The organism is Sphingomonas sp. Leaf412, from assembly GCF_001425405.1.
Taxonomy (GTDB): Bacteria; Pseudomonadota; Alphaproteobacteria; order Sphingomonadales; family Sphingomonadaceae; genus Sphingomonas.
On sequence record NZ_LMQP01000002.1, the window covers coordinates 357 to 112556 of the forward strand.

At 69.8% G+C, this 112200-nt stretch carries 106 protein-coding genes and 1 pseudogene; 60 read left to right on the plus strand and 47 right to left on the minus strand.

Annotated features, from left to right (window positions below):
* Positions 1-232 (minus strand): Arm DNA-binding domain-containing protein (locus tag ASG29_RS16305; RefSeq protein ID WP_156457931.1); only part of this gene is annotated, 232 nt, incomplete at its 3' end.
* 282 nt (positions 233-514) lie between these two features.
* Between ASG29_RS16305 and ASG29_RS04430 the strand changes: the two genes are divergently transcribed.
* Positions 515-970, plus strand: coding sequence for a DUF3617 domain-containing protein (locus ASG29_RS04430; RefSeq protein ID WP_082515649.1), 456 nt, complete (start codon positions 515-517; stop codon positions 968-970).
* Positions 971-1072: 102 nt separating this feature from the next.
* Here ASG29_RS04430 and argJ read toward each other — a convergent pair whose 3' ends face one another.
* Positions 1073-2299 carry a bifunctional glutamate N-acetyltransferase/amino-acid acetyltransferase ArgJ gene (argJ, locus tag ASG29_RS04435; RefSeq protein WP_055982182.1) on the minus strand — a complete coding sequence of 409 codons (1227 nt, stop codon included), beginning with the start codon at positions 2297-2299 and terminating at the stop codon, positions 1073-1075.
* 166 nt (positions 2300-2465) lie between these two features.
* Between argJ and ASG29_RS04440 the strand changes: the two genes are divergently transcribed.
* The 4 genes from ASG29_RS04440 (at position 2466) to ASG29_RS04455 (ending at position 7030) form a co-directional block, all read left to right on the plus strand.
* Positions 2466-2876, plus strand: coding sequence for an energy transducer TonB (locus tag ASG29_RS04440; RefSeq protein ID WP_156457888.1), 411 nt, complete (start codon positions 2466-2468; stop codon positions 2874-2876).
* 43 nt (positions 2877-2919) lie between these two features.
* Positions 2920-3240: a hypothetical protein gene (locus tag ASG29_RS04445; protein WP_156457889.1), complete on the plus strand. Its 321-nt coding sequence runs from the start codon at positions 2920-2922 to the stop codon at positions 3238-3240.
* Positions 3241-3337: 97 nt separating this feature from the next.
* Positions 3338-6073, plus strand: coding sequence for a preprotein translocase subunit SecA (gene secA / locus ASG29_RS04450; protein ID WP_055980894.1), 2736 nt, complete (start codon positions 3338-3340; stop codon positions 6071-6073).
* 75 nt (positions 6074-6148) lie between these two features.
* Positions 6149-7030 carry a tyrosine recombinase XerC gene (locus ASG29_RS04455; RefSeq protein ID WP_055980897.1) on the plus strand — a complete coding sequence of 294 codons (882 nt, stop codon included), beginning with the start codon at positions 6149-6151 and terminating at the stop codon, positions 7028-7030.
* A gap of 87 nt (positions 7031-7117) precedes the next feature.
* On the opposite strand, the gene ASG29_RS04460 is transcribed toward ASG29_RS04455, so the two are convergent.
* The 3 genes from ASG29_RS04460 to ASG29_RS04470 form a co-directional block, all read right to left on the minus strand.
* Positions 7118-7723, minus strand: a complete 606-nt coding sequence (locus ASG29_RS04460; protein WP_055980901.1) for a DedA family protein — start codon at positions 7721-7723, stop codon at positions 7118-7120.
* On the minus strand, positions 7720-8679 hold the full coding sequence (gene gshB / locus ASG29_RS04465) for a glutathione synthase (protein WP_055980904.1): 960 nt from the start codon (positions 8677-8679) through the stop codon (positions 7720-7722). Before gshB ends, ASG29_RS04460 begins: the two co-directional genes overlap by 4 nt.
* Positions 8680-8824: 145 nt before the next feature.
* Positions 8825-9226 carry a YraN family protein gene (locus tag ASG29_RS04470; RefSeq protein ID WP_055980907.1) on the minus strand — a complete coding sequence of 134 codons (402 nt, stop codon included), beginning with the start codon at positions 9224-9226 and terminating at the stop codon, positions 8825-8827.
* 108 nt (positions 9227-9334) lie between these two features.
* Between ASG29_RS04470 and ASG29_RS04475 the strand changes: the two genes are divergently transcribed.
* Complete coding sequence (locus tag ASG29_RS04475; RefSeq protein ID WP_055980910.1) at positions 9335-10120, plus strand: hypothetical protein; 786 nt, start codon at positions 9335-9337, stop codon at positions 10118-10120.
* A 25-nt stretch (positions 10121-10145) separates the two neighbouring features.
* On the opposite strand, the gene rsmI is transcribed toward ASG29_RS04475, so the two are convergent.
* Positions 10146-11000, minus strand: a complete 855-nt coding sequence (gene rsmI, locus ASG29_RS04480) for a 16S rRNA (cytidine(1402)-2'-O)-methyltransferase (RefSeq protein ID WP_055980913.1) — start codon at positions 10998-11000, stop codon at positions 10146-10148.
* Here rsmI and ASG29_RS04485 point away from each other — a divergent pair.
* Positions 10999-12213 carry a penicillin-binding protein activator gene (locus ASG29_RS04485; protein ID WP_055980916.1) on the plus strand — a complete coding sequence of 405 codons (1215 nt, stop codon included), beginning with the start codon at positions 10999-11001 and terminating at the stop codon, positions 12211-12213. The genes rsmI and ASG29_RS04485 overlap by 2 nt on opposite strands.
* On the opposite strand, the gene hemW is transcribed toward ASG29_RS04485, so the two are convergent.
* Positions 12210-13388 (minus strand): radical SAM family heme chaperone HemW, encoded by a 1179-nt coding sequence (hemW, locus tag ASG29_RS04490; protein WP_055980919.1) that lies wholly within the window; start codon positions 13386-13388, stop codon positions 12210-12212. The two genes, ASG29_RS04485 and hemW, sit on opposite strands and share 4 nt — an antisense overlap.
* Positions 13389-13410: 22 nt before the next feature.
* On the opposite strand from hemW, the gene ASG29_RS04495 reads away from it, so the two are divergent.
* Positions 13411-13965: a CAP domain-containing protein gene (locus ASG29_RS04495; protein WP_321163179.1), complete on the plus strand. Its 555-nt coding sequence runs from the start codon at positions 13411-13413 to the stop codon at positions 13963-13965.
* A 72-nt stretch (positions 13966-14037) separates the two neighbouring features.
* Here ASG29_RS04495 and rdgB read toward each other — a convergent pair whose 3' ends face one another.
* Both rdgB and rph read right to left on the minus strand, forming a co-directional pair.
* Positions 14038-14664: an RdgB/HAM1 family non-canonical purine NTP pyrophosphatase gene (gene rdgB, locus ASG29_RS04500; protein ID WP_055980923.1), complete on the minus strand. Its 627-nt coding sequence runs from the start codon at positions 14662-14664 to the stop codon at positions 14038-14040.
* Positions 14661-15374, minus strand: a complete 714-nt coding sequence (gene rph / locus ASG29_RS04505) for a ribonuclease PH (RefSeq protein WP_055980926.1) — start codon at positions 15372-15374, stop codon at positions 14661-14663. Before rph ends, rdgB begins: the two co-directional genes overlap by 4 nt.
* Before the next feature lie 70 nt (positions 15375-15444).
* Between rph and ASG29_RS04510 the strand changes: the two genes are divergently transcribed.
* Genes ASG29_RS04510 through grpE form a run of 3 tightly spaced genes read left to right on the plus strand, consistent with a single transcriptional unit; the run spans position 15445 to position 17607 of the window.
* A complete protein-coding gene (locus ASG29_RS04510) occupies positions 15445-15963 on the plus strand; it encodes a DUF6438 domain-containing protein (protein WP_055980929.1) in 519 nt (172 codons plus the stop codon).
* A gap of 31 nt (positions 15964-15994) precedes the next feature.
* A complete protein-coding gene (gene hrcA, locus ASG29_RS04515) occupies positions 15995-17032 on the plus strand; it encodes a heat-inducible transcriptional repressor HrcA (protein WP_055980932.1) in 1038 nt (345 codons plus the stop codon).
* A 26-nt stretch (positions 17033-17058) separates the two neighbouring features.
* Positions 17059-17607: a nucleotide exchange factor GrpE gene (gene grpE, locus ASG29_RS04520; protein WP_055980935.1), complete on the plus strand. Its 549-nt coding sequence runs from the start codon at positions 17059-17061 to the stop codon at positions 17605-17607.
* A 390-nt stretch (positions 17608-17997) separates the two neighbouring features.
* On the opposite strand, the gene ASG29_RS04525 is transcribed toward grpE, so the two are convergent.
* Positions 17998-18900: a neutral zinc metallopeptidase gene (locus ASG29_RS04525; protein WP_055980939.1), complete on the minus strand. Its 903-nt coding sequence runs from the start codon at positions 18898-18900 to the stop codon at positions 17998-18000.
* Positions 18901-19016: 116 nt separating this feature from the next.
* Between ASG29_RS04525 and ASG29_RS04530 the strand changes: the two genes are divergently transcribed.
* Both ASG29_RS04530 and ASG29_RS04535 read left to right on the plus strand, forming a co-directional pair.
* Entirely contained in the window at positions 19017-19802 is a 786-nt protein-coding gene (locus ASG29_RS04530) for a 3-hydroxybutyrate dehydrogenase (RefSeq protein ID WP_055980942.1), read from the plus strand.
* Between the two features lie 11 nt (positions 19803-19813).
* Entirely contained in the window at positions 19814-20410 is a 597-nt protein-coding gene (locus ASG29_RS04535) for a DUF4893 domain-containing protein (protein ID WP_055980945.1), read from the plus strand.
* An 80-nt stretch (positions 20411-20490) separates the two neighbouring features.
* Here the strand turns inward: ASG29_RS04535 and ASG29_RS04540 are convergent, their stop codons facing one another.
* Genes ASG29_RS04540 through ASG29_RS04555 form a run of 4 tightly spaced genes read right to left on the minus strand, consistent with a single transcriptional unit; the run spans position 20491 to position 23958 of the window.
* Complete coding sequence (locus tag ASG29_RS04540; RefSeq protein WP_055982190.1) at positions 20491-20886, minus strand: acyl-CoA thioesterase; 396 nt, start codon at positions 20884-20886, stop codon at positions 20491-20493.
* Positions 20883-21446: a DedA family protein gene (locus ASG29_RS04545; protein WP_055980949.1), complete on the minus strand. Its 564-nt coding sequence runs from the start codon at positions 21444-21446 to the stop codon at positions 20883-20885. The genes ASG29_RS04540 and ASG29_RS04545 overlap by 4 nt, the downstream gene beginning before the upstream one ends.
* Positions 21443-21874 (minus strand): DUF2059 domain-containing protein, encoded by a 432-nt coding sequence (locus ASG29_RS04550; protein WP_055980952.1) that lies wholly within the window; start codon positions 21872-21874, stop codon positions 21443-21445. Before ASG29_RS04550 ends, ASG29_RS04545 begins: the two co-directional genes overlap by 4 nt.
* Positions 21871-23958, minus strand: coding sequence for a S9 family peptidase (locus ASG29_RS04555; RefSeq protein ID WP_055980953.1), 2088 nt, complete (start codon positions 23956-23958; stop codon positions 21871-21873). The genes ASG29_RS04550 and ASG29_RS04555 overlap by 4 nt, the downstream gene beginning before the upstream one ends.
* Before the next feature lie 100 nt (positions 23959-24058).
* On the opposite strand from ASG29_RS04555, the gene gluQRS reads away from it, so the two are divergent.
* From gluQRS to egtD, 5 genes are all read left to right on the plus strand, one after another.
* Positions 24059-24907: a tRNA glutamyl-Q(34) synthetase GluQRS gene (gene gluQRS, locus ASG29_RS04560; protein WP_055980957.1), complete on the plus strand. Its 849-nt coding sequence runs from the start codon at positions 24059-24061 to the stop codon at positions 24905-24907.
* Between the two features lie 111 nt (positions 24908-25018).
* Positions 25019-25249, plus strand: coding sequence for a twin transmembrane helix small protein (locus ASG29_RS04565; RefSeq protein WP_055980960.1), 231 nt, complete (start codon positions 25019-25021; stop codon positions 25247-25249).
* A gap of 110 nt (positions 25250-25359) precedes the next feature.
* Positions 25360-25917, plus strand: a complete 558-nt coding sequence (locus ASG29_RS04570) for a cob(I)yrinic acid a,c-diamide adenosyltransferase (protein ID WP_055980963.1) — start codon at positions 25360-25362, stop codon at positions 25915-25917.
* Positions 25918-25958: 41 nt separating this feature from the next.
* Positions 25959-27224, plus strand: a complete 1266-nt coding sequence (gene egtB / locus ASG29_RS04575) for an ergothioneine biosynthesis protein EgtB (RefSeq protein WP_055982193.1) — start codon at positions 25959-25961, stop codon at positions 27222-27224.
* Entirely contained in the window at positions 27218-28195 is a 978-nt protein-coding gene (egtD, locus tag ASG29_RS04580) for an L-histidine N(alpha)-methyltransferase (RefSeq protein ID WP_055980964.1), read from the plus strand. Before egtB ends, egtD begins: the two co-directional genes overlap by 7 nt.
* A gap of 39 nt (positions 28196-28234) precedes the next feature.
* On the opposite strand, the gene glmM is transcribed toward egtD, so the two are convergent.
* On the minus strand, positions 28235-29572 hold the full coding sequence (gene glmM / locus ASG29_RS04585; RefSeq protein WP_055982196.1) for a phosphoglucosamine mutase: 1338 nt from the start codon (positions 29570-29572) through the stop codon (positions 28235-28237).
* A 60-nt stretch (positions 29573-29632) separates the two neighbouring features.
* Here glmM and ASG29_RS04590 point away from each other — a divergent pair, with 60 nt between their 5' ends.
* Both ASG29_RS04590 and ASG29_RS04595 read left to right on the plus strand, forming a co-directional pair.
* On the plus strand, positions 29633-30892 hold the full coding sequence (locus ASG29_RS04590; protein WP_055980968.1) for a dicarboxylate/amino acid:cation symporter: 1260 nt from the start codon (positions 29633-29635) through the stop codon (positions 30890-30892).
* A complete protein-coding gene (locus ASG29_RS04595) occupies positions 30870-31859 on the plus strand; it encodes an aldo/keto reductase (protein WP_055980970.1) in 990 nt (329 codons plus the stop codon). Before ASG29_RS04590 ends, ASG29_RS04595 begins: the two co-directional genes overlap by 23 nt.
* Before the next feature lie 21 nt (positions 31860-31880).
* On the opposite strand, the gene ASG29_RS04600 is transcribed toward ASG29_RS04595, so the two are convergent.
* The 4 genes from ASG29_RS04600 to ASG29_RS04615 all read right to left on the minus strand — a co-directional run bounded on the left by ASG29_RS04600 (position 31881) and on the right by ASG29_RS04615 (position 39666).
* Entirely contained in the window at positions 31881-32819 is a 939-nt protein-coding gene (locus ASG29_RS04600; RefSeq protein WP_055980973.1) for a cation diffusion facilitator family transporter, read from the minus strand.
* 54 nt (positions 32820-32873) lie between these two features.
* Complete coding sequence (ligD, locus tag ASG29_RS04605; RefSeq protein WP_055980976.1) at positions 32874-35363, minus strand: DNA ligase D; 2490 nt, start codon at positions 35361-35363, stop codon at positions 32874-32876.
* A 69-nt stretch (positions 35364-35432) separates the two neighbouring features.
* Positions 35433-36299, minus strand: coding sequence for a Ku protein (locus ASG29_RS04610; RefSeq protein ID WP_055980980.1), 867 nt, complete (start codon positions 36297-36299; stop codon positions 35433-35435).
* Between the two features lie 151 nt (positions 36300-36450).
* A complete protein-coding gene (locus tag ASG29_RS04615) occupies positions 36451-39666 on the minus strand; it encodes a TonB-dependent receptor (RefSeq protein ID WP_235532775.1) in 3216 nt (1071 codons plus the stop codon).
* 218 nt (positions 39667-39884) lie between these two features.
* Here ASG29_RS04615 and pdxH point away from each other — a divergent pair, with 218 nt between their 5' ends.
* From pdxH to ASG29_RS04635, 4 genes are all read left to right on the plus strand, one after another.
* On the plus strand, positions 39885-40466 hold the full coding sequence (gene pdxH, locus ASG29_RS04620; protein ID WP_055980983.1) for a pyridoxamine 5'-phosphate oxidase: 582 nt from the start codon (positions 39885-39887) through the stop codon (positions 40464-40466).
* Complete coding sequence (locus tag ASG29_RS04625) at positions 40463-41410, plus strand: cation diffusion facilitator family transporter (protein ID WP_055980986.1); 948 nt, start codon at positions 40463-40465, stop codon at positions 41408-41410. The genes pdxH and ASG29_RS04625 overlap by 4 nt, the downstream gene beginning before the upstream one ends.
* On the plus strand, positions 41407-42201 hold the full coding sequence (locus tag ASG29_RS04630) for a PhzF family phenazine biosynthesis protein (protein WP_055980988.1): 795 nt from the start codon (positions 41407-41409) through the stop codon (positions 42199-42201). Before ASG29_RS04625 ends, ASG29_RS04630 begins: the two co-directional genes overlap by 4 nt.
* 81 nt (positions 42202-42282) lie before the next feature.
* On the plus strand, positions 42283-42504 hold the full coding sequence (locus tag ASG29_RS04635; protein WP_055980990.1) for a hypothetical protein: 222 nt from the start codon (positions 42283-42285) through the stop codon (positions 42502-42504).
* Between the two features lie 114 nt (positions 42505-42618).
* Here the strand turns inward: ASG29_RS04635 and ASG29_RS04640 are convergent, their stop codons facing one another.
* On the minus strand, positions 42619-42909 hold the full coding sequence (locus ASG29_RS04640; protein WP_200932366.1) for a UvrB/UvrC motif-containing protein: 291 nt from the start codon (positions 42907-42909) through the stop codon (positions 42619-42621).
* Positions 42870-43967: a tRNA 2-thiouridine(34) synthase MnmA gene (gene mnmA / locus ASG29_RS04645; RefSeq protein ID WP_055980996.1), complete on the minus strand. Its 1098-nt coding sequence runs from the start codon at positions 43965-43967 to the stop codon at positions 42870-42872. The genes ASG29_RS04640 and mnmA overlap by 40 nt, the downstream gene beginning before the upstream one ends.
* A gap of 134 nt (positions 43968-44101) precedes the next feature.
* Between mnmA and ASG29_RS16625 the strand changes: the two genes are divergently transcribed.
* The 3 genes from ASG29_RS16625 to ASG29_RS04655 all read left to right on the plus strand — a co-directional run bounded on the left by ASG29_RS16625 (position 44102) and on the right by ASG29_RS04655 (position 45059).
* Entirely contained in the window at positions 44102-44275 is a 174-nt protein-coding gene (locus ASG29_RS16625; protein ID WP_156457891.1) for a hypothetical protein, read from the plus strand.
* Positions 44276-44375: 100 nt separating this feature from the next.
* Positions 44376-44675 carry a DUF1153 domain-containing protein gene (locus tag ASG29_RS04650; protein WP_055980999.1) on the plus strand — a complete coding sequence of 100 codons (300 nt, stop codon included), beginning with the start codon at positions 44376-44378 and terminating at the stop codon, positions 44673-44675.
* A 126-nt stretch (positions 44676-44801) separates the two neighbouring features.
* Complete coding sequence (locus ASG29_RS04655; protein WP_055981003.1) at positions 44802-45059, plus strand: GlsB/YeaQ/YmgE family stress response membrane protein; 258 nt, start codon at positions 44802-44804, stop codon at positions 45057-45059.
* A 60-nt stretch (positions 45060-45119) separates the two neighbouring features.
* On the opposite strand, the gene ASG29_RS04660 is transcribed toward ASG29_RS04655, so the two are convergent.
* Positions 45120-45857 carry an SIMPL domain-containing protein gene (locus ASG29_RS04660; protein WP_055981006.1) on the minus strand — a complete coding sequence of 246 codons (738 nt, stop codon included), beginning with the start codon at positions 45855-45857 and terminating at the stop codon, positions 45120-45122.
* A 169-nt stretch (positions 45858-46026) separates the two neighbouring features.
* Between ASG29_RS04660 and ASG29_RS04665 the strand changes: the two genes are divergently transcribed.
* The 11 genes from ASG29_RS04665 to ASG29_RS04715 all read left to right on the plus strand — a co-directional run bounded on the left by ASG29_RS04665 (position 46027) and on the right by ASG29_RS04715 (position 60050).
* Positions 46027-47211 (plus strand): efflux RND transporter periplasmic adaptor subunit, encoded by a 1185-nt coding sequence (locus ASG29_RS04665; RefSeq protein WP_055981011.1) that lies wholly within the window; start codon positions 46027-46029, stop codon positions 47209-47211.
* 12 nt (positions 47212-47223) lie between these two features.
* Entirely contained in the window at positions 47224-50442 is a 3219-nt protein-coding gene (locus tag ASG29_RS04670) for an efflux RND transporter permease subunit (RefSeq protein ID WP_055981014.1), read from the plus strand.
* Positions 50443-50661: 219 nt separating this feature from the next.
* Entirely contained in the window at positions 50662-51924 is a 1263-nt protein-coding gene (locus ASG29_RS04675) for a DUF445 domain-containing protein (protein ID WP_235532776.1), read from the plus strand.
* 73 nt (positions 51925-51997) lie between these two features.
* Positions 51998-53095 (plus strand): ABC transporter permease, encoded by a 1098-nt coding sequence (locus ASG29_RS04680; protein ID WP_055981017.1) that lies wholly within the window; start codon positions 51998-52000, stop codon positions 53093-53095.
* Positions 53095-53937 (plus strand): ABC transporter ATP-binding protein, encoded by an 843-nt coding sequence (locus tag ASG29_RS04685; protein ID WP_055981019.1) that lies wholly within the window; start codon positions 53095-53097, stop codon positions 53935-53937. The genes ASG29_RS04680 and ASG29_RS04685 overlap by 1 nt, the downstream gene beginning before the upstream one ends.
* Positions 53937-54899, plus strand: coding sequence for an MlaD family protein (locus tag ASG29_RS04690; protein ID WP_055981021.1), 963 nt, complete (start codon positions 53937-53939; stop codon positions 54897-54899). The genes ASG29_RS04685 and ASG29_RS04690 overlap by 1 nt, the downstream gene beginning before the upstream one ends.
* A gap of 5 nt (positions 54900-54904) precedes the next feature.
* Entirely contained in the window at positions 54905-55501 is a 597-nt protein-coding gene (locus tag ASG29_RS04695) for an ABC-type transport auxiliary lipoprotein family protein (protein ID WP_055981023.1), read from the plus strand.
* Between the two features lie 487 nt (positions 55502-55988).
* Positions 55989-56432: a MarR family winged helix-turn-helix transcriptional regulator gene (locus ASG29_RS04700; protein ID WP_055981026.1), complete on the plus strand. Its 444-nt coding sequence runs from the start codon at positions 55989-55991 to the stop codon at positions 56430-56432.
* A 2-nt stretch (positions 56433-56434) separates the two neighbouring features.
* Positions 56435-57352 (plus strand): ROK family protein, encoded by a 918-nt coding sequence (locus ASG29_RS04705; protein WP_055981028.1) that lies wholly within the window; start codon positions 56435-56437, stop codon positions 57350-57352.
* 38 nt (positions 57353-57390) lie between these two features.
* Positions 57391-58788, plus strand: a complete 1398-nt coding sequence (locus tag ASG29_RS04710) for a putative bifunctional diguanylate cyclase/phosphodiesterase (RefSeq protein WP_055981030.1) — start codon at positions 57391-57393, stop codon at positions 58786-58788.
* Positions 58789-58832: 44 nt separating this feature from the next.
* Positions 58833-60050 (plus strand): polyhydroxyalkanoate depolymerase, encoded by a 1218-nt coding sequence (locus tag ASG29_RS04715; protein ID WP_055982206.1) that lies wholly within the window; start codon positions 58833-58835, stop codon positions 60048-60050.
* 72 nt (positions 60051-60122) lie between these two features.
* Here ASG29_RS04715 and ASG29_RS04720 read toward each other — a convergent pair whose 3' ends face one another.
* The 4 genes from ASG29_RS04720 to ASG29_RS04735 form a co-directional block, all read right to left on the minus strand.
* Complete coding sequence (locus ASG29_RS04720; RefSeq protein WP_162242938.1) at positions 60123-60986, minus strand: alpha/beta hydrolase; 864 nt, start codon at positions 60984-60986, stop codon at positions 60123-60125.
* Positions 60987-61047: 61 nt separating this feature from the next.
* Positions 61048-61551, minus strand: a complete 504-nt coding sequence (locus ASG29_RS04725; protein WP_055981036.1) for a pyridoxamine 5'-phosphate oxidase family protein — start codon at positions 61549-61551, stop codon at positions 61048-61050.
* A gap of 357 nt (positions 61552-61908) precedes the next feature.
* Positions 61909-63087 carry an acetyl-CoA C-acyltransferase gene (locus tag ASG29_RS04730; RefSeq protein ID WP_055982209.1) on the minus strand — a complete coding sequence of 393 codons (1179 nt, stop codon included), beginning with the start codon at positions 63085-63087 and terminating at the stop codon, positions 61909-61911.
* A gap of 99 nt (positions 63088-63186) precedes the next feature.
* Positions 63187-63621: a MaoC family dehydratase gene (locus ASG29_RS04735; protein WP_055981039.1), complete on the minus strand. Its 435-nt coding sequence runs from the start codon at positions 63619-63621 to the stop codon at positions 63187-63189.
* 115 nt (positions 63622-63736) lie between these two features.
* Between ASG29_RS04735 and ASG29_RS04740 the strand changes: the two genes are divergently transcribed.
* A complete protein-coding gene (locus ASG29_RS04740; RefSeq protein WP_055981042.1) occupies positions 63737-66703 on the plus strand; it encodes an L-glutamate gamma-semialdehyde dehydrogenase in 2967 nt (988 codons plus the stop codon).
* A 118-nt stretch (positions 66704-66821) separates the two neighbouring features.
* Here ASG29_RS04740 and ASG29_RS04745 read toward each other — a convergent pair whose 3' ends face one another.
* Positions 66822-67199, minus strand: a complete 378-nt coding sequence (locus tag ASG29_RS04745; RefSeq protein ID WP_055981045.1) for a glycine zipper 2TM domain-containing protein — start codon at positions 67197-67199, stop codon at positions 66822-66824.
* A 71-nt stretch (positions 67200-67270) separates the two neighbouring features.
* Positions 67271-67891, minus strand: coding sequence for a helix-turn-helix transcriptional regulator (locus ASG29_RS04750; RefSeq protein ID WP_055981049.1), 621 nt, complete (start codon positions 67889-67891; stop codon positions 67271-67273).
* A gap of 85 nt (positions 67892-67976) precedes the next feature.
* Between ASG29_RS04750 and ASG29_RS17165 the strand changes: the two genes are divergently transcribed.
* A complete protein-coding gene (locus ASG29_RS17165) occupies positions 67977-68150 on the plus strand; it encodes a hypothetical protein (RefSeq protein ID WP_200932367.1) in 174 nt (57 codons plus the stop codon).
* The gene (locus ASG29_RS04755) at positions 68147-68452 is read left to right on the plus strand and encodes a hypothetical protein (protein WP_055981052.1); all 306 of its coding nucleotides are present in this window, start codon (positions 68147-68149) and stop codon (positions 68450-68452) included. The genes ASG29_RS17165 and ASG29_RS04755 overlap by 4 nt, the downstream gene beginning before the upstream one ends.
* Positions 68453-68490: 38 nt before the next feature.
* On the opposite strand, the gene ASG29_RS04760 is transcribed toward ASG29_RS04755, so the two are convergent.
* Complete coding sequence (locus ASG29_RS04760; protein ID WP_235532777.1) at positions 68491-69186, minus strand: hypothetical protein; 696 nt, start codon at positions 69184-69186, stop codon at positions 68491-68493.
* Positions 69187-69206: 20 nt separating this feature from the next.
* The gene (locus ASG29_RS04765) at positions 69207-70439 is read right to left on the minus strand and encodes a TIGR04063 family PEP-CTERM/XrtA system glycosyltransferase (RefSeq protein WP_055981057.1); all 1233 of its coding nucleotides are present in this window, start codon (positions 70437-70439) and stop codon (positions 69207-69209) included.
* Positions 70440-70602: 163 nt separating this feature from the next.
* On the opposite strand from ASG29_RS04765, the gene ASG29_RS17720 reads away from it, so the two are divergent.
* Positions 70603-70737 (plus strand): hypothetical protein, encoded by a 135-nt coding sequence (locus tag ASG29_RS17720; RefSeq protein ID WP_268796208.1) that lies wholly within the window; start codon positions 70603-70605, stop codon positions 70735-70737.
* Positions 70730-72088 carry a putative O-glycosylation ligase, exosortase A system-associated gene (locus ASG29_RS04770; RefSeq protein ID WP_055981060.1) on the plus strand — a complete coding sequence of 453 codons (1359 nt, stop codon included), beginning with the start codon at positions 70730-70732 and terminating at the stop codon, positions 72086-72088. Before ASG29_RS17720 ends, ASG29_RS04770 begins: the two co-directional genes overlap by 8 nt.
* A 16-nt stretch (positions 72089-72104) precedes the next feature.
* On the opposite strand, the gene ASG29_RS04775 is transcribed toward ASG29_RS04770, so the two are convergent.
* Positions 72105-72644, minus strand: a complete 540-nt coding sequence (locus ASG29_RS04775) for a type 1 glutamine amidotransferase domain-containing protein (protein WP_055981063.1) — start codon at positions 72642-72644, stop codon at positions 72105-72107.
* 101 nt (positions 72645-72745) lie between these two features.
* Between ASG29_RS04775 and ASG29_RS04780 the strand changes: the two genes are divergently transcribed.
* Together ASG29_RS04780 and ASG29_RS04785 are read left to right on the plus strand one after the other, a co-directional pair.
* Entirely contained in the window at positions 72746-73735 is a 990-nt protein-coding gene (locus tag ASG29_RS04780) for a DNA topoisomerase IB (RefSeq protein ID WP_055981066.1), read from the plus strand.
* Positions 73736-73745: 10 nt separating this feature from the next.
* Complete coding sequence (locus ASG29_RS04785) at positions 73746-74918, plus strand: mechanosensitive ion channel family protein (protein ID WP_082515652.1); 1173 nt, start codon at positions 73746-73748, stop codon at positions 74916-74918.
* A gap of 23 nt (positions 74919-74941) precedes the next feature.
* Here ASG29_RS04785 and ASG29_RS17170 read toward each other — a convergent pair whose 3' ends face one another.
* Entirely contained in the window at positions 74942-75112 is a 171-nt protein-coding gene (locus ASG29_RS17170) for a hypothetical protein (protein ID WP_200932368.1), read from the minus strand.
* A gap of 109 nt (positions 75113-75221) precedes the next feature.
* Here ASG29_RS17170 and ASG29_RS04790 point away from each other — a divergent pair, with 109 nt between their 5' ends.
* Together ASG29_RS04790 and ASG29_RS04795 are read left to right on the plus strand one after the other, a co-directional pair.
* Positions 75222-77186, plus strand: coding sequence for an autotransporter assembly complex protein TamA (locus tag ASG29_RS04790; RefSeq protein WP_055981069.1), 1965 nt, complete (start codon positions 75222-75224; stop codon positions 77184-77186).
* Positions 77186-81298 (plus strand): translocation/assembly module TamB domain-containing protein, encoded by a 4113-nt coding sequence (locus tag ASG29_RS04795; protein WP_055981072.1) that lies wholly within the window; start codon positions 77186-77188, stop codon positions 81296-81298. Before ASG29_RS04790 ends, ASG29_RS04795 begins: the two co-directional genes overlap by 1 nt.
* On the opposite strand, the gene ASG29_RS16980 is transcribed toward ASG29_RS04795, so the two are convergent.
* Together ASG29_RS16980 and ASG29_RS16985 are read right to left on the minus strand one after the other, a co-directional pair.
* Positions 81292-81687 carry a PIN domain-containing protein gene (locus tag ASG29_RS16980; protein ID WP_055981074.1) on the minus strand — a complete coding sequence of 132 codons (396 nt, stop codon included), beginning with the start codon at positions 81685-81687 and terminating at the stop codon, positions 81292-81294. The two genes, ASG29_RS04795 and ASG29_RS16980, sit on opposite strands and share 7 nt — an antisense overlap.
* Positions 81684-81956, minus strand: a complete 273-nt coding sequence (locus ASG29_RS16985; RefSeq protein WP_055981077.1) for a hypothetical protein — start codon at positions 81954-81956, stop codon at positions 81684-81686. Before ASG29_RS16985 ends, ASG29_RS16980 begins: the two co-directional genes overlap by 4 nt.
* A gap of 107 nt (positions 81957-82063) precedes the next feature.
* Between ASG29_RS16985 and ASG29_RS04810 the strand changes: the two genes are divergently transcribed.
* Positions 82064-83842: an SLC13 family permease gene (locus ASG29_RS04810; protein ID WP_055981080.1), complete on the plus strand. Its 1779-nt coding sequence runs from the start codon at positions 82064-82066 to the stop codon at positions 83840-83842.
* 39 nt (positions 83843-83881) lie between these two features.
* Here ASG29_RS04810 and ASG29_RS04815 read toward each other — a convergent pair whose 3' ends face one another.
* A complete protein-coding gene (locus ASG29_RS04815; protein WP_055981083.1) occupies positions 83882-85306 on the minus strand; it encodes an aldehyde dehydrogenase family protein in 1425 nt (474 codons plus the stop codon).
* A gap of 131 nt (positions 85307-85437) precedes the next feature.
* Between ASG29_RS04815 and ASG29_RS04820 the strand changes: the two genes are divergently transcribed.
* Entirely contained in the window at positions 85438-86361 is a 924-nt protein-coding gene (locus tag ASG29_RS04820; RefSeq protein WP_082515654.1) for a right-handed parallel beta-helix repeat-containing protein, read from the plus strand.
* A gap of 485 nt (positions 86362-86846) precedes the next feature.
* Positions 86847-87065, plus strand: a complete 219-nt coding sequence (locus ASG29_RS17395; protein WP_235532778.1) for a hypothetical protein — start codon at positions 86847-86849, stop codon at positions 87063-87065.
* A 20-nt stretch (positions 87066-87085) separates the two neighbouring features.
* Here the strand turns inward: ASG29_RS17395 and ASG29_RS04825 are convergent, their stop codons facing one another.
* Entirely contained in the window at positions 87086-88729 is a 1644-nt protein-coding gene (locus tag ASG29_RS04825; protein WP_055981086.1) for an alkaline phosphatase family protein, read from the minus strand.
* 50 nt (positions 88730-88779) lie between these two features.
* Here ASG29_RS04825 and ASG29_RS04830 point away from each other — a divergent pair, with 50 nt between their 5' ends.
* The 4 genes from ASG29_RS04830 to ASG29_RS04845 all read left to right on the plus strand — a co-directional run bounded on the left by ASG29_RS04830 (position 88780) and on the right by ASG29_RS04845 (position 94229).
* Positions 88780-90795 carry a protein-disulfide reductase DsbD family protein gene (locus ASG29_RS04830; RefSeq protein WP_235532779.1) on the plus strand — a complete coding sequence of 672 codons (2016 nt, stop codon included), beginning with the start codon at positions 88780-88782 and terminating at the stop codon, positions 90793-90795.
* 77 nt (positions 90796-90872) lie between these two features.
* Positions 90873-92387, plus strand: coding sequence for a circularly permuted type 2 ATP-grasp protein (locus tag ASG29_RS04835; RefSeq protein WP_055981089.1), 1515 nt, complete (start codon positions 90873-90875; stop codon positions 92385-92387).
* A complete protein-coding gene (locus ASG29_RS04840; RefSeq protein ID WP_055981092.1) occupies positions 92388-93326 on the plus strand; it encodes an alpha-E domain-containing protein in 939 nt (312 codons plus the stop codon).
* A gap of 105 nt (positions 93327-93431) precedes the next feature.
* Positions 93432-94229: a transglutaminase family protein gene (locus ASG29_RS04845; RefSeq protein WP_055981095.1), complete on the plus strand. Its 798-nt coding sequence runs from the start codon at positions 93432-93434 to the stop codon at positions 94227-94229.
* Between the two features lie 24 nt (positions 94230-94253).
* On the opposite strand, the gene ASG29_RS04850 is transcribed toward ASG29_RS04845, so the two are convergent.
* Together ASG29_RS04850 and ASG29_RS04855 are read right to left on the minus strand one after the other, a co-directional pair.
* Positions 94254-95045, minus strand: coding sequence for an arginyltransferase (locus ASG29_RS04850; protein ID WP_055981099.1), 792 nt, complete (start codon positions 95043-95045; stop codon positions 94254-94256).
* Between the two features lie 99 nt (positions 95046-95144).
* Positions 95145-96386, minus strand: a complete 1242-nt coding sequence (locus tag ASG29_RS04855; RefSeq protein ID WP_055981102.1) for a threonine ammonia-lyase — start codon at positions 96384-96386, stop codon at positions 95145-95147.
* 227 nt (positions 96387-96613) lie between these two features.
* On the opposite strand from ASG29_RS04855, the pseudogene ASG29_RS04860 reads away from it, so the two are divergent.
* Positions 96614-97462: pseudogene (locus tag ASG29_RS04860) on the plus strand (NAD(P)-dependent oxidoreductase); the annotation flags it as partial.
* Positions 97463-97548: 86 nt separating this feature from the next.
* Complete coding sequence (locus ASG29_RS04865; protein ID WP_055981108.1) at positions 97549-99231, plus strand: amidohydrolase; 1683 nt, start codon at positions 97549-97551, stop codon at positions 99229-99231.
* Between the two features lie 64 nt (positions 99232-99295).
* On the opposite strand, the gene ASG29_RS04870 is transcribed toward ASG29_RS04865, so the two are convergent.
* From ASG29_RS04870 to ASG29_RS04885, 4 genes are all read right to left on the minus strand, one after another.
* Positions 99296-99928, minus strand: a complete 633-nt coding sequence (locus tag ASG29_RS04870) for a PEPxxWA-CTERM sorting domain-containing protein (RefSeq protein WP_235532780.1) — start codon at positions 99926-99928, stop codon at positions 99296-99298.
* 197 nt (positions 99929-100125) lie between these two features.
* A complete protein-coding gene (gene ctrA / locus ASG29_RS04875) occupies positions 100126-100827 on the minus strand; it encodes a response regulator transcription factor CtrA (protein ID WP_055981111.1) in 702 nt (233 codons plus the stop codon).
* A 103-nt stretch (positions 100828-100930) separates the two neighbouring features.
* Entirely contained in the window at positions 100931-102061 is a 1131-nt protein-coding gene (locus ASG29_RS04880; RefSeq protein WP_055981114.1) for an AI-2E family transporter, read from the minus strand.
* Positions 102058-103860, minus strand: a complete 1803-nt coding sequence (locus ASG29_RS04885; RefSeq protein WP_055981117.1) for a M61 family metallopeptidase — start codon at positions 103858-103860, stop codon at positions 102058-102060. The genes ASG29_RS04880 and ASG29_RS04885 overlap by 4 nt, the downstream gene beginning before the upstream one ends.
* Before the next feature lie 230 nt (positions 103861-104090).
* Here ASG29_RS04885 and ASG29_RS04890 point away from each other — a divergent pair, with 230 nt between their 5' ends.
* The gene (locus ASG29_RS04890) at positions 104091-104759 is read left to right on the plus strand and encodes a hypothetical protein (protein WP_055981119.1); all 669 of its coding nucleotides are present in this window, start codon (positions 104091-104093) and stop codon (positions 104757-104759) included.
* A 65-nt stretch (positions 104760-104824) separates the two neighbouring features.
* On the opposite strand, the gene ASG29_RS04895 is transcribed toward ASG29_RS04890, so the two are convergent.
* Positions 104825-105805, minus strand: coding sequence for an SPOR domain-containing protein (locus ASG29_RS04895; protein WP_055981120.1), 981 nt, complete (start codon positions 105803-105805; stop codon positions 104825-104827).
* Positions 105806-105976: 171 nt separating this feature from the next.
* On the opposite strand from ASG29_RS04895, the gene ASG29_RS04900 reads away from it, so the two are divergent.
* Genes ASG29_RS04900 through ASG29_RS04910 form a run of 3 tightly spaced genes read left to right on the plus strand, consistent with a single transcriptional unit; the run spans position 105977 to position 108550 of the window.
* Positions 105977-106693 carry a ParA family protein gene (locus tag ASG29_RS04900; protein ID WP_055981121.1) on the plus strand — a complete coding sequence of 239 codons (717 nt, stop codon included), beginning with the start codon at positions 105977-105979 and terminating at the stop codon, positions 106691-106693.
* Positions 106693-107220 carry a hypothetical protein gene (locus tag ASG29_RS04905; RefSeq protein WP_055981123.1) on the plus strand — a complete coding sequence of 176 codons (528 nt, stop codon included), beginning with the start codon at positions 106693-106695 and terminating at the stop codon, positions 107218-107220. The genes ASG29_RS04900 and ASG29_RS04905 overlap by 1 nt, the downstream gene beginning before the upstream one ends.
* Before the next feature lie 22 nt (positions 107221-107242).
* Complete coding sequence (locus tag ASG29_RS04910; RefSeq protein ID WP_055981126.1) at positions 107243-108550, plus strand: SPOR domain-containing protein; 1308 nt, start codon at positions 107243-107245, stop codon at positions 108548-108550.
* A 280-nt stretch (positions 108551-108830) separates the two neighbouring features.
* Here the strand turns inward: ASG29_RS04910 and lpdA are convergent, their stop codons facing one another.
* Genes lpdA through ASG29_RS04930 form a run of 4 tightly spaced genes read right to left on the minus strand, consistent with a single transcriptional unit; the run spans position 108831 to position 112184 of the window.
* A complete protein-coding gene (lpdA, locus tag ASG29_RS04915) occupies positions 108831-110225 on the minus strand; it encodes a dihydrolipoyl dehydrogenase (protein ID WP_055981129.1) in 1395 nt (464 codons plus the stop codon).
* Between the two features lie 18 nt (positions 110226-110243).
* Entirely contained in the window at positions 110244-110624 is a 381-nt protein-coding gene (locus tag ASG29_RS04920; RefSeq protein WP_055981132.1) for an acyl-CoA thioesterase, read from the minus strand.
* Positions 110617-110817, minus strand: coding sequence for a hypothetical protein (locus ASG29_RS04925; protein ID WP_055981135.1), 201 nt, complete (start codon positions 110815-110817; stop codon positions 110617-110619). The genes ASG29_RS04920 and ASG29_RS04925 overlap by 8 nt, the downstream gene beginning before the upstream one ends.
* A gap of 11 nt (positions 110818-110828) precedes the next feature.
* Positions 110829-112184: a pyruvate dehydrogenase complex dihydrolipoamide acetyltransferase gene (locus ASG29_RS04930; protein WP_055981139.1), complete on the minus strand. Its 1356-nt coding sequence runs from the start codon at positions 112182-112184 to the stop codon at positions 110829-110831.
* Positions 112185-112200: the final 16 nt, after the last annotated feature.

Here is a 112200-nt window from a genome sequence, read left to right on the forward strand (position 1 = left end):
CCACAGCTTCCCGCATCTCAGAAGCCATTCGGCGGGCTGCGGCAAGCGGCAGCGCGTTTGCGGAGCCCAATCCGATCTCCGCCCGCTTCTTGTTCTCCACGCTCATAAAAACCCACGAGCGTGAACCAGTCGTGGTCACCCGCAGATAAAGCCCTCCGCCATCGGAGTAGCGCCCCGGCTTCGTCAGCGCGGCAGCCTGTTTGACGTTCAGCTTGTTGAGCGCTCGAGCCATGTGGACGATCCTTCGGTGGGGACCGTCTTTGCAAGTCACCCGTGCCCACTTTTGTGCCCACTTCGGGAGTGGTCGTCAACGAGCGCGAGCGAATGCAGGCGAACCGAAGAGCTGCACTGGGTCTCCATGTCCAGCCGTAAGACGGAGTTATTATGATCGTTAGCGCACGATCCCGATCGCTGGCGGTATCGCACTTCTACGGACACCCTCTCCGCCACTTACCTGTCCCGATACGTCCACCCCGGGCTTGCGCCGGACCGGCGCGCGCGCCACCGTCGCGCGATGCGTCTTGTCCCCCTGTTCGTCTGTCTCGCCGCGCTTCCCGTCGCCGCATCCGCGCAATCCGTCCCGCCCGTGCGCTGGGCCGTGACGTCGACCGTCGTCGACCTGACCGTGCCCGGGGCGCCGGGCTTCCTGCTGAAGATGGCGAAGGGCAAGTCGCGCAAGGAACACAAGTGCCTGGCGCCGGGGCAGGGCATCGCGGCCGTCCTGGCGCCGGATCCCAAGGCGCAGTGCCGCATCGAGCGGCAGGAGACGACCGACGGGCGGTATTCGCAGGCGCTGCTCTGCCCGCAGAAGAAGGGGGAGCCGATGCGGGTCGTCCGTTCGGGCACCTACGACGATCGCGGCTTCGCGGGCCGCGCGGAGATGACGGGGCGGACTGCGAAGGGCGCGATGCGCGTCCTGCTCGACCAGCGCGCCGCCCGCGTCGGCGGCACGTGCCGCGTGGCGGGATAGGCCATGGCGCATCGGCGCGGCCCGATGCGCGAAACCTGTTTCGCTTGCGGGTTCACCCTGTCGCTGCGCCATTCCGCCGCGGCATCCGGCCGTCGATCCGCGCTAGCTGCGATAGTCCGCGTTGATCGAGATGTAGCCGTGCGTCAGGTCGCAGGTCCACACGCGCGCGCTGCCCTCGCCCAGCCCCAGGTCGACGCCGATCTCCACCTCGCGGCCCTTCAGGTGGGCGGCGACGGGCGCTTCGTCATAGCCGGCGACCGCGACGCCCTCCTGCGCCACCTGGGTGTCGCCGAAACGGATCGACAGTCTGTCGCGCTCGGCGGGTTCGCCCGCCTTGCCCACCGCCATGACCACGCGGCCCCAGTTCGCGTCCTCGCCCGCGATCGCGGTCTTCACCAGCGGGGAATTGGCGATCGACATCGCGATGCGGTGCGCGGACCGGTCGCTGTCCGCGCCCTCGACCGTCACCTCGATCAGCTTCGTCGCGCCTTCGCCGTCGCGCACGACCAGCAGCGCGAGGCGGCGGCACAGGTCCGCCATCGCGGCGCGGAACGCATCCGCCCCCGCGTCGTCCTCGTGGCGGAGCGGCGCGTTCCCCGCCGCGCCGGTGGCGAAGGCGAGCACCGTGTCGCTGGTGGAGGTGTCGCCGTCGACGGTGATGCAGGAGAAGGTCCGCGCATTGGCATCCGACAGCGCGCGTTGCAGGAACCCCGCCTCCACCGTCGCATCGGTGAAGACGAAGCCCAGCATCGTCGCCATGTCGGGCGCGATCATGCCCGAACCCTTCACGATTCCCGCCAGCGTCACGGTCCGGCCGTCGACCACCGCGGTGACGACGGCGCCCTTGGGATAGGTGTCGGTCGTCCCGATCGCCTCCGCCGCGGCGCGCCAGTCCGCCGGTTGCGCCGCATAGGCGGCGTCCAGCCCCGCCTCCGCCTTGTCGATCGGCAGCGGCACGCCGATGACGCCCGTGGAGGCGACGAACACGTCCGACGGCCGGCAGCCGAGCGCGCCCGCGGTGCGCGCCGCAATCGCCTCCACCGCGGTCCGGCCGCGGTCGCCGGTGAAGGCGTTGGAATTACCCGCATTGACCACCAGCGCGCGCGCCTCCCCCAGCACCAGCGCGCGGCGGCACCACTCCACCTCCGGCGAGGGGCATTTCGATTGCGTCAGCACGCCCGCCACCGTCGTGCCCGGCGCCAGCTGCGCCAGCGTCAGGTCGCAGCGATCCCATTCCTTGTACCGCGCGCGTGCGACGCGGATCGTGACGCCCGCGATCGGCGGCATGTCGGGGAAGGGGGTGGCGAGCGGGGATATGGACGTGGACATGGGCGTGCGCATAGGATGATGTACCGGTGCGGCAAAGGGGCTGGAATTGGGCGAGCGGCCGAAAGACGAGCCCGATCGGGCAGGCGACTCGACGCCCGCCCGGCGCCGGTCCTGGCTTACCCTGCGCACGGACGGGCGATTGATCGTCTTGGCGGCGACGTGCGCGATGCTGATCGTCGAACACGGGGCGTCGTTGTGGTCAGCGGGAGGACAGGTGCGGGCCTGGTGGCTGGACGATGGGAACGCCCCGACGATCGCGGTCGCCGTTCCGACGGCCTATCTGCCCGACTGGATCGGCCCGCAGGACTATCCCGAAGCGGCAAAGGCCGCCCGACTGGAAGGAACAGTCGAGCTGTCGTGGAACGTGGCACGCGATGGCCGGATCGATTCCTGTCGTATCGACCGGTCGAGCGGTCATCCGATCCTCGATCAGGCGACGTGCCGCCTGTTGATCGAACGGGGATGGTTTCGCGTCGTCAGCGCGAACGGCCCGCGACTGCGGCATTTCTCGTCCAGCTATCGATGGAAGCTGCCACCGGCCGGGACCGCCATCCCGGTTCCGGCAACGGGTGCGTAGATACCATCGTAAGACCGTCCGCGGCCATTCTTCGCGGCGAGCCATGGTGGCACGTTACGCCGATATTAATTCGGTTGGCGTCACAGGCACGGCACCTTATGTCGGCCATGCGATGAACCTGCTGCTGCTCCTGTCCGCCCTGCTGTCCGCGCTGACCGGCGTGGGCGGGAGCGTGCGTCAGCCGCAGGTGGCGCAGGCGGTGGCGCAGCAGGCGCGGGTGTCGGCGCCGCGGGTCGCGGTCGCGCCCGCCGCGCGGCCCGTCGCCGCGCTGCCGGTGCCGGCGGTCCAGACCATCGCGCCCGTCGTGCGCGCCTTCGCGCTTGCCGCGATCGCACCGCTCTACGCCACGCGCCGGCGCGAATAGCGTCGTGGCCGGTGCGCCGGCCGCCCCCCTTCATCCAGATTCAGGCGCGGGCCGCGATGCGGCGTCCGCGCGCGCTCGCAGACAGGAATACGCCCGCATGTTCGGTGGCCTCGCCAAATCGCTCTTCGGTTCGTCCAATGACCGCTACGTCAAGTCGCTCGATCCGGTCCTGCGGAAGATCGCATCGTTCGAGCCCGTACTCCAGGCGATGGACGACGCCACGCTGGCGAACCAGACCGTCCTGTTCCGCGAGCGGCTGGCCAACGGGGAGAAGCTGGACGCGATCATGCCCGAGGCGTTCGCGACCGTTCGCGAGGCGTCGGTGCGCGTGCTGGGGATGCGGCATTTCGACGTGCAGATGGTCGGCGGCATCGTCCTGCACCGCGGCGAGATCGCCGAGATGCGGACCGGCGAGGGCAAGACCCTGGTCGCGACGCTGGCGGTGTACCTGAACGCGCTGCCGGGCGACGGCGTCCACGTCATCACCGTCAACGACTATCTCGCCGCGCGCGACGCGGAGTGGATGGGGCGGGTCTATCGCTTCCTGGGCCTGACCGTCGGCACGATCATCCCGAACCTGACCGACGAACAGCGCAAGGCCGCCTACGACAGCGACATCACGTACGGCACGAACAACGAGTTCGGGTTCGATTACCTGCGCGACAACATGAAGTACGATCGCGCCAGCATGGTGCAGCGCGCCTTCGCCATGGCGATCGTGGACGAGGTCGATTCGGTCCTGATCGACGAGGCGCGCACCCCGCTCATCATCAGCGGCCCGACCGACGACAAGTCCGAGCTGTACATGCAGGTCGACGTCGTCGTGAAGCAGCTGGACGAGGCGGATTACGAGAAGGACGAGAAGCAGAAGACGATCGTCCTGACCGAGGACGGGACCGAGAAGATCGAGCGGATGCTGGAGGCGGCGGGCCTGCTGGAAGGGCAGAACCTGTACGATTTCGAGAATACGCAGGTCGTCCACCACCTGAACCAGGCGCTGCGCGCGAACGTGATGTTCAAGCTGGACACCGACTATATCGTCAAGGACGGGAAGATCGTCATCATCGACGAATTCACGGGGCGCATGATGGACGGTCGCCGTTGGTCCGACGGCCTGCACCAGGCGGTCGAGGCGAAGGAGGGCGTGCAGATCGAGCCCGAGAACCAGACGATGGCCTCGATCACGTTCCAGAACTATTTCCGCATGTACCCCAAGCTGTCGGGCATGACCGGCACCGCCGCGACCGAGGCGGCGGAATTCTTCGACATCTACAAGATGAACGTCGTCACGATCCCGACGAACAAGCCGGTGAGCCGCGTCGACGAGGAGGACGAATTCTACAAGGACACGCAGGACAAGTTCCGCGCCATCGCGAAGAAGATCCGCGAACATGCGCAGAACGGGCAGCCGGTGCTGGTCGGCACCGTCTCGATCGAGAAGTCCGAGCTGCTGAGCGAATTCCTGAACCAGGAAGGCGTCGACCATTCGGTCCTGAACGCACGCTATCACGAGCAGGAGGCGCATATCGTGGCGCAGGCCGGGCGGCTGGGCGCGGTGACGATCGCGACCAACATGGCGGGGCGCGGCACCGACATCCAGCTGGGCGGCAACCTGGAGTTCCGGGTCGAGGACGAATTGAAGACGATGCCCGAGGGGCCGGAGCGCGACGCCGCGATCGACGCCATCCGCAGGGAGATCGAGGCGGAGAAGGCGCGCGTGCTGGAGGCGGGGGGCCTGTTCGTGCTGGGCACCGAGCGCCACGAATCGCGCCGCATCGACAACCAGCTGCGCGGCCGGTCGGGGCGGCAGGGCGATCCGGGGCTGAGCCGCTTCTATTTGTCGCTGGACGACGATCTGCTGCGCATCTTCGGCCCCGATACGCTGTTCGCCAAGATGATGCGCAACAACATCGGCGACGGCGAGGCGATCGGCAGCAAGTGGCTGACGAAGGCGATCGAGACCGCGCAGAAGAAGGTCGAGGCGCGCAACTACGACGTGCGCAAGCAGGTCGTGGAATATGACGACGTGATGAACGACCAGCGCAAGGTCATCTACGAACAGCGCGCCGCCATCATGGACGCCGATACGGTCGGCGACGTCGTGGACGACATGCGCGCCGAAACGGTCAACGCGATCGTCGGCGACGCCTGCCCCCCCGGCTCCTACCCCGAGCAGTGGAACGTGGAGGGGATGAAGGCGCGGCTGGCCGAAATCCTGAACATGGAACCGCCGATCGACGAATGGCTGAAGGAAGAGGCGGTCGATCCGGAAATGGTGACGGAGCGCGTGCAGGCGGAAGCCGACGCGTCGGTCGCGGAAAAGTCCGCCGAGCTGGAGCCGGACACCTGGATCCAGGTCGAGAAGTCGATCCTGCTCCAGAACCTGGACCATCATTGGAAGGAGCATCTGGCGACGCTCGACGCGCTGCGCCAGGTCGTCCACCTGCGCGCCTATGCGCAGAAGACGCCGATCAACGAATACAAGCAGGAGGCGTTCGCGCTGTTCCAGCGGATGCTGGACGCGATCCGCGAGGATGTGACCAAGACGATCGCACATGCGCAGTTCCGGATGCAGGCGCCCCCGCCGATGCCCGACCTGCCCGATTTCATCACCACGCATTTCGACCCGTTCACGGGCGAGGACAATTCCAACGACATCGACGGCGGGACCCTGGGCCTGGTCCAGACGCAATTGCCGCCGTTGCAGATCGTCCAGCCGGGGCCGATGGAACTGGGCGAGGATCCCGCCAGCTGGGAAGGCGTGGTCAGCCGCAACGCGCCGTGCCCGTGCGGATCTGGCCGCAAGTACAAGCATTGCCACGGCGCCGCCTGATCCGGGGCCTGATCCGGGGCCTGATCCGCGGCCTGATCCGGGCACGCCCGCGAGCGATGTGGTAGGGGACGGGGCATGACCGCCCCGCTCGCCCACGACTTCGCGCAGCATCTGGCGCGCGACCGGCGGCGGTCGGACCATACCGTCCGCGCCTATCGCGCGGGGGCGGAACGGCTGCTGGGCTTCCTTCAGGCGCATTGGGGCGGGCCGGTCGACCGCGCGCGGCTGTGCGCGGTCGAGGCGGCCGACCTGCGCGCGTTCCTGGCGCAGCGGCGCGGCGAGGGACTGGGGAACGCCTCCGCCGCGCGCGAGCTGTCGGCGGTGCGCGCGTTCCTGTCATGGGCCGGGGCACCCGCGCCGCGGACGCGGGGACCGCGGGTGAAGAAGGGCGTGCCGCGCCCGGTGTCGCCGGGCGAGGCGGTGGCACTGGCGCGCGAGGTGGCGGACGAGGCGAGCGAGCCGTGGATCGGCGCGCGCGACTGGGCGGTGCTGCTGCTGCTGTACGGCGCGGGGTTGCGCATCGGGGAGGCATTGGGGCTGACCGGTGCGGTGCTGCCGCTGGGCGAGACGCTGGTCGTCACGGGGAAGCGCAACAAGGTGCGGATCGTGCCGCTGCTGCCCGCGGTGCGGGAGGCGGTGGAGGCCTATGCCGGGGCGGTGCCGTGGTCGATCGCGCGCGACGCGGCGCTGTTCCGCGGGGCGAAGGGCGGGGCGCTGTCGCCGGGGGTCGTGCGGGTCAAGGTCCGGTCGGCGCGCGCGACGCTGGGGCTGGGCGAGCGGACGACGCCGCACGCGCTGCGGCACAGTTTCGCGACCCACCTGCTGGGCCGGGGGGCGGATCTGCGCCAGTTGCAGGAGCTGCTGGGCCACGCCAGCCTGAGTTCGACGCAGGTCTATACCGCGGTCGATGCGGCGCACCTGTTGGACGTCTATCGCCACGCCCATCCGCGGGCCTGACCAACTTCCGTTCGGGCTGAGCGACGTCGAAGCCTATGCGCGTAGCCTTCGACTTCGCTCAGGCCGAACGGAGGTGGCGTTTGCCGATCAGCGTTCCCGCGGTTTCCAGGTCGCGACGCGATAGCCCCAGATCGCCAGCGCCAGCACCGTCACCGCGATGCCGAGCGGGCCGAGGAAGCGGTCGAGCTGCTGGAAGCGCGATCCCAGCATGTATCCCGCGCCCGCCAGCACGCCGTTCCAGATCAGGCTGCCGACATAGGTGATCGCGGCGAATTGCCACACCGGCATCTTCGCCATGCCCGCGGGCAGCGAGATGAGCGTGCGGAACGTGGGCATGAAGCGGAACACGAACAGCGTCCACCCGCCGCGCTTGCGCCGGAAGAAGTGGCGGACGCGCTCCACGTCCTCCCATTCCAGCGTCAGCCAGCGGCCGTGCCGTTCCACGAACGGCCGGAAGCGTTCGTAGCCGAGGCGGCGGCCGATCACGTACCAGAACATGTTGCCCGCGGTCGTCCCCGCGGTGCCCCAAAGAACCAGCGGCACCATCTCCATCTGTCCGCGCGCCACCGCGATCCCGCCGAAACCCATGATGACCTCCGACGGGATCGGCGGGAACACGTTCTCGAGCGCCATCAGCAGGACGATGCCGAAATAGCCGCCCCAGGCGATCCAATCGAGGATGAACTCGGTCAAGCGGCCCGGCTCGCGTGGCGGCGTTCGATCGCGTCCCAGATCATGCCCGCGATATCGGTGCCGTCGAACTTCTCGATCGCGACGATGCCGGTGGGGGAGGTGACGTTGATTTCCGTCAGCCATTCGCCGCCGATGACGTCGATGCCGACGAACACCAGCCCGCGACGCTTCAGCTCGGGCGCGAGTGCGGCGCAGATCTCGCGCTCCTTCGCGGTCAGCTGCGTCTTCTCCGCCGAACCGCCGACCGCCAGGTTGCTGCGGATCTCGCCCTCGCCCGGCAGGCGGTTGATCGCGCCCGCGACCTCGCCGTCGACCAGCACGATGCGCTTGTCCCCCTTCGCCACGTCGGGAAGGAACGCCTGGATCATGTGCGGTTCGCGCCACGTGAGGTTGAACACCTCCATCAGCGCGGACAGGTTCTCGCCCTCCGCGCCGACGCGGAAGATCGCCTTTCCGCCGTTGCCGTGCAGCGGCTTCACCACGATCGCGCCGTGCGTCTTCAGGAACGCGCGCGCCTCGTCCAGGCTGCGCGTGACGAGCGTGGGGGGCATGAAGCGCGCGAAATCGAGCACCCACACCTTTTCGGGCGCGTCGCGGACGCTTTTCGGGTCGTTGACGACCAACGTGCGGTCCGCGATCCGTTCGAGCAGGTGGGTGGCGGTGATATAGCCCAGGTCGAACGGCGGATCCTGCCGCATCAGCACCACGTCCGCCTCCGCGCCCAGATCGAGCGATACGGGATCGCCGAGGCGGAAATGGTTGCCCACGACGCGCTGGACGGTGACGGGATTCGCGCGCGCCCACAGCCGGCCGTCGGACCAGTTCAGGTCGTCCGCCTGATAGTGGAACAGGCGGTGGCCACGCGATTGCGCGGCCAGCATCAGCGCGAAGGTCGAATCGCCCGCGATGTTGATGCCGGCGATCGGGTCCATCTGGACCGCGACGGTGAGTGTCAATGAAACCTCCGTTCGTGGTGAGGAGGGGCCGAGCGACGCCGGAGCCTCGTCTCGAACCACATTTGTCCTTCGATACGACCCTTCGGCTGCGCTCAGGGTTCCCTCAGGACGAACCGAGCGGCGATAGGCGTGCGGGGGACGATTGTCATCCGATCCACGCATTCTCGATATGGCGGATCACCGCACGCCGCGCAGGACCGGGCGCGAACAGGATCACGTCGACGCGGATATCCTCTCCCGCGGTGGCGTAGCGCGGCATCAGCGCCTCCGCCGCGGCGGCGACGCGGGCGAGGCGGCGTTCGTCGATCGCGAGGTCGAGGTCGGCGGCGGTGCGGCGGGTCTTCACCTCCACGAAGGCGATCAGGCCGGGGCGGCGCGCGATCAGGTCGACCTCTCCCGCCTTCGTCCGCACGCGCCGGTCCAGGATGGTCCAGCCCTTCAGCCGCAGCCACCAGGCCGCCATCCGTTCCCCGCGGCGTCCCGCGGCCTCCGCGATCCGGCGGTCGCGGACGGGGCGCCGGTCGCTGGCGGGGTGGGGCGATCGCATCGCGCGACGATGCGGCCGGCGAGGGTGCGGCGCAAGACGGTGCGGCCTGTTCGCGGCGCCGCCGTCGTGGCAGGGCGGCCCCGCCCCCCAGGTCCGGAAGAATCGCGCGTGTCCCATTCCCCGTTCGAATTCCTGCGTCGCGGGTCCGCGCGTTTCCGCGAGCGGCTGGGGCGCCGCGCGGTGGGCGTGGGCGCGACGTTGCTGGCCGAACTGCTGCTGATCCTGCTGCTGCTGACCCTGTCGCCCGACATCAAGGGACCGGAGAAGGACGGGCGCACGACGACCTTCAGCATGGAGCCCGATCGCGAATCGGCGCCGGTCGAGCCGGAGGAAGCGCCGGTCGAGCCGCAAGAACGCGCGCCGGTCGAGCGGGAGATCGCGCGGACGCCGGAGCCCGTCCCCGATCCGGCGCCGGTGTCGGTGCCGGTCGCCACCGCCCCGCCGCCGCCCGTCGTGCCGATGCCGCGCCAGCAGACGACGCCCGTCGCGCCCGCGCCGCCGTCGTACCGCCCGGCCGCGGACGCCCCGGCGCGCGCGGTGGCGGGGCCGCCCAACCGCGGCGGCGGTCCGCCCGATACCGCGCGCGTCGAGGGCAGCGGGCCGAACGGCGAGCCGCTGTACGCCGCGGCGTGGTATCGCGAACCCTATCCGGAGGAGTTGCGCGGCTATCTGTCCACCTCGCGCGGGCCGGGCTGGGGACTGATCGCCTGTCGCACCGTGCGCGACTACCGCGTGGAGGATTGCGTGATCGTCGGCGAATCGCCGCCGGGATCGAACATCGCGCGATCGGTGCTGGCGGCGGCGTGGCAGTTCCGCGTCCGCCCGCCGCGGATCGGCGGGGAGGTGCAGGTCGGGGCGTGGGTGCGGATCCGAATCGATTATCAGCAGCGGTAGGATGCAGGCGCGATCGCGGGCGGCGTCACTCCCCCTTCATCGCCAGCGCGCGCGCATACAGGTCGCGGCGGTCTAGGCCGAGGCGTTTGGCGACCTCGCCCGCCGCCTTCGACGCGGGCAGCCGCTCCAGCGCCTCCGTCAGGGCCGCGTCGGCGTCGTTCAGGCTGGCGGGGGCGGGGGGATCGGGGGGCGCGACGACGACGACGATCTCGCCCTTCGGCCCCGCATCGGCGTAGCGATCCGCCAGCGCGGACAATGTGCCGGTCACCGCCTCCTCGAACCGTTTCGTGATCTCGCGCGTCACCGCCGCCTCGCGGTCGCCCAGCCCCTTCGCCAGCGCGGCGAGGCAGGCGCCGAGGCGCGGGCCGCTTTCGTACAGGACCAGGGTCGCGCGGATCGCGGCGACCTCCGCGATGGCGTCGGCGCGCGCCTTCTCCTTCGGGGGCAAAAAACCCAGGAACAGGAAGCGGTCGGTCGGCAGGCCCGCCAGCGTCAGCGCCGCGACCGCCGCGCACGGGCCGGGGACGGTGACGACGAGATGCCCGGCGGCGCGCGCCTCGCGCACCAGCTTGAACCCCGGATCGGAGATCAGCGGCGTGCCCGCGTCGGAAACCAGCGCCACGACCTCGTGCCCCATGCGCGCGATCAGCGCGGGGCGGGCGTGTTCGGCATTGTGGTCGTGATAGGGGGTCATCGGGCGCTTCACGCCGATGTGGCGGAGCAGCCCGGCGGTGACGCGCGTGTCCTCCGCCGCGATCACGTCCGCGCGCGACAGGATGTCGGCGGCGCGCGCCGACAGGTCGCCGAGATTGCCGATGGGGGTGGCGACGATGTAGAGGCCGGCGGGCAAAGAGTTTTCAGCGTTCACGGGAGATGTCATGGCAGAGGCGGAGGCGACCCGGCAACACGGGAGCACGATGGGGGGCGGCATGATGGCACGGGTGCTGACGCTGGCGGGGGCGCTGCTGCTGGGTGCGTGCTCCACGGTCGTGCCGCGCGCCCCGGTCCCCGCGCCGGAAGCGGCACCGGCCGTCACGACCCCGCGCGTCGACGACGATGCGGTGGCGCAGGGCCTGCCGCAGGACGTGGCGCGCAACCGCGTCGCGTTGCTGGTGCCGATGACGGGCACGAACGCGGGCGTCGGGCGCAGCCTGGCCAATGCCACGCAGCTGGCGCTGCTCGACACGCGCAACCAGCAGGTGCGGATCACGACGTACGACACCGCCATGGGCGCCGCGGTGGCGGCGCGGCGCGCGATCGCGGACGGCGCGCAGCTGATCCTGGGGCCGTTGCTGGCGGAGGACGTGCGCGCGGTCGCGCCGATCGCGCGCGCGGCGAAGGTGCCGGTGCTGGCCTATTCCAACGACGCGGGCGTGGCGGGGAACGGCACGTACCTGCTCGGCTACTCCCCGCAGCAGGCGATCGAGCGCGTCGTGAACTATGCGCAGACGCGGGGCATATCGACGTTCGGGGGCCTGGTCCCCAACGCCTTGTACGGTACGCGCGCATCGACCGCGTTCCTGCGCGCGGTGGAGCAGGCGGGCGGGCGCGTCGTCTCGCTCCAGACGTACGACCGCGGCGCGAGCGACATCACGGGCGCGGTGGCGCGGATGGCCAAGGACGCGCCCTATGGCGCGGTGCTGGTCGCGGACGGCGGCGCGGCGGCGGCGACCGCGGCCCCGCTGCTGCGGCGGGCGAGCCCGTCGGTGCAATTGCTGGGGACCGAATTCTGGAACACCGAAAACGGCATCGCGGCGCGGCCCGCCTTGTCGGGGGCGTGGTTCGCGAGCGTATCCGATTCGCTGTATCGCCAATATGCCGCCAAATATCGCGCGCGGTTCGGGGCGGCGCCGTATCGATTGTCCAGCCTCGGCTATGATTCGGTCCTGCTGGTCGTGCGCGTCGCGCGCGACTGGCGCGTCGGCAGCACGTTCCCGGAGGCGCGGTTGCGCGACGGGGACGGCTTCGCGGGCGTCGACGGGCCGTTCCGCTTCGGCCGCGACGGCGTCGCGGAACGCGCGCTGGAGGTGCAGGAGATCCGCGGCGGGCAGACCGTGACGGTGTCGCCGGCGCCGAGCGGGTTCGGGAACTAGGCGGCCACCGCCTCGGCGCGGACGACCTTCGGCAGGATCGCGTCGAGGAGGAGCATGCCCGCCTCGCTGACCGTGAGGCGATCGCCGTCGCGGGCGATGAGCGCGGGCAGCGCGGCCACCGCGGCCTCGTCGATCAGGGCGGGGATCGGCAGGCCGGTCAGGCGCGCGATGCGGGCGAGGTCGACCCCTTCGGACAGGCGCAGGCCCATCAGCAGCGCCTCGGTCGCGCGCTCCTCCGGCGGGAGGGCGTCCTCCCGCTCCAGCCCGTGCGCGTTGCGCTGCACGGCGGCGATCCAGTTCTCCGGCTTGCGATGCCGCACCGTGGCCATGCCGCCGCGGCGGCCGTGCGCGCCGGGGCCGATCCCGGCGTAGTCGGTGTAGCGCCAATAGGCGAGGTTGTGGCGGCTCTGCGCGCCCGCGCGCGCGTGGTTGGAGATTTCGTAGGCGGGGAGGCCCGCGGCGGCGGTGAGGCGGCGCGTGGCTTCGAACAGGTCGGCGCCGTGATCGGGGTCGGGGATCGCCATGCGTCCCGCCGCGACCTCGGTGGCGAAGCGCGTGCCGGGCTCGATCGTCAGCTGGTAAAGCGACAGATGCTCGGTACCGAACGACAGCGCGCGCGTCAGCTCGGCTTCCCAGGCGGCGACCGACTGGCCGGGGCGGGCGTAGATCAGGTCGAAGCCGACGCGCGCGAAGGCGCGTTGCGCGGTGTCGAGCGCGGCCAGCCCCTCGCCCACGTCATGCGCGCGGCCGAGGAAATGGAGCGCCGCGTCGTCCAGCGCCTGTAGCCCGAGCGAGACGCGGTTGACGCCCGCGGCGGCGATGTCGGCGAAGCGCGCCGCCTCGACCGAGGAGGGGTTGGCCTCCAGCGTGACCTCGAGATCGGCGACCGGGGACCAGGCGCGCATGGCGGCGGCGATGATCGCGGCGACGGTTTCGGCGGGCATCAGCGACGGGGTGCCGCCGCCGAAGAAGATCGATCCCAGCCGGCGGCCGGGGAGCAGCGCCGCCTCATGCGCCAGGTCGGCGAGCAGGGCGTCGCGCCACGCCTGCTGGTCCACCGAGGCGCGGACGTGGCTGTTGAAGTCGCAATACGGGCATTTCGACACGCAGAACGGCCAGTGGACGTACAGTGCCAGCGGGGGCAGCGCGAGCGGGGGGGGATTGTCGAGGTCCATGGCGGCGCGGCATATGGCAGCGATGCGCGCCCGATGCCATGTCGCCGTCCTGTCGATCCTCCTGTCCGGTGCCGCGGGGGCGCAGGAGCGCGTGGTGGAGCGGGCGCCGGTCGGCCCGCGACCGGCGCGCGGGACCGCGCCACTGCGCGCGGCGATGATCGCGGGGCACGACCGCGCGCGCGACGCGGTGGGCGTGCCGCGGCTGCGCTGGGACCCCGCGCTGGCGGCGGCGGCGCAGGATTACGCGCAGGAACTGGCGCGCACGGGACGGTTCCAGCATTCGGTGCGGCCGCTGGGCGCGGCGCGGCAGGGGGAGAATCTGTTCACCGGCACGCGCGGCGATTATTCCTATGCGGAGGTCGTCGGCCTGTGGCTGGCGGAGCGGCGCGATTTCGTGAACCGGCCCGCGCCGGGGTTCAGCCGGACGGGGCGCGCGGGCGACGTGACGCATTATGCGCAGATCGTCTGGCGCGCGACGACCGCATTCGGATGCGCGGCGGCGAGCAATGCGCGGGATGACTATGTCGTCTGCCGCTACGCGCCGACGGGAAATGTCGCGGGCGAGCGGGCGTATTGAGCGTGGCGATGTGTCCCCGCGAAGGCGGGGACCCAGTCTGGGCTCCCGCCTTCGCGGGAGCACATCATGTTTTCAGAACACCGCCGCGACCATCTGGCGGAAGGCGTCGCCGCGGTGGCTGATGTCGTTCTTGGCCGGTTCGTCCATCTCGCCGAACGTCGCGTCGTGGCCGATCGGCTGGAACACCGGGTCGTAGCCGTGACCCTTGTCGCCGCGGGGCGGCCAGACGAGCGTGCCGTCGACGCGGCCCTCGAACCATTCGACGTGGCCGTCGGGCCATGCCAGCGCCAGCGCGCAGACGAAATGCGCGTCGCGCGGCGCGTCGGGCGTTTCGCGCAGCTTGTCCTCGACCAGCCGCATCGCCGCGCCGAAATCCTTGTTCTCCCCGCCCCAGCGGGCGGAGAAGATGCCGGGATCGCCGCCCAGCGCGTCGACGCACAGCCCGCTGTCGTCCGCCAGCGCGGGCAGGCCCGACAGGTCGGCGGCCGCGCGCGCCTTCAGTTCGGCGTTCATGACGAAGGTGGTGCCGGTTTCCTCCGGTTCGGGCAGGTCCAGCGCCTTCGCCGATACGACGTCGAGGCCACGGCCCTCCAGCAGCGCCGCGATCTCGCGCACCTTCCCCGCATTGTGGCTGGCGATGACCAGCTTTCCGGGCTTCAGCTTCCGGATCGCCTGCGGTTCCGCACCTTCCCCGCTCATGCGACGGCGCGTCCCTGTGCGGCGAAGATCTCGGCACAGCCGATACGCGCGAGACGCAGCAGGCGGAGCAACGCTTCCTCGTCATAGGTGGCGTGTTCGGCGGTAGCCTGCGCCTCCGCGATATGGCCGTTTTCGAGCAGGACGAAATTGGCGTCGGCGTCGGCGGCCGAATCCTCCGGGTAATCGAGGTCGAGGACGGGATTGCCCTGATAGATGCCGCACGAGACCGCCGCGACCTTCTGCCTGATCGGATCCGCCGACAGCTTCCCGCTCTGCAACAGGCCGTCGATCGCGAGGCGAAGCGCGACCCAGGCGCCCGAGATCGCGGCGGTGCGCGTGCCGCCGTCGGCCTGGATCACGTCGCAGTCCAGGACGATCTGGCGCTCGCCCAGCAGCGCCATGTCGGTGACGGAGCGCAGCGAGCGCCCGATCAGCCGCTGGATCTCCTGCGTCCGGCCCGATTGCTTGCCCTTCGCCGCCTCGCGATTGCCGCGGGTGTGGGTGGCGCGGGGGAGCATGCCGTATTCGGCGGTGACCCAGCCCTGTCCCTTGCCGCGCAGGAAGGGCGGCACGCGCTCCTCCACGCTGGCGGTGACCAAAACCTTGGTATCGCCGAAACCGATCAGCACCGATCCCTCCGCATGGCGGGTGAAGCGGGGTTCGATCGTGATCGCACGCATCTGATCGGGGGCGCGGCCGCTGGGGCGCATTCAACTCTCCTCAAGGTCGGATAGCGCAGGCGATAGCGGCGTTGTGCGACCGGCGAAAGGGAGAGTGACCATGCGGATGATGACGGCGATGATGACGGCGATGACGGCGATGACGGCGATGACGGCTGGCGCGATGCTGTCGGGATGCGCGACGACGACCGGCGCGGGACGGCCGGTCGCGATCGAGCGCGAGGCGATCACGTACGAGACCGCACCGTGTTTCGGGACGTGCCCGGTCTATGCGGTGACGGTGCAGCCCGATGGCAGCGGGGTGTTCGAGGGGAAGCGCCACACCGCGGTGAGCGGGACGCGCGCGTTCACCGCGTCGCCCGACGCCTATCGCGCCTTCGCCGCGGCGCTGGGCCCGTACCGGCCGGTCGGCGAGCGGCTGGTGCAGCCGGGGACTCCCGATTGCCGCAACGCACCGACCGACATGCCGAGCGTCGACGTGCGGTGGAGCGAATTGAGCGGCGCGGCGCACCACCTGTCCTTCTATCGCGGATGCGGACAGGGGAACGAGGCGATGGCGGCGGCTCTCGCCTCCGCGCCCGACCTGCTGCCGATCGCGGGCTTCATCGGGAAGCGTTGAGTAAGCCGGGGGGGAGGCATACATGCGAGGCATGGCCGCTTCCCCGCCGATCGCCGACCTGAACGACCGCGCGCGCGACATCTTCCGCCGCGTGGTCGACGGCTATATCGCCAGCGGGCAGCCGGTGGGATCGCGAACGCTGGCGCAGGCGGGGCTGAACCTGTCGCCCGCGTCGATCCGCAACGTGCTGGCGCAGCTGGAGGTCATGGGGCTGCTCGCCGCGCCGCATACCAGCGCGGGGCGGATGCCGACCGACCGCGGCCTGCGCCTGTTCGTCGACGGGATGATGCAGGCGCTGGAGCCGAGCGCGGAGGAACGCGCGCGGATCGAGGCGGGGGCGGGCGGGCCGGTGGAGGAGGCGCTGGCGGCGACGACCGCGGCGCTGTCCGGCCTGTCGGCGTGCGCGGGGCTGGTGATGGTGCCCAAGCGCGAGGCGGTGCTGCGCTCGATCGCGTTCGTGCCGCTGTCTCCCGTGCAGGCGCTGGCGGTGCTGGTCGCGGCGGACGGGGGCGTCGAGAACCGCGTCGTCGACCTGCCCGAGGCGATTCAGCCCGGCGCGCTGGTCGAGGCGGGGAATTTCATGACCGCGACTTTGGGCGGCCTGACACTGGCGCAGGCGCGCGAGCGGCTGGAGCGCGAGCTGGCGGCGGGGCGCGCGACGCTGGACGGCGCGGCGCGCGCGCTGGTGGAGCGCGGGCTGGTGGTGTGGAGCGAGGACGGGGCGCGGCGCCCGGTGCTGATCGTGCGCGGGCAGGGGCGGTTGCTGGACGATGCCGACGCCGCGGATCTGGAACGGGTGCGCGACCTGCTGGACGACCTGGAGGGGAAGCAGGAGATCGCCGCGCTGCTCGATTCGGCGCGCGCGGGCGATGCGACGCGGATCTTCATCGGCGCGGAGAACAATCTGTTCGCGCTGTCGGGATCGTCGGTGATCGCGCGGCCGTTCCGGGGCCTGGACGGGCGGGTCGTCGGCGTCGTGGGCGTGATCGGCCCGACGCGGTTGAACTACGCGCGCGTCGTGCCCATGGTTGATTTTACCGCCGCGACGCTGGCCCGCCGGATCGGGTGAGCGCGCGTACAACGAGCAGGAATGGAATGATCGAGAACGAGAACGACGGCGCGGACCTGCGCGAGCAGACCGCCGAGGCCGCGCCCGAAGTGGCCGAGCATGACGACACGCAGGCGCGCATCGCCGCGCTGGAGGAGCAGGTGGCGACCGCGCAGCAGGACGTCCTGTACGCCCGTGCCGAGACGCAGAACGTGCGCCGCCGTGCGGAGAAGGACGCCGCCGATGCGCGCGCCTATGCCGCCACCGGATTCGCGCGCGACGTGCTGTCGGTCAGCGACAATCTGGAGCGCGCGCTGGCGTCGATCCCGGCGGAGTTGCGCGGGGACGAGAAGTTCAAGGGTCTCGTCACCGGGCTGGAGGCGACGGGGCGCGAGCTGGCGAACGTGTTCGCGCGCAACGGGCTGACGCGGATCGAGGCGATGGGTCAGCCGCTCGACCCCAACCGGCATCAGGCGATGATGGAGATGCCGAGCGACGCGACGCCGGGCACGATCGTGCAGGAGATGCAGTCGGGCTGGATGATAAAGGACCGGCTGCTGCGGCCCGCATTGGTGGCGGTGGCGAAGGCGGGGTGATTCGTCCTTCGTCATTGCGAGCGTAGCGAAGCAATCCAGTGCCGGCCGATCGATATTCGATGTGCCGGTGCAGGATGGTCGCGCGAAGACGCGATGCCGGGAAGTAAAGAAAGAGATGGGTTCGCGCAGAGGCGCGGAGCACGCGGAGAGTAAAGTGTAACGGAGGGCAAAACTCCCTTCATCGAAGCGACGATGTCGGGCCGCGGTCGGTGATCGGCCTTGCGAGCAGCCCGGCGCGCGATACCGCCGCGTCCTGCGCGCCTCTGCGCGAACCATCTCCTTCTTGTGTTTGCGTGAGCGTCGCACCCCGCCATCCGAACGTCGAACGGTCCTGAAGTTATGCGCGACGCCCTGGATTGCTTCGCTGCGCTCGCAATGACGGCGCCCTATTCAGATCGCGCCGCTGAACGTGTCGCATGCGGCGGGGTCGCCGGTTTCCATGCCCTTGCGCAGCCAGGCCTGACGCTGGGCCGACGTACCGTGGGTGAAGCTGTCGGGCATCACGCGGCCGGTGCTCTGGCGCTGGAGCGTGTCGTCGCCGATCGCCTGCGCCGCGCGCATGCCTTCCTCGACGTCGCCCGGATCGAGCCGCTGGCGGTTCTGCGCCGCCCAGACGCCGGCGTAGCAATCCGCCTGTAGTTCCAGCCGGACCGAGGCGGCGTTGCCCTCCGCCTCGCTGCCGCGCTGCTGCGCCTGCCGGACCTGATCCGCGGTGCCGAGCAAGTTCTGGATGTGGTGACCGAATTCGTGCGCCACGACGTAATATTGCGCGAAGTCGCCGGGCGCCTTGAACTTGTTCTGCAACTCGTCGAAAAAGCTGGTGTCGAGGTAGATGCCCTGATCGGTCGGGCAATAGAACGGCCCCATCGCCGCCTGCGCCGCGCCGCAGCCCGACTGGCCCGACCCGTCGTAGAAGCGCAGCATCGGCGGCTGGAACTGCGCGTTCGAGCGCGCGAACAGCGCCTGCCACGTGTTTTCGGCGTTGCTGAACGCCTGGCACGTGGTGCGGCGTGCGGGGCTGGCGTCGCAGACCTGCTGGACGCTTTCGCCCTTCGGCGCGCTTTGCGTCGTCGGGGCGCTGCCGCCGCCGCCGAACATGGAGCCGATGTTGCCCAGCCCGCCGAAGACCGCGAGCAGGATCAGGACGACGACCACGCCGCCGCAGCCGAAGCGGCTGGCGACCATCGGCAGCAGGCCGAGCAGGAGGCCGCCGCCCCCGCCGCCGATGCCGCCGCCGCCGCCGCCGCGCGCCTCGCCGACGTTGATGTCATTGTCATAGTCGTCGAGCCGCATGGCCTGTCCCCCCGTTCGGGTCATTATGGTTGCGGCATGAATGCGCCGCGCGCCCGTGGGTTGCAACGCCGCGTCCGCGCGTCGATGAGGGCGGCATTGAACCAAGAGGAGTGGCCATGTTCCTGAAGGGCAAGAGCGCGATCGTCACGGGCTCCACCAGCGGCATCGGGCTGGCGATCGCGCGCGCACTGGCGGGCGAGGGCGCGGCGGTGATGCTGAACGGTTTCGGCGAGGCGGATGCGATCGAGCGCGCGCGGGCGGAGCTGGCCGCGGCGAGCGGGGCGGGCGCGCTGTACGATGCGGCGGACATGACGAAGCCGGACGAGATCGCGGCGATGGTCGCGCGTGCCCATGCCGAATGGGGCGGGCCGGACATCGTGGTGAACAATGCCGGCATCCAGTTCGTGTCGCCGATCGCGGACTTTCCGGCGGACAAGTGGGATGCGATCGTCGCGATCAACCTGACCAGCGCGTTCCACACGATGCGCGCCGCGGTGCCGTTGATGCGGCAGCGGAAGTGGGGGCGGATCGTGTCGACCGCCTCGGCGCACAGCCTGGTCGCGAGCCCGAACAAGTCCGCCTATGTCGCCGCCAAGCACGGGCTGGTCGGGCTGACCAAGTCGGTGGCGCTGGAAACCGCGACCGACGGGATCACGGTCAATTGCATCTCCCCCGGCTATGTCTGGACCCCGCTGGTCGAGAGCCAGATCCCCGACACGATGAAGGCGCGGGGCATGACGAAGGAGCAGGTCATGAACGACGTCCTGCTGGCCGCGCAGCCGACAAAGCAGTTCGTGACGCCCGAGCAGGTGGCGGCGTTCGCGCTGTTCCTGTGCCGCGACGAGGCGGCGGCGATCACGGGCGCGAACCTGTCCGCGGACGGCGGCTGGACGGCGCAGTGATGTTTTGGGCAATGACGGGGCTTCCGGCGCTGTCGCTGCTGGCCGCGCCCGCCGCGGCGCAGACCGACTGGCGGCGCGTCGCGACCCCGACGGATCGCGCGCGGCTGGCGGACTGGCGCACGGTCTGGGCGGGCGCGCTGGCGCGCGCGCGCGCGGGCGGGGCGGGGGCGGAGATCGCGGCGGCGGGGGCGCTGTTCGACTACGACCGCGCCTTGCCGCGACCGGTCCCGCCCGCGGGCGACTATCGCTGTCGCATCGTGAAGCTGGGTGCGGCGAAGCGGTGGATGCTGCCCTATGTCGCCTATCCCTTCTTCGCCTGTCGCGTGGCGGTGACGGCTTCGGGGGCGGGGGAAACGGTCACGCTGGCGAAGCTGACGGGATCGCAGCGGCAGGTCGGGACGATCCATCCGCGCGACGGCGAGCGCGCGGTGTTCCTGGGCACGCTGATGTACGGATACGAGGATCGCCCGTTGCCGTACGGCCGCGACGCGAAGCGCGACGTGGCGGGATGGGTCGAGCGGATCGGGGAACGGCGCTGGCGGATGGCGATGCCGTCGCCGGCGTTCGAATCGATGCTGGACGTGATGGAGCTGGTGCCGGTCGATTGACCTCCGTTCGTGCCGACCGAAGTCGAAGTACGTGCGTTGCGCGTGGCCTTCGACTTCGCTCAGGCCGAACGGGGGGCAGGTTATTCCCCCATGAACGGTGCCGCGATCTCCGGCCGTACGCGGAGCAGGCGGCCCGTCGCGCGGTCCATCAGCGCCCAGGTCGTGACGCCTTCCACCAATGTGCGCCCGGTCGCGTCGACGAAGCGGACGTGGCGGTCGAAGCGCGCGCCGCGGGGCGGTTCGGGCACCCACGTCTCGCCGGTCACGCTTTCGCCGACCGACAGGTTGCCGCGATAGTCGATGACGTGGCGCGTCACGACCCAGACCATCGTCGCGCGATGTTCGGGCGGGGCGATCGCGTCCCAATGCGCCACCGCGATGTCCTGGATCCAGCGGACCCACACCGCATTGTTGACGTGGCCCAGCTCGTCGATGTCCGCCGGCGACGCGGTGAACCCCTGTGCAAAGCGGGTCACGCGCGCCGGTCCCGGTGCCAGCGCCACAGCGCGAAGACCGCCCCCGCCGCCAGCAATGCGCCGATCAGCCACCACAATCGTGCGTCGTGGCGCAGCCGCCCCAGCGCCTCCTCGAACGCCTCCCCGAACAGATAGCCGATCGTGGCGAAGGTCACGCCCCACAGCGCCGCCGACACGGCGTTGACCGCGGCATACAGCCGGTGCGGCACCGCGGTCGTGCCGATCGCGATCGGGCTGACGGTGCGCAGGCCGTACAGGAAGCGGAAGGCGAAGATGAAGCCGATCGGCCGCCGTTCCACCAGGTCGACCGCACGGCGGAAGGCGGGGCGTTCGCGCGCCGCGACGACCCAGCGGTGGTCGCGGAAGCGCCGCCCGAACCCGAACCAGCCCTGATCCGCGACGAACGAACCCAGCGCGCCCGCCGCCATCGCCAGCGGCAGCGCGATAAGCCCCTGATGCGCGAGCAGCCCGCCCGCGATCACCGCCGCCTCGCCCTCCAGCGCGGCGCCCGCGAACACCGCGGCGGCGCCCCAGCGCGCGACGAGCGCCTCGATGCTCACTTTGTGCAGAGCTTTCCGGTGTCCTTGCAGAAGGCGGCGCGCGTTTCGGTGGCAAGGTCGAATTTGTCCATCGCATTTCGCGCAGCAGCGACGGCGGCAGGCGTGGCAGCGGTATAGCGTGCCGCGACAGTCGATTCGTTGAATGCCGCGATGGCGCGCAGGTCGGCAATCGACAGTCGTTTGGCGTAGGCTACCGCCATTTCGCGCCGAACTGTCAGCATCGCGGCGTTGGCGGTCGCCTTCGCCTGCGCGCGCAATTTCGTTTGTTCGGCGGGGGTCAGATCGGGGGTGGCGCGAAGTAGCTTCTCCGTCTCATCCGCAATCACCATCGGCGCGAGGCGGGAGAAGGCTCCCGAACCCGCGACCCGTTCGCCCAGCGCCATCGCTTCCGGACTGGCGGCCTGCGCCGCCAGCAGCAGCAGGATCATTCCTCCACCCCCAGTTGCCACAGGACGAAGGCATGTTCCTCCGCGCCCTCGCGCAGGCTCTCGAACCGGCCCGACTTGCCGCCGTGCCCCGCGCCCATGTTGGTCTTCAGCAGCAGGAGGTTGTCGTCGGTCTTCGTCGCGCGCAGCTTCGCCGCCCATTTGGCCGGTTCCCAATAGGTAACGCGCGGGTCGTTGAGGCCGCCCGAGATGAACATCGGCGGATAATCCTGCGCGCGGACGTTGTCGTACGGGCTGTAGCCGCGGATCAGGTCGAAGGCGGCCTTGTCCTCGATCGGGTTCCCCCATTCGGGCCATTCGCCCGGCGTCAGCGGCAGGCTTTCGTCCAGCATGGTGTTGAGCACGTCGACGAAGGGCACGTCGGCGATCACCGCGCCCCACAGGTCCGGGTCGGAATTGACCACCGCGCCCATCAGCTCGCCGCCCGCGGAGCGGCCCGCGATCGCGATCTTTCCGGCGCTGGTCCAGCCCTGCGCCACCAGCCCCTTCGCCACGTCGACGAAATCGGTGAAGGTGTTCGACCGCTTCTCCAGCTTCCCGTCGTGATACCATTGCTGGCCCAGATCGTCGCCGCCGCGGATGTGCGCGATGGCATAGGCCATGCCGCGATCGAGCAGGCTGAGCCGCCCGGTCGAGAAGCCCGGTGCGATGGCATGACCGTAGGCGCCGTAGGAATACAGGAACAGGGGACGCGATCCGTCGCGCGGGAAATCCTTCGGATAGACGATCGACACCGGGATCATCGTCCCGTCCCGCGCCGCGATCTCCAGCCGCTGCGTCTCGTATCCCGACGCGTCGTAGCCCGACGGGATGGTCTGCGTCTTGAGCACCGTCATCTCGCCCGAAGCGACGTCATAGTCGTAGACCGTGCCCGGCGTGACCATCGATTCGTAGCCGAGCCGGATGACCGTCTGGTCGTATTCGGGATTGTCGCCGGTGCCCGCGGCGTAGCTGGCCTCCGGAAAGGACAGGCGTTTCGGCGCGCCGCCGTCATAGCCGTGGATCTCGACCTGATCGAGCCCGTCCTCGCGCCCCTCCACGATGAAGAAATCGGCGAAACACTCGACCCCGGTCATGTAGAAGCGCGGGGAGGGGGCGATCAGTTCGGTCCACTCGCCGGGCGTCGCGATCGGCGCGGTGCACAGCCGCCACATCGGATCGATGTCGTTGGTGTGGACGAACAACGTGTCGCCGTGCGTGTCGACGTCATATTCGCGGCCCGGCTTTCGCGGCGCGACCATGATCGGCTCCGCGAGCGGGTCGTTGGCGGGATACAGGCGGATTTCGGTCGTGTCGTGGCTGCTGGCCACCAGCGCGATCCACTTGCGGTCGCTGGTTTCGCTGACCCCGACCGAGAAGACGGGATCGTACTCGTAATACAGCGTCGCGTCGTCGGCGCTGGGCGTGCCCAGCACGTGATATTTGATCGTGCGCGTGCGCCAGTTCTCGTCGGTCAGGCCATACAGGATGCCGCGCCCGTCGCTGGTGAAGACGATGTTGCCGATCGTCCCCTCGATCGAGGTGTCGCCCCATTTGCCCGCGGCGCCGGGGATGATCTCGTCAAGCGTTTCCGCGCCGGTCAGGCTCTCGAAGCGGATGGTGTAGCGTTCGGAGCCGTCGTCGTCGGTCGAATAGGCCATGACGCGGCCGTCCTCGCTGATCGCGACCGCGCCGAGGCGGAAATATTCCTTCCCCGCCGCCAGTGCGACCTCGTCCAGGAACAGCTGGTCATCGCCCCCCGCGACGGGCCTGCGCCACCATTTGCGATATTCGCCGCCGGTTTCGTAGGCGGTCCAGTACAGCCAGTCGCCGTCCTTCTGCGGCACGGTCGATTCGTCTTCCTTGATGCGCGCCTTCATCTCCTCGTACAGGCGGTCCACCAGCGGGCGGTGCGGCGCCATCTGCGCCTCGAAATAGGCGTTCTCCGCCTCCAGATACGCCAGCACGTCCTTGTCATCGACGTCGGGATAATTGGGATCGCGCAGCCAGGCCCAGGGGTCCTCGATCGTGACGCCGTGATGCGTGAAGGAATGCGGGCGGGTGGCGGCGATGGGGGGGGTGGTCATATGAGCGCTGTAGCGTGCCTAACATCCCACCGTCACCCCGGACTTGATCCGGGGCCCATCGTGCCGCACATCCGCGATCGATGTTCATGCGGCACGATGGATGCCGGATCAGGTCCGGCATGACGGGGGCAGGGTGACGACCACCCGCTTCGCGCCGTCGCCGACCGGGCGGCTCCATATGGGGCACGCCTATTCCGCCATCCTCGCGCACGATTTCGCGCGCGCGCGGGGCGGGCGGTTCCTGCTGCGGATCGAGGATATCGACGGGACGCGGAGCCGGGCGGAGCATGTCGCGACGATCCGCGACGACCTGTCGTGGCTGGGGCTGACATGGGACGGCCCGGTCGTGTTCCAGTCGCAGCGATTGCCGCTCTATCAGGCGGCGCTCGATCGCCTGCGCGACATGAGGCTGCTCTATCGCTGCTATTGCACGCGCGCGGAGATCGCGGAGGCGGCGAGCGCGCCGCACGGGGCGGTGGCGGTCTATCCCGGAACGTGCCGCGGCGCGCCCGTGCGCGATGCGCCCTTCTGCTGGCGGATCGACATGGCGGCGGCGGTGGCGCGGGCGGGGCCGCTGGCGTGGACCGACCATGGGGTGCCCGTCGCCGCTATCCCCGCGGCGCAGGGTGACGTGGTGCTGGCGCGCAAGGATGCGCCCGCCAGCTATCATCTGGCGGTGACGGTCGACGATGCGGCGCAGGGCGTGACCGACGTGGTGCGTGGGGTCGATCTGTTCGAGGCGACGCACGTCCATCGCCTGTTGCAGGCGCTGCTGGTCCTGCCGGTGCCGGGCTGGCACCACCATGCGTTGCTGACCGGCGCGGACGGGGAGCGGCTGGCGAAGCGCAACGGCGCGCCGACGCTGGCGGCGATGCGCGCGGCGGGGGTGGACGGGGCGGCGGTGGCGGCGGAGTTGCGGGCGAAATCCGGGTCGTCATTGCGAGCGTAGCGAAGCAATGCAGGGTTCCGCGCGCCGCCCTGGATTGCTTCGCTGCGCTCGCAATGACGGCGAGGCGACGACGCCATTGCCCGGCCGCGACCGCGCGCCTACATTGGCGTCATGAACACTTTCCTCGTCATCCTGCTGATCGCGGCGATGATCGCCACCGTCGTCGCGCTGGTGCGCGGCGTGGTCAGCTTCCTCCAGCAATCCTCCGCCGAGGTCCACGGACAGGCGGGGCCGAGCGCGGCGCAGTTGAAATCGAACAAGATGATGCAGATGCGCGTCTTCTTCCAGGCGCTCGCGATCCTGATCGTGGTCGTGATCCTGTTCGCGGCGGGCCGCACCTAACCTTTCCGGCGCCGTCATCCGTTCGGGCCGAGCGCGATCGGATCCCGGACCCGGCGCCTGCCCTTCGACGTCGATCGTGGCGGACGGAGGACGTCACCCGGAGCCGATGCGTGGTAAAGCTGACCAAGATCTACACCCGCACGGGCGACGGCGGCACGACCGGACTGGTCGACGGCAGTCGCGTGTCGAAGTCCGACTCGCGCGTGGCGGCGATCGGCGACGTCGACGAACTGAACAGCGCGCTGGGCGTCGCGATCGCGTCGCTTCATGGCGGCGACGTCCTGCATTCGCTGTCGCGCGTGCAGAACGACCTGTTCGACCTGGGCGCCGACCTCGCCACGCCGGGCGACGATTTCACCCCCAGCGACATGACCTTGCGGATCGTGGCGTCGCAGGTGAACCGGCTGGAACAGGATATCGACGCGATGAACGCCACGCTCGACCCGCTGGCCAGCTTCATCCTGCCGGGCGGGGACGCGGCGCACCTGCACCTGGCGCGTGCGATCGCGCGGCGGGCGGAGCGGGCGGTGGCGGCGATGGGCGCGACGGCGAACCCGAATGCGTTGATCTACCTCAATCGCTTGTCGGATTTCCTTTTCGTCGCCTGCCGGTACGTGAACAAATCGGGCGGGGGCGACGTTCTGTGGGTGCCGGGCGCGATGCGCTGACGCCGGTCTCCCGACGCGGGCGGGGTTGGGAGAAGCAGCACATGTCGACACGGCCCGCGATCCAGACCTTTCCACGCCCGCTGTCGGGCCTGTTCGCGCAGGTGCGCGGGTTGACCGAGGCGCTGGTCGCGCCGCTTTCCGATGCCGACGCCACAGTGCAGTCGATGGAGGATGCCAGCCCGGCGAAATGGCATCTGGCGCATACGACGTGGTTTTTCGAAACGTTCGTGCTGCGCGATCACGTGCCGGGCTATCGCCTGCACGACGCGCGCTTCCCGTTCCTGTTCAACAGTTATTACGAGGCGGAAGGGCGGCGGCATGCGCGCGGACGGCGCGGGATGGTGACGCGTCCGACGCTCGACGAGGTGCGCGGCTATCGCGCCGCGGTCGACGCGGCGCTGGCCGCGGCGTTCGACGATTTCCCCGAGGCGGCGCAGGCGCTGGTGCGGCTGGGGTGCCATCACGAGGAGCAGCATCAGGAACTGCTGGTCACCGACCTGCTGCACCTATTTTCCGAGAATCCGCTGGAACCCGCGATGTGGTCGCCCGCGCCCAAGGTGCCGGTGGCGATGCCGGCGCCGATGGGGTGGATCGAGAGCGGCGAGCGCGTCGTCGACGTCGGCCATGCGGGCGCGCGGTTCGCGTTCGATTGCGAGGGACCGCGGCATCGCGCGCTGCTGCCCGCCCATGCGGTGGCGGACCGGACGGTGACGAACGGCGAATGGCAGGCGTTCATCGCCGACGGCGGCTATCGCGACCCGCGGCTGTGGCTGGCGGACGGCTGGGCGTGGGTGCAGCGCGAGGGCGTGACGGCGCCGATGTACTGGGAACAGCGCGACGGCGCGTGGACGCGGTTCGGGCTGGACGGGCGACGCCCGGTCGATCCCGCGGCGCCGGTGACGCATGTGAGCTTCTTCGAAGCGGATGCCTTCGCCACCTGGGCGGGGGCGCGATTGCCGACCGAGTTCGAATGGGAGGCGGCGGCGGCCCCGCACGATCCGGGGACGGGCAATTTCCTGGACGACGGCGGTGCGGTCGAGCCGCGGCCCGCGGCGCATTCGCCCGCGTTCTTCGGCGACGTGTGGGAATGGACCGGCTCGGCCTATCGCCCCTATCCCGGCTTCCGCGCGGTCGAGGGCGCGGTGGGGGAATATAACGGCAAGTTCATGAGCGGGCAGTTCGTGCTGCGCGGCGGCAGCTGCGCGACGCCGCGCGGGCATGTCCGCCCGTCGTACCGCAATTTCTTCTACCCCCACCAGCGCTGGCAGTTCACCGGCGTGCGGCTGGCCAAGGATATCCGATGCTGAAGCCCGAGATCGAGGACGGACAGGCGACGCTCGCCGATCCGCAATTCCGTGCCGACGTGCTGGCGGGACTGACCCGCCGCCCGCGCGCGATTCCCGCGCGATGGTTCTACGACCGGCGCGGATCGGAATTGTTCGAGCAGATCACGGACGTGCCCGAATATTATCCGACGCGCACCGAGACCGCGGTGCTGCGCGACCTGTCCGCGGACCTGCCCGCGCTGGTGGGCGCGGGGCGTGCGGTGGTGGAGTTCGGATCGGGCTCCTCGACCAAGACGCCGATCCTGCTGGAGGCGGTGTCGCCCTCGGCCTATGTCCCGATCGATATCTCGGGCGATTTCCTGCGCGAATCGTCGCGGACGTTGTCGGCGGCGTTCCCGAACCTTCTGGTGCTGCCGTTCGAGGCGGATTTCACGCGCCCGCTGGCCCTGCCGCACACGATCGCCGATGCGCCGAAGCTGGGATTCTTCCCGGGATCGACGATCGGCAATTTGATCCCGCGTGCCGCGGTCGACCTGCTGCGTGCGATGCGCGTGTCGCTGGGGGAGGGGGCGATGCTGCTGATCGGGATGGACCGGATCAAGGACGCAAGCGTGCTGGTGCCCGCCTATGACGATGCGGCGGGGGTGACGGGGCGGTTCAACATGAACCTGCTGGAGCGGATCAATCGCGAGCTGGACGGGACGATCCCCCTCGACGCCTTCCGCCACGAGGCGGTGTGGAACGACGATCGGGCGCGGATCGAGATGCATCTGAAGGCGGTGCGCGACGCGTCCTTCACGGTCGACGGGCGTGATTTCGCCATCGCCGCAGGCGAGACGATCCATACCGAGAACAGCCACAAATACGGGCCGCGCGACGCGCGCATCCTGCTGCGCAGCGGCGGGTGGACGCCGGTGCGCGAGTGGACCGATGCGGACGGGCGGTTCGCGGTGATCCTGGCGGAAGCGCAGCCGGAGCGGCCAGCGCCCTGACCTGCTCCCCTCCCTTGAACGGGAGGGTCCGGATAGTGGTCAGGCCGCTGACCGTACCGCGTCGCAGATGCGGTCCACCACGCGTTCGACCTGTTGCCGGTCGTCGCCCTCAGCCATCACGCGGATGACGGGTTCGGTGCCGGACGGGCGGATGACGAGGCGGCCGGTGCCGGCCAGTTCCGCCTCCGCCTGCGCGATCACCGCCTTCACCGCCTCGGCTTCCAATGGCTTCCCGCCCGCGAAGCGGACGTTCTTCAAAAGCTGGGGCAGCGGCTCGAAGCGGTGCAGGACTTCGCTGGCGGGTGCGCCCTGCCGCTTGATCTCCGCCAGCACCTGCAACGCCGCGACGAGGCCGTCGCCGGTAGTCGCATAGTCGCTGAGGATGATGTGCCCCGACTGTTCCCCGCCGACGTTGAAGCCGCGCGCGCGCATCGCCTCCAGCACGTAGCGGTCGCCCACCTTCGTGCGGATCAGGCCGATGCCCTGTGCCGCCAGATGGCGTTCGAGGCCGAGGTTCGACATGACGGTGGCGACCAGCCCGCCACCCGCCAGCCGCCCCTGCCGCGCCCAGCCGCCCGCGATCGTCGCCATCAACTGATCGCCGTCGACGACGCGGCCCTTTTCATCGACCACGATCAGCCGGTCGGCGTCGCCGTCCAGCGCGATGCCGAGGTGCGCGCCATGTTCGACCACCGCCGCCGCCATCGCCTCGGGATGCGTCGATCCGATGCGGTCGTTGATGTTGAGGCCGTTGGGCTTGACCCCGATCGCGACCACGTCCGCGCCCAGTTCCCACAAGGCGTCGGGCGCGACCTGATACGCCGCGCCGTTGGCGCAATCGACCACGACCTTCAGCCCGTCCAGCGTCATGTCGGCGGGGAAGGTGGACTTGGCGAAGTGGATGTAGCGGCCGCGCGCATCCTCGATCCGCTTCGCGCGGCCGATCTCGCCCGCGGGGGCCAGCGGCACGTCGCCGTCGATCGCGGCCTCGATCGCCAGCTCGTCGGCGTCGGACAGCTTGAACCCGTCGGGGCCGAACAGCTTGATGCCGTTGTCCGCGAACGGATTATGGCTGGCGGAGATCATCACGCCCATGTCGGCGCGCATCGATTTCGTCAGCATCGCGACCGCGGGCGTGGGCATCGGCCCGACCAGGGTCACGTCCATGCCCACGCTGGTGAAGCCCGCCTGCAACGCGCTTTCAAGCATATAGCCCGACAGGCGCGTATCCTTGCCGATCACGACGCGGTGGCGGTGGTCGCCGCGCAGGAAGTGCCGACCGGCGGCCATGCCGACCTTCATCGCCATCTGCGCGGTCATGCTGCCCGCGTTGGTCAGCCCGCGGATACCGTCGGTGCCGAAATATTTCCTTGCCATGATGCCGTCCGTCGCCTTCGTTTCCGCGACCATTAGTCGAGAGTCGGCAAAAGGGCGAGAATGTCGCAGGCAACACGTATCCTGATCGCTTTGGTCGCGGGCCTCCTGGCGGGAATCGCGCTGGCGGCGTGGGCGCCGGGGGCGGTCGACCCGGTCGCGTCGGTCGCGTCGCCGATCGGCACGGCGTGGCTGAACGCGTTGCAGATGACGATCGTGCCGTTGGTCGTCAGCCTGCTCATCACCGGCATCGCCGCCACCGCGGAAGCGGCCCAGGCGGGGAAGCTCGCCGGGCGGTCGATCGCGCTCTACACCGCCATGATGGCGACCAGCGCGGTCGTCGCGTCGCTGCTGACCCCGCTGTTCCTGGACCTGGCGCCGATCCCGGCGGCATCGGCGGCGTCGCTGCGCGCCGCGCTGACCGACGTCGGGCCGGTGCCGACGCCGCCGCGGCTGGGCGACTTCATCGCCGCCACGGTCCCCAGCAACGTGGTGAAGGCGGCGGCGGAGAGCAGCTTCCTGTCGCTGATCGTCTTCACCCTGGTCTTCGCCTTCGCCCTGATGCGCGCCGCGCCGGCGGCGCGCGACCTGCTGGTGCGGTTCTTCACCGCGGTGCGCGACGTGATGCTGATCGTCATCGGCTGGGTCCTGTGGATCGCGCCCGTCGGCGTCGGCGCGCTGGCGCTGGTGGTCGGCGCGCGCGCGGGATCGGGGGCGTTCGGGGCGCTGATCCACTATATCCTGACCGTGTCCGCGGTGGGCGCGGTCATCACGGTCGCGGCCTATCCGATCGCGATCCTGGGCGGGCGCGTGCCCGCGTCGCGGTTCGCGCGCGCGATCGTGCCGTCGCAGGCGGTGGCGGTCAGCACGCAAAGCTCGCTCGGCTCGCTGCCCGCGATGCTGGAGGGCGCGCGCGACATGGGCGTGCCGGTGGCGACCGCGGGCGTGACCCTGCCCATCGCGGTCGCGATCCTGCGCGCGACGGGGCCGGCGATGAACCTGGCGGTCGCGATCTACGTCGCGACGTGGTTCGGCATCGCGATCCCGCCCGCGGTGATGGCGGTGGCGGTGGTGGTCGCGACGCTGACCTCGCTGGGATCGGTCAGCCTGCCGGGCACGGTCAGCTTCATCAGCGCGATCAGCCCGATCGCGGCGACGCTGGGCGCGCCGGTCGCGCCGCTGGGCCTGCTGGTGGCGGTGGAGACGTTGCCGGACATCATGCGGACGCTGGGCAACGTCACCATGGACCTTGCGACCACGATGGTGCTGGCGCGTTGGCAGGGCGACGAGGAGATCGGCGATGAAGACACGGCGACTGGGTGACCTGACCGTTTCGGCCATCGGCATCGGCTGCATGCCGATGGCGGGCGTGACCGCGGGGATGTACGGCAAGGCGGACGCGGGCGAGAGCGTCGCCACGATCCATGCCGCGATCGACCGCGGCGTGACCTTCTTCGACACCGCCGAGGTATACGGCCCCCGTGCGAACGAGGAACTGCTGGGCCGCGCGATCGCGGGGCGGCGCGACGGACTGGTGATCGCGACGAAGTTCGGCTTCCGCATCGGCGAGGGCGGGATCAGCGGGGTCGATTCGACGCCCGCGAACGTGCGGCGCGCGTGCGAAGGGTCGCTGAAACGGCTCGGGATCGAGACGATCGACCTGTATTATCAGCATCGCGTCGACCCGTCGGTGCCGATCGAGGACACGGTCGGCGCGATGGCCGACCTGGTCCGGGAAGGGAAGGTCCGCCACCTCGGCCTGTCCGAAGCCGGCGCGGCGACGCTGCGCAGGGCGGCGGCAGTGCATCCCATCGCGGCGTTGCAGAGCGAATATTCGCTGTGGGAACGCGATGTGGAGGACGAGATCCTGCCCGCCGCGCGCGACCTGGGCATCGGGTTCGTCCCCTATTCGCCGCTGGGCCGCGGCTTCCTGACCGGGCAGATCGCGTCGCGCGCCGATCTGCCGGAGGGCGACTACCGGCTGAACGATCCGCGCTATTCGGCGGAGAATTTCGCCGCGAACCTGTCGATCGTCGACGTCGTGAAGGACATCGCGGCGCGGTACGGGGCGAGCGCGGCGCAGGTCGCGCTGGCGTGGCTGCTGGCGCAGGGCGACGATATTGTGCCGATCCCGGGCAGCAAGCGGCGCGCGACGATGAACGACAGCGTCGGCGCGGCGGACGTGACGCTGGACGCGGACGACCTGGCACGGCTGGACGCCGCGGCGCCGCGCGGGAAGACGGCCGGGCCGCGTTACGGCGCGCGGATGATGGCGATGACGCGGTTGTAGCGGGCGTGACGGCGGCGCGGCCTACACCACCGCCGCGTCCGCCAGCACGCATCCGGCCGCGCCGGTTTCCACCTGGATCGTGGCGTGGCCGATCCCGAACCGGTCGTGCAGCATCGCCTGCACCTCGCGCAGGAAGGCGTCGCCCGGCGTGCCCGCGGGCATGCACAGATGCGCGGTCAGCCCGGGCTCCGTCGTGGACATGGGCCAGATATGCAGGTCGTGGACCTCCGCCACGCCGGGCAGCCCGGCCAGCGCCGCCGCCACCGCATCGTAATCGATGCCGCGCGGCACCGCGGCCAGCGCCATCTCCACCGTCTCGCGCAGCAGGCCCCATGTCTGCCAGAAGATCAGCGCGGCGATGACGAGGCTGACGATCGGGTCGATCCAGCCCGCCCCGGTGGCCCAGATCAGGATGCCCGCCACGACGACCCCGGCGGAGACCAGCGCATCCGCCGCCATGTGCAGATAGGCGCCGCGGATATTCAGGTCGCCCTTGCGCCCGCGGGCGAACAGCCAGGCGGTGAAGCCGTTGACCGCGACCCCGGTGGCGGCGACCACCGACACCATCAGGCCCGCGACCGGCTGCGGCGCGCCGAACCGTTGCACCGCCTCCAGCGCGATCGCGCCGATCGCGACCAGCAGGAGCAGCGCATTGGTCAGCGCGGCGAGGATGGTCGAGCCCTTCAATCCGTAGGTGAAGCGCTTCGACGGCGCGCGCCGTGCCAGCGCCGCGCCGCCCCATGCGACCGCCAGGCCCAGCACGTCGGACATGTTGTGCCCCGCATCCGCCAGCAGCGCGACGGACCCGAAGGCGAAGCCCGCCACCGCCTCCGCCAGGACGTAGGCCAGGTTCAGGCCGATCCCGATCGCGAAGGCGCGGTCCCAGCGTTCGGGCGGCGCGGCATGGACGTGTCCGTGGCCATGCCCGTGCCCGTGATGATGATGATGGTCGTGCGCCATGGGTGTCCGGTTAGCATCGTGCGGGCGGATCGGGCTAGCCGCGCGGCACCGCGGTTACAGGTCGGGCAAGACCTGATCCGCGCTGCCCCATCCCCGCAGCGCGCGGCTGCCCGCGCGTTCAAGCAGGTCGGCCGCGTCGCCGACGTGCCACATCGCGGCGGTGTCGATGTCGCGCAATTCGGTCCAGGACACCGGCGCGGCGACCGGCGCATCCGGCCGCGCGCGTGCGGAATAGGGCATGACCGCGGTCGCGCCGCGCTGGTTGCGCAGCCAGTCGATGAAGATGCGGCCCTTGCGCTTCGCCTTGCTCATCGTCGCGACGAAGCGGTCGGGCTCCGCCGCCGCCAGCGCGCGCGCGAAGCGGTCCGCGAAATCCTTCACCGCCGGCCATTCCGCCTGCGGCGTCAGCGGCACGACGACATGGACGCCCTTGCCCCCCGATAGCATCGCGAAGCTGGCGAGGCCCAGTTCGGCCAGCTGGTTCTTCAGGAATTCCGCCGCCTTTTTCGTATCGCCGAAATCCAGCCCCTCGTCGGGGTCGAGGTCGAACACCAGCCGGTCGGGCCGTTCCAGCGCATCGACGCGGGCGCCCCAGCCGTGGAACTCGATCGTCCCCATCTGCACGCACGCGACCAGCCCGGCGGTGTCGCGGACGTACAGGTAGTTTTCGGTCCCGCCGTCCTTTTCGGGGATCGGCACCTGGTGCACCGCGTCGCCGAACGATCCGGCGTCGTGCTTCTGGAAGAAGCAATGCTTGCCGCGCCCCTGCGGGCAACGGACCAGGCTGACGGGGCGTTCGGCGGTCCATGGCAGCATGACGGGGGCGATGGCGGCGTAATAATCGGCCAGGTCGCCCTTGGTGATCTTTCCCTCCGGAAAGATCACGCGGTCGCGGTTCGATACCTTTGCCGCGGGTGCGGCGGGGGTCGGGGCGGGGGCGGGGGTTTCGACCGTGACGTCGGCGGCGTGCTTGTCGCCGCGCAAGCCGATGAAGCTGGAATGGCGCAGCACGCCGTCGGGCGTGACCTCCGCATAGGCGATCTCCGCCACTAGCCGGGGCGTGACCCAGCGCGCGCCCTTCACCGCGGCGCGGGGGGCATCGACGGTGGCGGTCTTGCGTTCCAGCCGGTCCAGCTTTGTCCGCACTTCGTCCATCGATGCGTGCGTGAAGCCCGTCCCGACCTTTCCCGCATAGCGCAGCGTGCCGTTCTCGTGCACGCCCAGCAGCAGCGACTTGAAGCCGCGCGACTTGTCCGACGGCAGCCAGCCGACGATGACGAATTCCTGCCGCCGCGTGCATTTGATCTTCAACCAGTTCGCGGTCCGCTTCCCGCGATAGGGCGCGTCGGCGCGCTTGCTGACGACGCCTTCATACCCTTCGCGGCACATCGTCTCGAACAATTCTTCCCCGCTGCCCGCGATGTGATCGGCGAACCCGATGCGCGCGTCGTCGGCGGGGAGGATCGCGCGGAGGCGTTCCTTGCGGGCGACGGTGGGCAATGGCGTCAGGTCCTCGCCGTCCAGCGACAGCAGGTCGAAGGCGAACAGGGTCATGTCGCCGCCGGTGGAGATGGCGTCCTTCAGCGTCGAGAAGTCGGGGCGGCCGTCCTTCAACGCCACGATCTCGCCGTCGATCAGCGCGGGGGGCAGGTGCGCGGCGGCGTCGGCGATGCCCGCGAACCTGTCGGTCCAGTCGAGGCCGCTGCGGGTGTAGACCTTCGCCGCCCCGCCGCCGGTGGCGACGAGCGCGCGGTAGCCGTCGTATTTGACCTCGTGGATCCAGTCGGTGCCCGTGGGAACCGCGTCGACGAGGGTGCATAATTGGGGTGGCTGGAAGTCCGGCATATCCTCCCCGGCACGGGGAGGGGGACCGCGGCGCTTCTGCGCCGTGGTGGAGGGGGGCTTGCCACGAATGGTCCGCTTGCGGCCCGCCCCCTCCACCGGCTTCGCCGGTCCCCCTCCCCGTGCCGGGGAGGATAAGGCGATCTCCTGCATCGTCCGGCCCGTTTCCACGCTGGTCAGCGCGGTTTCGACCAGCGTGTCGGTGCCGCCGGCATGGGCGTCCTCGATCTTGCGCAGCAGCCAGTTCTCGCGCTTTTCCTTCGCGCGCGGCTTCAGGCGGATGAGCAGCCATTCGCCCTTCATCCGTTCGCCGTCGAGGACGAAGTGGAGGTGCCCCTCATCGAGGTCCTTCGCGCTCTTTCCCGCGATCGGCGACCATGTCCCGCGGTCCCACAGCATGACGGTCCCGCCGCCGTAGCTGCCCTTGGGGATCGTCCCCTCGAACGTGGCGTAGGACAGCGGATGATCCTCGGTGCGCACCGCCAGCCGTTTTTCGTCCGGGTCGAGGCTGGGGCCGCGCGTCACCGCCCAGCTTTTCAGGACACCGTCGACTTCGAGGCGGAGGTCCCAGTGCAGGCGCGTCGCGTCATGCTTCTGCACCATGAAGCTGTTACCGTTCCCCGGTGCCAGCGTGCCCGCCGGTTCGGCGGTCTTCGCGAAGTCGCGCTTCGCGTTGTACGTGGCGAGGGGGTCCCGGGTCATCGTTTGTCCTCCCGCGGAGGCGGGAGCCCAGACTGGGTCCCCGCCTTCGCGGGGACACGGACAATGGCGCTATGCACGTTTCTTCGCCGCCGGCTTTCGCGCCGGGGCCTTCTTCGCCGGTTCCTTCTTCGCCGGCGCCGCCTTCTTGCCCTCCATCGATTTCTTCAGCGCGGCCATCAGGTCGACGACGTTCGATCCCGACCGGCCGTCGTCGTCGCCCGTGTCCTCGATGATCTTGCGCCCCGTCTTCGACTTGCGCTTGCGGTCGATCAGGCCCTTCAGCGCATCGACGTAGCGGTCGTGGAAATCCTGCGGATCGAAGGTGCCCGATTTCTTCTCGATCAGCGCTTCCGCCAGTTCGAGCAATTCGGGTTCGGGCTTCGCATCGCCGATGTCGCGGAAATAGCCCTGCGCCTTGTTCACCTCGTCGGCATAGCGCAGCGTTTCCAGCACCATGCCGCGCCCGCATGGTTTCAGGCTGACGACATATTCGCGGCCGCGCATGGCGAGCTGGCCGAGGCCCACCTTCTTCGTCCGCTTCAACGCCTCGCGCAGGACGATGAACGCTTCCTCCGCCAGGTCGTCGGCGGGGACGACGAAATAGGGCTTTTCGTAGTACAGGACGTCGATTTCGGACTGGTCGACGAATTGCGTCAGTTCCAGCGTCTTCTTCGATTCCAGCTTCACCGCGTCGATCTCGTCCTGGTCGAGCAGGACGTATTCGCCCTTCTCGAACTCGAACCCCTTCATGATCTCGTCGGTGTCGACCGCGCCGAGGCCGGGGACGACCTTTTCGTACCGGATCGGCTTTCCCGACGGCTCGTGGATCTGGCGGAAGCTGACCGCGGCGCCGGACTTCGTCGCGGAATAGATCTCGACCGGGATCGAGACCAGTGCGAGCCGGATCTGTCCCTGCCAGTATGCGCGCGCCGCCATCGGATAACCCCCTCGTTGCGAAGGCGATTCAATCCGCGGGCGGGGTCGGGGGTTCCGCCGAACCTCCCGTTCGGCCTGAGCGACGTCGACGGCCATGCCCTGGGGCAGATGCGTCGACGTCGCTCAGCACGAACGGCGGAAGGAACGCCGGTCAGAAGCGCCCGCGGATACCGACCAGCAGCGTGCGGCCGGGGTTGTATTCGTTGAACGTGGCGTTCTCAAACTGGAAGTAGCTGCCCTGCGCTTCCTTCGTGATGTTGATGACGTTCACGACCACGGTGGGCAGATAATCGTTGCCGAAGATCTTGCCGAGGTCGAGATTGCCCGAGAAGTCGAGCTGGCCATAGTCGCGGCCGAAAATCGCGCCGCCGCCGTTGATGAGGCCGTTCTGCCCCGGCAGCGTGCCCTGCGACCCTTCGTTGAACGTGTAGGTCAGGCGCGCCGACAGGCCGTTGCCTTCGTAATAGCCGGTCGCGGTGTAGGTCGTCGGCGCCACGCCCAATGCGGTCGCGGGCGCACCCGCACCGTCGCCGCGCTGGTCGATGAAGGTCAGGTTGCCCTGGAAGCCGAAGCCGCGCACGCCGATATATTGCGTGATGAAGTCGAGCGGCTGGGTCAGCTGGAATTCCAGGCCGTTCACCTTCAGCTTGCCATCCGAATTGACCTGCTGCTGGATCTGGATCTGCACGTCGCGCAGCGACTGGCCGGGCAGGGCACGCGCGGTCAGTGCGTCGCGCTGCGCCTGCGTCAGCGAGTCGATCGTGATGCCGAACGGCTCCAGGAACGCGAAGGGCACGTTGCGCACGCCGTTGACGGTGAAGCCCGTGATCGACTTGCGGAACGCCGCGAAGGCGATGACGCCCTCGCCGCCGGTGTAATATTCGAAGCCCAGGTCGATGTTGTCGGAGATGTACGGGTCCAGCGCATTGTTGCCGACCGTGCCGATGTCCGCCGACGGCTGCACGAAGCTGGCGCCCGGCAGCAAGGCGTTGGGATCGGGGCGCGACAGGGTGCGCGAGATCGAGCCGCGCGCGACCGCCTTGCCGCCGAATTCGTACGCGACGCTGAGCGAGGGCAGGAAGTTGCTGTAGCTCGTGTCGCTGTTCGGGAAGGTGTTGATGTTCGGGTAGCGCCCGCCGTCCGCGATGCCGAGCGTCGTGTTGCGCGGATCGGGGACGCTGACGCGGCCGCCGACGATCTGCTGCGTATAGACGTAGCGGACGCCGCCGTTCACGCGCAGCGTGTCGTCGCCCACGTCGAAGATGCCGTTGCCTTCGATGAAGGTGCCGGTCACCTTCTCGCGGATCAGGCCGCCGTTGGCGCCGCTGCTGCCCGCGCCGATCTCGGTCGCGCCGGCGAGCAGGGTGTCGTAGCTGGTCGCCGCCTTGAACTTGTTCCAGTCGACGGTGACGTAGCCGTTGCTGCCGGGCAGCAGGTAGCTGGGCACCGCGGCGGTCGGGACGGCCGATCCGGCGTAGGTGATCGGCGCGCCGCCCGCGGTGAAGTTCGTGCCGTAGCCGGCGAAGGCGGGGAAGCCCGGGGCGAAGGCGACGCCCGGCACCTGCGTGCCCGGCTGGTTCAGCCCGGTGCACGGCGTGGCGCTGGTGTTGGGCGAGGGAAGGGCGACGTTGATGCCGTTGCCGCAGACCAGATTCTGCCACGGTGCGGTGTTGTCGAACGGCGTGATGCGGCGACGCGTGTCGTCATAGGCCGCGCCGACGCGGACGCTGAACCGCGTCGCGTCGCCGAACAGCAGGCTGCCGCGGATACCCTTCGTCTCCGTCTCGCGCTCCTCGCCGTTCAGGTTCACGCGCCCACCGCCATTCCAGCCGAAGTTGGCGGGGTTGTTGAGGTCGATGTTGCTGGTGATGTCGGGCACGCCGCCGCCGTTGACGAAATTGACCGTCACGCCCGAACTGGGCGGCGTGATGACCAGCACGGTCGGGCTTTCGCGGCGGAAATTGCTTTTCGTGTAGTTCGCCTGAAGGTCGCCCTTGATCCAGTCGTTCAGGACGAATTCGGCGCCCGGATTGACGCCCCAGTAATCCTGCGTGTCCTTGTACGGGCGATATTCCAGGAAGAATTGCGAATTGGCGTAGGTGCCGCCCGTGACCGTGCAGCCCGCCGAGCAATCCGCCTTGTCATAGGTGGTGTTCAGCGGGATCGCGGCGCCGTTGCGCACCGCCCAGTTCATCGCGGTGCGCGTGAATTCGGTGTCGCGCTTGGCATACATGCCGTCGACGTAGAAGTGGAAGGCGTCGCTGGGCCGCCATTCGACCGATACGAGGCCGTTGTAGCGCGTGCGCTCGCCCACCTCGGTCCGCGGACGGCCCAGGCGCGGGAGCAGGCCGTTGTCGATCTGCTGGATCGTCGCCCCGGGATTGTTGGCCAGCAGGAACGCCTGGTCGATGACGGTGCCGGGCGTCAGGCCGTTGCCCGCGTTCGCCGGAACCGTGCCCGGGATCGTGAAATTGCCGCCGCCGGTGTTGTTGCGGGTCGCGGCCGTGTTCTGCGTCGCGCTGAGATTCGGGTTGGTGAAGCCGATCGTCTCGTACCCGTCGACGCGGAAGCGGTTCTTCACCGCCGCGCCGCCGACCAGCACGCCGAAATCGCCGAACGTCGCGCTGGCCAGCGCATAGCCGCGATAGCCCCATTTGTCCGCGCCGCTGACCTTCGATCCCTGCAATCCGTAGCTGACGTAGGGCTTGGGATTGTCGAACGGGCGCGCCGACCGCAGGTTGACGGTGCCCGCGGCGCCGCCCTCCACCTGGCTGGCGGTGGGCGACTTGCTGACGGTCAGCTGGGTGAACAATTCGGTCGGGATCAGGTCGAGGTCGACCTCGCGGTTCGTGCTCTGCGCATCGAACCGGACCGAGGCGATCGCGACCGGCGCGCCGTTCAGCAGGACACGGGTGAAGTTGGTGCCCAGCCCGCGGATCGCCACGTTCGATCCCTCGCCCGTCACCTCGCGCTGGATCGTGATGCCGGGGATACGGTTCACCGATTCGGCGATGTTCGTGTCCGGGAACTTGCCGATATCCTCGGCGAAGATCGTGTCGGTGAAGCCGACCGAATTGCGCTTCGCGTTGGTCTGGCTCTGCAACGACGCGCGATAGCCGGTGACAACGATGTCCTGATCGCCGGTGGCGCTGGGATCGGCGGGCTGCGCGTCGGGGGCGGCGGGATCGATCGCGGTCGGCGCGGTGTTGCGCGCGCCGTCGTCCTGCGTCGCGCCCGGCGGGGTCGCGTCGGTCGTCGTCGCGCTGGGGGTGGCGGTGGTGCCCTGCGCCATCGCGGCGGAGGCCGACGAGGCCAGCAGCAGCGCGACGAGGAGGCGCGCGGAGCGAGCCGTTGACGGAGCCTTCATGATAATCCCCTCCCAGCGGGCGGCGTCCGTTCCGGCGCCTTGCCCATTCATCCTGAGCGGAATGATAGCGCTATAACGGGCAATCGGTCAACCGCTCGTCGGTGTGCATCCGGGTGACCGGGTGCATCGGTCCGCCGACCGTATGGTAGTGGTAACGTCGCGCGCCGACGCGCGACGACGGGATGGATACCCCGCGCGCTTTGGCGTAGGGCGCGTCCATGGCCGACGATCCCATCGCCCTTTTCGACGCCTGGTATGCCGAGGCGCGCGCATCCGAACCCAACGACCCGAACGCGATGGCGCTCGCCACCGCGGACGGGGCCGGACGCCCGTCGGTGAGGATGGTATTGCTCAAGGGGCATGGTCCGGACGGGTTCGTGTTCTACACCAACCGCGAGGGGCGCAAGGCGGCGGACCTGGCGGTCAACGCCCATGCCGCGCTGCTCTTCCACTGGAAGTCGCTTCGCCGGCAGGTGCGGATCGAGGGCGCGGTCACGCCGGTCGGCGATGCCGAATCGGACGCCTATTTCGCCTCGCGCAGCCGCGACTCGCAACTGGGCGCCTGGGCGTCCGACCAGTCGCGGCCGCTGCCCGATCGCGCGACGTTCGAGGACCGGTTCGCGACGATGCAGGCGCGGTTCGACGGCGGCCCCGTGCCGCGCCCGCCGTTCTGGGGCGGCTATCGCGTCGCGGCCGAACGGATCGAGCTGTGGCAGGACCGGGCGCACCGGCTGCACGAGCGGCGCCTGTTCGTCGCCGACGGCGCGGGCGGCTGGACCGAAGGATTGCTCTACCCATGACGCGCGAGGAACGCCGCCGTCTGATCCCCATCGCGATGCGCGCCGCGCTGGCCAGCGTGGCGATGGCGACCACATTGCTGGTCGTGAAGGGCTATGCCGCGTGGCACACCGGATCGGTCGCGATGCTGGGCAGCCTGGCGGACACCGGGCTGGACCTGCTCGCCAGCCTCGTCACGCTGTACGGCGTGAAGCTGGCGGCGGAGCCGGCGGACCACGACCACCGCTTCGGCCATGGCAAGGCGGAGGCGCTGGCGGCGCTGTTCCAGGTCGTGCTCATCACCGCGTCCGCGATCGGCATCGCGTGGCGCGCAATCGAGCGGTTCGGCGATCCGCGCGTGAACGAGGATGCGGGGCTGGGTATCGGCGTCTCGCTGTTCGCCATCCTCGCGACGGTGGCGCTGCTGGCGTATCAGCGCGCGGTGATCCGGCAGACGGGGTCGGTCGCGATCCTGGCGGACAACGTCCATTACCAGTCGGACGTGCTGCTGAACGTCGCCGTCATCGCGGCGCTGGTGCTGGACCAATATGTCGGCCTGTCGGGCGCGGACCCCGTGTTCGGCATCGCGATCGCGCTATGGCTGGTCTGGGGCGCGTTCCAGGCGTCGAGCCAGGCGATCGACATGCTGATGGACAAGGAATGGCCGGAGGACCAGCGTACCGCCTTCATCGAGGTGGCAGCGCGCCAGCCGGGCATCCGCGGCATCCACGATTTCCGCACCCGCCGCGCGGGCGCGCACGACTTCGCGCAATTCCACATGGAGGTGGACCGCAACCTGACCGTGGGGCAGGCGCACGATATCGTCGAGCGCGTCGAACATGCGCTGCGCGACGTGTTCCCGCGCGTCGAGACGCTGATCCACCTCGATCCGGAGGGGCATGTCGATACCGACAACCCGCTGGTCGAGGCGGACGTGACCCCGCACTGGTTCGGGAAGAGGCTGTGAGGATACCCTTCACGCAGGTCGACGCCTTCGCGGAGGCGGCGTTCGCGGGCAATCCGGCCGCGGTGATGCCGCTGTCGGCGTGGCTGGACGACGCGACGCTGCTGGCGATCGCGCAGGAGAACAACCTGAGCGAGACCGCCTTCATCGTCCCCGACGCGACCGGGGCGGCGGATTTCGAGCTGCGCTGGTTCACGCCGGTGGTCGAGGTGGCGCTGTGCGGGCATGCGACGCTGGCGAGCGGGCATGTCGTGCTGTCGAGCGACACGATTCGCGACCACGTCACGTTCCGCACGCGACAGGCCGGGGTGCTTCAGGTCGCGCGCGAGGGCGCGGGCTACGCCATGTCGCTGCCGGCATGGGCGCCTGCGGCGAAGGACCTGCCCGATATCGTCGCGGCGCTGGGCGTCGATCCGGTCGCGACGCTGTGGCACGAGAAGGGCTATGCGCTGGTCGTGCTGCGCGACGAGGCGGCGGTGCGCGCGGCGGCGCCGAACGGCCGCGCGGTCGCGGCACTGGGGCCGTATGTCCTGATCGTGACCGCGCCGGGTGAAAGTGCGGACGTCGTCAGCCGCGTCTTCACGCATTATTTCGACATCCCCGAGGATCCGGTGACCGGCTCGGCGCATGCCGTGCTGGCGCCCTATTGGTCGGCGCGGCTGGGGCGCGACGCCTTTTCCGCCTATCAGGCGAGCGCGCGGGGCGGGCGCGTCGGGTGCCGCGTGGCGGCGGATCGCGTCGTCCTGACCGGCGGATGCGTGACCGTGATCGAGGGCACGTTCCTGCTTCCGTAACGACGGGCTTGAACTCCCACTAAATCGATGTAGATTGATTCGCGGAGGCGGCGTCGGGCCGTCGATGCGAAGGGGTTTGCGATGAAGAAGATCGTTGCCGGACTGGTCGGGACGGCGCTGGCGGGGTCGCTGGCCGCGTGCGGATCGAGCACCACGAACGACGTGGGGCCGAGCGATGTCGCATTGAACGAGACCGTGCTGAACGACGAGCTTCCCCTTGCCGAAAACGCACTGGCGACCGACGCCGCGCTCGACAATGGTGCGGCGGGCAACCTGCTGACTCCGACCGACAATACGCTCTGATCGACTCGTCGCGGCCCGCGCCGCGGCCATCCTCCCGCCTGGAAATGCTCCCTAGGCGAAACTCGGCCCGGCGCGTTCGGCGTGCCGGGTCTTTTTCGTTCTCTTAGATCGCCATCAGCGCTTCCGCCCGCGCGTCATCGGATCCGGCTTGACCGGTCGCACCCATCCTTCGGGCGGCACCACGCGCGATTGGCTCGTCCCCAGGCCCATCGCGCCGGGTGACTGGCGTTCGAGGCCGGCGGCGGCGTCGCCGGGATCGGTGCCGGTCTGGCGCAGGATGGCCAGGCGATCGCGCAGCCGCCCGGCGCGCTCGTAATCCTGCGCGGTCGCGGCCGCTTCCATCGCCTGCTGCAATTCGTCCTGGGTCACGCCGCCTGCACCGCAGGCTCCGTCTCCGCGATCCATCCGCCGCCCAGCACGCGTTCCCCGGCGTATAACACCGCGGCCTGTCCGGGCGCGACGCCGTATTCGGGCGTGTCGAACACCAGCCGGTCGCCCAGCATCCTGGCGGGTACCGGCTTCGCCATCGACCGCACCTTTGCGGTCAGGTCGCCGTCGAGCGGGCCAAGCGCGTTCATCCGCTCCAGCCGCGCCGCGCCGACCGCCAGCGCGGCGCGCGGGCCGACCACGACGCGGCGGTCGGCGGCGTCGAGTCGCACCACGTACAGCGGCTCCGGCGTGCCGCCGATCTCCAGCCCGCGGCGCTGGCCGACGGTGAAATGGACGAGGCCACGATGCTCGCCCAGCTTCGCGCCCGACAGATCGACGATGTCGCCGCGGGTCTCCGCCTCCGGCCGCAGTTTCTTGACCAGCCCGGCATAATCGCCGTCGGGGACGAAGCAGATGTCCTGGCTGTCGGGCTTCGCCGCGACGGGCAGCGCGATCTCCGCCGCGATCTCGCGCACCCGCGCCTTGGGCAGGTCGCCCAGCGGGAAGCGGAGATAGTCGAGCTGCGCCGCGGTGGTGGCGAACAGGAAATAGCTCTGGTCGCGGGCCGGATCGCTGCCGCGATACAGCTGCGGGCCGCCCACGCCTTCCACGCGGCGCACGTAATGGCCGGTGGCGAGGCAGTCGGCGCCCAGGTCGCGCGCCAGTGCCAGCAGGTCGGTGAACTTGGGCCCCATGTTGCATTCGACGCAGGGGATCGGCGTGCGCCCGGCGAGATATTCGTCGGCGAACCGGTCGACCACGTTGGTGCGGAAGCTGCTCTCGTGATCGTGGACGTAATGCGCGATGCCGAGGCGATCGCACACCGCGCGCGCGTCGCGGATGTCGCGGCCCGCGCAGCACGCGCCCGCGCGCTTCGTCGCCTCGCCATGGTCGTACAGCTGGAGCGTGATGCCGATCACCTCCACCCCGGTACGCACCGCCAGCGCGGCCACGACCGAACTGTCGACGCCGCCCGACATGGCGACGACGATGCGCCGCGCGCCGGCGGGAAGCTGAAAATCGACCGCGTCCATGGGGGCGCGAATACCCGCATGGTTGGCGCGCCGTAAAGGTCTGTGAATCAACCGTTGCCGCGGGCTTTACGCGACCTTCAGCCTGACCGGCTAAATCTTGCCGCTCGAACACTGACAAGGGGTCGATCAGGCACATGTCGCACACGCTTCTTTCGCGCCAGCGCGCGCATCAGGTCGCCACGCCGACCGCGTTGGCGGCGCAGGCGGTGCTGGCCGCCGGCGCGGTGCAGGACCGGCGGCTGGCCCCCGTGGCCGGCGCGTTCAACCGCGCCGCCGCGGAGGCGATCGCCGCCGCGCGCGAGGAATGAAGACCCCGTTTACCGCGGCGCTTTAAGCGATGTTCAACGCCCGCGCATTACCATCGCATCTTGTTGGAGAGGGGGCCCCCCGCCCCGAACCGAGGTAGGAATGATCGAGAACCAGAAAATCCGGCCCGCGAAGGTCATCGGCCCGCTGGGCGAACCGTTGACGGTCGACACGCTGCCGCCGTCCGACACGACCCGCTGGGTCGTGCGGCGCAAGGCGGAAGTGGTCGCGGCGGTCAACGGCGGGCTGCTGAGCGTCGACGAGGTGTGCGCGCGCTACAACCTGACGGTGGAGGAATTCGCCGGGTGGCAGCGCGCCATCGATCGATCGGGCATGCCCGGGCTGCGCGTCACGCGCATCCAGCACTACAAATCGCTGTACGAGCGCCAGCAGAAATTCTGACGGCGGGGGCGCCGGCCGCCGCGGGACGGCCGCCCCTCGGTTACGGTCACGGAACAACTTCGGCGCGCGAACGTCTTACTCCCCGGCAGCCCGCGTATTGGGCGGTTCTTGCAGGGGAGTTTGAACATGGGTTTGATTATCTGGCTCATCATCGGTGGCGTGATCGGCTGGCTCGCCAGCATCATCATGCGGACCGATGCGCAGCAGGGCATCTTCCTCAACATCATCGTCGGCATCGTCGGCGCGTTCCTTGGCGGCCTGCTGTTCAACGGCGGATCGATCAATGCGGCGCCGCTGACCATCTATTCGTTCCTGGTTTCGCTGCTGGGTGCGGTTGTGCTGCTGGCGATCGTCAACCTCTTCCGTCGTGGCCGCGTGCGGTAACAGCACCTCGCGACGTTGACGACAGGCGGCCGCCCGGAGCGATCCGGGCGGCCGCTTCCGTTATTTCAGCAGGTAGCGGACATTGACCGTGGCGCTCACTTCCGTTTCGCCCGCCAGTACTTCGGTCCGGGCCGCGGAATCGGCCGCCACCGCGCGGGCGTACATGACCGGCGGACGCGGGGAACCGCCGTCGTTCTCCCCCGCCTCCGCGATCGACACGATCCGCGCGATCGTCAGCCCGGCGGCCCGGGCGTAAAGCTCCGCCCGCGCCCCGGCGCGCTTCACCGCATCCCGGCGCGCGGCATCGAGCGCCGCCTCCGGCGCCGAGAGCGACATCGCGGGGCCGTCGATCTGGTTCGCGCCCGCCGTGACCAGCGCGTCCAGCACGCCGCCCGCCTTCGCGATGTCGCGGAAACGGACCGTGACGGTGTTCGACGCCTGATATCCCGTCACGACCGGGGGCTGGTTGTCGGCGTAGCGATATTGCGGTTGCAGCGAGACGTTGGCGGTCGCCAGGTCGCGTGGCGCGATGCCCGCACCGCGCAGCGCCCGCACGACGCCCGCCATCCGGCGCGCATTGTCCTGCAACGCGGCGGCGGCGGTCGGCGCCTGGGTGACGACGCCCGCCCGGATCGTCGCGATATCGGGCGTCGCCTCCACCTTTCCGGTCGCACTGACATCCAGGATCGTGCCCTCCGGCACGACGGTCTGCATCGGCACGGGCACCTGCGCCGAGGCGGCCGCGGGCATGGCCGCCGCGAGCGCCAGGGCCAGCAGGGGAGGGGAAACGGGACGCATGGGCAATCTCCTCGCAATCGGGTGTGCCTTCCCTAGCACGGTCTTTCGCCAACGCGGGCTGAACGACCGCGGCTCGATTGAGATGGTCGGCGAAATCGGGCATGTCCGCGCTAGCTTGCGGCCGGTGACTTATTGTCATAATACAGCCGTTCATCGGGCGGGAAGCACAATGAACTACGAGGGCGGGAAACTGGACGGCGAGCAACTCCTGATCGCCGACGGGCAGGAGGCCGAGCTTGCGGCGCGGCGGCGGCGGCGGTGGATCATCGTCGCGGGGATCGTCGCGCTGGCCGTCGCGATCGTCGCGTGGCGCATCTCGGTCGCCTCGGACGAGAAGCCCGCCGCCCCCCGCGCCGCGCAGGCGCCGAGCGTGACCGTGGTCGTGCCGGGCGCGCAGTCGGTCGAGCGCCGCGTCAGCGGTACGGGATCGCTGGCCGCGCGGCGCGAGATGCCGGTCGGCGTCGCGGGCGAGGGCGGGATGGTCAGCCGCGTGCTGGTCGAACCCGGGCAGTGGGTCGGCGCTGGGCAGGTGCTGGCGACGATCGACCGGTCGGTGCAGGCGCAGACCGCCGCGTCGCTGGGCGCGCAGATCAACGTCGCGCGATCCGACCTGACGCTGGCGCAGGCCGAACTGGAACGGGCGCAGAGCCTGGTCGACCGCGGCTTCATCTCCAAGGCCGACGTGCAGCGCCGGATCGCGACGCGCGACGCCGCCGCCGCGCGCGTCCGCGTGTCGCAGGCGACCGCGGCGGAGCAGCGCGCGCGCAACGCCCGGCTCGACATCCGCGCCCCCGCCGCCGGCCTGGTCCTGACGCGCGGCGTGGAGCCGGGACAGATCGTCAGCAGCGGCAACGGCATGCTGTTCCGGCTGGCCAAGGGCGGCGAGATGGAGATGCGCGTCCAGCTGTCCGAGGCCGACCTTCAGGGCGTGCGTCCCGGCGCGCGCGCGCAGGTGACGCCGGTCGGCGGCACGCGCGCGTTCGACGGGCAGGTGTGGCAGGTGTCCCCCGTCATCGACCCGCAGACGCGGCAGGGCATCGCGCGCGTCGCGCTGAAATACGACGCCGCGCTGCGCCCCGGCGGCTTCGCGTCCGCCACGATCGTGGCGGGGGGATCGACCTTGCCCGAACTGCCGCAATCCGCGTTGCTCAGCGACACGCGTGGCAATTACGTCTATATCGTCGATGCGAACGACAAGGTGGTGCGTCGCGACGTGAAGCTTGGCGACGTCGACGCCGACAAGGTGGCGATCGCCAGCGGCCTGACGGGCAACGAGCGCGTCGTGCTGGCGGCGGGCGCCTTCCTCAATCCCGGTCAGCTGGTGAAGCCGATCGTCGCGCGGCCGGGCCGCTAGGGGACGCAGACGATGGGCTTCCGCAACATCTCCGCCTGGTCGATCCGGAACCCCGTTCCGGGGATCGTCCTGTTCATGATGCTGACGGTCGCGGGGATCATCAGCTTCATCCGGATGGACATCAACCAGGAGCCGGACATCGAATTCCCGGCGGTGACGGTGTCGATCAGCCAGCCCGGCGCCGCGCCCAGCGAGCTGGAGACGCAGGTCACGCAGCGCGTCGAATCGGCGGTGCGCAGCCTGGAGGGCGTGGACGAGATCCAGTCGTTCGTGTCGGAGGGCAATTCCACCACGATGATCCAGCTGGACATCGGCACCCCCGTCGACCGCGCGGTGAACGAGGCGCGCGACGCGGTGACGCAGATCCGCGCCGACCTGCCCGAAGGGATCCTGGAACCGCAGGTCCAGCGGGTGAAGATCAACGACAGCGACCTGGGCAGCTATACCGCGGTCGCGACCGACATGACGCTGGAACAGCTGAGCTGGTACATCGACAATACGGTCGCGAAGGAATTGCTGTCGGTCCCGGGCATGGGATCGGTCGAGCGGATCGGCGGCGTCGACCGCGAGATCCGCGTCATCCTCGATCCCGCGAAGGTCGCGGCCTATGGCCTGACCGCGAGCCAGATCAACCAGCAGCTGCGCCAGGTGAACCTGGACGCCGCGGGCGGACGCGCGGAGATCGCGGGTGCGGAACAGTCCGTGCGCGTGCTGGGCAACGCCGCCTCCGCCTATGCGCTGGGGCAGACGCAGATCAGCATCGGCGGCGGCCGCACGGTGCGCGTCGCGGACGTGGCGACGGTGCGCGACCTGTATGCCGAGCAGCGCAGCGCCGCCGCGGTCGACGGGCGTCCTGCGCTGAGCTTCGATTTCAAACGCGCGAAGGGCGCGTCCGACGTCACCGTCTTCCGCGAGGCGAAGGCGAAGCTGGAGGCGCTGGAGAAGCGCAACCCGAAGGTGCAGTTCAAGCTGCGCGTCGACGGCTCGAAATATGCGCTGGAGCAATACAAGAGCGCGATCCACGCGATGCTGGAGGGCGCGATCCTCGCGGTCATCGTCGTGTTCCTGTTCCTGCGCGACTGGCGCGCGACGGTGATATCGGCGCTCGCGATCCCGCTGTCCGCGATTCCCGCCTTCTGGTTCATGGACCTGATGGGCTTCACGCTGAACAGCATGACGTTGCTGGCGCTGAGCCTCGTCGCGGGCGTGCTGGTCGACGATGCGATCGTGGAGATCGAGAATATCGTCCGCCACATGCGGATGGGGAAGAGCGCGTATCAGGCGTCGATCGACGCCGCGGACGAGATCGGGCTCGCGGTGCTGGCCACCACGATGGCGATCGTCGCGGTGTTCCTGCCCGTCGGCATGATGCCGGGCGTGTCGGGGCAGTTCTTCAAGAATTTCGGCCTGACCGTCGTCGTCGCGGTGTTGATGAGCCTTGCGGTCGCGCGATTGATAACGCCGATGATCGCGGCCTATTTCCTGAAGGCGTTCGGCCATGCGGAACATGGCGGCGGACGGATGATGGACGTCTACCAGCGCGTGCTGCTGTGGACGCTGGACGAGGGGAAGGCGCCGCTGATCCGCGCGCGCGGCGGCTTCCGCCGCGTCACCGGCTACATACGCGACCACCGCGTCTGGGTGATGGCGATGGGCGCGGGCGCGTTCCTGCTGACCGCGGTGCTGTTCACGCAGATTCCGATGACGTTCCAGCCCGCCGTCGACCAGCCGCGCAGCGTCGTGACGATCACGATGCCTCCCGGCGCGACGATGGCGACGACGCAGGTCGCGGTCGATCGCGTCTACGCCCTGCTGGACCGGGAGCCCGCGGTCGAGAGCCTCTACACGCGCACCCTTGTCGGCACCGGCCGCGTCGTCGCGACCTACGCGGAGAACCGGAAGGAGAAGTCGACCGATTTCGAGCGCCGCATCGCACCCGAACTGGCGAAGATCCCCGACGCGCGCGTCAATTTCCAGTCGCAATTCGGTTTCGGCGACAACAACCGCGACATCTCGGTCACGCTGGGCGGCGACGATCCCGTCGTCCTGCGCCAGACCGCGGACCGTTTGGTGACGGAGATGGCGCGGCTTCCGGGCCTCGTCGCGCCGCGCGTGGCGGGCGACCTGAACCGGCCGGAGATCATCATCAAGCCGCGGCTGGACCTTGCCGCGCAGCTGGGCGTGACCACCGCCGCTCTGTCCAGCGCGATCCGGATCGCGACGCTGGGCGATCTCGACCAGAACAGCGCGCGCTTCTCGCTCAGCGACCGGCAGGTGCCGATCAGGGTCGCGCTGGCGGAGGATTCGCGGACCAAGCTGGACACGATCCAGAACCTGCCCGTCGCGACGCAATCGGGCGGATCGGTGCCGCTGAGCCTGGTCGCGGAAATCGGCTTCGGTTCCGGCCCGACGAAGATCACGCGGATCAACCAGCAGCGCCAGCTGACGGTCGGCGCGGACCTTTCCCCCGGCCTCGTCACCAGCGAGGCGATGAAGCGGATCAAGGCATTGCCGCTGATGCAGAACCTGCCCGTGGGCGTACAGGAACTGAACGTCGGCCAGGCGAAGTGGCAGATGGAGATGCTCATCAACTTCGTCTTCGCGGTGCTGGCGGGCGTGTTCCTCGTCTTCTCGGTACTGGTGCTGCTGTACCGGCGGCTGCTTCCCCCGCTGGTCAACATGGGGTCGCTGCTGCTCGCCCCGCTGGGCGGGCTGCTGGCGATCATGATCGCGGGCATGCCGCTGTCGATGCCGGTGTTCATCGGGTTGCTGATGCTGCTGGGCATCGTGGCGAAGAATTCGATCCTGCTGATCGACTTCGCACTGGAGGAGATGGCGATGGGCGTCAGTCCCCGCGCCGCGATCATCGACGCGGGGCACAAGCGCGCGCAGCCGATCGTGATGACGACCGTCGCGATGGTGGCGGGCATGGTGCCCACCGCCTTGTCGCTGTCGGGCGACGGCGCGTGGCGGGCGCCGATGGGCGTCGTCGTGATCGGCGGCCTGATCCTGTCGACGCTGCTGACGCTCATCATCGTCCCGTCCAGCTTCTCGCTGGCGATCGGCGTCGAGCGGCGCATCGGGCCGTGGCTGGGCAAGCGCCTGCTGACCTATCGCCCCGGCGACGACGCCGCCGGTCCCGCGATCGACCATGACGCGCCGGCGGGATCGATTCCCGGCCCGGTGGGGCGGATCGGCTTCCGCGGGCCGGGCACCGATCCCGCGGAGTGACGGGCGGGACAGGGCCTTTTGCGCTGACCGCCCGCCCTACGTCCGCTGGCCCCGAGGAAAGGCGGAGCGCACTCGAAGCCTCGTCGCGAAGGGCAGGCAGCGTGGGTGCTTTGAGACGGCACGTCGGAGTCGCTCGGTGCCTCCTCGGCACGAACGGTCCCGTATGAGGTCACATCGTTCCGGGGTGAACCTGCGGCCGGGTCGCGGATTGTGTCACGCATGACGTCGTTCGCCCGCATCCCCCGACAGCCCGTGCCCGCCGCGCTGCGCCGCATGCGGCTGGTCGCGGGCGGGTTGCTCGTGGCGATGGCGGCGGTGTTCCTCGCCACGCGGTCGCTGGAACACGTCCATCCCGGCTGGGGCTTCGTGCGCGCCTTCGCGGAGGCGGCGATGGTCGGCGGCCTTGCCGACTGGTTCGCGGTCACCGCGCTGTTCCGCCATCCGCTGGGCCTGCCGATCCCGCACACCGCGATCATCCCGCGCAACAAGGATCGCATCGGCGACCAGCTCGCCCAGTTCCTGCGCGAATATTTCCTGATCCCCGCGGTCGTCGCACGGCGGATGGGGCGGATCGACGTCGCGGGCGTCGCGGGGCGGTGGCTCGCCGATCCGAAGGCAGGAGGCGGCGGGCGGCTGGCGCGCGGCACATCGCGGCTGGCGGTGGAGGTGTTGCAGGCGCTGGATCAGGAACGGCTGGGCGGGATGGTCCGCGGCATGATGGTGACGCGGGTACGCGAGACCGAGGTGTCGCCGATGATCGGCCGCGCGCTGGCCGCGACGCTGGCGGAGGGGCGGCATCAGCCCGTGGTGGACCAGGCGATCCTGTGGGCGCGGTCCGCGCTGGCGGCGAACGAGCATCTGGTCCGCGCGATGGTCCACGACCGCGCGGGCTCGATCCTGCGCTGGACCGGACTGGACGAGACCGTGTCGAACAAGCTGATCGACGGGCTCGACAAACTCATCGCGGACATGGCGGAGGACCGCGACCATCCGCTGCGCGCGCGGGCGGAGGAAGGCTTGGCGAACCTTGCGCGTGATCTGGAACACGATCCCGCGATGCGCGCGCGGGTCGAGGGGCTGAAGATCGAGCTGCTCGAAAATCCGGCGATGCAGGACTGGATCAACGGATTGTGGGAACAGGCGCGCGCGGCGATGCTGCGCGCGGCGCGCGATCCGGAGCGGTTGCTGGCGGGCAAGTTCGGCGAGGCGCTGCGCCAGCTGGGCCAGACGTTGCAGGACGATCCGCGGCTGGGGCGCACGATCAACCGCTTCGTGCGCCGCGCCGCGGTGGGGGCGGCGGCGGATTACGGCGACACGATCGTCCGGCTGGTGTCCGAAACCGTGCGTGGATGGGATGCCGACACCATCACGACCCGGCTGGAAAATGCGGTGGGGAAGGACCTTCAGTTCATCCGCATCAACGGTACGTTGGTCGGCGGGCTGGTCGGCCTGACCATCCATGCGGTGGACGTCCTGCTGTAATGATTCCAGCATCGGAACGATCGGGCGATCCGCGCGCTTGCGGGACGATGGGGTTTGCCGCAAGAACCGCCGCATGAGCGCGGCTGCCGATTACAGCGTCGAGGGCGACGTCCTGCGGTTCTCCGGCGACCTGTCGCTGGCGAGGCTCGGCGGGCTGCCCGATCGATTGAGCGCGCATGAGGGGAAGGTCGCGACGATCGACCTGTCGGGCGTCGACCGGATCGACACGATCGGCGCCTGGGTCGTCCACCGCTTCGCCAGCACCAACGGGGCCGCGATCGAGGGCCTGTCGGGCGACGCGCGCCACCTGCTGGAACAGGTCGAGGCCGCCGACCAGCCGGTGCAGATGCGACCGCAGACGACGTCGTCGTTCCGCCGCGTGCTGGGCGAGATCGGCGATGCGACCGCGCATGCCGGGCGCACGTCGAAGGGGCTGATCGGGTTCATGGGCGCGACGATGATCGCGTTCTGGAACGTCGTGCGCCATCCCGGCCGTTTCCGCTTCAACGCCACGGTGCAGCGGTTCGAGGTGGTCGGCGTCAACGCGCTGGGCATCATCGGGCTGATGAGCTTCCTGATCGGCATCGTCATCGCTCAGCAGGGCGCGGTGCAGCTGCGCCAGTTCGGGGCGGAGGGGTTCACGATCAACCTGGTCGGTCGCATCACCCTGCGCGAACTGGGCGTGCTGATGACCGCGATCATGGTCGCGGGCCGGTCCGGCTCCGCCTTCGCCGCGCAGCTCGGCACGATGAAGCTGACCGAGGAGATCGACGCGATGCGCACCATCGGCGTGTCGCCGATGGAATCCCTGGTCCTGCCGCGCACGATCGCGGCGATCGTGATGATGCCGCTGCTCGGCTTCTACGCCTCCGTCATCTCGATCATCGGCGGCGGCGTCCTGTGCTGGGTCAGCCTCGACATCCCGCCCGTCACCTATATCGCGCGCATCCGCGAGGTCGTGCCGATCACCGACCTTTTCGTCGGCCTCATCAAGGCGCCCGTGTTCGGCGCGATCATCGCGATCGCGGGCTGCTATCAGGGGATGCAGGTGGAGGGCGACGCGGAACAGGTCGGCCTGCGCACCACGTCCGCGGTGGTGCAGGCGATCTTCATGGTGATCGTCATCGACGCCTTCTTCGCGGTGTTCTTCGAACAGATCGGCTGGATCTGATGCCCGACGACGACATCCTGATCCGCGTCCGCGGGCTGACCAACCGGTTCGGCGATGCGGTGATCCACGAGGGGCTGGACCTGGACGTCCGGCGCGGGGAGATCCTGGGCGTGGTCGGCGGATCGGGCACGGGCAAGTCCGTGCTGATGCGCTCCATCGTCGGTCTCCAGACCCCGTCCGAGGGCGAGATCGAGGTGTTCGGCGAACCCACGATCGGCCGCGACGAGACCGAGGCGGTGGAGATCCGCAAGCGCTGGGGCGTGCTGTTCCAGGGCGGGGCGCTGTTCTCCACGCTGACGGTCGCGGAGAACGTGCAGGTCCCCTTGCGCGAATTCTACCCCGCGCTGGACCTCGCGCTGCTGGACGAGATCGCGTCGTACAAGGTGGTGATGACGGGCCTGCCCGCCGATGCCGGGCCGAAATTTCCGGCCGAACTGTCGGGGGGCATGAAGAAGCGCGCGGGGCTGGCGCGTGCGCTGGCGCTCGATCCGGAACTGCTGTTCCTCGACGAACCGACCGCGGGCCTCGACCCCATCGGCGCGGCGGCGTTCGACGACCTGACGCGGTCGTTGCAGAAGACGCTGGGGCTGACCGTCTTCCTCATCACCCACGACCTCGACACGCTGTACGCGATCTGCGACCGCGTCGCCGTGCTGGCCGACAAGAAGGTGATCGCGGTCGGCACGATCGACGAGCTGCTGGCGCTCGACCATCCGTGGATCCAGGAATATTTCAACGGCCCGCGCGGTCGCAACGCGGTGGCCAGCAAGGAAGCGGGCGCGGCGCGGCCCGCCGAAAACGACACGCGTCGCGCACCGACCGTCGCAGCAGGAAACGACTGATGGAAACCCGCTCCAACCACGTCCTCGTCGGCGCCATCGTGCTGATCCTGCTGGCCATGGTCGCGATCTTCACGGTGTGGATCGCGCGTCTGGCCGGCGGCAGCGAACGCGAATACGACATCTTCTTCCGCCAGGCGGTCGACGGGCTGGCGAAGGGGTCGGCCGTCACCTTCTCCGGCGTGCCGTCGGGCCAGGTGAAGTCGATCTCGCTGTGGCAGCCCGATCCGCAGTTCGTGCGCGTCCGCATCAGCGTGAACGAGCAGACGCCGATCCTGCGCGGCACCACCGCCACGATCCAGGGCAGCTTCACCGGCACCAGCACGGTCAGCCTCGACGGCGCGACCAAGGGTGCGCCGCCGATCGCCTGCCCCGAAACCAACCCGGAGGCGCAATGCCCGCTGGGCGTGCCGGTCATCCCGACGAAGACGGGCGGCATCGGCGCGATCCTGAATTCCGCGCCGCAGCTGCTGGAGCGGCTGTCGACGCTGACCGAGCGGCTGACCGGCCTGCTGACCGATCGCAACCAGGCGTCGATCGCGGGCATCCTGGACAATACCAACCGCCTGACCGACGCGCTGGCGGATCGCGGGCCGGAGATCGCCGCCACGCTGGCGCAGACGCGCGTCGCGATCCAGCAGGCGGGCGTCGCCGCCGAACAGATCGGGCAGCTGGCCAACACCGCCGACGGCGTGATGACGCGCGACATCCAGCCGGCGATGCAGAACCTGAACGGGGCGATCAGCGCGATCAAGCAGTCGACCGAGACGCTGAACGGCGCGATCAGCGATGCGCGTCCCGGCCTGACGACCTTCTCGAAGCAGACGATCCCGCAGGTCAACCTGCTGGTCCGCGACCTGCGCAGCACCTCCGCCTCGTTGTCGGCGATCGCCGAGCGGGTGGAACAGGGCGGCGTCGGCTCGCTGGCCGGGCAGCAGAAGCTGCCGGACTACAAGGGGAAATGAGCGTGATGCCTGGCTTCCGTCCCGTCCTGAGGCTGCTGCCCGTCGGCGCGCTGCTCCCGCTGGCCGCGTGCATCAGCTTCGGCGCCGATCCGCCCGATACCCTGCTGACGCTCGACGCCACGGCGCAGCCCCAGCCGGGCAGTGCGCAGACGTCGAACGGTGCGCGGTCGATCGTGGTGCAGGTGCCCGCGACCCCGGCGGCGAACGCCAGCAACCGCGTCCCCGTCCGCGCGACCGACACGACGCTGGCCTATGTCAAGGAAGCGCAGTGGAGCGAGCCGCCCGCACGGCTGTTCGCGCGCCTGCTGTCCGACACGCTGACGGCGCGGGCGGATATGGTCGTGCTGACCCCGGCGCAGTCGTTCGAGGATCCCAGCGCGAACCTGGGCGGCGAACTGCGCTTCTTCGGCGTCGACGCCGCGACGCGGGAGGCAGTCGTGACCTACGACGCGTCGCTGACCCGCGCGGGACGCACCGCGGTGGAGAAGCGCCGGTTCGAGGCGCGCGTGCCCGTCGCGGCGATCGATGCGGCGGCGGCAGGACCGGCGCTGAACCAGGCGGCGAACACCGTCGCGGGCGAGGTCGCGGCCTGGGTGCGGTGACAGGCCGCGGCGACGGCACGCGCCCGGGCCGACCTGCGTTCGGGTGGGGCGGGGGTGAGGCATGGGCGGTGCGCCTGCGCGTCAGGTTAGGGCGGATCGACATTCAAATGGCGGGGTGATATGTTCGCGCGAAGGCGCGGAGGACGCGAAAGAGTAAAACGTAACGCAGACCGCCACCCCCTTCATCGAAGCAGCGACGTCGCGCCGGCCGGTAGTCGGCCCTTCCGTCAGCCCGGTGCGCCACACGCCGCGTACTCCGCGCCTCCGCGTGAACCCGACCTTCCTTGCGTCTTCGCGGCTTCGCGCGAACACCCTGCACCGGCACATCGAATGTCGATCGGGCCTAGCAGCGGCCGTACGGGCGTCGGGGAAATCCGGCGAGCCCAGCCGAATGCCGGGCCTGTCCGCGGCGGTGACGGCGCGCTGAATCCGACCGGTCGTCGCGCAGCCCATTCCACCCCGCGCCTGCGCATGTTAGCCGCGGCGTATGGCCGATCGCCTCCACCTCGACCGCTTCGTCCCGTATCTGTTGTCGGTCACGTCCAATCGCGTCAGCGAGCGGATCGCGCGCACCTATGAGGCGCTGTTCGGGCTTTCCATCCCCGAATGGCGGCTGGTGGCGGTGATCGCGGAACGGCCCGGCATCACGCAGGCCGAGATCGGCGAGCGGACGCGGATGGACAAGGTCACGGTCAGCCGCGCCGCGATCGCGCTGGCGGGCCGGGCGCTGCTGGAACGCCGTCCCAACGCCGCCGACCGCCGGTCGCACCATCTGTCGCTCAGCGACACGGGGCAGGCCTTGTACGAACAGGTCGCGCCCAAGGCGCTGGAGCTGGAGGCGCGCATCTTCGCGCGCTTTTCCCGCGCGGAACTGGCGCAACTGACCGAAATGCTGCGGCGGATCGACGCCGCGGTCGAACAGGAGAGCTGAGGATGGGGGAAGCGCCGCTCGTCGCCGGGGTCGAACTGGGCGGCACGAAATGCATCGCGATCCTGGCGAGCGGACCGGATCGCGTGCTGGAAGAGGTGCGCATCCCCACCACGACCCCCGCCGAAACGCTGCCCGCGCTGGAAGCCGCGCTGGATCAATGGCGCGGGTTCGCCGCGATCGGGATCGCCAGTTTCGGGCCGGTATCGATCGATCGCGCCTCGGTGCGCTACGGCAGCATCACCTCCACGCCCAAGCCGCACTGGGCCGACACCGACATCGCGCGGCGGCTGGAGGCGCGTTACGGCGTGCCGACCGGGTTTCACAGCGACGTCGTCGGCGCCGCGCTGGCGGAGGCGCGCTGGGGGGCGGGGCGGGGGCTGTCCGACCTCGCCTATGTCACGGTCGGGACCGGCGTCGGCGCGGGGCTGGTGGCGCACGGACAGCCGGTCGACGGATTAAGCCATGCGGAACTGGGGCATATCCGCCCGCCGCGGCTGCGGGGCGACGACTGGGGCGGGATCTGTCCCTTCCACGGCGATTGCGTGGAGGGGCTGGCCGCGGGTCCCGCGATCGCCGCGCGCACGGGAACCAAGGGCGAGGACCTGACCGCGGATCATCCGGCGTGGGACACGGTGGTGGACGCGCTGGCCCATCTGTTCGGCACGCTGGCGTTGACGGGCGTGCCGCGGCGGATCGTGCTGGGCGGGGGCGTATTGGTCGGCAACGATTTCCTGCTGCCGCGCCTGCGCCGTGCCACGGCGGCGTCGCTGGGCGGCTATGTCGCGTTGCCGGAGGTGGAGGACATGGACACGTTCCTGGTCCCCGCCGCGCTCGGCGGGCGGGCGGGTCCGCTGGGCGCGATCGTGCTGGGCGGCAACGCGCTGGACGCGGCGCGGGCGGGGGCCTTTACGCGGGCTTAACCCTCCGCGGTTACCCTTCGGCAGGAAAGGGAACCGTCATGCCCGCAGCATCCGTCGCCGACACGCCGTCGCGCGAAACCCTCCTTGCCGAGCTGGTGGTGCTTCGCGCCGACCTGGCCGCGAGCCGTGCCCGCGCGGACCATGCGGCATCGCACGATCCGTTGACCGGCGCGCCCAACCGCACCGCGTTCCGCGACGCGGTCGCGGATCGCGCGACGCGCGCGGGGCCGTTCGCGGTCGCGATCGTCGATCTCGACCGCTTCCGGCTGGTGAACGATACGTTGGGCCACCGCGTCGGCGACGCGCTCGTCTGCGCCGCCTACGCCATCCTGTATGACGCGGCGCCCGCGGGCGCGATGCTGGCGCGGCTGGGCGGGGACGAATTCGGCCTGCTGTTCGACGCGCCCGGCGCGCCCGCGGCGGCAATGGAGTGCGAGCGGATGATTCGCGCGTGCGGCGCGACGCTGGACGTCGCGGGGCATGTGCTGGAGGGCGCGGCCTGCGCCGGTCTGGTGCCCGGCGCCATGGGGGACGATGCGGACGACCTGCTGCGGCGGGCCGATCTGGCGCTGGGCGACGCCAAGTCGCAGGGGCCGAACCACGTCTGCCTGTTCGACGAGGCGCTGGACGACGCGTTGCGGTTGCGCCGCCGGATCGAGAGCGGGCTGGCGCAGGCGATCGCGCGCGGCGAGCTGGCGATGGCGTTCCAGCCGATCGTGGCGCGCGAGGATCGCGAGATCGTGGGGTTCGAGGCGCTGCTGCGCTGGACCACCGAGGAATGGGGGACGATCAGCCCCGCGACGTTCATTCCCGTGGCGGAGGAGACGACGCTGATCCATGCACTGGGCGACTGGGTGCTGGAACGCAGCCTTGCGGCGGTCGCGACGTGGCCGGGGCAATATGTGTCGGTCAATTTCAGCCCGCGGCAGTTCCGGCGCCCCAATTTCGTCGGCTATATCGTCGAACGATGCAGCCGCGCCGGCGTTGCGCCCGCGCGATTGCAGATCGAGATCACCGAAACCGCGATCTTCGACGATGTCGATCATGCCGCGGACACGCTGTATCGCCTGCGTCAGATGGGGTTCCGCATCGCGCTGGACGATTTCGGGACCGGTTATTCCTCGCTCTACAACATCCGCAAATTCCCGCTCGACGCGTTGAAGATCGACCGCAGCTTCGTCGAGGCGATGATGCGCGAGCGCGAGGCGACGGCGGTGGTGCAGGCGATCGTGCATCTGGCGCAGGCGCTTGGGCTGGCGGTCATCGCGGAGGGCGTGGAAAGCGCGGCGCAGGTCGACCTGCTCGGCATCGCGGGGGCCAGCCACCTTCAGGGGTTCCACCTGGGGCGGCCACTGGGCGACGCCGAAACGCTCGACCTCGCCACCACGCGTTTCCTTTCGGATCATGTTGGCGCGGCGGCCGTTGCAACAGGATAATTGCGCACGGGTCGCGTCCGGCCCATAGGATGTCCATGAAGAACATGCTCTACGACGTGTACGAGGTGCAGCGCACCTGGCTGGCGTCCGCCGGTGCCTGGGCCAGCGTCAGCGCGGACTGGCTGAACAACCCGTCCAATCCGTTCGGCTACCTTGGCGGCGGGCCGGTGATGGCCAGCGCGCTGGAGGTGTTCGCGCACGCGGCGGCGACGCGCGGCAAGCCCGCGTTCGGGCTGGACAGCACGACGATCGACGGCCGCGAGGTCGCGGTGCACGAGGAGATCGTGCTGCAAAAGCCGTTCGGCCAGCTGAAGCGCTTCGTCCGCGACGGTGTCGAGGGCGGGCCAAAGCTGCTGATCGTCGCGCCGATGTCGGGCCATTACGCCACGCTGCTGCGTGGGACGGTGGAGCGGATGCTGCCGGTGGCGGACGTCCACATCACCGACTGGCGCGACGCGCGACAGGTGCCTTTGTCGGACGGTCATTTCGACCTCGACGATTATATCGACTATCTCGTCGCCTTCCTGGAGGAGATGGGGCCGGGCGCGCACATGCTGGCGGTGTGCCAGCCGTCGGTGCCCGCGCTGGCGACCGCCGCCTTGATGAGCGCGGATGCCAATCCGTGCCGGCCGAAGTCGCTGACGATGATGGGCGGGCCGATCGACACGCGCGAGGCGCCGACCGCGGTCAACACGCTGGCCACCGACCGTCCGTTCGCCTGGTTCGAGCAGAACGTGATCGCGACCGTGCCCATGACCTACGCCGGCTCCGGCCGCCGCGTCTATCCGGGCTTTTTGCAGTTGAGCGGGTTCATGACGATGAACCTGGGCAGCCACATGATGAGCCATTGGGAGATGTTCAAGCATCTGGTCGCGGGCGACGGCGAGAGCGCGGACGCGACCAAGGCGTTCTACGACGAATATCGCTCGGTCTGCGACATGACCGCGGAATTCTATCTCCAGACGATCGACGTCGTGTTCCAGAACCACAAATTGCCGAAGGGCGAGATGACGCACCACGGGCGGCCGGTGGACCTGTCCGCGATCCGGGACGTCGCGCTGCTGGCGATCGAGGGCGAGCGCGACGACATTTCCGGCCTGGGGCAGACGAAGGCCGCACTGACGCTGGCGACGAAGCTGCCGGCGGCGAAGAAGCGCTATTACATGGCCGAGGGCGTCGGCCATTACGGCATCTTCAACGGCAGCAAGTGGCGCGACCGCATCGCACCGGTGCTGGAGGAATGGATCGCCGCCAACGGATAGTGGGCGTGCATTTGTGCTCCCGCGAAGGCGGGAGCCCAGACCGTGTCCCCGCCTTCGCGGGGACGCGCGAGTTTAGAACGCCTTCGCCGCGATCCAGTCCGCCACCGCCCTGCCGTTGGGCGACCCCGGCGTGATGATGTCGAAATGGTTGGCGCCCGCGGGTTCCAGCACCTCGATCCGGTCCCCCGCCTTGCGCGCCGCGGCTTCGTACGGCTTCATGAACCCGCCCAGTTCCGCCTCCACCAGCAATTGTGTCATGCCCAGCGGCAGGTGATCCGCGGGGCTGGCGATGCGATAGGCGGCGGGCTTCTCGGCCGGCGTGCCGCCCATCAGCGGCACGATCACGGGCGTGCCGCACACCTGCGCATCGATGCCGACGAAGGGCGCCAGCGCGCCCGGTCCATCGATCGCGACGACCGACACCGGCCGGACCGCCTTGCCCGCGAACGGGGCGGGCAGCTTCGCGCGCGACGCCGCCCACAGCGCCAGGTGCGCGCCCGCCGAATGGCCGACGATCGTGACGCGTTTCAGGTCGAGCGGATGGCGCTTCGCCAGCTTCGGGAGGTGATCGACCGCCGCCGCCACATCCTCGAACGTGCCCGGCCATCCGGCGCCCGGATCGCCGACCCGGCGGTATTCGACGTTCCACACCGCGATCCCGCGCCGCCGCAGCGCCTCCGCCAGCGGGGTCGTGCCCCGATAGGTATCGAACGACGCGGTCCAGCATCCGCCGTGGATCAGAATCGCGACCGGAAACGGCCCCTTGCCGGCGGGCAATCGCAACTCGCCCATGCGCAGGTCGTCGGTGCCGTAGCGTTCGGTCAGGGTCGGCGCGGGAACCGCCGCCTGTTCGGCGCGAAGCTCTTTCATCCCCACCTGCGCCGTCGCAGGTGCCGCCAGAAATGCCGCCGCGGCGGCGAAGGTCGTCCAACGCATGATGCCCCCCATCATTGCCGATGGGGGGCATCATCGCGCGATCGTTTCGGCCGCGCAAGCGTCAGGCGGGGCTGCTCTCCGCGGTCGTATCGACCTTGGCGTAGCTGCCTGCCTCATCCGACCGAATCGTGCCGCCGAACAGCATCTTCAGCCGCCCGCCGATCGACAGGTCGGTTTCCCACAGCTCCGCGCTGTCGATGTCGACGCGCAGGAGCGCGAGGTTCGGATCGTCCTTGCCGCCGGGAAACCACGCCTCGACCTGGTTGTTCCAGAGCTTGTCGATCTGCGCGCGGTCGTTGTCGACACGGCCCTTGCCCGACAGGCAGGCGAAGAAATCATGCCCCTTGGACACGAACTGGAGCATCAGGTCGCTCTTGCCCGCGACGCGATTGTCCTTCCCGATGAAGAAGAACAGGGTGTCGACCTGATCCTCGTCCAGCTGCGCGGTCAGCGGCTCGCTATGCGTCGATCCGTCGGCGGGGCCGACCATCACGAACGGGCTGTCCGCCATCTTCTTCCACAGGTCCGCCTTCAGCTTGCGGGGGTCGGTATTCGCCTCGGCCATGGTGCCTCTCCTTTAAGGGTTCGGCAGGAGAACGAGGGGAAGGGGGGTTGGTTGCGGACCATGCGAACGCGCGGCAAGCTGGTGACGGCGGCAATCCTGCCGCCGACGCAGACGGAAGGACGTTCTATGACGCTAGCCGAGCTGTGTCTGGTTCTGGGCGCTCTGTTCGCCTTCGCGACCCTGGTCGTGAAGGTGATCGAGGTCAGCCGGAAGTAGGCATACGGGCGGGGCTCGTGCTGACACGCGAGCCCCAAACGTAAAGAGCCCCGGTCGCTGACACAACCGGGGCTCGCATACGAAAGGCGTCTATGACAATCGCCGATCCATTACATAGCGGATCGACGGTTACCGTTCAACTCACAGCACCTCGAACAATCCGGCCGCGCCCATGCCGCCGCCGACGCACATCGTGACGACGACATACTTCGCGCCGCGGCGCTTGCCCTCGATCAGCGCGTGGCCGGTCATGCGCGCGCCGCTCATGCCATAGGGGTGGCCGATCGAGATCGCGCCGCCGTTGACGTTCAGCAATTCGTCCGGGATGCCCAGCTTGTCGCGGCAGTAGAGGACCTGCACCGCGAACGCCTCGTTCAATTCCCACAGGCCGATGTCGCCCACGGTCAGCCCGTTGCGCTCCAGCAGCTTGGGGATCGCGAAGACGGGGCCGATGCCCATCTCGTCCGGCGCGGTGCCCGCGACCGCCATGCCGACATAGCGGCCCAGCGGGGTCAGGCCGCGCTTCTCCGCCAGCGAGGCTTCCATCAGCACGCTGGCCGAGGCGCCGTCCGACAGCTGCGACGCATTGCCCGCGGTGATGTTCAGATCCGGGCCGAGGACGGGCTTCAGCGACTTCAGGCCCTCCAGCGTGGTGTCGGCGCGATTGCCCTCGTCCTTCGACAGCGTCGTTTCCCGGTAGGAGACTTCCTTCGTCTCCTTGTCGGTGATCGCCATCGTCGCGGTCACGGGCACGATCTCGTCATCGAACTTGCCCGCGGCCTGCGCGGCGGCGGTGCGCTGCTGCGAGCGCAGGCCGTATTCGTCCTGCGCGTCGCGGCTGATGCCGTAGCGCTTGGCGACGACTTCCGCGGTCTGGAGCATCGGCATGTAGATGTCCGGGTGCATCGCCAGCAATTCCTTGTCCGGTGCGACGCGCATCTGCGGCGTCTGGACGAGCGAGATGCTGTCGACGCCGCCGCCGATCGTCACGTCCATCCCGTCGACGACGATCTGCTTCGCCGCGGTCGCGATCGCCATCAGGCCCGACGCGCACTGGCGGTCCAGCGACATGCCGCTGACCGTGGTGGGCAGCCCCGCGCGCAGCAGCGAGGTGCGCGCGATGTTGCCCGCCTGATGCCCCTGCTGGAGCGCGGAGCCGATGACGACGTCGTCGACCTCCGCGCCGTCGATCCCGGCACGCTCGACCGCGGCCTTGATCGCGTGGCTGGCGAGCGTGGGGGAGGGCAGATTGTTGAACGCCCCGCGATAGGCGCGGCCGATCGGGGTGCGGGCGGTGGAGACGATGACGGCGGAGCGCATCCTGTGATCCTTCATTCTAATAGAGACGTCACCCCAGCGAACGCTGGGGTTTCATGCCGCACCAGACCCCAGCGTTCGCTGGGGTGACGGCGATTGGACTCAGACGAAGACCTGCGTGATCCATTCGGCGATCATCGCGGGCTTCTGGCTGCCCTCGATCTCCACCGTGGTCTCGGTCGTATATTGATACTGGCCGGGGCGCTTTTCCTCGAACTCGGTCACTTTCGACCGGCCGCGGATCTTCGATCCGGAGGGCACGGGCGCCAGGAAGCGGACCTTGTTGCCGCCGTAGTTGACGCCCATCTTCACGCCGTCCAGCCGCGGCGCATCGGCGTTCTTCATCGATATCAGCGGCAGCAGCGACAGCGTCAGGAAGCCGTGCGCGATCGTGGTGCCGAACGGCGTCGCCTTCGCGCGTTCCGGATCGACGTGGATGAACTGGTGGTCGCCGGTCGCGTCGGCGAACTTGTTTATCATGTCCTGGCTGACCTCGATCCAGTCGGACACGGTTTCCTGGCCGATCGCGGCCTTCATCTCGTCTGCGGTCACGCGGATTTTCCTCCCCGGTTCGGACGCGCTACAGCGCTCGCCATCCCTCTAGGCGCGCCGCCCCCCGGCTCGCAAGAGCCAACGAACCGAAAGCTTGAAGATGTCCGCTGCCGTAACGTCCGACACCCTTGCCGCCCTGCGTGCGCTGCATCGGGCCAGCGAACCCGATGTTCTAAAAACCCTGCTGGCGCGCGCGGCGAGCGATTCCGATTCGCGGTCGCGGACGATCTCGACCGCGTCGGGCCTGCTGGCGGACCTGCGCGCGGCGCAGGCGCGAGGGTGGGTGAACCGCTTCTTGCAGGAATATCGGCTCAATTCATCGGAAGGCGTCGCGCTGCTCAGCCTGGCGGAGGCGTTCCTGCGCGTGCCCGATCCGGAAACCGCGGACCTGCTGATCGCGGACAAATTGGGCGATGCGGACTGGCGCGCGCATACCGGGCAGTCGGCGTCGAAGCTGGTCAATACCGCGACGTGGGGCCTCGTCGTCGGCCGTGCGCTGGTGGGGGAGGGCGAGGCGGGGCCGTTGCGCCGCCTCATCAGCCGCGCGGGCGAACCGTTCGTGCGGCAGGCGGTCGGCGCCGCGATGCGGATGATGGGCGAAATCTTCGTCATGGGCCGCACGATCGACGAGGCCGCGCGCCGGATGAAGAAGCCCGAGCACAAGGGCTTCACCGCCAGTTTCGACATGCTGGGCGAAGCGGCGCGCACCACCGCGGACGCGCAGCGTTACTATCGCGCCTATGTCGATGCGATCGACGCGGTGGGGCGCGATCCGGCGGCGGGCCATTCGGTGTCGGTGAAGCTGTCCGCGCTCCATCCGCGTTACGAGGTGGCGAAGCGCGACGAATGCGTGCCCGCGCTGACCGAGATGCTGGAGGCGCTGGCCATACAGGCGGCGGGCCACGGCATCGCGCTGACCGTGGATGCGGAGGAGAGCGAGCGGCTGGAGATGAGCCTGGACATCATCGGCACCGTCGCTCCGCTGCCCGCGCTGAAGAACTGGGACGGGTTCGGAATGGCGGTGCAGGCGTACGGCAAGCGCGCGCGACCCGTCGTCGCGTGGGCGGACCAGCTTGGGCGCGTGATGAACGTGCGGCTGGTGAAGGGCGCGTATTGGGATAGCGAGATCAAGCGGACGCAGGTGGAGGGCCTGTCCGACTATCCGCTGTTCACGCGCAAGGCCGCGACCGACGTGTCGTATCTGGCGGTGGCGAAGGACATGCTGGAGGCGACGAACATCCGCCCCGCCTTCGCCAGCCACAATGCCCTGACCGTCGCGACGATCGTCGACTGGGCGGGGAACAGCCGCGATTTCGAATTCCAGCGGCTGCACGGGATGGGCGACGGCCTGTACGAACGGCTGGTGCGCGAACACGGCTATCATTGCCGGGTGTACGCGCCGGTCGGCGGGCATCGCGACCTGCTGGCGTATCTCGTGCGCCGGTTGCTGGAGAATGGCGCGAATTCGTCGTTCGTCCACCAGCTCGCGGACGAGCGGCTGAGCGAGGACGAGATCCTGGCGGACCCGGTGGCGAAGATCGCCGCGGTGGGGGGATCGCGGCATCCGTCGATCCCGCTGCCGGTGGAATTGTTCGGCGCGTCGCGCAGCAATTCCGAAGGGATCGACCTGAACGATCCGGCGGTGCTGGACGATGTGGCGGCGAAGGTGACAGCCCCCGCGGCGGTGCCGGCGTCGGCGACGCCCGACGTGTCCGCCGCCATCACCCGCGCCCACGCCGCCTTCCCTGCGTGGCAGGCGACGCCCGCGGCACAGCGGGCCGCGTGCCTCGATCGCCTCGCCGACCTGCTGGAACGCGATCGCGAGCGGTTGATGGCGATTTGCGTGCAGGAGGCGTTCAAGACCATCCCCGACGCGCTGGGCGAGGTGCGCGAGGCGGTCGATTTCTGCCGCTATTACGCCGCGGAAGCGCGCGCGAAGCTGAACGCGGTCGAGCTGCCGGGGCCGACGGGGGAGCGCAACACGCTGCATCTGGAAGGCCGCGGCGTCTGGGCGACCATCGCGCCGTGGAACTTCCCGCTGGCGATCTTCCTCGGCCAGACGGTCGCCGCGCTGGTGACGGGCAACACCGTCGTCGCTAAACCCGCGCCGCAGACGCCCGACATCGCGCGCGCCGCGGTGGCGCTGGCGCACGAGGCGGGGGTGCCCGCCGATGCGCTGATCCTCGTCCCCGGCGGGCCGGAGGTCGGCGCCGCGCTGACCGCCGAGGCGCGCGTGCAGGGGGTCGCCTTCACCGGCTCCACCGCCACCGCGCGGAAGATTGCGCGCGCGCTGCTGGAGGACGACACGCGCCCGATCGTGCCGTTGATCGCGGAAACGGGCGGGATCAACGCGATGATCGTCGATTCCACCGCGCTGCCCGAACAGGTCGTGGCGGACGTGGTCGCCTCCTCGTTCCGCTCCGCGGGGCAGCGCTGCTCCGCGCTGCGGCTGCTGCTGGTGCAGGAGGATATCGCGGACGGGCTGGTCGAGATGCTGACGGGGGCGATGGACCTGCTGGCGATCGGCGATCCGGCCGATCCGCGCACCGATGTGGGACCGGTGATCGATCGCGCCGCCTACGACCGGCTGATGACCTATCGCGACGGGGTGCGGGATCGCTGGGTGAAGACCGTCGATGTCCCGGCGGCCGGCCTGTTCGTGCCGCCGACGCTGATCCGCATTGATGGGATCGAGGCGCTGTCGCAGGAATGGTTCGGGCCGCTGCTGCACGTCGCGACGTGGAAGGCGGGGCAATTGTCGGAGACGATCGCGCGGGTGAACGCCAAGGGATACGGCCTGACGATGGGCCTGCACAGCCGTATCGCGCGCGCGGGCGAGGTGGTCGAAAGCGAGGCCGCGGTCGGCAACCTGTACATCAACCGGTCGATGATCGGCGCGGTCGTGGGGTCGCAGCCGTTCGGGGGCGAGGGCCTGTCGGGCACCGGGCCGAAGGCGGGCGGGCCGCATTACCTGTACCGCTTCTGCGCGGAGCGTGCGGTGTCGGTCGATACGACCAGCGCGGGGGGTAATGCGACGTTGCTCAGTTTGGACGAGGGCGGGATCTGATCTCGCCTTGTCCAAACACCTCACCCCCGTTCGGCCTGAGCGAAGTCGAAGGCTAGGCGCCCAGGCTTCGACTACGCTCAGCCCGAACGGGGGTGAGGGCTTCTAATCGAACGTCAGATCAGCGGCACTTCACCTTGCCGCGATCGACCGACCGGCCCAGCAGCGCGCCGCCGCCCGCGCCCAGCAGCGTGCCCAGCGTCCCGCCGCCGACCACGTTGCCCAGCACGCCGCCGGCCAGACCGCCGACGACCAGCCCGGTCGTGCCGTCGTTACGCTTGCAATAGGCGCGCCCGTCCTGCCCGCGATAGACGCGGTCGTTGCGGCCCAGACGGCGCTCGCGATACCGGCCCTCGCGATAGCTGTCGCGCGGATTCCAGTTGGGGTCGTTGTCGCGCCATTCGCGGTCGCGGTCGCGGCGCTGCGCGTCGGCGGACGTGGTGGTCATCGGCACCGCGACGGTGGCGAGCAGGGCGGCGGAGAGCAGGGCGAATTTCATGGGGGATGTTCCTTCCGCCCCTCCCAACGCCCCTGATCCCGTATCGGTCCCGCCCCGTCGGGGGGCGTGGGTCACAGCCCGCGCCACAGCAATCGGGCGCGACCGATCACGGTCACGTCGTGCGGGGACAGGACCTCCGCCGCGAAGGCCGGATTGTCGCTGACGACGCGGATCGATCCGCCGCCGGCCAGCAGGCGCTTGACCGACAGCACCTCGTCCCGGCGGATGACGAACACCGCGCCCGCCGCCGGTATCCGGCGATCGGCGCGGTCGACCAGCACGCGGTCCCCGTCGAGCAGCGTCGGCGCCATCGAATCGCCCGCGACCGCGATCACCGACGCGTCGGGTGGCGCGACGCCCAGGTCGCGCAGCGTCGCGCGCGCCAGCGGCAGGCCGCGCAGGACCCGTTCCTCCGCCGCGACCACCCCCGACCCCGCGGCGGCGGCGACCGCCAGCCACGGTATCGTCACGTCGTCCGCCGCCGGTGCCGGACCGCCCAGCACGGCTTCGTCCACGCCAAGATAGGCGGCGAGCAGCGCGCGATCGCGTTCCGGCAATATGCGGGGCGTCCCGCGACGGACGTATTGTTGCAGGTAGGCGACGTTGCGTCCCAGCATCCGCGACATGGCGGACAGGCTGGCTCCCTGCGCCGTCGCCAGGGCGGCGAGGGCTTCGCGTGGCGATCGCTCCATAATGCACCAATAGGCGCAGGAAATTTCCTAGACAAGCGGAAAGGAATTTGAGAACAAAGCACGAACAATGATTCGGAGGCGGACCGTGACCTTGTTGAACCAGATCGAACATTACCTGCACCGCACCGGGGTCGCGGAAACCACGTTCGGGCGGCGCGTGGTCAACGATCCGCGGCTGGTCGGCGACCTGCGCCGCGGACGACGGCCGGGGCCGGACATGCAGGCGCGGGTGGCCGCGGTGATCGGGCAGGGGGCATGAGCGGGGCGGCGGGGCGGCTGGAGCGCGCGTTGCTGCGCGATGCGGATCGCGCAGGCGCGCCGATCCGGATCGAACGCCACGCGAGCGAATCGTGGCACAGCGCGACGTTCGCGGGCGGGCGCCATCGGCTGGAGGCGAGCGGCGCGTCGGGCGCGCGACTCGATGCGTGGCTGGCGGGGCTGGACGAGGCGGCGATCGAGGTGCCCGGCCATGTCCTGGCGGACCTGTCGGTCGCGGCATGCCATCGCGCGGGTGCGGTGACGCGCTTCCGGGTCGAGGGGCTGACGGTGGCGCGCGCCTGACCGGCGCGACCTGGATCCTACGTCGAACGAGGCGTGTCCTAACCCGTCGCCATCTGCCGCAACCGGGCCAGCGTATCGTCCAGCGACGGTTGCCGGTCGCGACGCGAGCGCGCGGCGTCGCGCGCGACCCGTTCCAGCCGGGCGACGAGGTCCCCGATCGGTTCGTGGCGGGTGTCGACACGCGCGATCGTCGCGGGTTCCGCATGTGGGGCGCAGGTGACGGGTGCGAGCGAGAAGGCGGTGATCCGGTCGGGCCTGACCTCGTCCTCGGGCGGCAGCGCCACGATCGTCGCCATGCGCGTCATCGGCGGAACGGCGCGGACGGGTTCCTTCGGCCGGGCGGGAATGGCGTCCGGGTCGAACGCGCTCAGCGGCTGGTCGAGGTCCGCGGGCATGTCCTGCACCGCGGGCGGGACCGGCGGGTCGGGTTCGATCGGCAACGCCTCGCCCAGTTCGCCGCTGGCGCGCAGGGGGCGGCACGGGGGCGCGTCGGGATGCGCGTCCGCGCGGCGATGCGCGGTCCGCGTCGGCAGGCGAAGGCGGCCGACGAGGCCCAGCGCGGCGACGAAGCCGCCGATCGCCAGCGCGATCAGGCTGCGCCCCGTGACGCCGACGGGCGGCCCCGCCTGCGGGATCGCGACCGACACGCCGCTGCGCGTGACGACGGCGTCGAGCAGGTCGCCCGGCGCGGTGGCGATGCCCGCCGCGACGCCGATGCCCGCAAGCACCGCCATGATCGGAAGCACGTAGCCCTTCAGGGCTGGAGGGAGGGTAGACGCGACCATGACCTGTTTCCCTGCACGGCTTGGATAAGCCCTTGGTAAACAGGTTCGTAGCGATGAATGTTTGACGACCAGTTACGTTCTTGCGCGACGAACCGGCGTGCGCGCAGGCGGCGGGCGTCCCACCCCGAACGATCGGCCAGCAGCATCGCAAGCGCATGCGCCGCCGCGGCGGGGTCGTCCGCGGCGAAGATCGTTCCGGTATCGCCGTCCCGGATCAGTTCGCGATGCCCGCCCACGTCCGATGCCGCGACCAGTTTCCCCTGCGCCATCGCCTCCAGCGGCTTGAGCGGCGTGACCAGATCGGTCAGCCGCATCCGCTTTCGCGGGTAGGCGAGGACGTCGACCAGCGCATAGTAACGCTCCACCTGCGTATGCGGCACGCGCCCGGCGAAGCGGATGCGGTGCGCCACCGGCGATGCCGCGGCCTGCGCGCGCAGCGCCGCCTCCATGGGGCCACCGCCGACCAGCAGCAGGTGCGCCGCGGGGCGTGCCGCGACCAGCGCGGGCATCGCCGCGATCAGGTCGTCCAGCCCCTCGTAATCGTAGAAGCTGCCGACGAAGCCGACGACCTCGTCGCCGTCGGACAGGCCGAGGTGCCCGGCAAGCGCGGCGTCGCGCGCGACGGGTGCGCCGAACAGGCCCAGGTCGACGCCGTTCGGGGAAACCATGATCCTTTCCGCCGCGATGCCGCGCGCGATCAGGTCGCCGCGCAGGCCGTCGCAGATCACCGCGACATGATCCGCGCGCCGCGCCGCCCATGTTTCCAGCGCGCGCGTGGCGCGATAGCGCGCCGATCCCTGTGTTCCGGTCCCGTTGCCGACCGCGGCATCCTCCCAGAAGGCGCGGATCTCGTACACCAGCGGCACGCCGCGCCGCCGCGCCGCCCAGAGCGCGCCGAGCGCGCTGAGGACGGGCGAGTGCGCGTGGATGATGTCGGGGCGGAAGCGGTCCGCGACCTGCCCCACGCGCGCGGCCAGCGCGGCGATCTCCCCCGGCAGGCCGGGGATGCGCGACCGCGCGGTGCGATGGAAATCGATGCCGTCGATCGTCTCGCGCGCATCGGCGGCGCTGTCCTGCCGGACGCCGGTGACCGCCGCGACCCGCCATCCGCGCGCCATCTGCGCGGTCAGGATCGCGCGGGTGCGGAAGGTGTAGCCGCTTTGCAGCGGCAGCCCATGGTCGAGGACGTGGAGGATGCGCATCGCCGCGCGATATGCGGGGGACGGGTTTAAGATCGGGTTTGCGTCGTGCCGTGGGGCGCGGTCGGGCGCGCCGGTCGGACTTAACGCCGTATCAATCGCCGCGCGCTACCGCATTCCCGTTCGCCCGGCGCGGACGCAGGCGGGGCATGGAAGGAACCGGGGCATGATCGACAATTTCTCGCTCGGCCTGACCCATGGGCTGATGATCCTGGCCGCACTGATCCTGCTGAAGCGCCCGTCGCTCGATCGCGAACCGTCGCCGCGCGACGCGGAACCGCGGAAGAAGCCGCGTGCGTGATCTCGCGTTCGTCGCGTTCCTGCTGACGATGTGGGGCGTCGGATTCCGGCGCCCGTTCCTGTTCGTCGCCGCCTATGTCTATATCGACATCGTGTCGCCCCAGCGGCTGACGTACCTGTTGCTGAACAGCGTGCCGATCTCGCTGATCGCGGTCGCGCTCATGATCCTGGGCTGGGTCGTGGCGGACGACAAGCGCGACGTGCGCGTCGCCCCGCGACAGGGGTTGATCCTGCTGCTGCTGGTCTATTGCTACGCCACCACCGTCGGCGCCGATTTTCCGGTGGAGGCGGCGGAGAAGTGGGAATGGGTGTGGAAGAACCTGGCCGTCGCCGCGTTCCTGCCGCTGATGCTGCGCACGCGGTTGCGGATCGAGACATTGCTGCTGTTCGTCGTCCTGTCCGCCGCGTCGATCGTCATCGTCGGCGGGATCAAGACGCTGGCCTCCGGCGGCGGCTATGGCGAGCTGAACCTGATGGTGGCGAACAATTCGGGGTTATACGAAGGGTCGATCATCTCCGCCGTCGCGATCTCGCTCATCCCCATCATCCTGTGGCTGGTGCGGGACGGGACGGTGTTTCCGCCCGACCGGCGCGTGCGGACGTTCGGTTATGCGCTGGTCTTCGCCTGCCTGCTGATCCCGGTCGGTACGTCGGCGCGCACGGGGTTGCTGTGCATCGCGCTGCTGGCCGTGTTGATGCTGCGCGTGGTGAAGCGGCGGATGCTGTATGTGTCGCTGCTGGCGCTCGCGGGGCTGGGTGCGGTGCCGTTCCTGCCGAGCGCGTTCAGCGACCGGATGGGGACGATCAAGACCTACCAGGCGGACGAAAGCGCCTCCACGCGGCTGGCGGTGTGGCAATGGACGATCGATTATGCGCGCGAGCACCCGCTGGGCGGCGGGTTCGAGGCGTATCGCCAGAACCGGATCCGCTACGACACGGTCAGGACGGAGGGGACCGGGGCGAGCACGACCGTCAAGCGCGACCTGACCGTCGACAAGAGCCGGGCCTATCACAGCAGCTATTTCGAGATGCTGGGGGAGCAGGGCTATCCCGGCCTCGCGCTGTGGCTGCTCATCAACGTCGTCGGGCTGGTGCGGATGGAGGTGCTGCGGCGGCGCTATCGCGATCCGGACGGCGACCTCGCCTGGGCCGGCCGGCTGGCGATCGCGCTCGGTCACGCGCACCTCATCTACCTTCTGGGCGGCGCGTTCGTGGGGATCGCGTTCCAGTCGTTCCTGTATTTCCTGATCGCGAGTCAGATCGGGCTGGACACTTACCTGTCGCGCAAGCGTGCGGAGGCGGCGTGGCGCCCGATACGGCGTGGCCGCGTCCGGGACATGGCCCCCGCCTGAGCGGGGGCCATGCGCGTCACGCGCTCAGCGCCGCGATGATCGCCTTGTTGAACGCGGGGATGTCGTCGGGGCAGCGGCTGGTGATGAGGTTCTCGTCCACCACCACTTCCGAATCCTCCACGTCCGCGCCCGCGTTTTCCAGGTCGGTGCGGATCGACTTGAACCCGGTCACGCGCCGCCCGTCGATCACGTCCGCCTCTGCCAGCAGCCACGGCGCGTGGCAGATCGCGGCGACGACCTTCTCGTCGTCCATGAAATCCTGCACGATCTCCACCGCGCGCTCCTCCACGCGCAGCTTGTCGGGGTTCATCACGCCGCCGGGCAGGACCAGCGCGTCGAAATCGTCGACGTCCACCTCGTCCAGCGTGATGTCCGGCTGCGCCGTCTCCGCCTTGTCGATATCGCCCTTCATCCCCTGGATCGGCGCCTTCGTGATCGAGGCGAGCGTGACGGTGGCGCCCGCGGCTTCCAGCGCCTTGCGCGGTTCGAACAGCTCGACGGTCTCGAATCCGTCGGCGGCGAGCATGAGGACGCGCGCCTTGGTGATGTCGGCCATGATATTCTCCTGAAGGGGTCGGTGTCCGAACAAGGCAGACACGCCCCGCGTTCCGGAACGAAGCGATTGCCTGCGCATTTGCCGGGACGAGGAGCCTTTGCGTGGCACGACTGGTCTATTGCGACGACAGCGAACCCGGCATCACCCGCAAGCGCGTGAACAGCCGGGCGTGGGGATATTGGGACGCGGACGGCAAGCGGATCACGGACCGCGACGAGATTGACCGCCTGAACGCGGTCGGCCTGCCCCCCGCCTATCGGAAGGCGTGGTTCTGCCCGCGCGCCAACGGCCACATCCAGGCGACCGGGATCGACGACAAGGGGCGCAAGCAATATCGCTACCACGCCGATTTCCGCACGCAGCAGGAAAGCGCGAAATACGATCTGTGCGCGCCGTTCGGCCGCGCGCTGCCCAAGCTGCGCGCGCGGGTCGAGGGCGACCTGTCGAAGCGCCGGCACGACAAGGACCGGACGGTCGCCGCGATCGTCCGCCTTCTCGACACATGCAACCTGCGCATCGGGAACGAGGCCTATGCGAAGAGCAACAAGAGCTACGGCCTGACCACGCTGCGCGATCGGCACGCGACCTTCTCCGGCGGCACGATGACGTTGTGCTACACCGCCAAGTCGGGAAAGCAGCGCCGGCTGAAGATCAGCGACGCGGGCCTCGCGCGGTTCGTGAAGAAATGCCAGGACCTGCCGGGGCAGAAATTGTTCCAATATGTCGGCGACGACGGCGAACCGCGGGGCGTCAACTCGTCCGACGTCAACGACTATATCCGCACCGCGATGGGCGGCGATTTCACCGCCAAGCATTTCCGCACCTGGGGCGCCAGCCTGTGCGCGTTCGAGGCGCTGGCGGAGGCGGACAAGCCGATCGGGCTCAAGACGATGCTGGAACCCGTGGTCGAACGGCTGGGCAACACGCCCGCAATCGCACGCAAATCCTACGTCCATCCCGGCCTAATCGCGCTGGGCAAGGACAAGAACGAGCAGGCCGCCTTCCTCGCCGACCTTTCGCTGCCGCGCGCCACGCGATATCTGACCCGCGCCGAGCGGGGGCTGATCGCCTTCCTCGATCGTGGTGCGTGAGGAAGATGCCGTGACGAACAACAGCGCCGCCGCGGCGAAGGTCGCGCCGATCGATCCCGACAAGGTGGGCGATCAGGCGCAGGAACTGTTCGCGTCGAGCGCGACGTGGTTCTCGACCCACTGGCTCCAGATCGTGATCGCGATCGGCGTGGGGGCGGGCATCGCGCTGCTGCTGGTCTGGCTACGCGGCTTCGGCCCGCGGCTGGCGCGGCGCAGCGCCAGCGGCAAGGGCTGGCCCGCGATCATCGGTCGCGCGATCGAGCGGACGGGGACCTTCTTCATCGCCACGCTCGCCGCACGGCTGGTGGTCGGCTACGCCGATGCGCCCGCCAGCGTCGCCACGACGGTGGAATTCCTGTTCACCGTGGCCGCGGTGTTCCAGGCCGCGGTCTGGGCGCGCGAGATCATCCTGGGCGCGATCGAGCATCGCACGCGCAGCGAACATTATTCGGGCGAGGCGCTGATGAGCGCGATGGGCCTGATCCGCCTCCTCGTCACCTTCGCGGTGTTCGCGATCGCGCTGGTCGTCGTCCTCGACAATCTGGGCGTCAACGTCACCGGCCTCGTCGCGGGCCTGGGCGTCGGCGGCATCGCCATCGGCCTTGCCGCGCAGGGCATCTTCGCCGACCTGTTCGCCGCGCTGGCGATCATCTTCGACCGCCCGTTCCGGCGCGGCGACGCGGTCAGCTACGACCAGACCAGCGGGACGGTGGAGGAGATCGGCCTGAAATCGACGCGCGTGCGCGGGGTGAACGGCGAGGAGCGGATCATCTCCAACAAGCAGTTGCTGGACAAGGAGATCCAGAACAACACCCGGCGCGAGCGGCGACGGACGAAGTTCGTCCTCGGCCTCGCCTACGAAACCCCGGTCGACACGTTGCAGCGCTTTCCCGACATGATGCGCGAGGCGATCGACGAATGCGGGCTGGTCTACGTCCGGTGCGGCTTCATGCAGTTCGGCGCGTCGAGCCTGGATTTCGAGATCGAGTTCGACAGCAACTCGCCCGATTTCCAGGCGGCGTTCGACGGCCGGCACAAGGCGGGGATCGCGATCTTGAGACGCTGCGCGCAGGAAGGGCTGACGATCCCCTATCCGACGCAGACGACCTATACCGCCGCCCCCGACGGGCGGCTGGTCATGCCGTATTCGGAGCATCTGCACCTGACGCCCGCGGCGGACTGACGCCCGCCCGCGATCGCGCGGTCCTACCGGTCACGCAGCCAGATCGCGATCGCGATGGCCACGCCGACCGCCAGTCCGGCGAGGAAACCGATCGACGGCTGCCCGGCGAACAAACCGGCGACGGTGCCCAGCAACGCACCCGCGGCGATGGGAAATCCGCCCGCGGCGGTCGGTCTGTCGGGGGGAGGGGCCATGGCGGGCGCATGGCATCCGCCGCGGTTCGGCGCAACCGTCGCGCGCTTTCCCTCGCCACGCGCGCTGCCCCCTGTCGCCGCCGCGAAACGCGGGCTACAGCCTCGATCCATGTGGCGGATCGCGGGGCGCCGCGGCGTCCTGACGGGCGCGGCGGCGGCAATGGCTTTGGGGGCGGGGGGCGCCGCGGCGCAGGACGTTCCCGCGTCCGCCGGGGCGTCGACGCCGATTCCGTCCGTCGATCAGGTCGATCCCGCCGCCCCGCTGGCGCCGCTGGCCGACCTAGGGCTGGACTGGCCCGACCTGGCCACCGCGCCCGGCGCCGACGCGCCGCGGGCGGAGGTGGCGACGCAGACCCGCTACGACTGGCGCATCGACGGCCTCGACGGCATCGGCTCCGACCTGCTGCACCAGCGTTTCCGCGAATTGTCGGTGCTGGCGCAGGGGGCGGGGAAGGACACCAATCCGGCGCAGCTGGATCGCCGCGCGCGCGAGGATGCCGACCTGCTCGTCACGCTGTTGCGCGGGGAGGGGTACTACGACGCCGCCGTGACCACCGCGGTGGAGGCCAGCGCGCAGCGGCCCGTCATCGTCCTGAACGCGGAGCCGGGCGCGCTCTATCGCTTTGCGGGCGTGACCGTGGCGGGGGTGGAGGCGGCGGGCGCGAAGGCGGACGCGCTGCGCCAGGCGTTTCCCGTCGTCGCGGACGATCCGGTCAACGCCGACACGATCGCCGCCGCCGATACCTCCCTGCGCACCGCGATCGGGGAGCAGGGGTTTCCGTTCGCGCGCGTCGGCGAACCTGCGATCGTGGTCGATCGCGCCGCTCGTACCGCGACGCTGGACGTCGCCGTCGATCCGGGCGGCGCGCGCACCTTCGGCCGGCTGATCGCGGACCCGGGCAACCGCATCTTCGACGCGGACCATCTGGCCGACATCGCCCGCTTCCGCCCCGGCGAACCGTATCGCACCAGCGAGGTCGACGACCTGCGGCGCGCGCTGATCCAGACCGGCCTCGTCTCCACGGCGGAGGTGACGCCCGTGCCCGGTGCCACGCCCGACACGGTCGACGTCCGTTTCCGCCTGGAACCCGCGCCACCGCGCACCGTGGCGGCGGAAGCGGGATACGGCACGGGCGAAGGCGCGCGCGTTGAGCTGAGCTGGACCCACCGCAACCTGTTCCCGCCGGAGGGCGCGGCGACCGTCCGCGGGGTGCTGGGCACGCGCGAGCAGCTGGCCTCGCTCGTCTTCCGGCGCAATAATTTCCAGGGGCGCGACCGCGTCCTGACCGCGCAATTCGCCGCCGCGCACCTGGAACGCGACGCGTTCGAGGCGAACACCGTATCGCTGTCCGCCAGCCTGGAGCAGCAGACGACGATCTTCTTCCAGAAGCAATGGACCTGGTCGCTGGGCGCCGAACTGCTGGCGTCGGACGAGCGCGACGTCATCGCGGCCACCGGCGAGCCGCGGCGGCGCACCTTCCTGATCGGCGCGCTGCCGACCAGCCTGGGCTACGACGGCTCCGACGACCTGCTGAACCCGACGCGCGGCTTCCGCCTGTCGGGGCGGGCCAGCCCCGAACTGTCGCTGCAAGGCGCGGCGTTCGGCTATACGCGGTTGCAGGTGGACGCCAGCGCGTACCGGCCCGTCACGTCGCGGGTCGTGGCGGCGGGGCGCGTGCGCGTCGGCACGATATTGGGCGCGCCGCGCGATCAGGTCGCGCCGTCGCGGCGCTTCTATGCCGGGGGCGGCGCGTCGGTGCGCGGCTACGGCTTCCAGTCGATCGGACCGCGCGATCCGAACAACGATCCGATCGGCGGGCGCAGCCTGGCCGAATTCGCGCTGGAGGCGCGGGTGAAGCTGTTCGGCAATTTCGGGATCGTCCCCTTCCTCGACGGCGGCAACATCTACACCGGCGGGCTGCCGGACCTGACGGGCATGCGGTACGGCGCGGGGCTGGGCGTGCGTTATTATTCCAACTTCGGCCCGATCCGCGTCGATGTCGGCACCCCGATCAACCCGCAGCGCGGCGACAGCCGGATCGCGGTGTACGTGTCGCTGGGGCAGGCGTTCTGATGCGGGCTGTCCGGTGGATCGGCGTCGTGCTGGCGGCGCTCGCCGCGCTGGTCGCGATCACCGCGGTCGTGATCGACACCGACATCGGCCACCGCATCGTCGCCGACCGCATCAACGCGCAGCGCCCCGCCAACGGCCTCCGCTTCCACGTCGGCCGCATCGACGGATCGCTGTACGATCGTGCCGAACTGGTCGATGTCCGCCTGTACGATCCCGACGGGCTGGTGCTGTCGGTACCGCGCGCGAGCCTCCACTGGTCGCCGTTCCGGTGGCTGTCCAACCGCCTGGACATCACGTCGCTGGACATTCCCGCGGCGACGCTGGCGAAACTGCCCAGGACCCGCGACACAGGGCGGCAGGGGCCGCTGCTGCCGGGGTTCGACATCCGCATCGGGCGGCTGACGGTCCGGCGGCTGACGGTCGCGCCCGCGGTGACCGGGCGGGTGCGCTACGGCCGGATCGCGGGGCGCGCGGATATCCGGGCCGGGCGGGCGCAGGTCGATCTCCTCGCGCTGGTCCAGGGCAGCGACCGGCTGCGCGCCCGCATCGATTCGGTGCCCGGCGCCGGGCGCTTCGACCTGTCGGTGTCCGCGCGCGGGGCGAGGGACGGCGTGCTCGCGAAGCTGACCGGGCTGGCGCGGCCGCTGGCGCTGGACGTCGGCGGCGACGGCGACTGGCGCAACTGGAACGGCCGCGCGGTCATGGACGCGGGCGGCGTGCGCGTCGCCGACCTCGCGCTCGGCAATCGCGGCGGCGATTACACGCTGGTCGGGCGCGTCGACCCGGAATCGATCACGAAGGGGAAGGTGCAGGCGCTGACCGCGGGCGGCGTGACCGTGGACGGCAGGGGCACGTACGTCGCGCGGCGGCTCGACGGACGCCTGTCGCTGCGGTCGCGCGCGCTGGCGGTCGACGCCGACGGCGTCGTCGATCTGGCGAGCAGCGCCCTGCGCAACGTGAAGGTACGTGCGCGGTTGATCCGGGCGGAGGCATTGTTCCGGAACATGCGCGCGTCGGGCCTGGAATTGCGCGCGATCCTGGACGGCGCGTTCGCGACCTTCCGCTTCGATTATCGTATCGTCGCATCACGCTTCTCGTTCGACCAGACCGGGTTCGAGCAGGCGCGGGTGGCGGGGCGGGGGCGCTGGTCGCGGGCGCCGGTGTCGGTACCCGTCCGGTTCACCGCGGCGCGCGTAACCGGGGTCGGCGACGTGGCGGGCGGCATCCTGCGCAACCTGGTCGCGGACGGCGTCCTGCGCGTGACGCCGAAGCTGCTGACCGGCGACGGCATCCGCATCCGGTCCGACAGGCTGACCGGGCGGATCACCCTCGTCCTCGATCTCGCCACCGGCCGGTTCGAGGTCGGCGTCGACGGCGCGCTGGGCCGCTATCTCATCCCCGGCCTCGGCATCGTCGACGTGACGTCCAAACTGCGCGTCGTCCCCGGCCCCGGCGGCAGGGGCACGCGCGTGGTCGGGCGCGGCAGCGCGCGCGTCGTGCGGCTCGACAACGCCTTCTTCGCGGGCCTTGCCGGGGGCCTGCCGCGCGTGGAGGCCGCGCTGGAACGCACGCCCGACGGCATCCTGCATTTCCGCGACCTCGTCCTGACCGCGCCCGATATCCGCCTGGCCGGCAATGGCTATCGCCGCCGCGACGGGACCTTCCATTTCGAGGGCGGGGGACGGCAGGCGAGCTACGGCGCGCTCCGGCTGGTGCTGGACGGGCGCATCGCGCGGCCGACGATCGACCTGACGTTCGACCGGCCCAATGCGGCGCTCGGCCTGCGACAGGTGCGGGCGCATCTCGACCCGACGTCCGCGGGCTTCGCCTTCACCGCAGCGGGCCGATCGCGGCTGGGGCCGTTCACCGGCGAGGGGCAGATCCTGCTGCCTCCGGGCGGTCAGGCCCGCATCCAGATCGCGCGACTGGACGTCAGCGGCACGCGCGCGTCGGGCGCGCTCGATATCGTCCCGGGCGGCTTCCGCGGGCGCCTTTCCGTCGCGGGCGGCGGCATCGCCGGCGCGCTGGATTTCGCGCCGCAGGGGACGATCCAGCGTATCGACGGAAACCTGGAGGCGCGCGGCGCACGCCTCGGCGCCGACACGATCCTGCGGCAGGGGCGCACACGCTTCACCGTCCTGCTCGACCCCGCCGGTCCGCGGGTCGAGGCGACCGCAAGCGGCGCCGGCCTGCGACGCGGATCGCTCAGCCTCGCACGGTTTGCGCTCGATGCGACGCTGGCGGGCGAAACGGGCGAGGTGCGCGCCTCGATCGCGGGATCGCGCGCGGGCGGGTTCCAGATCCGCTCCACGATCGGCATCGCACCCGACGGCTACACGATCGCGGCGCAGGGAACCGTCGGCCGCCGCCCCATCCGCCTCGAATCGCCCGCCCGCATCACCCGTGACGGGGACGGCTGGCTGCTGGCGCCCGCCCGCCTGGCCTTTGCGGGGGGCACCGCGACCATATCCGGCCGCTTCACCTCCGCGCGGACGGCGATCGAGGCGACGCTGGCGAACCTGCCGCTCGGCCTGCTCGACATCGGCTATTCGGGCCTTGGCCTGGGCGGCAGCGTGTCGGGGAAGGTGGCGTTCGCGGTGGAGGGCGACGCGCCGCCAACCGGCCGCATCGACCTGACGGTGCGCGGACTGACGCGATCCGGCCTCGTCCTCACCTCCGCACCGATCGACATCGGGCTGGCGGGCATCCTGACCGCGGACAAGGCGGGGTTCCGCGCGGTCATGGCGTCGGGCGGGCGGACCGTCGGGCGCGCGCAGGCGCTGCTGAAGCCCTTGGGCGGCGGCGACCTGGTCCAGCGGCTGCGCGCCGCGCCGATGTTCGCGCAATTGCGCTACAGCGGCCCGGCGGACACGTTGTGGCGGCTGACCCGCGTCGAGCTGTTCGACCTGACCGGCCCCGTCGCGATCGCGGCGGACGCCACCGGCACGCTCGCCAATCCGCAGATCCGCGGCACCGTGCGCGCGACGGGCGGGCGGATCCAGTCCGCGACGACGGGCACCGTGCTGACCGACGTGCAGGCGCAGGGCCGCTTCGCCGGATCGCGGTTGCGGATCGACAGCTTCGCCGCGGCGGCCGGCGGCGGACGTGTCACGGGCACGGGCAGCTTCGACTTCGCCGGCGCGCAGGGGGTGTCGTTCGACCTCGACATGCAGGCCAGCCGCGCGCTGCTGATCGATCGCGACGATATCGGCGCGACGGTGACGGGCCCGATCAGCTTCCGCTCGAACGGGTTCGGCGGCGTCATATCGGGCGACGTGCGGCTCGACGCCAGCCGCTACCGGCTGGGACAGGCGACTGCGGCCAGCGCGGTGCCGCGGCTGAACGTGCGCGAGATCAACGTGCCCGAGGGGGCCGACGGCGACGACGAGGCGCCCGCGCCGTGGACGCTGGACGTGAAGGCGCGCGCGCGCAACGGCCTGATGGTCAGCGGGCTGGGCCTCACCAGCGAATGGACGACGACGGTCCAGATCGGCGGGACGCCGACGAACCCCGCGATCACCGGTCGCGCCGATCTGGTCCGCGGCGAGTACGAATTCGCGGGGCGCGAGTTCGACCTGTCGCGCGGCATCATCCGTTTCGCGGGCGAGGTGCCCGCCAACCCCGCGCTGGATATCGAGGCGAATGCGGGCGCCACCGGCCTCAACGCCTCGATCCGCGTCACCGGCGTGGCGCAGAAGCCCGAGATAAGCTTCTCCAGCGTTCCCGCTTTGCCGCAGGACGAATTGCTGTCGCGGCTGCTGTTCGGCACCTCGATCACGAACCTGTCCGCGCCCGAGGCGTTGCAGCTCGCCGCCGCGGTGGCGGCGTTGCAGGACGGCGGCAACGGCCTGAACCCGATCAACGCGGTGCGTCGCGCGGCGGGGCTCGACCGGCTGCGCATCCTGCCCGCCGACCCGCAGACCGGGCAGGCGACCTCGATCGCGGCGGGCAAGTATGTGACGCGGCGGCTGTATGCCGAAATCGTGACCGACGGGCAGGGCTATTCCGCCACGCGGGTGGAATTCCAGGTGACGCGCTGGCTGTCGCTGCTGTCCTCCATCTCCACGCTGGGCCGGCAGAGCGCGAACGTGCGCGTGTCGCGCGATTATTGAGCGGGCCAGACCTCGAGGTCGAGGCCGGGGATATCGCGGAAGTCGCCGCCGTTGATCGTGACCAGGGTCAGGCCGTGGACGATCGCGGTGGCGGCGATCAGGCGGTCGAGCACCAGTCGGCGCGAGAATCCGGTCCGGGCGATGATGGCGGCGTACACCTCCGCTTCCGGGATATCGAACGGCAGGATCGACAAGCGACGGTACAGCTCGCGATTGCCCGCTCGTAAGCGTTCCGCATCGGCCGGACGCGCTGCGACCGCGGCGTCGAGTTCGATGCGCGAGATGATCGACAGGGTAGGCGTGGCCCCCCGGGCTGCCAGACCCCCGATCACCGCCAGATTGCGATCACGCAGGTGGATCGCGATATTCGTGTCGATCAGGATCGTCACCTGTAGAGGCCGGGCCGGTCCGGAAATTCGATCGGTTCGCGCCGCCCCACGGCCGCCGCCGGCATCGGCGCCAGCGCCTGCAAAGCCGCCACCAGCTCCGCCAGCTTGCGCCCTTCCTCCGCCGGATCGGTCGGCGCGGCGCGGATCTCGACATGGTCGCCGACCCGCTCGATCGTCACCCGCGTATCCGGCGCGAAGCCCAGCGCGTCGGGCAGGCGCACCGCGACGCCGTCGCCGCTCCTGAACGTCCTGCCCTCGATCGCGCCCATCGTCCTGCCTCCGGTCCGGATGCGTCGACAGGTAAATCGCGCGCGCCCGCCCGGCAACGACGATTGTCGGGGAGATTGTGGCGCCGTGGGGCATTGAGGGGACAGGGATGACCGCGCCGCAATATCTTTCCATCGCCACGCTCGTGGGCATGATGGCGCTCTTCATCTGGGGCCGGTTCCGTTACGACGTCGTCGCGATCATCGCATTGCTGGCCGCGCTGGCGCTGGGCATCGTCGCGCCGGGCGATGCCTTTACGGGGTTTTCCGACGACATCGTCATCATCGTCGGCTCCGCGCTCGTCATCTCGGGCGCGGTGCAGCGGTCGGGCGTGATCGAACGCGTGCTGCGACGGGTGTCGCGGCGCGTGACCACGGTGCGGTCGCAGTTGCTGGTGCTGACCGGGTCGGTCGGCGTCGCCTCCGCACTGGTCAAGAACATCGGTGCCCTGGCGATGCTGATGCCCGCATCGTTCCAGATGGCGAAGCGCAACGACGCCAGCCCGTCGGTCTTCCTGATGCCGATGTCCTTCGCGGCATTGCTGGGCGGCCTGATGACGCTGGTCGGCACGTCCCCCAACATCATCGTCAGCCGCGCGCGCGAGCAGATGACGGGCGAGCCGTTCGGCATGTTCGATTATACCCCGGTCGGCCTCGCGCTGTTCGTCGTCGGGCTGGTCTACCTGCGCTTCGCCTACCGCCTGATCCCCCGCGATCGCCGTGCCGCCGCGACGATGGGGGAGGCGCTGGACATCACCGGCTACGTGACCGAGGTCGTCATCCCCGCCGGATCGCCCGCGGACGGGGAGACGGTCGCGGCGTTCCTGGACCGGCATGAGCGCGAGGTGTCGGTGACGCAGATGCTGCGTGCCGGCCTGCGCAGCGCGCCGTCGCCCGATATCGTGCTGCGCGAGGACGATACGCTGATCCTGGCGGGCGAGCCCGACGCGCTGGAACGCGCGATCGCGGGCGACCGGCTGAAGCTGGAGGGCGAGGAGCGCGACGCGCGCGGCGGCGACGCGCCGGGGGCGGAAGTCGGCGTGATCGAGGCGGTGGTGAACCTCGGTTCCCTGCTGGAGGAGCAGACCGCGGGGCGGCTGGACCTGCAACGCCGGCACGGCGTGAACCTGATCGCGATCTCGCGCCGCGGCGAGCGATTGTCGCGGCGGCTGGCGAACACCGTGCTGCGCGCGGGCGACGTGGTGGTGTTGCAGGGACCGCTGGACACGATGCCCGAGAAGCTGCGCGACCTTGGCTGCCTGCCGCTGGCGGAGCGCGAATTACGACTGGGATCGCGGCGCGCGAGCTGGTTGCCGATCACGATCCTGGGGGTCGCGATGCTGTTCACCGCGCTAGGTCTGGTTCCCGTCGCCGTCGCCTTCTTCGCCGCCGCGGGTCTCATCATCGCGACCGGCGCGATCAGCCCGCGGGAGGCGTACGATCATGTCGAATGGCCGATCCTCGTCATGCTGGGCGCGCTGATCCCGGTATCGGATTCGCTGCGTACCACCGGCGCGTCGGACGTGATCGCGACGGGGCTGGCGCAGGTGGCGACGACGTTGCCCGCGTGGGGCGCGGTGGCGCTGATCCTTGCCGCCGCGATGGCGGTGACGCCGTTCCTGAACAATGCCGCGACGGTGCTGGTGATGGCGCCGATCGCGGCGCAGTTCGCAGGCGACCTGGGATACCGGCCGGAGGCATTCCTGATGGCGACTGCGGTGGGGGCGGGCAGCGATTTCCTGACCCCCATCGGGCATCAGTGCAATACGCTCGTGCTGGGGCCCGGCGGCTATCGCTTCGGCGATTATGCCCGTCTGGGCGCGCCGTTGTCGTTGCTGGTGCTGGTGCTGGGTACGCCGCTGATCCTGTTCTTCTGGCCGCTGGCGTAGAAGCGGCGGCGCCCCGATCGAGGCGCCGCCGGTCGCGGATTACGCCGGTTCGCCGACGATGGTCTTCACTTCCATGAAATCGGTCAGGCCCCATTTGCCGCCCTCGCGGCCGTTGCCCGACTGCTTGTAGCCGCCGAACGGCGTCGGGCCGTTCGGGCCCCAGGCGTTAATCGTGACGAGGCCCGCGCGCAGGTGCGGCGCGACCTTCGCCGCTTCCGCCGGGTCGCCCGAAATGGTCGCGGACAGGCCGTAGTCGGTGTCGTTGGCCATATCGATCGCCTGTTCGGCGTCGTTATATTCGGTGATCGTCGCGATCGGGCCGAACGTCTCCTCGCGATAGATGCGCATCTCGGGCGTCACGCCGGTGAAGAGCGTCGGCTTCACGAAATAGCCCGAATTGCGCCCGTCGGGGCGACCGGTGCCGCCGGTGACCAGGGTCGCGCCCTCGTCGATCGCGGACTGGATCAGGCCCTGAATCTTCTCGTACTGCGCCTTGTTCACGACGGGGCCCAGATGCGCGCCCTGCTCGGACGGATCGCCGACCTTCGTCGCCTCCCACATGTTCTTCACCACCTCGGTCGCGGCGTCGACCTGGCTGGCGTGGACCAGCAGGCGCGTCGGCGCGATGCAGCTCTGCCCCGAATTGGCGAGTACGCCCGCCAGCGTCGGGGGCAGCACCTCGTCCAGCTTCGCGCCCTCCAGCACCAGGTTCGGCGCCTTGCCGCCCAGTTCCTGATGCACGCGCTTGACCGTCGCCGCCGCGGCCTGCGCTACCGCGATTCCCGCGCGGGTCGAGCCGGTGAAGCTGACCATGTCGACGTCCTTGTGCCCGCTGATCGCCGCGCCGACGGTCGGCCCGTCGCCGTTGACCAGGTTGAAGACGCCCGCGGGCACCCCCGCCTTGTCGAGGATCTCCGCCAGGATCATCGCGTTCAGCGGCGCTTCCTCGCTGGGCTTCAGCACCATCGTGTCGCCCGCCGCCAGCGCGGGTGCGACCTTCGCGCAGATCTGGTTCAGCGGCCAGTTCCACGGCGTAATCATGCCCACGACGCCCAGCGGCTCGTGCACCACGCGTGCCTTGCCCACCTGTTCGGACCAGCGGAATTCCTTCAGCGCGGCCAGCGTGCCCATGAAATAGCCCAGGCCCGCGGGCGCCTGCGCCGCGTTGGCGAAGCTGATCGGCGCGCCCATTTCCGCGCTGGTCGCGGCGGCAAGGTCGGGGATGCGCGCCTTGTATTCCGCGATGATGCGTTCGAGCAGCGCGATCCGCTCGTCCACGCTGGTGCGCGAGAAGGTCTTGAAGGCCTTCTTCGCCGCGGCGACCGCCTTGTCGACGTCGGCCGCGCTGCCCAGCGTGATCTCGGTCGTCGGCTGCTCGGTGGCGGGATCGATCACGTGGTGGGCGGTGCCGCCCTCGCTGTCGACCCACGCGCCGTCGATATAATGCTTCAGGTAGCTACGCATCGCTCTCTCCCGGATTGCCGTATTCGGACGTAACAAAAGTGATGGCGACGCGGCGCATCGGTTGCAACCCGAAACCGCTTGTCGCCGCGTTAACCGGTGGTGGGGCAGGGCGAGTGCGAAAGGATCGCCCAATGCGTGCCCTGCACCTTCCCCTCATCGCCCTCTGCCTGACCGGCGCGGACCGCGCTGCCCCCTTCACCGTGGTCGAGACGGGGCAGGGATTCGCGCATCTCGACGATGCGCTGATGTCGGTCCGCGGACAGGATGCGACGGTCCTGATCGCCCCCGGCACGTATCGCGAATGCGCGATACAGCAGGCCGGGCGCATCACCTTCAAGGCTGCGCAGCCGGGCAGCGTCGTATTCGACGGCACGGCTTGCGAGGGGAAGGCGGCATTCGTGCTGCGCGGGCAGGGCTCCACCGTCGACGGCATCGTGTTCCGCAACATGCGCGTGGAGGACGGCAACGGTGCGGGAATCCGCATCGAACTGGGCGACCTGACGGTGCGCAATTCCATGTTCCTCGACAGCCAGGAAGGGATATTGGGCGCCACCGACCAGCGGACGCGGATCGCCATCGACCGGTCGACCTTCGCCGGCCTCGGCCAGTGCGACGAGACGCCCGATTGCGCGCATTCGGTCTATGTCGGGACCGGCGGCGGCGTGACGATCACCAATTCGCGCTTCGAACGCGGGCGCGGCGGGCATTACGTGAAGATCCGCGCGCCGCGCGTCGATATCGCGGACAACAGCTTCGACGATACCGCGGGGCGGAAGACCAATTACATGATCGACCTGCCCGAAGGCGCGACCGGCCGCATCGCCGGCAACATGTTCGTGCAGGGAACGCACAAGGAAAACTGGTCCGGCCTGATCGTCGTCGCCGCCGAAGCGCGCAAGTACCGCTCCGCCGGACTGGTGGTGGAGGGCAACACCGCGACCCTCGCGCCCGGTCAGGAAAAGGGCCCGGCGTTCGTCGCGAATGCCAGCGGCGACCGGCTGGCGGTGGGCGCGAACCGGCTGGGGCCGGGGATCAAGGCCTACGAGGCGCGGTGATTGCGCATACGTTTGCCTCGTCGATTGAATAATCTGTCCTACATCGACGCTACGGAGTATTCCTGTCGTTATCGATGGCACCTACCTCGGGGTAGGGGCTGCGTCTTGACGAAAACGGACTGAACTGCCATTCGGCTGGAACGAAAGCGCTGGGGGCAGCGCTGTAACAGGCGGAGAGAGGTTGTGCATATGCAGATTCTCATCGACGCTCTGAGTGCCATGATGGCGTTTGTTGCCGGCGCGCTAATTTCCGCTAATCTATATGTCATGGTTGCGACGGTGCTTGATAGGCGACGTTCTGCAATGCGCTTTCTTGCGCATTTTTCCCGTGCCGTTATGATGTTGCGGCTGAGCGACAGTGTAAGAACGTCTAGGCCCTATCGTCGCTTGTAGCTTTGCATTTACCATATTTTGGTATCGTGTCGCTGTTTTGAGTGGCCTTTCTTGGCAGTCTTTCTGTCGAGGTTGGGACCTGCTATCGTGCGATGGCAAATACTGAGGGCGATCTCCCAAGTCGATATCGGAAAATCCCGTATCTTATCGTTCGAATGATACTGGCGTTTTCAAGTGGGGCTATAGCCGTTGCGCTAGATGCAGCTAATCCTCTTACGGCTTTTTACCTTGGCGCATCTGCTCCTATTGTTTTGGACAAACTGGCTCAAGGCGCATTGCCAACATTACCAAGCAAAGACGCTAACGAATAGCGAATTATAGACGCTTGAAGTCACCCGCACGTATCGCCCGGTCCCGGATCCAGGTCCAGGCACCGCCCGTCCACGCCGTCCATCCGCATCCCGATCGTCGCCGCCAGCGTCGGCGCGATGTCGATCGTCTCGACCGACAGCGGCTGTTCGAACCCCGTCATCCCCTTGCGCCAGAACAGGATCGGCACGCGGCGGTCGTAATCCCACGGGCTGCCGTGCGTCTCGACATAGCCCGGCCCCGGCTTCTCGATCGACGTCACGCGCGGCTTCAGCAGGACGACGAGGTCGCCCGAGCGCGCCGGATCGAAGCTTTCGCGCGCCCGCTCCAGCAGCGTCCATGTCTCGGGCGGCGAGGTCGGTCGCGGCTGAGCGGCGATCTGCGCCGCGGTATAGGCGGCGGCGACCTGCGGCATCCGGTCGTAGCGCTTCACCGCCTCCGCCAGCACGCGCGCCCTGTCCTTCGGCGACAGCGCGCGGTCGACCCACACGTCCCCTTCCGCGCCCAGCAGGACGGGACCGGTCAGCTTCAGGTCGCGCCCGATGCCCGCGCCGACCGCTTTCGCCAGCGTGCCCGCCTCGACATGCGCCTCCATCGGCATCGCGCGTTCGATCTGCCGCTCGGTCATGTCGTGCGCGCCGTGATCCGCGGTCAGCATTACCGCATAATCCACCCCGGTCTGGTCCAGCACGTTGAAGAAGCCGCCCAGCGAACGGTCCAGCTCCGCCATCTGCAAGCACATTTCCGTCCCCTGCGTGCCCGTGGCGTGCCCGATGTAATCGGTCGCGGACAGCCCGACCGCGATCAGGTCCGTCGCCTGCCCCTGACCCAGCTTCATGTCCTGGACCAGCCCCGCCGCCATCGCCAGCACCGCGGCGTCCGCCGCCGGGCTGGTGCGGAAGCCGCGCGCATCGCCCGCCTCGCGCGCGAAGCGGCCCTGGCCCAGTATCTGCCCGCCGACGTCGATCGCGCGATCCAGCGGCTTGCAATATCCGGGCAGCGGCAACGGCTCCTGCGGGCGCGCGATCATCGCGGCCACCGCGTCGCGCGTCCGCTGCACCACCGGCGGCACCGCGCGCCCGGCGTAGCTGGAATAGGTCTTCCCGTCCCACCACCACAATTCGTCGACCGTGTGCCCGCCCATCATCACGGCGGCGCGGTCCTTGCCCGCCACGCTGACGACGCGCGCGGCGGGGTTCGCCGCCTTCATCTGCTCGCCCAGCGTCGGCACCTTCAGATGCTTGTCAGACACGGTATATCTGTCGTGCGTCGCGCCCGCGACGCTTTCGTCCTCCGCGCAATAGACGGTCTTGTCCGCACGCGCGACGGACTGGTCGATCCAGTTGTTGGCGATGATGCCCGTCTTCGCGGGGCGATATCCGGTCAGGATCGTGGAATGGCCCGGGCACGTCTCGGTCGCCGCATGCGCCTGATACCCGCTCGGAAACACCGCGCCGGTCAGCAGGCGGGCCATGCCGTCGGTGAAGCGGTTGCGATATTGCGCGAACAGGTCCGCGGACAATTGGTCGACCGAAATCGCCACGATCAGCTTCGGCGCAGGCAGGGGGGCGGCGGGGGCCGGCGCAGGGGCGGTGGCGGCCGCCTGCGTCTGCGCCGCGGCGGGGACGGCGACGACGGTGGCGAGCAGGGCGGCGAGGGCTTTCATTCCGTAACCTTGATGCAAAGCTTGGTCGCGCCCGCTATGGAACCGCGGACATGGTCCGGCAAGCGATGCGCGCGGCGCTTTTCATCCTGATGACACTGGCCGGCGCGGCCTACGCCCAGGTCGGGCCGCGGCACGTGCGCATGGAATTGATCGCCGAAAGCGTGGTTCCGGCGGCGGGCGCGACGGTGACGCTGGCGTTCCGCTCTATCCCCGACGCGGGCTGGCACGGTTACTGGAAGAACCCGGGCGATGCCGGCGTCGAAACGCAGGTGACATGGACGCTGCCCCCCGGCGCGACCGCGGGGCCGCTGGTCTACCCGGTGCCGCAGCGGCTGCTGGTCGGCGGGCTGATGAACTATGTGTACGAGGCGCCGTGGGTGCAGTTCGCGGACATCGCCATCCCCGCGGGGCTGGCACGCGGCACGCGGCTGCCGGTGACGGCGAAGGTCGATTACCTCGTTTGCACCGTCGCCGTGTGCGTGCCCGAATCGCAGGCGCTGTCGACCGTGCTGACGGTCGGCGACGGGGCCATCGCGACCGATGCGCGCGCGCGGTTCGACCGGTGGCGGCGCGCGATCCCGAAACCGCTCGGCTCGGCCGCGACGTGGCAGCGCGTGGGCGACCGTTTCCGCCTGTCGGTGCCCTATCCGGCGGATGCCGCCCTGGAGCAGGCATGGTTCTATCCCGCCGCCGCCGGCGCGATCGACATGGCCGCACCGCAGGTGGCGACGCGCGACGGCGACCGCGTGGTGATCGAGACGAAGGCGGCGGCGCCCGCGGGAACGATAACGGGCGTGCTGTCGACCGGGAACGGCGCGGGCCTGACGGTCAGGGCGGGGCCGGGCGAGGTCGCGGCGGCGTCCGGTGCCGAATCGGGGGGGGGCGACTGGAACGCCGCGGCGCTCGCCTTTGCGGGCGCGGTGCTCGGCGGTCTGCTGCTGAACGTCATGCCGTGCGTGTTCCCGATATTGAGCCTGAAGGCGCTGGGCCTCGCCCGGTCGGGGGAGAGCGAGCGCCACGCGCGGATGGAGGCATTGGCCTATACCGCGGGCGTGGTGGCGGTGTGCCTCGCGCTTGGCGGCGTCCTGCTGGCGTTGCGCGCGGGCGGCAGCGCGGCGGGCTGGGCGTTCCAATTGCAGGATCCGCGCGTCATCGGCGTGCTGTTGCTGCTGACCGCGGGCATCGCGCTGAACCTGTCCGGGCTGTTCGAACTGCCGACCCCGCAATTCGCCGCGCGGGGCGGCGTGGCGGGCGCGTTCGCGACCGGCGCGCTGGCCGCGTTCGTAGCGACGCCGTGCTCGGGCCCGTTCATGGGCGCGGCACTGGGCGCGGCGCTGGTCCTGCCCGCGGCGGCGGCGTTGCTGGTGTTCGCGGGGCTGGGCCTCGGCATCGCGCTGCCGTTCCTGCTGATCGGCTTCGTCCCCGCGCTGCGGCGGCGATTGCCGAAGCCGGGGGCGTGGATGGCCACGTTCCGCCGCATCCTGGCGGTGCCGATGTGGCTGACCGCGCTGGCGCTGGCATGGGTATTGGGGCGGCAGGCGGGGGTGGACGGCATGACGCTGGCGCTGGGCGCGGTCCTGCTCCTCGGCCTCGGCCTGTGGATCGTCGGGCGGCGGCAGGCGTCGGGGCGGCGCGCGGTCGTGCCCGCCGCGATCGCCACGGTGCTGGCGTTCGCGGCGGTCGTCACGATCCGTCCCGCCGCGCGCGCGGCGGCGGCGGCGACGACGGCGGCGGGCGAGGAGCCGTTCACCGAAGCCCGCCTCGCCGCGCTGCGGGCCGAGGGGCGGCCCGTCTTCGCCTATTTCACCGCCGACTGGTGCCTGTCGTGCAAGGTGAACGAGAAGGCGGCGATCGACACCGACGCGGTCCACGACGCCTTCGCGAAGGCGAAGGTCGCGGTCCTCGTCGGCGACTGGACCGACGGCGATCCCGTCCTGGGCCGCTTCATCGCGCGCCACGATCGCGCCGGCGTGCCGCTATACCTGTATTACGCGCCGGGCGCGAAGCAGCCGCGGGTCCTGCCGCAGGTGCTGACGCGCGGGATGCTGACCGACCTGGCACGATAAACGCATCGGCCGCTTGTGCGGCGCAACATAATGACGCAGCATGCGGCGAAATCAGCACAGGCGCGTTACGAGGTCCGATGGGGATACAGGCGTTCGACGAGATCATGGGGGCGGCCGGCGGCGACGGCGGACGGCCCGAGCTGGCGGAACTGTGCCGGTGGCTGGACGACACGCCCGACGAGGAATTGCGCCGCCGCCAGGAATCGGCCGAAACGACCTTCCGCCAGCTGGGCATCACCTTCGCCGTCTACGGCGAAAGCGACGCCAGCGAGCGCATCATCCCCTTCGACATCGTTCCGCGCGTCTTCCTCGCCGACGAATGGGCGCGTTTGTCCGAAGGGCTGGTCCAGCGGGTGGAGGCGATCAACGCCTTCCTCGTCGACATCTACGGCGAACGCCGCATCCTGAAGGAAGGGGTGCTGCCGGAGGACCTGATCCTCGGCAATGCGCAGTTCCGCCCCGAAATCGCCGGCATCCGCCCCCCGCACGACGTGTGGGCGCACATCTGCGGCATCGACCTCGTCCGCACCGGCCCCGACGAATTCTTCGTGCTGGAGGACAATGCCCGCACGCCCAGCGGCGTCAGCTACATGCTGGAAAATCGCGAGGCGATGGTGCGATTGTGCCCCGAATTGTTCGCGCAGTTCCGCGTCGCCGCGGTCGACCTGTATCCCGACATGCTGCTGGAGACGATGCGGTCGGTGTCGCCGCGCGGATGCGGGCAGAACCCGACCTGCGTCGTCCTGACGCCCGGGCATTACAATTCCGCTTATTACGAACACAGCTTCCTCGCCGATTCGATGGGGATCGAGCTGGTCGAGGCCGCCGACCTCGTCGTCGACGACGACATCGTATACATGCGGACGATCGCGGGACGGGTGAAGGTCGACGTCATCTACCGCCGCGTCGACGACGATTATCTCGACCCCCTGGTCTTCCGCCCCGATTCGATGCTGGGCGTCCCCGGCCTGATCGCCGCCTATGCCGCGGGCAACGTCGCGATCCTGAACGCGCCGGGCAACGGCATCGCGGACGACAAGGCGATCTACAGCTACATGCCCGAGATCGTGCGCTTCTATTCCGGCGGCGAGGCGAAGCTGCCGAACGTGGAGACGTGGCGCTGTCGCGAGCCGCAGGCGCTGAAATACGTGCTGGAGCATCTGGACGAGGTGGTCGTGAAGCTGGTCGACGGATCGGGCGGCTACGGCATGCTCGTCGGCCCGACCGCGTCGAAGGCGGAGATCGAGCGGTTCCGCGCCGCGCTGATCGCCAATCCCGATCGCTACATCGCGCAGCCGACGCTGGCGCTGTCGACCGTGCCCACGCTGGTGGAACGGGGCGTCGCGCCGCGGCATGTCGATTTCCGCCCCTTCGTCCTGACCGGATCGAAGGGGGTGAAGGTGGTCCCCGGCGGCCTTACCCGCGTGGCGCTGCGCGAAGGGTCGCTGGTCGTCAATTCGTCGCAGGGCGGGGGGACGAAGGACAGCTTCGTCCTGATGGACAAGCCCGCGGTCATGACGCAGTCGCTGGGCGGCATGACGCAGACGATCGGCGGCGGCGCCTCCACCGTCCAGACGACGGGCAGCCTGTAGATGCTCAGTCGCGCCGCCGCATCGCTGTACTGGCTCGGTCGCTACATCGAGCGTGCCGATTTCATCGCCCGGCTTGTCGAGGCGACTGTCCGCCTCGACGTCCTGTCGCCGCGCCCGGCGGGGGAGGATGCGTGGAAATCCGCGCTGGCGGTAACGGAAACGCTGGAGGCGTTCGAGGCCACCGGCGCCGCGCTGACGCGCGAGGAGGTCGCGCGTTTCCTCATCAGCGATCCGTCCCACCCCGGCTCGATCCTGCGCTGCCTGTCGCTGGCGCGCGACAATGCCCGCGCGGTCCGGACCGCGCTGAGCCGCGAGGCATGGGCCGCGGTCAACGGCGCGTGGCTGGTGTTCGACCGCCGCATGAGCCGGCTGGACCCCAATGCCACGCTGGCGATCGTGGAGGCGATCAAGAACGAGGCGCGCGGGTTCGAGGGCGCGATCCACCGCATGCTGCGCAATCCCACGACGCAGTTCATCCGGCTGGGGCAGGCGGTGGAGCGGACCGACGACACCGCGCGGTTGCTGGACGTGAAATACCATATCCTGCTGCCGGAGGGGGAAACCGTCGGCGGCACGGTCGATCGCGATCAGTGGACCACGATCCTGCAAACCGTGTCCGCGGTCACCGCCTATCGCTGGCTGTATAACGAGGGGCTTCGTCCCGCGAACGTCATCGACCTTCTGCTGAGCCGGAGCGAGCTGCCGCGCAGCATCGCCGCCTCGACGGAAGAGACGGTCACCGCATTGAACGCGCTGGCGAAGTCGATGGGGACGCAGGGTGAGGCCGACCGCATGGCGCGCAACCGCCACGCCCGTGTCGCGCGCACCCGCACCGGCGACGTAATCGCGGGCGGCCTGCACCAGCATCTGGTGGCGGTGATCGAGGAAAATGCGCAGCTCCACGTCGCCATCGGGCGCCAGTTCAAGTTCGGACCGTGACCAAATTCCGTTCGTGCTGAGCGAAGTCGAAGCACCTGTGCATCGCCTTCGACCTCGTTCAGGCCGAGCGGCGGTGGCGGCGGGAAAGCAGAAAGCACCTCACCCATGCGCCTCTCGATCGATCACCGCACGACCTATCAATTCACGCTGCCGCAGGGCCGCGTCGTGCAGCTGTTGCGGATGACGCCGCCCAATACGCACGACCAGACCGTGACCGACTGGCACATCGCGGTCGATTGCGACGCGCGGGTGCGCGAGCATCGCGACGGTTTCGGGAACCGCACGACGATGCTCTACGCGCAAGGACCGCTGGAACGCGTCGAGATCGAGGTGACGGGCGAAGTCGTGACGACGCACAGCAGCGGCGTCCTGCGCGGCGGGTTCGAACCGCTGCCGCCGCGACTGTATTTGCGCGAGACTCCTGCGACCGCCGCCGACGCCGCCATCGCCGATTTCGCGCGCGCCGCCACGGGGCCGGGCGATCTGGCCGGGCTCCATCGCCTGAACGCCGCGATCCGCGATCGCTTCCGCCTCAGCCGCGCACGCCCGGAAACCGGGCTGACCGCGATCGACGCCTTCGCCCGCGAAACCGCGACCGCGCGGGACATGGCGCAATTGTTCGTCGCCGCCGCGCGCGCGCTGGGCGTGCCCGCGCGCTACGTGACGGGCTATTGCGACCTGCAACAGGGCCACCGGCCCACCCCGCACGGCTGGGCCGATGCATGGGTCGACGGCATCGGATGGATCGCGTTCGATCCCACGCTGGGCCGCTCGCCGGAAGAGCATCACGTCCGCGTCGCGGTCGCGCTCGACGCCGCCGGTTCCGCGCCGGTCGCCGGATCGCGGCTGGGCGAGGGGCGCGAGCATCTGGACGTGGACGTGACCGTCAGCGCGCAGGAATAGGCGTCCGGTCCCGCGGGACGGGGGTCAAACCCGCACCTTCCCCCACAGCGACGTCTCGACCGGCGCCACCGGCGCGGCGTTTTCCTCGGGCAGCAGCGACCAGCCCCGCGGCCCCAGCACTTCCAGTGGGCGGAACTTCGTCTTGTACGCCATGCGCGCCGACCCCTTCACCCAATAGCCTAGGTAGACGTACGGCAGCCCCGCCTCCCGCGCGCGCGCGATATGGTCGAGGATGATGAAATTGCCGAGCCCCGGCCGGTCCGCGACGTCGGTGGCGAAGAAGCTGTAGATCATCGACAGGCCGTCCGCCTGCCGATCGGTCAGGCACGCGCCCAGCAGGCGACCCGCGCCGGGCGTATCGTGCGGTTCGCGATATTCGACGATCACCGAATTGACCGGCGACTGCTCGACCATGTCGGCATAGTCGACGTCGTCCATGCCGATCATGCCGCCGCTTGGGTGCCGCGTCGCCAGATATCCGCGCAGCAACTGATATTGCTCGTCCGTGGCCCAGGGACGGCACGCCGCGACGTCCAGGTCGGCGTGCCGCCGCATCAGCTTGCGCTGCGTCGCGTTGGCGACGAAACGGTGCGTGACCACGCGGACCGATACGCACGCCGCGCATCCCGCGCAGCTGGGGCGATAGGCGACCGACTGGCTGCGGCGGAAACCGATCCGGCCCAGCGCGTCGTTCAGCTCCGTCGCATGCGGGCCGGACAATTCCGTGAACACCTTCCGCTCCTGCCGCCCCGGCAGGTACGGACACGGCGACGGGCTGGTGACGAAAAAGCGCGGGAAACGGAAAGGCGCTGTCACCGCCGCGGACTCCTTGATTGCCGGTCGCGCCAGCTATGGAACGGCGAGGGAGTGGTGAAAAGGGCGTTTACCACGAAAGTGGCGACGCGGATGCCCGCGTCAGGCCAGCTCCACCACGCGCACCTCGTACGCCGCCTCCCCCAGCGCCGCGATCAGGCGTTCCAGATGTGCGCGGTCGCGCGTCTCGCACTCGACGTCCAGGCTCAGGCCCTTCGCGGGCAGGTTCGTGAAGATGCGCTGGTGCGACAGTTCCAGGATGTTGACCCGTTCCGCGTCGAAGATGCGCGCGACGTTGTACAGCGCGCCCGGCTGGTCCTGAAGCCGGATGCGCAACCGCGCCATCCGCCCGGACCGCGCCAGGTCGCGCAGCAGGACATAGGCCAGCAGCCGCGGGTCGATATTGCCGCCGCACAGCACGACGCCGACGGTCCGGCCGCGGAAGCGGTCGGGGTGCGCCAGCAGCGCGGCGAGGCCCGCGGCGCCCGCACCCTCGACCACCGTCTTCTCGATCTGGAGCAACAGGCTGACCGCCTCCTCCAGACTGCGTTCGCTGACCAGCACGATATCGTCGACCAGCTCGCGGACCATCGCCGACGTGAGGCCGCCCGGTTCCTTGACCGCGATCCCCTCGGCCAGCGTGTCGCCCGCGCACGGCATGTCGGTGCCGTTGATGCGATTGTACATCGACGGATACAGTTCCGCCTCCACCCCCACGACGTCGATCGGCCGCCCCTGCGCGCGCGCCACGGTCGCCATGCCGGAAATCAGCCCGCCGCCGCCGATCGGCACGACCAGCGTGTCGATCGCGGGCACATCCGCCAGCATCTCGACCGCCACCGTCCCCTGGCCCGCGATGATGCGCGCGTCGTCGAACGGATGGACGAAGGTCAGCCCGCGTTCCGCCTCCAGCGTGCGCGCGTGGGCGTAGGCGGCGTCGAACGTCTCACCCTCCAGGATCACGGTCGCGCCGTGCCCCTGCGTCTGCACGACCTTCACGATCGGCGTATTGCGCGGCATCACGATGGTAGAGGGCACGCCCAGCCGCGTGGCGTGATAGGCGAGGCCCTGCGCATGGTTGCCCGCCGACGCCGCGATGACGCCCTTCGCGCGCTGTTCGTCGGTCAGGAGCATGAGCGTGTTGAGCGCGCCGCGCTCCTTGTAGGCGGCGGTGAACTGGAGGTTCTCGAACTTCAGATACACCGTCGCGCCGGTCATTTCCGACAGGGTGCGGCTGATGAGCGTCGGCGTCCGCACGATATGCGCGGCGATCCGCGCATGGGCGGCGGTGACGTCCGCCAGCGTGACGGGGGAGGGGATATCGAGCGCGACCTGCGTAGCCATAGCGGGCGGGACTAGGCGATTGATGCAGGTAAGGGAAGGCGGGGGGCATCCGATCCCACCATCTTCCGTTCGCGTGCGCGGCCCCACATCCCCCCTCCGTTCGCCCTGAGCGAAGTCGAAGGGCATGCGCTGACGGTCGCTCACAGGCTTCGACTTCGCTCAGCCCGAACGGGGGGGCGCGCGACCAGACGTGAGGTGGCTGGCGCCCGTCTCCGACACGCTCTAATCCCACCCCCATGAAGATCGCATTCATCGGCACCGGCGTCATGGGTGCCCCCATGGCGCGCCACCTCGCCGCCGCCGGCCACGCCGTCACCGTCTACAACCGTACCCGTGCGAAGGCGGCGGCGACCGGGCTGGCCGTCGCCGACACGCCCGCGGCGGCGGCGGACGGCGCGGATGCGGTGGTCGCGTGCGTGGGCAACGACGCGGATCTGGAACAGGTGACGCTGGGCCGCGACGGCGCCTTCGCCGCGATGCGCAACGATGCGGTGTTCGTCGACCACACCACCGTGTCCGCCGCACTGGCCGAACGGCTGGCGCAGGCGCGCGCGCTGGTCGTCGACGCGCCGGTGTCGGGCGGGCAGGCGGGCGCGGAGGCGGGCAAGCTGGCGATCATGTGCGGCGGCACGCCGGCGGCGATCGCGGCGGCGCAACCCGTCATGCAGGTCTATGCCGCGCGCATCGTCCACGTCGGCGCGGCGGGCGCGGGGCAGCGGACGAAGATGGTGAACCAGATCTGCATCGCGGGCGTGCTTCAGGGCCTGTCGGAGGCGGTCCGCTTCGCGCAGAAGGCGAACCTCGACATGGACAAGGTGCTGGAGGCGATATCCGGCGGCGCGGCGCAGAGCTGGCAGATGGTCAACCGCTGGCCGACGATGACCAGAGGGGAATTCGATTTCGGCTTCGCGATCGACTGGATGCGCAAGGACCTGGGCCTCGCGCTGGCGGAGGCGAGCGCCGTCGGCGCGACGCTGCCGCTGACCGCATTGGTCGACCAATTCTATGCCGAGGTGCAGGCGATGGGCGGCGGGCGACAGGATACCAGCGCGCTGGTGCGGAGGATGGGCAAGTGACGGGTGTTCGCGACGTGGCCGAAGGCCGCACCACTCCATCCGACGTCGACTCCTCCACTCCAACCCCTCCCCTGAAGGGGAGGGGCTTGACGGTACGGCTGGTCGCAACCCTTCTCCTCGCGCCCATCCCGGCGACCGCGGACGGCCTGATCGACAATCTGCGCGGGCAGACGGTCGCCGCGGACGGGACGGTCACGCGGTTCCAGGGGATCGTCGTCGACGCGCAGGGCCGCGTCGTGCGGCTGGTGCCGGTGGGGGAGGCGCCGCAGCTGTTCACGAAACGGCAGATGAAGAAGCGCGACGGCAAGCCGTTGTGGGATTATCGCGTCGACCTCGGCGGGCGTACCGTCCTTCCCGGTTTCATCGACGCGCACGGCCACGTCATGGGCCTGGGCTTCGCCTCGCTGTCGCTCGACCTGTCGGATACGACCTCGCTCGAACAGGCGAAGGCGAAGGTCGCGGACTTCGTGCGCCGGTACCCCGACCGCAAATGGGTGATCGGACGCGGCTGGAATCAGGAGGCGTGGGGCCTCGGCCGCTTCCCGACCGCCGCCGATCTGGATGCGGTGGCGGACGGGCATCCCGTCTGGCTGGCGCGCGCGGATGGACATGCGGGCTGGGCCAGCACCGCCGCGATCCGCGCGGCGAACGTCACCGCCGCCACGCCCTCGCCCGCGGGCGGACGGATCGAACAGGCGGCGTCGGGCGCGCCCGCGGGTGTTTTCGTCGACAACGCCATGGACCTGATCGACCGCGTCGTGCCGCGCCCGCTGGCCAAGGAACGCGACGCCGCCGTCCTCGCGGCGCAGTCGCTGCTGCTGGCCGACGGGGTCACCGCGGTGGCGGACATGGGCACGACCTTGGACGACTGGCTGAGCTATCGCCGCATGGGCGACATCGGCGCGCTGCGCGTGCGGATCATGGGCTATGCCGCGGGGGTCGACACCGCCAGCACGATCGGCGGCAAGGGGCCGACGCCGTGGCTGTACGACGACCGGCTACGGCTGGGCGGCGTGAAGCTGGTGGCGGACGGCGCGCTGGGATCGCGCGGCGCGGCGTTGCAGGCGCCCTATGCCGATGCGCCGGGGCAGCGCGGGCTCACCCTGCTGACCGACACGCAATTGCAGAACCAGATGAGCCGCGCCGCGATGGACGGGTTCCAGCTGGCCGTCCATGCGATCGGCGACCGCGCCAACCGCGCGCTGCTGGATGCGATCCAGGTGTTGAGCGAGACGTACAAGGGGGATCGCCGCTGGCGCGTCGAGCATGCGCAGGTGGTCGATCCCACCGACCTGCCCCGCTTCGGCAGGTTCGGGACGATCGCGTCGGTTCAGCCGGTGCACCAGACCGGCGACCGCCTGATGGCGGAGGCGCGGCTGGGGCCGGCACGCCTTGCGGGCGCCTATGCCTGGGCGTCGCTGGCAAGGGCGGGCGCCCCATTGGCGTTCGGCACCGATTTCCCGGTCGAGCGCCCCGATCCCTGGGCCACCTGGGCGGCGGCGTTCACGCGCCGGGACGCACAGGGTCAGCCGCCGGGCGGCTGGCGCCCGGAAGAAGCCGTGACGCGCGGGCAGGCATGGTGGGCGATGACCGGCGGCGCGGCGTTCGCAGGCTTCGCGGAGAAGAAGTTCGGCAGCCTCCAGCCGGGGCAGAAGGCGGACTTCATCGTCGTCGATCGCGATCCCGCGACCGCGGACCCGGCCGCGTTGCGGCAGACGATCGTCCAGGAAACGTGGATCGGCGCGCAACGCGTGTGGCAGCGCAGGTAGCGACGCGAAAAAAGGGGCGCGGCGACCGCATGGATCGCCGCGCCCCGCTTCCCCCCGGAAGGTGTCAGGCCGTCGCCGGCTCGGCCGTGCGGCGCCGGCGCATCGCACCGCCCATCGCGCCGAAGCCCAGGATCATCAGCGCCCAGGTCGACGGTTCCGGCACCGCGGACAGCCCGATATTGTCGACATAGCCGCCCAGCGAGTCGCTGGCCCCCGTGGCGGCGAAGGTCAGCGTGGACCCCGCCGTCGCGGTGAAGCGGGCGGAATATTGCGCCCATGCGGTCGTGCTGCCGCCGCCGAGGTCGAGATTGCCCGGCGGGGTCAGCAGAACGCCGTTCAGCAGCACGCTGATCCCGTTCGAACCCGCCGCGACGTTGGGACGGGCGGAATACAGGAACGACAGGTCGTACGTGCCCGCCGCCACGATCGTGCGCGACATCATGCTGTTCCCGCTGGTGTCCAGCTCCACGAAGACGGCGCCGCCGGTCGCCGCGGGCGCGCCCGCGACGTTGTTCTGCAACTCGATGTTGGGCGATCCGGTCCATCCGTCCGCGGCCGCGACCGTCGTGAACGTGCCAGGTCCCGGTCCGCCGGAGACGCTTTCGAAGTCGGAATAGAAAATCTGCGTCGCGGCAAGCGACGGATTGGCGGCGGTCAGCGATGCGATACCGGCAATGCCGAATAACAGGTGCTTCACGATCATTCTCCCCGAAGTGATGACTAACTTCGCGGCCCGCTGCTATTCTTTAGCTTGTTGTGCAGGTTACCAAAAAATGAACGAATCGCAAGCGACCCGGAGTCCCGCCACGGCACAAGGAAAAGGCCGCGGCGCCCCCCGGCACCGCGGCCCCGTTTCCCGAAATCACGCCGGGAGAGGGTGGAGGGGACGGAAGGTCAGGCGACCTCGGCCACGACCGCGCCTTCGGGTTCGCGCAGGACATAGCCGCGGCCCCAGACGGTCTCGATGTAATTCTCGCCGTCGCACGCCATCGACAGCTTCTTGCGCAACTTGCAGATGAAGACGTCGATGATCTTCAGTTCGGGTTCGTCCATCCCGCCGTACAGGTGGTTGAGGAACATTTCCTTGGTCAGCGTCGTGCCCTTGCGGAGCGACAGCAGCTCCAGCATCGCATATTCCTTGCCGGTCAGGTGCACCCGCGCCGAATCGACCTCGACGGTCTTGGCGTCCAGGTTCACCGCCAGCTTGCCCGTGCGGATGACCGATTGCGAATGGCCCTTGGACCGGCGGACGACCGCCTGGATGCGCGCGACCAGTTCCTCGCGGTGGAAGGGCTTGGTCACGTAATCGTCCGCGCCGAAACCGAACGATCGGACCTTGCTGTCCATTTCGTTGATCCCCGACAGGATCAGCACCGGCGTCGCGACACGCGCGACGCGCAACCGCTTCAGCACGTCGTAGCCGTGCATGTCGGGCAGGTTCAGGTCGAGCAGGATGATATCGTAATCGTACAGCTTGCCGAGGTCCAAGCCCTCCTCGCCAAGATCGGTGGTGTAGACGTTGAAACCCTCGGTCGCGAGCATCAGCTCGATCGCCTTGGCAGTGGTCGGCTCGTCCTCGATCAACAGCACGCGCATGGGTTGTTCCCCTGTACCGACCATCGCTGTCGCCACCCCTGGCGCGATCCCGGCCTTGAATAATTAACCAAACCCCATCTGAACGCAAAAGGTTAATTCCGGATTAATCCAGCCGTTCCGGCGAGTCGGTCGCCGAGGGCCGCGACGGTGCCGGCTCCGGGGGACGAAGCGTGCCGCGCGCGGTGAACAACGTGCGTTCGCGCGCGCGGGGAATATCCTCGCCCAGCACTTCGCGCAGGTACAGGCTGCGTACCAGCGTGAACCCGACGACCAGGATGCCGCCGGAGAAGAACAGTCCGAACACCCCGAACACCGCGCCCGTCCCGATGATCGCGAACAGGCTGAGCGCGGGCGGGATCGCGACGACGCGACTCGTGACGAAGGGCGTGACGAAATTGGTCTGCACGACCCGCACGATCGCGAAGACCGCCAGCGCCCACAGCAGCGGCTGCGTCCCCTGCGTGGCGGCGAGGCCCAGCGCGGGCAGCATCGCCGCGATCGGGCCGACATAGGGGATGAACTCGCTCAACCCCGTCAACAGCCCCAGCGCGGCGGGGGAGGGGACGCCCGCCAGCCACAGGCCGACGCCGACCATCACCCCCATCGACGTCATCTGGATCAATTGCGCGCGCAGCCACAGCAGCAACGTCGACCCGACGTCGCCCATCGCATCCTCTACCGCCGCGCGCTTGGCGGGCGGGATCAGCAGCAGGAAGCCGCGTTCGTACACCTTGGGATCGACCGCGAAGAAGATCGCGCCGAACAGGACCAGCACGGTGTTCAGCATCAGTTCGCCGACTCCGCGCGCCAGCTCCCCGATGTCCTGCGCCACCCGGCTGCCCGCGAACGCCGCCTGCACCGCATCCGCGATCTTCTCCCCCACCGGGGATCGCGACATCCACGCATCGAGCTGCGCCACCAACGTGGGCAACCGTTCGACCAGCAGGTTCACCTGGCTGCGGAATTCCACGCCGAACAGCCAGCCCAGGAACCCCATCACGCCCAGCACGCTCAGGATGGCGCAGGCCATCGCGGGCCGCGCGGGCAGGCGCGCATGGGTCCGGTACAGTTCGGCGATGGCGTGGATCGCGATCGCGACCAGGATCGATCCGAACGCCAGGATCAGCAGGTGCTGCGCCAGGTACAGCATCGTCGCGACGACGCCGATGACGACGATCCACAGGATCCGGCGGATGAAGCGCGAATCGGCCTCGTCCGGGCTCAGGCGGTTCATGCGCCCAGCCACGCGGCGCGGAACCGGCGTTGCCGCGCGGTCGGGCGCCTGCCCGTCGATTCCACGCGTACCAGTTCCACCGCCGGATCCGCGATCGCGGTCAGGATGCCGTCGCGCATCGCGTCGCGCTGGAGGAAGCGCAGCCGCACGCTCGTCCCCGGCCGCATCGCGTCCAGTGCGGCGCGGACCGCGACCGCGTCGCCCACGGCCATGCCGTCGATCGCGATCAGGCGGTCGCCCTTCTCGATCCCGGCGCGATGCAGCGGCGTGTCGCGCGCGGGATAGCCCGACAGGACGACGCCGTCCGCGGCCTGTTCCACGCCGATGCCGCCGATCCACCCGACACCCGGACGGGCCGGGCGCAGCACCAGCCCCGCCTGCGCCAGCAGCGGCGCCAGGTCGGGCAGGCCGCTGCCGTCGATGGTGTCGGCGAAGAAACGGTCGGCGAACGCCTGATCCTTCGTCACCGTGCCCAGCGCGCGGCGCAGGTCGCCTTGCGTATACGGTTTTTCCGCCCGCCCGTGCGTGCGCCACAACAGGCGCATGTAATCGTCCAGCGTCACGCCGCGGAACCGCTGGCGCAGCGTCAGGTCAAGCGCGAGCGCGATCGCCTGGCCGTAGGGGTAATAGGAAAGGTAGATGTCCGGCGCGGCGGGATCGATCGACACCGCCGCGTCCGCGAACGGCGCGCGCAGGCTCATCTCGCGCGGGCCGCCGACCGCGCGTGCGGGTGCGTTCAGCACCTGGTCCAGGTTCGCCGACGTGCCCGCCAGCCATTCGTCGAACGTCCCGACCTTCGCACGCAACGTCGTCAGCGGGCCGTAGTAATTGGTGAAGCCTTCCGCGAACCACAGCGACGGGGTGGGGTTCGCGCGGGTGAAATCGAACGGCTCCAGTTCCGCGGGGCGCAGCCGTTCGACGTTCCACGCATGGAAGAATTCGTGCGCCAGCGTCGACAGCGACGGCTTGCCCGATCCGCTGATGACGGTGGAATTGCGGTGTTCCATGCCGTCGCCCGCCATCCAGGGCAGGTAATCGGCGAGGAACGTGTAGGTGCCGAAGTCGAACGGCGGCGCCTCGCCCCACATCCTGACCTGCTCGTCGACGATCCGCTTCGCCGCATCGGCGAAGGCGTCCGCCTCGCCGTCCGGGACCTGTGCGTGCAGCGCGATGCGGATGCGGTGTCCGCTGCCCGGCAGGGTCCATTCGCGCCGGCGGTGGGGGCCGACCTCGATCGGACTGTCCATCAGGTAGGGCAGGTCCGGCGCCGACCAGCGGCCGTCGGCCTCCTGCTTCAGCTGCGTGGCCACCTGCCACGTCGCGGGCTGCCCCACGAACGCGACACGGGCGGCGCGCGCATCCTGCCCGACCGCCCACAGGAACGTCGCGGGGGCGTTCAGGTGCGCGTGGGTGGCGTCGATCTGCGCATAGGTGCCGTCGCCGCGGTCCCCGAACAGGGTGTAGGCGACGCTGACGGTGCCGTCGTGCGACGCCACGGACCACCCGTACGGATCGTCGCGCACGACCGGCAGCGCACGCCCCGCGCCGTCGACCGCGGACACCGCGTAGACGTTCTTCGCGAACTCGTGCAGCGCATAGCGTCCCGGCGAGGACCGGGCCATCTGGAACCGCACCGGGCCGGGCGGCAGCGCGCGCCACGTCGCGGTCACGCGTGCCGTATGATGCGCCGCGTCGGCCAGTGCGACGCTGTATTCCACCGGCGGCGCGGCCGGTGCCTGCGCCGCGACCGGGGCGGCGGGCAGCGCGGCGGCAAGGCCCAGGGCGATGATGTGGCGCATGTGTTTCCCCGTGACGACGCGCCGCGGCGGAGGCGTCCGCGGGCATGATTGCCCGTCCGCGGCACGATCGGCAAGGTCGCGCCGTGCCTGTCGGACGACGAGCCGAGCCGTTGCGTTCACCCCCGCGACAGCCGGTCGGCGGGATAATGGCGGTTCCAATTCACCATCGGTCCGGGAACCCGGCGCGTCGCAGCGTCGTTGCCCGACCGTATCAAAGCAGGAGCATGCCCATGAAGCATATCGTTCTGACCGCCCTTCTCCTCGGCTCGACCGCCACGGCGGCATCGGCCCAGACCACGCCCGCGCCGGCGCCCGCCGCCCCGGCCACCGCGGGTGCGGCCGTCGCCGCGGGCGCGACCGTCTACGACACCGCGGGCGGCGTCGTCGGCACGATCGCGAGCACCGACGGCACGAACGCCGTCATCGACACGGGCACCGTAAAGGCGGCGGTGCCGCTGACCTCGCTCGGCGCCGGCACCAAGGGCCCGGTCATGGCCATGACCAAGGCGCAGCTCGATGCCGCGGCGGGGCAGCAGCAGGCGCAGGCCTCGGCGGAATTCAAGTCGAAGCTCGTGCCCGGCGCGACGGTGTACGGCACGGGCGGTGCGTCGCTCGGCACGATCAAGACCGCGGATGCGACCAACGTCACGATCACGACGCCGCAGGGTGACGCCGTCGTCCCGGTCGGGGGCTTCGGTCCTGGACCGCAGGGCGTGACGCTGGGCATGACCGCAGCGCAATTGTCGGCGGCGATGGGCGCGGCGGCGCAGGTCGCGGGCAACACCACCACGACCGAGGCGACGACGACGACCACCGCCCCTGGGGACGGCGGGAGTGCGACGGCGACCACGACCACCACGACGACCGAGAAGAAGACGACCAAGCGCAAGCCGCGCTGAATCGCGGTCGCGAACAGTGACGACGGGCGGTCCGGGTTCACCCCGGGCCGCCCTTTTTTCACCCGCTATCGCGCCACCACGACGCAGCCGCCGCCCGCGCGCGCGCAGGCGCGCTGCGCATCGGTGCGGCTGGCGAAGCCGGTGGCCTGCAACTTGGTCAGGCCGCCCGCGCCGACATAGGCGGGCGCGCCGCCGACCCTGTCGCCGACCTGCGACCACAGGGCACGCGCATTGGCCGCGTCGCGGAACGCGCCAAGCTGCACGCGCCAGCGTCCGGCCGCCGTCGCCCTGGGCGCGACCGATTTCGGTGCCGGGGGCTTCGCGGCGACGGTCGCGGCGACGGGTGCGCTGGGCACCGTTACCGGTTTCGGTGCGGCGGCGACGCGCGGCGAGCGACGCGTGGCGGCCGGGGAGGCGGCATCCGCGACCCTGCTGGGCGCGATCGGCACGGTGCCGACGGGCGTGCCCGCCCCCGCCGTCGCGGTGCGGCCGTCGGCTTCGATCCTTTTCGCCAGCACGATGCCCTCGCGCCGTTGCGCCTCGGGAATGTAGCGGTCCATCTGCGCCAGCGTCTGCGATCCCTGCGGCAGGCCCTGCTGCGACGCGCGGGTGACCAGCGCATAGGCGCGCGTCCAGTCGCGCGTCACCGCATCGCCGTTGAACAGCATCGTGCCCAGCACCAGTTCGCTGCGTTTCTCGTCACGCGCGACGGATTTCTCCAGCCACGGCAGCGCCTCCGCCTTCTTGCCGTCCTGGAACAGCGCGAGGCCGTAATTCTCCACCGCCTTGGGATGGCCCTGTACCGCGGCCTTGCGGAACCATTCCGTGGCCGCGGCCTGATCGACCGCGACCCCGCGGCCCAGCTTGTACGCCTGGCCCAGGTTGAACTGCGCATCGGCGTCGCCGTTCGCCGCGGGGCCACGCCATTCGGCCACCGCCCGCGCGAACTCGCCGCGCCCCCACGCTTCGACCCCCGCCTTGACGTCCGCCATCGCGGGCGTCGCCGTCACGGCCGCCATCACCACTGCCGCCAGGTATCGCTTCATTTCCCCACCCCTCCGCCGGGAAGTCCCATCATGCACGACACCGCGCATAGTGAGCAAAGATTAACCAGCCGTCATCCCGAAACGGGACTTAATGTTCTCCATTAACCTTTCCTCCACTCCGCTCTGCGATCCCGTCGGCTGAAACATTACGCGGGGAGTGCGACGGAAATCATGCGTGTGCTGGCTATGGCATCGCAGAAGGGCGGATCGGGCAAGACCACGCTGTCGGGGCACCTAGCGGTGCAGGCGCAGCTGGCGGGTGCCGGACCGGTCGTTCTGATCGACATCGATCCGCAAGGCTCGCTGGCGGACTGGTGGAACGAGCGCGAGGACGAATATCCCGCCTTCGCGCAGACCACGGTCGCGCGGCTCGCCGCCGATCTCGAGGTGTTGCGGCAGCAGGGGTTCAAGCTGGCGGTGGTGGACACGCCCCCCGCGATCACCGTGGCGATCCAGAGCGTCATCCAGGTCGCCGAGCTGATCGTCATCCCCACCCGCCCGAGCCCGCACGACCTGCGTGCCGTCGGTGCCACGGTCGACCTGTGCGAACGATCGGGAAAGCCGCTGATCTTCGTCGTCAACGCGGCGACGCCCAAGGCGCGGATCACGTCCGACGCCGCGGTCGCGCTGTCGCAGCACGGCACGGTCGCGCCGATCACGGTCCACCAGCGGACCGATTTCGCCGCATCGATGATCGATGGCCGCACCGTCATGGAATGCGATCCCAAGAGCCGGTCCGCCGCGGAAATCACCGCCTTGTGGGAATATATCTCGGACCGGCTGGAGAAGAATTTCCGCCGGACCGTGTTCGCGCCGCCCAAGACGCCCGCCGGCTTCCCGCCGCTGCGTCCGCAAGGGGGCGGCTTCGGCCGCCGGGTGGTGGGCTGATGCTGGGCGGAGCAAAGCCGCTGGCGTCGCTGTCCTCGACGCTGCTCGCGCGCAAGGGGCAGGCGCGTCCCGCGATGCGGCGGCAGGGCGGGCTCGCCTCGCTGGCCACCGCGGGCGACGACCTGGGCTGGAACGACATGGGCGAGCCGCTGCCGTTGCCGCCGGTGCTGGAGGAGCGCGCGCATCTGGTCAAGGCGATCGCCCCGGCGTCGCTGTCCGCGCCCGCCGCGGAACCGGAGCCGGTCGCCACGCCCCCGGTCGTGCAGGTCGCGCCGGTCGAGGAGGTCGCCTACGGCGCCGCCGTCGCACCGGTCGCGCCGGACATCGTCGCCGCGACGGTCGCGCAGGCGGGGAGGAAGGCGGCGTTCACGCTGCGGCTCGACGCCGAACGCCACCTGCGGCTGCGGCTGGCGTCCGCCGCCCGCGGTCGATCGGCCCAGCAACTCGTCGTCGAGGCGCTCGACGCGCTCATCGCCACCATGCCCGAGGTCGAGGCGCTGCGCGGGCAGCTCCCGGCGGGCGCCTGACACGTTTCGGGGGGAATAGATCATGAAGCTGCATGTCGCCGGTGCCGGCCTTGCCGTCCTGCTCGTCGCGGGGACCGTCTCCGCGGTCGCCGATTCGCGCCACGATTCGCGTCAGGAGAAGAAGGCGTCGCAGGCCGCGGTGACGGCGGGCAAGGCGCTGAAGAAGCACCAGTGGGAAAAGGCCATCCTCGCGGCGGAGGCGGCGGTGGCGCTGAACCCGGGCGATGCGGGATATCGCGCGTTGCTGGGTAGCGCGTATCTGAAGGGCGGTCGCTTCGCCTCGGCGGAGACGGCGTATCACGACGTCCTGACGTTGCAGCCCGACAATGCGCAGGTGGCGCTGAACATGGCGTTGGCCCAGGTCGGGGCAGGCCGCTGGGCGGAGGCGCGCGCGACGCTGGACCGCCACGCATCGGGCATGAACCCGGCGGATCGCGGGCTGGCGATCGCGCTGGCGGGCGATCCCGCGGCGGCGGTGGAGATATTGACCGCCGCCACGCGCACGCCGGGCGCGGACGCGAAGACGCGGCAGAATCTGGCGCTCGCCATGGCGCTGGCGGGGCAGTGGCAGGAGGCACGCGCGCTCGTCGGGCTGGACCTGGCGCCGCTGGACGCGGACCGGCGGATCGTCGAATGGGCGGAATTCGCGCGGCCCGGATCGGCATCGGACCAGGTCGCCAGGCTGCTGGGCGTCACGCCCGTGGCGGACCCGGGGCAGCCGGTCGCGCTGGCGCTGGCCGGCACCGTCCCCGTCGTCGCCGCGAAGGAAGCGCCGATCGAGAGTTTCATGCCCGGCCCGGCCGATCCGGTCGTCGAGGAAGCGGCGGTCGAGGCGCCCGCGCGCGGCCCCGTGGCGGTCCCCGCCGCGGTCGAGCTTGCGCAGGCGCCCGTGGCGGCGTCCGTCATGGCCGCGCCGGTCACGCCGCGCCTGATCGCCGCGCCCGCACCGTATAAGATCATGACGACGCAGCGCTTCACGCCGCGCGCGGTCAAGGCGCCGTCGCCCCGCGTCGCGGCCCGCCCGCCGGCGAAGGGCGAGTGGGTCGTGCAGATCGGCGCGTTCCAGAACGCCGCGGTCGCAAAGGATGCCTGGACCCGCGCCGCGCGCCGCTTCCCGACGCTGGCGGGGCATGTGCCCGGCGGCGTGAACATGGCGCTGCGCGGCGCGAATTTCTATCGCCTGTCGGTCGGCGGCTTCGCCCGCGCCGACGCGGTGTCGCTGTGCCGCAGCTATCGCGCGAAGGGCGGCGTCTGCTTCGTCCGCCACCAGGCCGGCGACCAGATCGCGTCCTGGGCGCGGCCGAAGGGGATACAGCTGGCGTCGCGCTAGCCGGAATCGCTTACCCCGCGCAGGCGGGACGGTCGCGATGGCCCGGGCGCGGGCCCCCGGCACGCCGTCACCCCGGACGTGTTCCGGGGTCCATCGTGCCGCCAGATCAACGGTCGCCGCTCTCGCGGCGCGATGGATGCCGGGACAAGCCCGGCATGACGGAACGGGCTTTCGAAAAAGGTCCCGAAGGCCGGGCTCTCGACGGAATGCCCGTCGTGAGGTGCGTTCCGCTTCGTTACCACGGCCGCTCCATCTGAACCCCGGTCTTCGCGGGGAAACGTCAGATATGCACCGCGCGCCCGTACGCGCCCAGCACGCTCTCGTGCATCATCTCCGACAGCGTCGGGTGCGCGAACACCGTCTCCATCAATTCCGCCTCCGTCGTCTCCAGCTGGCGCGCGACGACATAGCCCTGGATCAGCTCGGTCACTTCCGCGCCCACCATGTGCGCGCCCAGCAATTCGCCGGTCTTGGCGTCGAACACGGTCTTGATGAAGCCGTCCGCCTCGCCCAGCGCGATCGCCTTGCCGTTGCCGATGAAGGGGAATTTCCCGACCTTCAACGCGTGCCCGGCTTCCTTCGCCTTCGCCTCGGTCAGGCCGACGCTGGCGACCTGCGGGCGCGAATAGGTGCAGCCGGGGATGTTCCACGTCTCGAACGGATGCGGGTTTTCGCCCGCCAGCTTCTCGACGCACACGATCCCCTCGTGGCTCGCCTTGTGCGCCAGCCACGGCGCGCCGGTGACGTCGCCGATGGCGTAGATGCCCTCCACGTTCGTCCGCCCGAAACCGTCGACCTTGACGTGGCCGCGTTCGGTTTCGACACCCAGCGCCTCCAGACCGATCTCCTCGGTATTGGGGACGATGCCGATCGCGACGACGACGTGGCTGTACTCCTCCGTCGCGACCTTGCCATCCTTGCCCTTGATCGCGGCCTTCACACCGGTGGCCGACGTCTCGATCTTCTCCACGCCCGCGCCGGTGACGATGCGGATGCCGTCCTTGGTCAGCCGCTTCTCCATGAAGGCGCTGACTTCCTCGTCCTCGACCGGCAGGATGCGGGGCAGCATCTCCACGATCGTGACCTCGGCGCCCATGTCGTTGTAGAAGCTGGCGAACTCCACCCCGATCGCGCCCGATCCGATGACCAGCAGCTTCGTCGGCATGACCTCGGGCACCATCGCGTGGCGGTACGTCCAGATACGCTTCCCGTCCGCCTTCGCGAACGGCAGGTCGCGCGCCCGCGCGCCGGTGGCGATCAGGATGTGCTTCGCCGACAGTTCCGTGGTCTTGTCGCCCTGCGTGACCGCCAATTTGCCCTTCCCGAGCAGCTTGCCGACACCCTCGTGCACCGCGACCTTGTGCTTCTTCATCAGGCCCTTGACGCCCGCGTTGAGCTGTCCCGACACCTTCCGGCTGCGCTCCACCACCTTGGCCAGGTCGAAGCCGATATTGTCCGCCTTCAGCCCGTAATCGGCGGCGTGGGTCATGTAATGATAGATCTCGCTCGTCCGCAGCAGCGCCTTGGTCGGGATACAGCCCCAGTTGAGGCAGATGCCGCCCAGCCGCTCGCGCTCCACGATGGCGACCTTCAGCCCGAGCTGCGAAGCGCGGATCGCGGCGACATAGCCGCCGGGGCCGGAGCCGAGGACGATGAGGTCGTAGGTGTCAGCCACTGTCAGTCTCCTGGGGTATCAGGCGTCGACCGGGCGCGGGCGCCGGTCGCGGTCGATCGCAACGAACGTGAAATCCGCCTCCGTCACCTTGCGGGTGGTTTCGCGGTGGCGGTCGCGGGCATGCGCCTCCACCGCGATGGTCAGCGAGGTCCGGCCCACCTTCACCACTTCGGCGTACACGCTCACCTCGTCGCCGACGTGGACCGGCGACAGGAACTTCATCCCGTCCATCGCGATCGTCACCGCGCGCCCCTTGGCGCGCCGTGCGGCGACCAGTCCGGCGGCCGAGTCCATCAGGCTCATCAACCATCCGCCGAAGATGTCGCCATAGGCGTTGGCGTCCGCCGGCATCGCGGTGACGCGCAGCGCGGGATCGCGGGTGGCAATCGCTTCAGTCATGTCGCACCCGCCGCACATCCCGCGCCGACAGAAGCGCCACCGCAACCATCGTCGCCGCTCCCACGGTCCAGATCGTCTCGCGTCCCTGCGGATAGCTCCACGCCGCGCCCGCGAACACCAAAGCGGTGATGCCAAGCGCCAGCAGCGCCCAGGCGATCTCGCTCGCCATCGGATCGATCGTCATCCGCGTCATGCGGGCGTCCCTCAGGCCAGCATCGCCAGCGGATTTTCCACCAGCTCGCGGAACGCCTGCATCAATTGCGCGCCGTCCGCGCCGTCGATCGCGCGATGGTCGAAGCTGCCGGTGGCGGACATGATGCTGGCGACGCCCAGCGCGCCTTCCTCCATCACCCACGGCCGCTTCTCGCCCGCGCCGATCGCCAGGATCATGCCCTGCGGCGGGTTGATGACCGCCTCGAACTGCTTGATCCCGTACATGCCCATGTTGCTGATCGAGGCGGTGCCGCCGGTGAATTCCTCCGGCTTCAGCTTCTTGTCGCGGGCGCGGGCGGCGAGGTCCTTCATCCGCGTCGAGATGCTGGACAGCGTCGCGGTATCAGCGTCGGTGATGACGGGCGTGATGAGCCCTTCCGGCGTCGACACCGCGACCGAGATGTCGGCGCGTGCGAAGGTGACGAGGTTGTCGGGCGTGAACATGACATTGCACTTGGGCACCTGCACCAGCGCGACCGCCAGCGCCTTTATCATCAGGTCGTTGACCGACAGCTTCACCCCGCGGCTTTCCAGCCCGGCGTTCAGCTCGGTCCGCAGCTTCAGCAGTTTGTCGAGGCGCACGTCCACCGTCAGGTAGATGTGCGGCACCTGCTGCTTCGATTCGGTCAGGCGGCGCGCGATCGTCTTGCGCATATTGCTGAGCTTGGTCAGCTCGTGCGGGATATCGGGGATCGCGGCGGGCTTGGCCGGCGCGGCGGCGGCGGCGGCGGCGGGCGCTTCCGCGGTCGCGGCGGGCGCGGGCGACTTGCCGGGCTGCGCGCCCTCGACGTCCGCCTTCACGACGCGACCGTTGGGGCCGCTGCCCTGCACCGCCGACAGGTCGACGCCCTTGTCGGCGGCGATGCGGCGCGCCAGCGGGCTTGCCTTCACGCGGTCGCCATCCCGGTTACCGTCCTGGCGCGGCGCGGGGGCGGGAGCCTTTTCCCTCGTCGGATCGGCGGGCTTGCCATGATCGGACACGTCCTCCTTCGCGGGCTTCGCCTCGCTACCGTCCGTGTTCGGATCGGCGGGGGAGGGTTTCGCCTCGCTCTCCTTCGCGGCGGGTTCCGGCGTCGTCTTGCCGTCCTCGCCCCCGGCTTCCTCGTCATCGCCGTGCAGGGTCGCGATCACCGCGCCGACCTTCACGCCGTCGGTGCCCTCGGCCACGACGATCTTCCCGATCGTGCCTTCGTCGACCGCCTCGAATTCCATCGTCGCCTTGTCGGTCTCGATCTCGGCCATGATGTCGCCGGACTTCACCGTGTCGCCTTCCTTCACCAGCCACTTGGCGAGCGTCCCCTCCTCCATGGTGGGCGACAGGGCAGGCATCTTGATCTCGATCGGCATCACGATCCTCGGGGGC

Coding starts and splice junctions, on each gene's coding strand:
- ASG29_RS04430 (WP_082515649.1), top strand. CDS start 515: ATGCGTCTTGTCCCCCTGTTCGTCTGTCTCGCCGCGCTTCCCGTCGCC.
- argJ (WP_055982182.1), bottom strand. CDS start 2,299: ATGTCCACGTCCATATCCCCGCTCGCCACCCCCTTCCCCGACATGCCG.
- ASG29_RS04440 (WP_156457888.1), top strand. CDS start 2,466: ATGCTGATCGTCGAACACGGGGCGTCGTTGTGGTCAGCGGGAGGACAG.
- ASG29_RS04445 (WP_156457889.1), top strand. CDS start 2,920: ATGGTGGCACGTTACGCCGATATTAATTCGGTTGGCGTCACAGGCACG.
- secA (WP_055980894.1), top strand. CDS start 3,338: ATGTTCGGTGGCCTCGCCAAATCGCTCTTCGGTTCGTCCAATGACCGC.
- ASG29_RS04455 (WP_055980897.1), top strand. CDS start 6,149: ATGACCGCCCCGCTCGCCCACGACTTCGCGCAGCATCTGGCGCGCGAC.
- ASG29_RS04470 (WP_055980907.1), bottom strand. CDS start 9,226: ATGCGATCGCCCCACCCCGCCAGCGACCGGCGCCCCGTCCGCGACCGC.
- ASG29_RS04485 (WP_055980916.1), top strand. CDS start 10,999: ATGGCAGAGGCGGAGGCGACCCGGCAACACGGGAGCACGATGGGGGGC.
- rsmI (WP_055980913.1), bottom strand. CDS start 11,000: ATGACATCTCCCGTGAACGCTGAAAACTCTTTGCCCGCCGGCCTCTAC.
- hemW (WP_055980919.1), bottom strand. CDS start 13,388: ATGGACCTCGACAATCCCCCCCCGCTCGCGCTGCCCCCGCTGGCACTG.
- ASG29_RS04495 (WP_321163179.1), top strand. CDS start 13,411: ATGCGCGCCCGATGCCATGTCGCCGTCCTGTCGATCCTCCTGTCCGGT.
- rdgB (WP_055980923.1), bottom strand. CDS start 14,664: ATGAGCGGGGAAGGTGCGGAACCGCAGGCGATCCGGAAGCTGAAGCCC.
- rph (WP_055980926.1), bottom strand. CDS start 15,374: ATGCGCCCCAGCGGCCGCGCCCCCGATCAGATGCGTGCGATCACGATC.
- ASG29_RS04510 (WP_055980929.1), top strand. CDS start 15,445: ATGCGGATGATGACGGCGATGATGACGGCGATGACGGCGATGACGGCG.
- hrcA (WP_055980932.1), top strand. CDS start 15,995: ATGGCCGCTTCCCCGCCGATCGCCGACCTGAACGACCGCGCGCGCGAC.
- grpE (WP_055980935.1), top strand. CDS start 17,059: ATGATCGAGAACGAGAACGACGGCGCGGACCTGCGCGAGCAGACCGCC.
- ASG29_RS04525 (WP_055980939.1), bottom strand. CDS start 18,900: ATGCGGCTCGACGACTATGACAATGACATCAACGTCGGCGAGGCGCGC.
- ASG29_RS04530 (WP_055980942.1), top strand. CDS start 19,017: ATGTTCCTGAAGGGCAAGAGCGCGATCGTCACGGGCTCCACCAGCGGC.
- ASG29_RS04535 (WP_055980945.1), top strand. CDS start 19,814: ATGACGGGGCTTCCGGCGCTGTCGCTGCTGGCCGCGCCCGCCGCGGCG.
- ASG29_RS04550 (WP_055980952.1), bottom strand. CDS start 21,874: ATGATCCTGCTGCTGCTGGCGGCGCAGGCCGCCAGTCCGGAAGCGATG.
- ASG29_RS04555 (WP_055980953.1), bottom strand. CDS start 23,958: ATGACCACCCCCCCCATCGCCGCCACCCGCCCGCATTCCTTCACGCAT.
- gluQRS (WP_055980957.1), top strand. CDS start 24,059: ATGCCGGATCAGGTCCGGCATGACGGGGGCAGGGTGACGACCACCCGC.
- ASG29_RS04565 (WP_055980960.1), top strand. CDS start 25,019: ATGAACACTTTCCTCGTCATCCTGCTGATCGCGGCGATGATCGCCACC.
- egtB (WP_055982193.1), top strand. CDS start 25,959: ATGTCGACACGGCCCGCGATCCAGACCTTTCCACGCCCGCTGTCGGGC.
- egtD (WP_055980964.1), top strand. CDS start 27,218: ATGCTGAAGCCCGAGATCGAGGACGGACAGGCGACGCTCGCCGATCCG.
- glmM (WP_055982196.1), bottom strand. CDS start 29,572: ATGGCAAGGAAATATTTCGGCACCGACGGTATCCGCGGGCTGACCAAC.
- ASG29_RS04590 (WP_055980968.1), top strand. CDS start 29,633: ATGTCGCAGGCAACACGTATCCTGATCGCTTTGGTCGCGGGCCTCCTG.
- ASG29_RS04595 (WP_055980970.1), top strand. CDS start 30,870: ATGAAGACACGGCGACTGGGTGACCTGACCGTTTCGGCCATCGGCATC.
- ASG29_RS04600 (WP_055980973.1), bottom strand. CDS start 32,819: ATGGCGCACGACCATCATCATCATCACGGGCACGGGCATGGCCACGGA.
- ligD (WP_055980976.1), bottom strand. CDS start 35,363: ATGACCCGGGACCCCCTCGCCACGTACAACGCGAAGCGCGACTTCGCG.
- ASG29_RS04610 (WP_055980980.1), bottom strand. CDS start 36,299: ATGGCGGCGCGCGCATACTGGCAGGGACAGATCCGGCTCGCACTGGTC.
- ASG29_RS04615 (WP_235532775.1), bottom strand. CDS start 39,666: ATGAAGGCTCCGTCAACGGCTCGCTCCGCGCGCCTCCTCGTCGCGCTG.
- pdxH (WP_055980983.1), top strand. CDS start 39,885: ATGGCCGACGATCCCATCGCCCTTTTCGACGCCTGGTATGCCGAGGCG.
- ASG29_RS04625 (WP_055980986.1), top strand. CDS start 40,463: ATGACGCGCGAGGAACGCCGCCGTCTGATCCCCATCGCGATGCGCGCC.
- ASG29_RS04635 (WP_055980990.1), top strand. CDS start 42,283: ATGAAGAAGATCGTTGCCGGACTGGTCGGGACGGCGCTGGCGGGGTCG.
- ASG29_RS04640 (WP_200932366.1), bottom strand. CDS start 42,909: ATGGATCGCGGAGACGGAGCCTGCGGTGCAGGCGGCGTGACCCAGGAC.
- mnmA (WP_055980996.1), bottom strand. CDS start 43,967: ATGGACGCGGTCGATTTTCAGCTTCCCGCCGGCGCGCGGCGCATCGTC.
- ASG29_RS16625 (WP_156457891.1), top strand. CDS start 44,102: ATGTCGCACACGCTTCTTTCGCGCCAGCGCGCGCATCAGGTCGCCACG.
- ASG29_RS04650 (WP_055980999.1), top strand. CDS start 44,376: ATGATCGAGAACCAGAAAATCCGGCCCGCGAAGGTCATCGGCCCGCTG.
- ASG29_RS04655 (WP_055981003.1), top strand. CDS start 44,802: ATGGGTTTGATTATCTGGCTCATCATCGGTGGCGTGATCGGCTGGCTC.
- ASG29_RS04660 (WP_055981006.1), bottom strand. CDS start 45,857: ATGCGTCCCGTTTCCCCTCCCCTGCTGGCCCTGGCGCTCGCGGCGGCC.
- ASG29_RS04665 (WP_055981011.1), top strand. CDS start 46,027: ATGAACTACGAGGGCGGGAAACTGGACGGCGAGCAACTCCTGATCGCC.
- ASG29_RS04670 (WP_055981014.1), top strand. CDS start 47,224: ATGGGCTTCCGCAACATCTCCGCCTGGTCGATCCGGAACCCCGTTCCG.
- ASG29_RS04675 (WP_235532776.1), top strand. CDS start 50,662: ATGACGTCGTTCGCCCGCATCCCCCGACAGCCCGTGCCCGCCGCGCTG.
- ASG29_RS04680 (WP_055981017.1), top strand. CDS start 51,998: ATGAGCGCGGCTGCCGATTACAGCGTCGAGGGCGACGTCCTGCGGTTC.
- ASG29_RS04685 (WP_055981019.1), top strand. CDS start 53,095: ATGCCCGACGACGACATCCTGATCCGCGTCCGCGGGCTGACCAACCGG.
- ASG29_RS04690 (WP_055981021.1), top strand. CDS start 53,937: ATGGAAACCCGCTCCAACCACGTCCTCGTCGGCGCCATCGTGCTGATC.
- ASG29_RS04695 (WP_055981023.1), top strand. CDS start 54,905: ATGCCTGGCTTCCGTCCCGTCCTGAGGCTGCTGCCCGTCGGCGCGCTG.
- ASG29_RS04700 (WP_055981026.1), top strand. CDS start 55,989: ATGGCCGATCGCCTCCACCTCGACCGCTTCGTCCCGTATCTGTTGTCG.
- ASG29_RS04705 (WP_055981028.1), top strand. CDS start 56,435: ATGGGGGAAGCGCCGCTCGTCGCCGGGGTCGAACTGGGCGGCACGAAA.
- ASG29_RS04710 (WP_055981030.1), top strand. CDS start 57,391: ATGCCCGCAGCATCCGTCGCCGACACGCCGTCGCGCGAAACCCTCCTT.
- ASG29_RS04715 (WP_055982206.1), top strand. CDS start 58,833: ATGCTCTACGACGTGTACGAGGTGCAGCGCACCTGGCTGGCGTCCGCC.
- ASG29_RS04720 (WP_162242938.1), bottom strand. CDS start 60,986: ATGCGTTGGACGACCTTCGCCGCCGCGGCGGCATTTCTGGCGGCACCT.
- ASG29_RS04725 (WP_055981036.1), bottom strand. CDS start 61,551: ATGGCCGAGGCGAATACCGACCCCCGCAAGCTGAAGGCGGACCTGTGG.
- ASG29_RS04730 (WP_055982209.1), bottom strand. CDS start 63,087: ATGCGCTCCGCCGTCATCGTCTCCACCGCCCGCACCCCGATCGGCCGC.
- ASG29_RS04735 (WP_055981039.1), bottom strand. CDS start 63,621: ATGAAGGCCGCGATCGGCCAGGAAACCGTGTCCGACTGGATCGAGGTC.
- ASG29_RS04740 (WP_055981042.1), top strand. CDS start 63,737: ATGTCCGCTGCCGTAACGTCCGACACCCTTGCCGCCCTGCGTGCGCTG.
- ASG29_RS04745 (WP_055981045.1), bottom strand. CDS start 67,199: ATGAAATTCGCCCTGCTCTCCGCCGCCCTGCTCGCCACCGTCGCGGTG.
- ASG29_RS04750 (WP_055981049.1), bottom strand. CDS start 67,891: ATGGAGCGATCGCCACGCGAAGCCCTCGCCGCCCTGGCGACGGCGCAG.
- ASG29_RS04755 (WP_055981052.1), top strand. CDS start 68,147: ATGAGCGGGGCGGCGGGGCGGCTGGAGCGCGCGTTGCTGCGCGATGCG.
- ASG29_RS04760 (WP_235532777.1), bottom strand. CDS start 69,186: ATGGCGGTGCTTGCGGGCATCGGCGTCGCGGCGGGCATCGCCACCGCG.
- ASG29_RS04765 (WP_055981057.1), bottom strand. CDS start 70,439: ATGCGCATCCTCCACGTCCTCGACCATGGGCTGCCGCTGCAAAGCGGC.
- ASG29_RS17720 (WP_268796208.1), top strand. CDS start 70,603: ATGATCGACAATTTCTCGCTCGGCCTGACCCATGGGCTGATGATCCTG.
- ASG29_RS04775 (WP_055981063.1), bottom strand. CDS start 72,644: ATGGCCGACATCACCAAGGCGCGCGTCCTCATGCTCGCCGCCGACGGA.
- ASG29_RS17170 (WP_200932368.1), bottom strand. CDS start 75,112: ATGGCCCCTCCCCCCGACAGACCGACCGCCGCGGGCGGATTTCCCATC.
- ASG29_RS04790 (WP_055981069.1), top strand. CDS start 75,222: ATGTGGCGGATCGCGGGGCGCCGCGGCGTCCTGACGGGCGCGGCGGCG.
- ASG29_RS04795 (WP_055981072.1), top strand. CDS start 77,186: ATGCGGGCTGTCCGGTGGATCGGCGTCGTGCTGGCGGCGCTCGCCGCG.
- ASG29_RS16985 (WP_055981077.1), bottom strand. CDS start 81,956: ATGGGCGCGATCGAGGGCAGGACGTTCAGGAGCGGCGACGGCGTCGCG.
- ASG29_RS04810 (WP_055981080.1), top strand. CDS start 82,064: ATGACCGCGCCGCAATATCTTTCCATCGCCACGCTCGTGGGCATGATG.
- ASG29_RS04815 (WP_055981083.1), bottom strand. CDS start 85,306: ATGCGTAGCTACCTGAAGCATTATATCGACGGCGCGTGGGTCGACAGC.
- ASG29_RS04820 (WP_082515654.1), top strand. CDS start 85,438: ATGCGTGCCCTGCACCTTCCCCTCATCGCCCTCTGCCTGACCGGCGCG.
- ASG29_RS17395 (WP_235532778.1), top strand. CDS start 86,847: ATGGCAAATACTGAGGGCGATCTCCCAAGTCGATATCGGAAAATCCCG.
- ASG29_RS04825 (WP_055981086.1), bottom strand. CDS start 88,729: ATGAAAGCCCTCGCCGCCCTGCTCGCCACCGTCGTCGCCGTCCCCGCC.
- ASG29_RS04830 (WP_235532779.1), top strand. CDS start 88,780: ATGGTCCGGCAAGCGATGCGCGCGGCGCTTTTCATCCTGATGACACTG.
- ASG29_RS04835 (WP_055981089.1), top strand. CDS start 90,873: ATGGGGATACAGGCGTTCGACGAGATCATGGGGGCGGCCGGCGGCGAC.
- ASG29_RS04840 (WP_055981092.1), top strand. CDS start 92,388: ATGCTCAGTCGCGCCGCCGCATCGCTGTACTGGCTCGGTCGCTACATC.
- ASG29_RS04845 (WP_055981095.1), top strand. CDS start 93,432: ATGCGCCTCTCGATCGATCACCGCACGACCTATCAATTCACGCTGCCG.
- ASG29_RS04855 (WP_055981102.1), bottom strand. CDS start 96,386: ATGGCTACGCAGGTCGCGCTCGATATCCCCTCCCCCGTCACGCTGGCG.
- ctrA (WP_055981111.1), bottom strand. CDS start 100,827: ATGCGCGTGCTGTTGATCGAGGACGAGCCGACCACTGCCAAGGCGATC.
- ASG29_RS04880 (WP_055981114.1), bottom strand. CDS start 102,061: ATGAACCGCCTGAGCCCGGACGAGGCCGATTCGCGCTTCATCCGCCGG.
- ASG29_RS04885 (WP_055981117.1), bottom strand. CDS start 103,860: ATGCGCCACATCATCGCCCTGGGCCTTGCCGCCGCGCTGCCCGCCGCC.
- ASG29_RS04890 (WP_055981119.1), top strand. CDS start 104,091: ATGAAGCATATCGTTCTGACCGCCCTTCTCCTCGGCTCGACCGCCACG.
- ASG29_RS04895 (WP_055981120.1), bottom strand. CDS start 105,805: ATGAAGCGATACCTGGCGGCAGTGGTGATGGCGGCCGTGACGGCGACG.
- ASG29_RS04900 (WP_055981121.1), top strand. CDS start 105,977: ATGCGTGTGCTGGCTATGGCATCGCAGAAGGGCGGATCGGGCAAGACC.
- ASG29_RS04905 (WP_055981123.1), top strand. CDS start 106,693: ATGCTGGGCGGAGCAAAGCCGCTGGCGTCGCTGTCCTCGACGCTGCTC.
- ASG29_RS04910 (WP_055981126.1), top strand. CDS start 107,243: ATGAAGCTGCATGTCGCCGGTGCCGGCCTTGCCGTCCTGCTCGTCGCG.
- ASG29_RS04920 (WP_055981132.1), bottom strand. CDS start 110,624: ATGACTGAAGCGATTGCCACCCGCGATCCCGCGCTGCGCGTCACCGCG.
- ASG29_RS04925 (WP_055981135.1), bottom strand. CDS start 110,817: ATGACGCGGATGACGATCGATCCGATGGCGAGCGAGATCGCCTGGGCG.
- ASG29_RS04930 (WP_055981139.1), bottom strand. CDS start 112,184: ATGCCGATCGAGATCAAGATGCCTGCCCTGTCGCCCACCATGGAGGAG.